General features: G+C 62.5%; 107 protein-coding genes (1 of these 107 cut by a window edge). 47 read left to right on the forward strand and 60 right to left on the reverse strand.

From position 1 onward, the window contains the following. Positions 1 to 41: 41 nt before the first annotated feature. Positions 42 to 272 (reverse strand): ChaB family protein, encoded by a 231-nt coding sequence (locus DOM58_RS13940; protein ID WP_110693359.1) that lies wholly within the window; start codon positions 270 to 272, stop codon positions 42 to 44. A 66-nt stretch (positions 273 to 338) separates the two neighbouring features. Beyond that, positions 339 to 2,267 (reverse strand): ABC-F family ATP-binding cassette domain-containing protein, encoded by a 1,929-nt coding sequence (locus tag DOM58_RS13945; RefSeq protein ID WP_110693360.1) that lies wholly within the window; start codon positions 2,265 to 2,267, stop codon positions 339 to 341. Positions 2,268 to 2,334: 67 nt separating this feature from the next. Here DOM58_RS13945 and DOM58_RS13950 point away from each other — a divergent pair, with 67 nt between their 5' ends. Beyond that, on the forward strand, positions 2,335 to 2,847 hold the full coding sequence (locus tag DOM58_RS13950) for a TIGR02444 family protein (protein WP_157957553.1): 513 nt from the start codon (positions 2,335 to 2,337) through the stop codon (positions 2,845 to 2,847). An 86-nt stretch (positions 2,848 to 2,933) separates the two neighbouring features. Continuing rightward, positions 2,934 to 3,692 (forward strand): BamJ family beta-barrel-assembly machinery protein, encoded by a 759-nt coding sequence (gene bamJ, locus DOM58_RS13955; RefSeq protein WP_110693361.1) that lies wholly within the window; start codon positions 2,934 to 2,936, stop codon positions 3,690 to 3,692. 61 nt (positions 3,693 to 3,753) lie between these two features. Here bamJ and DOM58_RS13960 read toward each other — a convergent pair whose 3' ends face one another. Next, on the reverse strand, positions 3,754 to 4,290 hold the full coding sequence (locus DOM58_RS13960; protein WP_075563904.1) for a hypothetical protein: 537 nt from the start codon (positions 4,288 to 4,290) through the stop codon (positions 3,754 to 3,756). Positions 4,291 to 4,385: 95 nt separating this feature from the next. Between DOM58_RS13960 and DOM58_RS13965 the strand changes: the two genes are divergently transcribed. Beyond that, positions 4,386 to 5,306 (forward strand): AEC family transporter, encoded by a 921-nt coding sequence (locus DOM58_RS13965; RefSeq protein ID WP_110693362.1) that lies wholly within the window; start codon positions 4,386 to 4,388, stop codon positions 5,304 to 5,306. A 192-nt stretch (positions 5,307 to 5,498) separates the two neighbouring features. Here the strand turns inward: DOM58_RS13965 and DOM58_RS13970 are convergent, their stop codons facing one another. Further along, a complete protein-coding gene (locus DOM58_RS13970; protein ID WP_110693363.1) occupies positions 5,499 to 6,434 on the reverse strand; it encodes a LysR substrate-binding domain-containing protein in 936 nt (311 codons plus the stop codon). Positions 6,435 to 6,522: 88 nt separating this feature from the next. Between DOM58_RS13970 and DOM58_RS13975 the strand changes: the two genes are divergently transcribed. Next, positions 6,523 to 7,431: a DMT family transporter gene (locus DOM58_RS13975; RefSeq protein ID WP_110693364.1), complete on the forward strand. Its 909-nt coding sequence runs from the start codon at positions 6,523 to 6,525 to the stop codon at positions 7,429 to 7,431. Positions 7,432 to 7,449: 18 nt separating this feature from the next. On the opposite strand, the gene trmB is transcribed toward DOM58_RS13975, so the two are convergent. The 4 genes from trmB to DOM58_RS13995 all read right to left on the reverse strand — a co-directional run bounded on the left by trmB (position 7,450) and on the right by DOM58_RS13995 (position 11,127). Beyond that, positions 7,450 to 8,187 (reverse strand): tRNA (guanosine(46)-N7)-methyltransferase TrmB, encoded by a 738-nt coding sequence (gene trmB, locus DOM58_RS13980; protein WP_110693365.1) that lies wholly within the window; start codon positions 8,185 to 8,187, stop codon positions 7,450 to 7,452. Between the two features lie 137 nt (positions 8,188 to 8,324). Then, positions 8,325 to 9,122, reverse strand: a complete 798-nt coding sequence (locus tag DOM58_RS13985) for a thiazole synthase (RefSeq protein ID WP_110693366.1) — start codon at positions 9,120 to 9,122, stop codon at positions 8,325 to 8,327. A gap of 31 nt (positions 9,123 to 9,153) precedes the next feature. Then, positions 9,154 to 9,354, reverse strand: a complete 201-nt coding sequence (gene thiS / locus DOM58_RS13990; protein ID WP_110693367.1) for a sulfur carrier protein ThiS — start codon at positions 9,352 to 9,354, stop codon at positions 9,154 to 9,156. 294 nt (positions 9,355 to 9,648) lie between these two features. Continuing rightward, positions 9,649 to 11,127 (reverse strand): alanine/glycine:cation symporter family protein, encoded by a 1,479-nt coding sequence (locus DOM58_RS13995; RefSeq protein WP_110693368.1) that lies wholly within the window; start codon positions 11,125 to 11,127, stop codon positions 9,649 to 9,651. A gap of 143 nt (positions 11,128 to 11,270) precedes the next feature. On the opposite strand from DOM58_RS13995, the gene DOM58_RS14000 reads away from it, so the two are divergent. Beyond that, entirely contained in the window at positions 11,271 to 11,657 is a 387-nt protein-coding gene (locus tag DOM58_RS14000; protein ID WP_110693369.1) for a DUF423 domain-containing protein, read from the forward strand. A 73-nt stretch (positions 11,658 to 11,730) separates the two neighbouring features. Here DOM58_RS14000 and DOM58_RS14005 read toward each other — a convergent pair whose 3' ends face one another. Together DOM58_RS14005 and DOM58_RS14010 are read right to left on the reverse strand one after the other, a co-directional pair. After that, entirely contained in the window at positions 11,731 to 12,147 is a 417-nt protein-coding gene (locus DOM58_RS14005) for a PaaI family thioesterase (protein WP_075560872.1), read from the reverse strand. Between the two features lie 310 nt (positions 12,148 to 12,457). Beyond that, positions 12,458 to 14,650, reverse strand: a complete 2,193-nt coding sequence (locus DOM58_RS14010; protein WP_110693370.1) for a malate synthase G — start codon at positions 14,648 to 14,650, stop codon at positions 12,458 to 12,460. Positions 14,651 to 14,991: 341 nt separating this feature from the next. On the opposite strand from DOM58_RS14010, the gene DOM58_RS14015 reads away from it, so the two are divergent. The 3 genes from DOM58_RS14015 (at position 14,992) to DOM58_RS14025 (ending at position 17,771) form a co-directional block, all read left to right on the forward strand. Next, the gene (locus DOM58_RS14015; protein WP_110693371.1) at positions 14,992 to 15,987 is read left to right on the forward strand and encodes an alpha/beta fold hydrolase; all 996 of its coding nucleotides are present in this window, start codon (positions 14,992 to 14,994) and stop codon (positions 15,985 to 15,987) included. Continuing rightward, positions 15,984 to 16,529: a hypothetical protein gene (locus DOM58_RS14020; protein WP_157957554.1), complete on the forward strand. Its 546-nt coding sequence runs from the start codon at positions 15,984 to 15,986 to the stop codon at positions 16,527 to 16,529. Before DOM58_RS14015 ends, DOM58_RS14020 begins: the two co-directional genes overlap by 4 nt. A 129-nt stretch (positions 16,530 to 16,658) precedes the next feature. Continuing rightward, positions 16,659 to 17,771: an aminotransferase class I/II-fold pyridoxal phosphate-dependent enzyme gene (locus DOM58_RS14025; protein WP_110693373.1), complete on the forward strand. Its 1,113-nt coding sequence runs from the start codon at positions 16,659 to 16,661 to the stop codon at positions 17,769 to 17,771. A gap of 37 nt (positions 17,772 to 17,808) precedes the next feature. Here the strand turns inward: DOM58_RS14025 and DOM58_RS14030 are convergent, their stop codons facing one another. Both DOM58_RS14030 and DOM58_RS14035 read right to left on the reverse strand, forming a co-directional pair. Next, the gene (locus DOM58_RS14030) at positions 17,809 to 19,329 is read right to left on the reverse strand and encodes a YifB family Mg chelatase-like AAA ATPase (protein ID WP_110693374.1); all 1,521 of its coding nucleotides are present in this window, start codon (positions 19,327 to 19,329) and stop codon (positions 17,809 to 17,811) included. A 188-nt stretch (positions 19,330 to 19,517) separates the two neighbouring features. Further along, on the reverse strand, positions 19,518 to 19,844 hold the full coding sequence (locus DOM58_RS14035) for an accessory factor UbiK family protein (protein ID WP_110693375.1): 327 nt from the start codon (positions 19,842 to 19,844) through the stop codon (positions 19,518 to 19,520). Between the two features lie 311 nt (positions 19,845 to 20,155). On the opposite strand from DOM58_RS14035, the gene DOM58_RS14040 reads away from it, so the two are divergent. The 3 genes from DOM58_RS14040 to glnK all read left to right on the forward strand — a co-directional run bounded on the left by DOM58_RS14040 (position 20,156) and on the right by glnK (position 22,277). Then, on the forward strand, positions 20,156 to 20,494 hold the full coding sequence (locus tag DOM58_RS14040) for a P-II family nitrogen regulator (protein ID WP_075560890.1): 339 nt from the start codon (positions 20,156 to 20,158) through the stop codon (positions 20,492 to 20,494). Positions 20,495 to 20,519: 25 nt separating this feature from the next. Further along, a complete protein-coding gene (locus tag DOM58_RS14045) occupies positions 20,520 to 21,770 on the forward strand; it encodes an ammonium transporter (protein WP_075560891.1) in 1,251 nt (416 codons plus the stop codon). Between the two features lie 168 nt (positions 21,771 to 21,938). Next, positions 21,939 to 22,277, forward strand: coding sequence for a P-II family nitrogen regulator (gene glnK / locus DOM58_RS14050; protein WP_035476361.1), 339 nt, complete (start codon positions 21,939 to 21,941; stop codon positions 22,275 to 22,277). A gap of 224 nt (positions 22,278 to 22,501) precedes the next feature. On the opposite strand, the gene DOM58_RS14055 is transcribed toward glnK, so the two are convergent. Beyond that, positions 22,502 to 23,278, reverse strand: coding sequence for a ferredoxin--NADP reductase (locus DOM58_RS14055; RefSeq protein ID WP_110693376.1), 777 nt, complete (start codon positions 23,276 to 23,278; stop codon positions 22,502 to 22,504). Positions 23,279 to 23,429: 151 nt separating this feature from the next. Between DOM58_RS14055 and DOM58_RS14060 the strand changes: the two genes are divergently transcribed. Next, positions 23,430 to 24,356: a LysR family transcriptional regulator gene (locus tag DOM58_RS14060; RefSeq protein ID WP_075560893.1), complete on the forward strand. Its 927-nt coding sequence runs from the start codon at positions 23,430 to 23,432 to the stop codon at positions 24,354 to 24,356. 24 nt (positions 24,357 to 24,380) lie between these two features. Here DOM58_RS14060 and DOM58_RS14065 read toward each other — a convergent pair whose 3' ends face one another. From DOM58_RS14065 to hemE, 9 genes are all read right to left on the reverse strand, one after another. After that, entirely contained in the window at positions 24,381 to 24,797 is a 417-nt protein-coding gene (locus DOM58_RS14065; protein ID WP_110693377.1) for a baeRF12 domain-containing protein, read from the reverse strand. A gap of 209 nt (positions 24,798 to 25,006) precedes the next feature. Further along, positions 25,007 to 25,399, reverse strand: a complete 393-nt coding sequence (locus tag DOM58_RS14070; protein ID WP_245392282.1) for a RidA family protein — start codon at positions 25,397 to 25,399, stop codon at positions 25,007 to 25,009. Between the two features lie 24 nt (positions 25,400 to 25,423). After that, positions 25,424 to 26,203, reverse strand: coding sequence for an amino acid ABC transporter ATP-binding protein (locus DOM58_RS14075; RefSeq protein WP_280951143.1), 780 nt, complete (start codon positions 26,201 to 26,203; stop codon positions 25,424 to 25,426). Between the two features lie 64 nt (positions 26,204 to 26,267). Next, a complete protein-coding gene (locus DOM58_RS14080) occupies positions 26,268 to 27,380 on the reverse strand; it encodes an amino acid ABC transporter permease (protein WP_083627635.1) in 1,113 nt (370 codons plus the stop codon). A 1-nt stretch (position 27,381) separates the two neighbouring features. Next, positions 27,382 to 28,572 carry an amino acid ABC transporter permease gene (locus tag DOM58_RS14085; protein ID WP_110693378.1) on the reverse strand — a complete coding sequence of 397 codons (1,191 nt, stop codon included), beginning with the start codon at positions 28,570 to 28,572 and terminating at the stop codon, positions 27,382 to 27,384. Between the two features lie 85 nt (positions 28,573 to 28,657). After that, the gene (locus DOM58_RS14090; protein WP_075560897.1) at positions 28,658 to 29,686 is read right to left on the reverse strand and encodes an amino acid ABC transporter substrate-binding protein; all 1,029 of its coding nucleotides are present in this window, start codon (positions 29,684 to 29,686) and stop codon (positions 28,658 to 28,660) included. A 336-nt stretch (positions 29,687 to 30,022) separates the two neighbouring features. Continuing rightward, positions 30,023 to 30,370, reverse strand: coding sequence for a VanZ family protein (locus tag DOM58_RS14095; RefSeq protein WP_110693379.1), 348 nt, complete (start codon positions 30,368 to 30,370; stop codon positions 30,023 to 30,025). A gap of 75 nt (positions 30,371 to 30,445) precedes the next feature. Continuing rightward, complete coding sequence (locus DOM58_RS14100; protein WP_157957555.1) at positions 30,446 to 30,970, reverse strand: thiol-disulfide oxidoreductase DCC family protein; 525 nt, start codon at positions 30,968 to 30,970, stop codon at positions 30,446 to 30,448. Further along, a complete protein-coding gene (gene hemE, locus DOM58_RS14105) occupies positions 30,942 to 32,030 on the reverse strand; it encodes a uroporphyrinogen decarboxylase (RefSeq protein ID WP_110693381.1) in 1,089 nt (362 codons plus the stop codon). The genes DOM58_RS14100 and hemE overlap by 29 nt, the downstream gene beginning before the upstream one ends. Before the next feature lie 145 nt (positions 32,031 to 32,175). Between hemE and ribA the strand changes: the two genes are divergently transcribed. The 3 genes from ribA (at position 32,176) to DOM58_RS14120 (ending at position 35,775) form a co-directional block, all read left to right on the forward strand. Further along, entirely contained in the window at positions 32,176 to 32,811 is a 636-nt protein-coding gene (gene ribA, locus DOM58_RS14110; protein WP_075560901.1) for a GTP cyclohydrolase II, read from the forward strand. Between the two features lie 224 nt (positions 32,812 to 33,035). Next, positions 33,036 to 33,749 (forward strand): PAQR family membrane homeostasis protein TrhA, encoded by a 714-nt coding sequence (trhA, locus tag DOM58_RS14115; RefSeq protein WP_110693382.1) that lies wholly within the window; start codon positions 33,036 to 33,038, stop codon positions 33,747 to 33,749. 166 nt (positions 33,750 to 33,915) lie between these two features. Further along, on the forward strand, positions 33,916 to 35,775 hold the full coding sequence (locus DOM58_RS14120) for an ABC transporter ATP-binding protein (RefSeq protein WP_110693383.1): 1,860 nt from the start codon (positions 33,916 to 33,918) through the stop codon (positions 35,773 to 35,775). Positions 35,776 to 35,777: 2 nt separating this feature from the next. Here the strand turns inward: DOM58_RS14120 and DOM58_RS14125 are convergent, their stop codons facing one another. The 3 genes from DOM58_RS14125 to DOM58_RS14135 all read right to left on the reverse strand — a co-directional run bounded on the left by DOM58_RS14125 (position 35,778) and on the right by DOM58_RS14135 (position 37,069). Beyond that, positions 35,778 to 36,326: a DUF421 domain-containing protein gene (locus DOM58_RS14125; RefSeq protein ID WP_110693384.1), complete on the reverse strand. Its 549-nt coding sequence runs from the start codon at positions 36,324 to 36,326 to the stop codon at positions 35,778 to 35,780. Positions 36,327 to 36,422: 96 nt separating this feature from the next. Continuing rightward, on the reverse strand, positions 36,423 to 36,752 hold the full coding sequence (locus DOM58_RS14130) for a DMT family transporter (protein WP_110693385.1): 330 nt from the start codon (positions 36,750 to 36,752) through the stop codon (positions 36,423 to 36,425). Further along, positions 36,752 to 37,069 carry a DMT family transporter gene (locus DOM58_RS14135; RefSeq protein WP_223162189.1) on the reverse strand — a complete coding sequence of 106 codons (318 nt, stop codon included), beginning with the start codon at positions 37,067 to 37,069 and terminating at the stop codon, positions 36,752 to 36,754. The genes DOM58_RS14130 and DOM58_RS14135 overlap by 1 nt, the downstream gene beginning before the upstream one ends. Positions 37,070 to 37,174: 105 nt before the next feature. Here DOM58_RS14135 and DOM58_RS14140 point away from each other — a divergent pair, with 105 nt between their 5' ends. Next, entirely contained in the window at positions 37,175 to 37,759 is a 585-nt protein-coding gene (locus DOM58_RS14140) for a TetR/AcrR family transcriptional regulator (RefSeq protein ID WP_075560907.1), read from the forward strand. A gap of 13 nt (positions 37,760 to 37,772) precedes the next feature. Here DOM58_RS14140 and DOM58_RS14145 read toward each other — a convergent pair whose 3' ends face one another. The 5 genes from DOM58_RS14145 to DOM58_RS14165 all read right to left on the reverse strand — a co-directional run bounded on the left by DOM58_RS14145 (position 37,773) and on the right by DOM58_RS14165 (position 42,400). Next, a complete protein-coding gene (locus DOM58_RS14145) occupies positions 37,773 to 38,372 on the reverse strand; it encodes a methyltransferase domain-containing protein (protein ID WP_075560908.1) in 600 nt (199 codons plus the stop codon). Between the two features lie 94 nt (positions 38,373 to 38,466). Further along, a complete protein-coding gene (djlA, locus tag DOM58_RS14150) occupies positions 38,467 to 39,243 on the reverse strand; it encodes a co-chaperone DjlA (RefSeq protein WP_075560909.1) in 777 nt (258 codons plus the stop codon). 10 nt (positions 39,244 to 39,253) lie between these two features. Beyond that, positions 39,254 to 41,212 (reverse strand): 1-deoxy-D-xylulose-5-phosphate synthase, encoded by a 1,959-nt coding sequence (dxs, locus tag DOM58_RS14155; RefSeq protein WP_188113827.1) that lies wholly within the window; start codon positions 41,210 to 41,212, stop codon positions 39,254 to 39,256. 17 nt (positions 41,213 to 41,229) lie between these two features. Beyond that, positions 41,230 to 42,120 carry a farnesyl diphosphate synthase gene (locus DOM58_RS14160; protein WP_110693387.1) on the reverse strand — a complete coding sequence of 297 codons (891 nt, stop codon included), beginning with the start codon at positions 42,118 to 42,120 and terminating at the stop codon, positions 41,230 to 41,232. Continuing rightward, positions 42,110 to 42,400 (reverse strand): exodeoxyribonuclease VII small subunit, encoded by a 291-nt coding sequence (locus DOM58_RS14165; RefSeq protein WP_110693692.1) that lies wholly within the window; start codon positions 42,398 to 42,400, stop codon positions 42,110 to 42,112. The genes DOM58_RS14160 and DOM58_RS14165 overlap by 11 nt, the downstream gene beginning before the upstream one ends. A 459-nt stretch (positions 42,401 to 42,859) precedes the next feature. Here DOM58_RS14165 and DOM58_RS14170 point away from each other — a divergent pair, with 459 nt between their 5' ends. Together DOM58_RS14170 and serA are read left to right on the forward strand one after the other, a co-directional pair. Continuing rightward, positions 42,860 to 44,026 (forward strand): zinc-dependent alcohol dehydrogenase, encoded by a 1,167-nt coding sequence (locus DOM58_RS14170; RefSeq protein WP_110693388.1) that lies wholly within the window; start codon positions 42,860 to 42,862, stop codon positions 44,024 to 44,026. A gap of 290 nt (positions 44,027 to 44,316) precedes the next feature. After that, complete coding sequence (gene serA / locus DOM58_RS14175; protein ID WP_110693389.1) at positions 44,317 to 45,567, forward strand: phosphoglycerate dehydrogenase; 1,251 nt, start codon at positions 44,317 to 44,319, stop codon at positions 45,565 to 45,567. A gap of 103 nt (positions 45,568 to 45,670) precedes the next feature. Here serA and DOM58_RS14180 read toward each other — a convergent pair whose 3' ends face one another. Together DOM58_RS14180 and DOM58_RS14185 are read right to left on the reverse strand one after the other, a co-directional pair. Further along, positions 45,671 to 45,850, reverse strand: a complete 180-nt coding sequence (locus DOM58_RS14180; protein WP_110693390.1) for a hypothetical protein — start codon at positions 45,848 to 45,850, stop codon at positions 45,671 to 45,673. 113 nt (positions 45,851 to 45,963) lie between these two features. Next, the gene (locus DOM58_RS14185) at positions 45,964 to 48,048 is read right to left on the reverse strand and encodes a TonB-dependent receptor family protein (RefSeq protein WP_110693391.1); all 2,085 of its coding nucleotides are present in this window, start codon (positions 48,046 to 48,048) and stop codon (positions 45,964 to 45,966) included. 213 nt (positions 48,049 to 48,261) lie between these two features. Between DOM58_RS14185 and DOM58_RS14190 the strand changes: the two genes are divergently transcribed. After that, positions 48,262 to 49,059 carry an SDR family NAD(P)-dependent oxidoreductase gene (locus tag DOM58_RS14190; protein WP_110693392.1) on the forward strand — a complete coding sequence of 266 codons (798 nt, stop codon included), beginning with the start codon at positions 48,262 to 48,264 and terminating at the stop codon, positions 49,057 to 49,059. 78 nt (positions 49,060 to 49,137) lie between these two features. Here DOM58_RS14190 and DOM58_RS14195 read toward each other — a convergent pair whose 3' ends face one another. From DOM58_RS14195 to DOM58_RS14205, 3 genes are all read right to left on the reverse strand, one after another. Further along, the gene (locus DOM58_RS14195) at positions 49,138 to 49,878 is read right to left on the reverse strand and encodes a DUF481 domain-containing protein (RefSeq protein WP_157957556.1); all 741 of its coding nucleotides are present in this window, start codon (positions 49,876 to 49,878) and stop codon (positions 49,138 to 49,140) included. Between the two features lie 486 nt (positions 49,879 to 50,364). Further along, complete coding sequence (locus DOM58_RS14200; RefSeq protein WP_245392283.1) at positions 50,365 to 51,594, reverse strand: amino acid deaminase; 1,230 nt, start codon at positions 51,592 to 51,594, stop codon at positions 50,365 to 50,367. A 31-nt stretch (positions 51,595 to 51,625) separates the two neighbouring features. Then, positions 51,626 to 52,417, reverse strand: a complete 792-nt coding sequence (locus DOM58_RS14205; protein WP_110693393.1) for an IclR family transcriptional regulator — start codon at positions 52,415 to 52,417, stop codon at positions 51,626 to 51,628. A 164-nt stretch (positions 52,418 to 52,581) separates the two neighbouring features. Between DOM58_RS14205 and DOM58_RS14210 the strand changes: the two genes are divergently transcribed. The 8 genes from DOM58_RS14210 to DOM58_RS14245 all read left to right on the forward strand — a co-directional run bounded on the left by DOM58_RS14210 (position 52,582) and on the right by DOM58_RS14245 (position 60,298). Beyond that, positions 52,582 to 53,421, forward strand: coding sequence for a transporter substrate-binding domain-containing protein (locus DOM58_RS14210; RefSeq protein WP_110693394.1), 840 nt, complete (start codon positions 52,582 to 52,584; stop codon positions 53,419 to 53,421). A gap of 78 nt (positions 53,422 to 53,499) precedes the next feature. Further along, positions 53,500 to 54,165, forward strand: coding sequence for an amino acid ABC transporter permease (locus DOM58_RS14215; RefSeq protein ID WP_075560919.1), 666 nt, complete (start codon positions 53,500 to 53,502; stop codon positions 54,163 to 54,165). 1 nt (position 54,166) lies between these two features. Next, positions 54,167 to 54,841: an amino acid ABC transporter permease gene (locus DOM58_RS14220; RefSeq protein WP_075560920.1), complete on the forward strand. Its 675-nt coding sequence runs from the start codon at positions 54,167 to 54,169 to the stop codon at positions 54,839 to 54,841. Beyond that, the gene (locus DOM58_RS14225) at positions 54,838 to 55,602 is read left to right on the forward strand and encodes an amino acid ABC transporter ATP-binding protein (protein WP_075560921.1); all 765 of its coding nucleotides are present in this window, start codon (positions 54,838 to 54,840) and stop codon (positions 55,600 to 55,602) included. The genes DOM58_RS14220 and DOM58_RS14225 overlap by 4 nt, the downstream gene beginning before the upstream one ends. A 192-nt stretch (positions 55,603 to 55,794) precedes the next feature. Beyond that, the gene (locus tag DOM58_RS14230; RefSeq protein ID WP_110693395.1) at positions 55,795 to 56,658 is read left to right on the forward strand and encodes a MurR/RpiR family transcriptional regulator; all 864 of its coding nucleotides are present in this window, start codon (positions 55,795 to 55,797) and stop codon (positions 56,656 to 56,658) included. A gap of 43 nt (positions 56,659 to 56,701) precedes the next feature. Continuing rightward, a complete protein-coding gene (locus DOM58_RS14235) occupies positions 56,702 to 58,171 on the forward strand; it encodes an N-acyl-D-amino-acid deacylase family protein (RefSeq protein WP_110693396.1) in 1,470 nt (489 codons plus the stop codon). Between the two features lie 52 nt (positions 58,172 to 58,223). Continuing rightward, complete coding sequence (locus DOM58_RS14240) at positions 58,224 to 58,616, forward strand: RidA family protein (protein WP_075560924.1); 393 nt, start codon at positions 58,224 to 58,226, stop codon at positions 58,614 to 58,616. Between the two features lie 188 nt (positions 58,617 to 58,804). Next, positions 58,805 to 60,298: a sodium:solute symporter family protein gene (locus DOM58_RS14245; protein ID WP_110693397.1), complete on the forward strand. Its 1,494-nt coding sequence runs from the start codon at positions 58,805 to 58,807 to the stop codon at positions 60,296 to 60,298. A gap of 60 nt (positions 60,299 to 60,358) precedes the next feature. Here DOM58_RS14245 and DOM58_RS14250 read toward each other — a convergent pair whose 3' ends face one another. After that, positions 60,359 to 60,844 (reverse strand): ureidoglycolate lyase, encoded by a 486-nt coding sequence (locus DOM58_RS14250; protein ID WP_110693398.1) that lies wholly within the window; start codon positions 60,842 to 60,844, stop codon positions 60,359 to 60,361. Positions 60,845 to 61,245: 401 nt separating this feature from the next. On the opposite strand from DOM58_RS14250, the gene DOM58_RS14255 reads away from it, so the two are divergent. The 5 genes from DOM58_RS14255 to DOM58_RS14275 all read left to right on the forward strand — a co-directional run bounded on the left by DOM58_RS14255 (position 61,246) and on the right by DOM58_RS14275 (position 67,016). Next, complete coding sequence (locus tag DOM58_RS14255; RefSeq protein ID WP_110693399.1) at positions 61,246 to 62,673, forward strand: NCS1 family nucleobase:cation symporter-1; 1,428 nt, start codon at positions 61,246 to 61,248, stop codon at positions 62,671 to 62,673. A gap of 205 nt (positions 62,674 to 62,878) precedes the next feature. Next, complete coding sequence (locus tag DOM58_RS14260) at positions 62,879 to 63,847, forward strand: 4-hydroxyproline epimerase (RefSeq protein ID WP_110693400.1); 969 nt, start codon at positions 62,879 to 62,881, stop codon at positions 63,845 to 63,847. A gap of 66 nt (positions 63,848 to 63,913) precedes the next feature. After that, entirely contained in the window at positions 63,914 to 64,861 is a 948-nt protein-coding gene (locus DOM58_RS14265; protein WP_110693401.1) for a dihydrodipicolinate synthase family protein, read from the forward strand. 136 nt (positions 64,862 to 64,997) lie between these two features. Next, a complete protein-coding gene (locus DOM58_RS14270; protein ID WP_110693402.1) occupies positions 64,998 to 65,660 on the forward strand; it encodes a GntR family transcriptional regulator in 663 nt (220 codons plus the stop codon). A 42-nt stretch (positions 65,661 to 65,702) separates the two neighbouring features. Next, positions 65,703 to 67,016 (forward strand): NAD(P)/FAD-dependent oxidoreductase, encoded by a 1,314-nt coding sequence (locus DOM58_RS14275; RefSeq protein ID WP_110693403.1) that lies wholly within the window; start codon positions 65,703 to 65,705, stop codon positions 67,014 to 67,016. Here DOM58_RS14275 and DOM58_RS14280 read toward each other — a convergent pair. Together DOM58_RS14280 and puuE are read right to left on the reverse strand one after the other, a co-directional pair. Next, positions 67,013 to 67,867 (reverse strand): bifunctional allantoicase/(S)-ureidoglycine aminohydrolase, encoded by an 855-nt coding sequence (locus tag DOM58_RS14280; protein WP_110693404.1) that lies wholly within the window; start codon positions 67,865 to 67,867, stop codon positions 67,013 to 67,015. The two genes, DOM58_RS14275 and DOM58_RS14280, sit on opposite strands and share 4 nt — an antisense overlap. 17 nt (positions 67,868 to 67,884) lie before the next feature. After that, entirely contained in the window at positions 67,885 to 68,805 is a 921-nt protein-coding gene (puuE, locus tag DOM58_RS14285) for an allantoinase PuuE (protein ID WP_110693694.1), read from the reverse strand. Positions 68,806 to 68,939: 134 nt separating this feature from the next. Here puuE and DOM58_RS14290 point away from each other — a divergent pair, with 134 nt between their 5' ends. Then, positions 68,940 to 69,671 (forward strand): aspartate/glutamate racemase family protein, encoded by a 732-nt coding sequence (locus DOM58_RS14290; RefSeq protein WP_110693405.1) that lies wholly within the window; start codon positions 68,940 to 68,942, stop codon positions 69,669 to 69,671. Positions 69,672 to 69,974: 303 nt separating this feature from the next. Here DOM58_RS14290 and DOM58_RS14295 read toward each other — a convergent pair whose 3' ends face one another. The 3 genes from DOM58_RS14295 to uraH form a co-directional block, all read right to left on the reverse strand. Beyond that, on the reverse strand, positions 69,975 to 70,733 hold the full coding sequence (locus tag DOM58_RS14295) for a GntR family transcriptional regulator (protein ID WP_110693406.1): 759 nt from the start codon (positions 70,731 to 70,733) through the stop codon (positions 69,975 to 69,977). A gap of 125 nt (positions 70,734 to 70,858) precedes the next feature. Next, positions 70,859 to 72,226 (reverse strand): 8-oxoguanine deaminase, encoded by a 1,368-nt coding sequence (locus DOM58_RS14300; RefSeq protein WP_110693407.1) that lies wholly within the window; start codon positions 72,224 to 72,226, stop codon positions 70,859 to 70,861. Continuing rightward, positions 72,226 to 72,603, reverse strand: a complete 378-nt coding sequence (gene uraH, locus DOM58_RS14305; RefSeq protein ID WP_110693408.1) for a hydroxyisourate hydrolase — start codon at positions 72,601 to 72,603, stop codon at positions 72,226 to 72,228. Before uraH ends, DOM58_RS14300 begins: the two co-directional genes overlap by 1 nt. A gap of 114 nt (positions 72,604 to 72,717) precedes the next feature. Between uraH and uraD the strand changes: the two genes are divergently transcribed. Then, positions 72,718 to 73,257 carry a 2-oxo-4-hydroxy-4-carboxy-5-ureidoimidazoline decarboxylase gene (gene uraD, locus DOM58_RS14310; RefSeq protein WP_110693409.1) on the forward strand — a complete coding sequence of 180 codons (540 nt, stop codon included), beginning with the start codon at positions 72,718 to 72,720 and terminating at the stop codon, positions 73,255 to 73,257. Positions 73,258 to 73,327: 70 nt separating this feature from the next. Further along, complete coding sequence (locus tag DOM58_RS14315; protein WP_110693410.1) at positions 73,328 to 74,281, forward strand: IclR family transcriptional regulator; 954 nt, start codon at positions 73,328 to 73,330, stop codon at positions 74,279 to 74,281. A gap of 48 nt (positions 74,282 to 74,329) precedes the next feature. Here the strand turns inward: DOM58_RS14315 and DOM58_RS14320 are convergent, their stop codons facing one another. Continuing rightward, positions 74,330 to 75,184: an SDR family oxidoreductase gene (locus tag DOM58_RS14320; protein WP_110693411.1), complete on the reverse strand. Its 855-nt coding sequence runs from the start codon at positions 75,182 to 75,184 to the stop codon at positions 74,330 to 74,332. Positions 75,185 to 75,428: 244 nt separating this feature from the next. Between DOM58_RS14320 and pyrB the strand changes: the two genes are divergently transcribed. Then, a complete protein-coding gene (gene pyrB / locus DOM58_RS14325) occupies positions 75,429 to 76,508 on the forward strand; it encodes an aspartate carbamoyltransferase (protein ID WP_110693412.1) in 1,080 nt (359 codons plus the stop codon). Positions 76,509 to 76,526: 18 nt separating this feature from the next. On the opposite strand, the gene ruvX is transcribed toward pyrB, so the two are convergent. The 3 genes from ruvX to gshB form a co-directional block, all read right to left on the reverse strand. Continuing rightward, positions 76,527 to 76,976, reverse strand: coding sequence for a Holliday junction resolvase RuvX (gene ruvX / locus DOM58_RS14330; protein WP_110693413.1), 450 nt, complete (start codon positions 76,974 to 76,976; stop codon positions 76,527 to 76,529). Next, positions 76,976 to 77,533 (reverse strand): YqgE/AlgH family protein, encoded by a 558-nt coding sequence (locus DOM58_RS14335; RefSeq protein ID WP_110693414.1) that lies wholly within the window; start codon positions 77,531 to 77,533, stop codon positions 76,976 to 76,978. Before DOM58_RS14335 ends, ruvX begins: the two co-directional genes overlap by 1 nt. Before the next feature lie 163 nt (positions 77,534 to 77,696). Continuing rightward, complete coding sequence (gene gshB / locus DOM58_RS14340) at positions 77,697 to 78,671, reverse strand: glutathione synthase (protein ID WP_110693415.1); 975 nt, start codon at positions 78,669 to 78,671, stop codon at positions 77,697 to 77,699. Positions 78,672 to 79,095: 424 nt separating this feature from the next. Between gshB and DOM58_RS14345 the strand changes: the two genes are divergently transcribed. The 4 genes from DOM58_RS14345 (at position 79,096) to DOM58_RS14360 (ending at position 82,944) form a co-directional block, all read left to right on the forward strand. Then, positions 79,096 to 80,106, forward strand: a complete 1,011-nt coding sequence (locus DOM58_RS14345; RefSeq protein ID WP_110693416.1) for a TRAP transporter substrate-binding protein — start codon at positions 79,096 to 79,098, stop codon at positions 80,104 to 80,106. Between the two features lie 63 nt (positions 80,107 to 80,169). Further along, positions 80,170 to 80,721, forward strand: coding sequence for a TRAP transporter small permease (locus tag DOM58_RS14350; protein WP_223162190.1), 552 nt, complete (start codon positions 80,170 to 80,172; stop codon positions 80,719 to 80,721). Continuing rightward, positions 80,718 to 81,998: a TRAP transporter large permease subunit gene (locus DOM58_RS14355; RefSeq protein WP_110693417.1), complete on the forward strand. Its 1,281-nt coding sequence runs from the start codon at positions 80,718 to 80,720 to the stop codon at positions 81,996 to 81,998. Before DOM58_RS14350 ends, DOM58_RS14355 begins: the two co-directional genes overlap by 4 nt. 10 nt (positions 81,999 to 82,008) lie before the next feature. Beyond that, on the forward strand, positions 82,009 to 82,944 hold the full coding sequence (locus DOM58_RS14360; protein WP_110693418.1) for an amidohydrolase family protein: 936 nt from the start codon (positions 82,009 to 82,011) through the stop codon (positions 82,942 to 82,944). Positions 82,945 to 83,003: 59 nt separating this feature from the next. On the opposite strand, the gene DOM58_RS14365 is transcribed toward DOM58_RS14360, so the two are convergent. Then, a complete protein-coding gene (locus tag DOM58_RS14365; protein ID WP_110693419.1) occupies positions 83,004 to 85,166 on the reverse strand; it encodes a prolyl oligopeptidase family serine peptidase in 2,163 nt (720 codons plus the stop codon). Between the two features lie 123 nt (positions 85,167 to 85,289). Beyond that, the gene (locus tag DOM58_RS14370; RefSeq protein WP_110693420.1) at positions 85,290 to 86,867 is read right to left on the reverse strand and encodes an FMN-binding glutamate synthase family protein; all 1,578 of its coding nucleotides are present in this window, start codon (positions 86,865 to 86,867) and stop codon (positions 85,290 to 85,292) included. A 160-nt stretch (positions 86,868 to 87,027) separates the two neighbouring features. Here DOM58_RS14370 and DOM58_RS14375 point away from each other — a divergent pair, with 160 nt between their 5' ends. From DOM58_RS14375 to DOM58_RS14385, 3 genes are all read left to right on the forward strand, one after another. Further along, positions 87,028 to 88,407 (forward strand): GntP family permease, encoded by a 1,380-nt coding sequence (locus DOM58_RS14375; protein ID WP_110693421.1) that lies wholly within the window; start codon positions 87,028 to 87,030, stop codon positions 88,405 to 88,407. Between the two features lie 25 nt (positions 88,408 to 88,432). Next, complete coding sequence (locus tag DOM58_RS14380; RefSeq protein ID WP_110693422.1) at positions 88,433 to 89,200, forward strand: glucose 1-dehydrogenase; 768 nt, start codon at positions 88,433 to 88,435, stop codon at positions 89,198 to 89,200. A 200-nt stretch (positions 89,201 to 89,400) separates the two neighbouring features. Continuing rightward, positions 89,401 to 90,534, forward strand: coding sequence for an alkene reductase (locus DOM58_RS14385; RefSeq protein WP_110693423.1), 1,134 nt, complete (start codon positions 89,401 to 89,403; stop codon positions 90,532 to 90,534). 147 nt (positions 90,535 to 90,681) lie between these two features. On the opposite strand, the gene rph is transcribed toward DOM58_RS14385, so the two are convergent. Beyond that, entirely contained in the window at positions 90,682 to 91,404 is a 723-nt protein-coding gene (rph, locus tag DOM58_RS14390) for a ribonuclease PH (RefSeq protein WP_110693424.1), read from the reverse strand. 174 nt (positions 91,405 to 91,578) lie between these two features. Here rph and DOM58_RS14395 point away from each other — a divergent pair, with 174 nt between their 5' ends. Further along, on the forward strand, positions 91,579 to 92,442 hold the full coding sequence (locus DOM58_RS14395; protein ID WP_110693425.1) for a YicC/YloC family endoribonuclease: 864 nt from the start codon (positions 91,579 to 91,581) through the stop codon (positions 92,440 to 92,442). 443 nt (positions 92,443 to 92,885) lie between these two features. Here DOM58_RS14395 and DOM58_RS14405 read toward each other — a convergent pair whose 3' ends face one another. From DOM58_RS14405 to DOM58_RS14460, 12 genes are all read right to left on the reverse strand, one after another. After that, a complete protein-coding gene (locus DOM58_RS14405) occupies positions 92,886 to 94,985 on the reverse strand; it encodes a GmrSD restriction endonuclease domain-containing protein (protein WP_110693426.1) in 2,100 nt (699 codons plus the stop codon). Between the two features lie 27 nt (positions 94,986 to 95,012). Further along, complete coding sequence (locus DOM58_RS14410) at positions 95,013 to 98,051, reverse strand: type I restriction endonuclease subunit R (RefSeq protein ID WP_110693427.1); 3,039 nt, start codon at positions 98,049 to 98,051, stop codon at positions 95,013 to 95,015. Positions 98,052 to 98,091: 40 nt separating this feature from the next. After that, positions 98,092 to 98,958, reverse strand: a complete 867-nt coding sequence (gene dinD, locus DOM58_RS14415) for a DNA damage-inducible protein D (RefSeq protein ID WP_110693428.1) — start codon at positions 98,956 to 98,958, stop codon at positions 98,092 to 98,094. Next, on the reverse strand, positions 98,951 to 100,306 hold the full coding sequence (locus DOM58_RS14420; protein ID WP_110693429.1) for a restriction endonuclease subunit S: 1,356 nt from the start codon (positions 100,304 to 100,306) through the stop codon (positions 98,951 to 98,953). The genes dinD and DOM58_RS14420 overlap by 8 nt, the downstream gene beginning before the upstream one ends. Continuing rightward, positions 100,306 to 102,579, reverse strand: a complete 2,274-nt coding sequence (locus DOM58_RS14425) for a type I restriction-modification system subunit M (RefSeq protein ID WP_110693430.1) — start codon at positions 102,577 to 102,579, stop codon at positions 100,306 to 100,308. Before DOM58_RS14425 ends, DOM58_RS14420 begins: the two co-directional genes overlap by 1 nt. A 113-nt stretch (positions 102,580 to 102,692) precedes the next feature. Then, entirely contained in the window at positions 102,693 to 103,847 is a 1,155-nt protein-coding gene (locus DOM58_RS14430; protein ID WP_110693431.1) for a Fic family protein, read from the reverse strand. A 268-nt stretch (positions 103,848 to 104,115) separates the two neighbouring features. Next, the gene (locus tag DOM58_RS14435) at positions 104,116 to 104,259 is read right to left on the reverse strand and encodes a hypothetical protein (RefSeq protein WP_157957557.1); all 144 of its coding nucleotides are present in this window, start codon (positions 104,257 to 104,259) and stop codon (positions 104,116 to 104,118) included. 11 nt (positions 104,260 to 104,270) lie between these two features. Continuing rightward, the gene (locus DOM58_RS14440) at positions 104,271 to 105,035 is read right to left on the reverse strand and encodes an SDR family oxidoreductase (protein WP_110693432.1); all 765 of its coding nucleotides are present in this window, start codon (positions 105,033 to 105,035) and stop codon (positions 104,271 to 104,273) included. A gap of 46 nt (positions 105,036 to 105,081) precedes the next feature. Then, positions 105,082 to 105,912: a carbohydrate ABC transporter permease gene (locus tag DOM58_RS14445; RefSeq protein ID WP_110693433.1), complete on the reverse strand. Its 831-nt coding sequence runs from the start codon at positions 105,910 to 105,912 to the stop codon at positions 105,082 to 105,084. Continuing rightward, positions 105,909 to 106,805 carry a carbohydrate ABC transporter permease gene (locus DOM58_RS14450; RefSeq protein ID WP_245392285.1) on the reverse strand — a complete coding sequence of 299 codons (897 nt, stop codon included), beginning with the start codon at positions 106,803 to 106,805 and terminating at the stop codon, positions 105,909 to 105,911. The genes DOM58_RS14445 and DOM58_RS14450 overlap by 4 nt, the downstream gene beginning before the upstream one ends. A gap of 3 nt (positions 106,806 to 106,808) precedes the next feature. Beyond that, positions 106,809 to 108,242, reverse strand: coding sequence for an ABC transporter substrate-binding protein (locus tag DOM58_RS14455; RefSeq protein WP_110693434.1), 1,434 nt, complete (start codon positions 108,240 to 108,242; stop codon positions 106,809 to 106,811). Positions 108,243 to 108,296: 54 nt separating this feature from the next. Continuing rightward, positions 108,297 to 109,343, reverse strand: coding sequence for an NAD(P)-dependent alcohol dehydrogenase (locus DOM58_RS14460; RefSeq protein WP_110693435.1), 1,047 nt, complete (start codon positions 109,341 to 109,343; stop codon positions 108,297 to 108,299). Positions 109,344 to 109,742: 399 nt separating this feature from the next. Here DOM58_RS14460 and DOM58_RS14465 point away from each other — a divergent pair, with 399 nt between their 5' ends. The 3 genes from DOM58_RS14465 to DOM58_RS14475 form a co-directional block, all read left to right on the forward strand. After that, positions 109,743 to 110,666 carry a helix-turn-helix domain-containing protein gene (locus tag DOM58_RS14465; RefSeq protein WP_110693436.1) on the forward strand — a complete coding sequence of 308 codons (924 nt, stop codon included), beginning with the start codon at positions 109,743 to 109,745 and terminating at the stop codon, positions 110,664 to 110,666. Positions 110,667 to 110,857: 191 nt separating this feature from the next. Further along, complete coding sequence (locus DOM58_RS14470; protein WP_110693437.1) at positions 110,858 to 112,117, forward strand: CynX/NimT family MFS transporter; 1,260 nt, start codon at positions 110,858 to 110,860, stop codon at positions 112,115 to 112,117. Positions 112,118 to 112,359: 242 nt separating this feature from the next. After that, positions 112,360 to 113,074, forward strand: the 5' portion of a protein-coding gene (locus tag DOM58_RS14475) for an inositol monophosphatase family protein (RefSeq protein WP_110693438.1). The gene runs 125 nt beyond the window's last position; 715 of the gene's 840 nt are visible here — the first part of the coding sequence; it begins with the start codon at positions 112,360 to 112,362; its stop codon lies off the right edge, out of view.

Genomic DNA, 113,074 nt, shown 5'->3' on the forward strand with positions numbered 1-113,074 from the left:
TCGCTGGCCCTTTTCGTAGCTCGTAGCTCGTAGCTCGTCGCTCAAGACTTCGGATGCCAGTTGCCGTCGTCGCCTTTCTGGTACTTCGCCTCGACCGCCTTCCAGGCCACGGCGTGGGCGGTCTCTTCTCGAGAGCTGCCGCCGCGCCGGTCGCCGGGCTTGTCGTACTCGTCCCAGGCGCTGTTGAACGCTTCCTTGTAGATGGTGCGGGCGTGGGGCGGCAGCACCTTGCGTGCGCTGTCGGGAATGTCGTCGCGAGAATCGTAAGGCATGAATGCTCTCCTCGAGCCGGAAATTCATCCTCAGTGTAGACGCCCGCCGAGCGCCTCAACCACGATTCAGGATTCGGCCTGGAGCAGCTCCGCCTCCAGCGTTTCCAGCGCCTCTTCCGCCGCCATCCACTCGCTCTCGAGCTGTTCGACTTCGGCCTGACGCTCGCCCTGTTCGCGAACCAGCCGGGCAAGCTCGTCCTTGCGTCCGGCATCGTAGATATCCGGGTCTGCCAGCTGCGCTTCCAGTGCCGTGAGCGCACTCTGGGCCTTGTCGAGCTTCTTCTCCGCCGTATCGCGCTGTTTGCGCAGCGGCTTCATCTGCTCGCGCCGCTCCGCCGCTGCGCGACGTGCCGCCTTGCGATCGCCACCGTCCGCCGCGCCTTTTTCCTGGCGCGCTTCCTGCTTCAGGTCTCGCCGCAGCTCCAGTTCGCGGGACTTGAGCCACTGATGGTAGTCATCGAGATCGCCATCGAAGGGCTCGACCCGACCTTCGGCGACGCGCCAGAACGTATCCACGCTCGCCCGCAGCAGGTGGCGGTCGTGAGAGACGATGATCACGGCCCCTTCGTACTCGGCCAGCGCCTCGGCCAGCGCCTCGCGCATGTCCAGATCGAGATGGTTGGTCGGCTCGTCCAGCAGCAGCAGGTTGGGCTTTTCCCAGGCCACCAGCGACAGCGCCAGGCGGGCCTTCTCGCCACCGGAGAAGCGCGACACGTCGCCGAACACGTCGTCGCCACGGAAACCGAATCCGCCCAGGAAATTGCGAATCGAGAGATCACTGGCCGTGGGCGACAGCCGCTGGACATGCATGAACGGCGTGGCGCCGATGTCCAGGTGTTCCAACTGATGCTGGGCGTAGTAGCCGACCACCAGATTGTCGCCGGGGACTCGAGTTCCCTCGATCGGGGTCAGATCGCCGATCAGGGTCTTGATCAGGGTCGATTTACCCGCCCCGTTGGGCCCCAGCAGACCGATTCGCTCGCCGGGCAAAATCGACACCTTCACCCCGTCGAGAATCGTGCGATCGGGGTATCCCAGCGACACCTGATCCAGCGACAGCAGCGGCGTCGAGGTCTTGTCGGCGCACGGCAGCTGAAAGCGGAACGGCGAATCGACGCGGGCCGCGGCGATATTCTCCATGCGCTCGAGCATCTTCAGCCGGCTCTGGGCCTGGCGCGCCTTGGTGGCCTGGGCGCGGAAGCGCGCGACGAAACCTTCGATCTCGGCACGCCGGGCCTGCTGCTTTTCGTAAGCCGCCTGCTGCTGGGTCTGACGCTCGGCGCGGGCGCGTTCGAAGGCGCTGTAGTGGCCGCGATAGAGCATCAGCTGGCCTTGATCGATATGCAGGATGTGATCGCAGACCGCATCGAGGAAATCGCGGTCGTGGGAGATCAGCATCAGCGTACCGGGATAGCGCGTCAGCCACTGCTCCAGCCACAGCAGCGCGTCCAGATCCAGGTGGTTGGTCGGCTCGTCGAGCAGCATGATCTCCGACGGCGTGAATAGCGTCCGCGCCAGGCCCACACGCATCCGCCAGCCGCCGGAGAAGTCCGCCAGCGGACGGTAGAGGTCATCCTGTCCGAAGCCCAGCCCGGCCAGCAGCTGCTCGGCGCGGGAGCGCGCGCTGTAGCCATCGAGCGCCTCGATTTCACCGTGGAGGATGGCCTCGCGCTGCATCTCGCCGTTGGCCTGGGCCTCGGCAAGCGCCGTCTCGGTCTCGCGCAGGCCGACGTCGCCGTCGAGCACGTACTCCACCAGCGGGCGATCGATGGCCGACACTTCCTGCGCCATGTGCGCGATGCGCTTGCCACCGGCGATCTCCACGCTACCCGCATCGGCACCGAGCTCGCCCCGGATCAGCGCAAACAGGCTCGACTTGCCGGCACCGTTGGCGCCGACGATGCCGACTTTCTGCCCCTCGTGCAGCACCAGATCGGCACCCGCGAACAGTTGGCGGGTACCGCGTTGCAGGGCGAGTTGGCGGAATGCGATCATGCCGGGCTCCAGGGCGCATCGAATGGGCGCTCATTCTATCAGCCATCCGCTATCGGCATGGAGAGCGATGTCCACACCCGATGCATTCCCCTCGCTATGGTCCTACGCACTGGACCGCTATGCGCGCCCCGGGGCTGAAACCCTGTGCCTGACGCTTCAGGACGCGCACGGCTGGGATATCTGCGAACTGCTGTGGATCGCCTGGCTGAGCGAGCAACGCCGCCGCCCCGATCCAGACGCGGCCGACGCCTTGGCCGACGCGAGAGCCTGGCAGCGAGAGATGACCGTGCCACTGCGCAAACGCCGGCGAGCGTTGAAAAGCGAGGCGCGGCTGCAACCGCGACTGGAACCGTTGCGGCAGACGCTGAAGCAGGCCGAACTGCAGGCCGAGCGCGAGATGCTGACACGCCTCGAAGCCCTCCCGACACTGGCTGGCGAACCGGAAACCGGCGTCGAGCTCGCCTTGCGCGCCTGCCGAACGCTCCGAGATATCGACGATGACGCGTACCCCGTGTTACGCGACCTGCTGGCATGCTGGCTGATCGATACGTCGGATGCGGAACCAAAATCCAACTGTTAGAGTCACACCACCACAATCCACCCGGTGTTTGAGGCTTCTTTGCAATCCGGCCAGCATCGGTTTTATCCGTGACCCAAGGAGTTTGCATGAAACGTTTGGTAACCGCCGTCGCCCTCGGCAGCATCATGACCCTGCCACTGACGGCCTTCGCGCAGGACAAGGTCGACCTCGACAGTGACCAGGCGAAACTCAGCTACAGCATTGGCGCCACGCTCGGTCAGGGTCTATCCAAGGACATCAAGGATCTCGACGTCGACGCCTTCGCGGCGGCCGTCAAGGATGTCTACGGCGATGATGACCTGCAGATGAGCCAGGACGACATCAGCAGCACGCTGACCCAGTACCAGCAGAAGAAAGTCTCCGAGCAGAAGGCCGAGCAGAAGAAGGTCGCGGATGAGAACCGCAAGAAGAGCGAAGCCTTCCTGAAGGAGAACGCCAAGAAGGATGGCGTCAAGACCACCGATTCCGGGCTGCAGTACAAGTCGCTCGAATCCGGTGACGGCAAGTCGCCCTCCGACGACGACACCGTTCGCGTCAACTACGAAGGCACCCTGCCGGACGGCACCGTCTTCGACAGCTCCTACAAGCGCGGCGAGCCGATCTCGTTCAAGGTCGACCAGGTCATTCCCGGCTGGCAGGAAGCGCTGAAGATGATGCACGTCGGCGATACCTGGATGATCACCGTGCCTTCCGACCTGGCCTATGGCCCGGCCGGTACCGGCGGTCCGATCGGCCCCAATCAGGCGCTACAGTTCAAGGTCGAGCTGCTGGCGATCAACCCCGATGACGGCGCCAAGGACAGCGGCGGCGATGCTGACAGCGACGACTCGGGCAGCAACGACTAAGCACCGCTAACGAGTCATCCCGCAACACCCGACGCCGACCCATCGTGGTCGGCGTCGGCATTCACAGGCAGCGCTTGTCGCCCCGCCCCGCCATGGCCGACCCCAGGTCGTGGCTGTCGAAATCAAACCAGCTCCCTCTCAGACCGTGATCGCTGAGCACCACCACCTGGGCTCGCCAGGCGTCCACGTGAGCACTGCAAAGCCCCAGGCTGCCCCGCCCGACGAACAACCCATCGCCCTTGTCCTGAAGCGAGAGACGTCTCGATTCCACCGCCATGTCACGCCCGATGAACTGGACCGTCACCGCTTGCGGCGCGCGCCCATGAACGCGGACTTCGAACGTCAACGTGCCCTCGTCGTCGTGGGCCTGCTGAAGCGCGAACGCCAGCGACGAGTCGATCCCGAGGCCGGCGTGACAGCCCCCTTCCAGCAGCACGCAGCCCTGCGCCGGCGGATACCAGGTCACGTCACGGGTCGATTCGCGCAGATAGTAGTAATCGAGCAGATACCACAGCGCGATCACGATCGTCATCAGCGTGACCCCGATCAGCAGATTGAGCATCCGCGGTCTGGCGGTTTCCTCTTCGTGGGCAGCCATGGGCTTCTAGAGACTCCAAGCGGTGGGCATTAGCCGATAGACTAGCGGGCATAGGCGCTGCAGATCATCACCGAGGCGCTCGACAAGGATGACACATGAGCGATATCGCGAACGCCCTGGGCCCACTATTTCTGTTGATTCTGCTCGGCGCGGCGCTGGGCTGGGCGCGCTTCCCCGGCGGCGACTTCTGGCCGCGACTCGAGCGGTTCATCTACTACTTGCTGTTCCCCGCGATGCTGGTGGCGACGCTGGCCACCGCCGACGTCAGCCAGGTTCCGGTCTTTCGGCTCGGCGTGACGATGCTCGGCACGATGCTGCTGCTGGGCCTGGGGCTTTGGCTGGCGAAGGATCGCCTGCGACTGTCGCCGCCCGCCTTTACCTCGGCCTTCCAGGGCGTGGTGCGCTTCAATACCTACGTCGGCGTCGCCGGCGCCACCGCGCTGCATGGCGCCGAGGGTACCACGACGGCAGCCGTCGCCGTCGCCCTGATGGTGCCGACCGCGAACATCCTCTGCGTGCTGGCCTTCATCGCCTCCGGCACGCTGGGCAGCGCCAGCCTGGGTCAAAGCGCCATGGCGCTACTGCGAAACCCGCTGATTCTCGCCTGCCTGATGGGCGTCGGCTTGAACCTCGGCGGCATCGGCCTGCCCGGCTGGAGCGCGGATGCCATCGGCCTGCTCGGCGATGCCGCCCTGCCGCTGGGGCTGGTGGCGGTGGGCGTGGCGTTGCGTCCCCAGGCGCTGTGGCGCAGCGGCAGGGCGTTCTGGCTGTCGAGCGCCCTCAAGCTGGTCGTCACGCCACTGATCGTGCTGGCGCTGGCCGCGATCGTCGGACTTCACGGCGCCAATCGCGATATCGCGCTGCTGTTCGCGGCGCTGCCGACCGCCACATCGGCTTATATCCTGGCCCGTCAGCTGGGGGGCGACGCGGAGTTGATGGCGGCCGTGATTACCGGCCAGACACTGCTGGCCATGGCGACCTTGCCGCTTCTATTGCACGCAGTCGGTGCGAGTTGACCGGCGCAAATAAAAAAGATTCTCGTTACGCTTGCAATCTCAAATGAGAATGATTACCTTTACATCGTGGCGCCGCCAAACGCCACTGATCATCGCAGCGAATGTCAGGTTCCTGCCCTGATCATCTCCTCATCAAGCTAGTCACGGTCCTTAGTGCCGCCCTGCCCAGGGCGGCTTTTTTATGTTCCTGTTTCAGACTCGCGTTTTCTGCCCGAGATCGCGCCCGCTCAGCGCGTCACGCTGCCAGGGTCCGCGACCCTGCAGTCTCTCGCGCAGCAGCTGTGCCAAGGCGTCGACCGCCGGCTGCGATGCGTTGTCGATCGCCTTTGCAAAATGCAGCCTGGCGATGCAACGGCGTAGCGGTGGCATGCCATCGCTTTCGTCGAGCGCGCGCATCGCCGTGGTCACGCGCTCGCGGTCGAGCACGCCGATCGCCATGCCGGTCTCGATCGCCTTCTCCACGGCGTGAATGCTGGTACTGGTGAAGATCGCCCGCCACGGACGCTGGGCGGCGTCCAATGCCTCGGTCGCCAGATGTCGATAGGGGCACTGCTCGGGGTGCACCGCCAGCGGCACTACCGTTTCTCGATGCAGCGCGCCCTGCACCGGGCCCGCCCATACCGGGGTGGGATGCCACAGCGTCTCTCCGCCTTCCAGCCCCATCGCATGATCGAGCACGATCGCCAGATCCAGCTGGCGCTTGCCGAGCGCCCTGGCGAGACGGCCGCTGGTATCGGTGGTGACATCCAGCAGAATTCCCGGATAGCGCGCCATGAACTGCGGCAGCGTGTCATCGAGCAGCTCGCGGGCGTAGTCCTCGGGGATCCCCAGGCGTACGCGCCCGCTAAGTCGTTCGCCGTTGAAACGGCTGACCAGGGTGTCGTGAACCCGCAGCAGTTCCCGCGCTTCACCTAGCAGCACGTCGCCGCTCGAGGTCAACGTAACCCCGCGAGATCCGCGATCGAGCAGGCGCACGTCCAGCTCCGTTTCCAGCCGCTTCATCTGCATGCTGATCGCGCTCAGCGTGCGATGGCGTACCTCTGCCGTCGCCGCCAGCGACCCCGTCTGCGCCACGACCTGAAACGTGCGCAGGAGCTCCAGATCCAGCGTGTGGCTGCCTTCAATCATATTGAACTCTGATAGATTTTTATTCGATTCATTGAACTCTGCATAGCGCGCAGACTCAAGCGACTTCGACCGGACGGGAGGGCTTGGCATGCGCAATCTATCGCTGAACATCGCGCTGATGACGGGGTTCATCATCTGCTGGAGCTCGGGGTTCATCGGCAGCCGACTGGCGAGTCAGGCGTCGCTGCCGGCAATGGACCTGTTTGCCTGGCGCTTCGTCATCGCCACGCTGGTCGCCGCGCTATGGTGGTCGCTGAGCCGCCAGCGCGCGGTGACGCTGAGCAGCTGGCTGCGCGAAATGAGCGTCGGCGCGCTCACCATGGGCGGCTATCTGCTGTTTGTGATGTTGGCCGTCGGGCAGGGAGTCAGCGCGGGTTCCACGGCACTGGTCACCGCCCAGCAGCCCATCCTGGCAGCGGTGATCGCAACGCTGTGGCTCCGCGAGCAGCTACCCATGGCAGCCTGGTTCGGTCTGGGAATCGCGGCCAGTGGCGTGGCGCTGTGCGTCGCGGGGGACTGGCAAGGAACGGGCAGCGCCAGCGGCTGGGCCTATGCGCTGCCGCTGCTGTCGGTGATCAGCGTGACGCTGGGCAGCGTGCTCGCCACCCGACGCCCGTCCGGGCTTGGCATGCCGGCCACGCTGACGGCACAGCTCGGCGCGGCGAGTCTGGTCTTTCTGATAGCGGCGCTCAGTGACGGCCAGCTGGAAAGCCCCGGTAGCGAATTGATCACCTGGCAGACGCTGGGCTGGCTGGTGGTGCTGTCGAGCTTCGGTGGCTACGGCTTTTTTACCGTCTGCCTGCGCCGCATGGGTGTCAGCGCCGTGTCCAGCGCCATCTATCTCACCCCGCCGGTCACCTTGCTGTGGAGTGCCTGGATGTTCGGCGAAGGCGTCGACACCCTGCAGCTGGGCGGCATGGCGCTGGCGCTGGCGGGTGTCCTGCTGACACTGGCCGCCCAGCACCGGTTCCGACATATCGGCGGCTGGGCGCACTGACTCCGTTCGGCCAGTCGATCAATCGCGGCGGTAGATGAGATCCCAGACGCCATGGCCCAGGCGCTCGCCGCGCTGCTCGAACTTGGTCAGCGGACGGAAGCCGGGGCGTTCGACGAAGGGCGCCGTTTCCGCCGGGGCGGTATTGACGAATCCCGGCGCCTCGGCCATCACCTCCGCCATGAATTCGGCATAGGCCTGCCAGTCGGTCGCCATGTGCAGCTTGCCACCCGGCTGGAGGCGAGAGCGCACCAGTTCGACGAACGGCAGCTGCACGATACGCCGCTTGTGATGCTTCTTCTTGGGCCACGGATCGGGAAAGAACAGCTGCAGCGTATCGATGCTCGATTCCGGCAGGCAGTCCGCCAGCACCGCCAGTGCGTCTTCGCGGTAGACACGCAGGTTGGTCAGCCCGCGCTTGTCCGCTTCGTCCAGCAACTTGCCCACGCCGGGCGCGTGGACCTCGATGCCGATGAAATCGGTCTCGGGGTGCGTCTCGGCCTGCTCGACCAGCGACTTGCCCATGCCGAAGCCGATCTCCACCACGCAGGGCGCCCGGCGGCCGAAAAGCTGCTCGAGATCCTGGCGACCGTCGGCCAGCGTCAGGCCCCATTTGGGCCACACGTCGTTCAGGCCGCGCTCCTGCGCCGCCGTCATGCGACCGGCCCTCAGTACGTAGCTCTTGATGCCACGACGCACGGGCGTCTCGGGCGTACCTTCGGCGGTGGATTCGGTCTCGGGCGTCGTCTTGTCAGTCATGCGAAGGCGTCAACAGGCAAAGGAAATGGGAGTGGCCGCCGGTCGCCAGCGGGCCTGTTCAAGTCGGTCGAAAGTACGTCGATCAAAGTACGTCGATCAAAAGTATGTCAATCAAAGTTCAAGTCGTTCAAGGAGACTCAGCCGTTGATGCGCCCGGCGAACGGCGAAGACGGGCTGGCGCTCGCGCGGCGCGGCATGCGCTCGGCGAGAAAGGCCTCGCGTCCGGCTTCGATCGCCTTGCGCATGGCGTTGGCCATCATCACCGGATGCCGGGCGTGGGCGATGGCTGAGTTCATCAGCACGCCATCGCAGCCCATCTCCATCGCCAGCGCCGCATCCGACGCTGTACCGATACCGGCATCGACCAGCACCGGTACGTCGGCGTGCTCAAGAATGAGCGCCAACGTCGCCGGATTGAGCAGGCCGTTGCCGGAGCCGATCAGCGAGCCCAGCGGCATCACCGCGCAGCAGCCACGCTTTTCCAGCTCCTTGGCCACGATCGGATCGTCGCTGGTGTAGACCATGACGTCGAAGCCGTCGTTGACCAGAGTCTCGGCCGCGGCCAGCGTCTCGACCACGTTGGGGTAGAGCGTCTTTTCATCGCCCAGCACCTCCAGCTTGACCAGGTTGTGACCGTCGAGCAGTTCGCGGGCGAGCTTGCAGGTGCGCACGGCATCCTTGGCGGTGTAGCAGCCGGCGGTGTTGGGCAACAGCGTATAGCGCGACGGCGGTACCGCATCGAGCAGATTGGGCTCGCCCGGGTTCTGACCCAGGTTGGTCCGCCGGACCGCGAACGTCACCACGTCGGCGCCGCTGGCCTCGATGGCGGCGGCGGTCTCGTCGAAATCGCGATACTTGCCGGTGCCGACCAGCAGGCGAGACGCAAAACGGCGCCCGGCCACGATCAACGGGGTGTCCTGAATCAGCTGCGACATGGATGACTCCTGGTCATGAACCTGGCGGCGATCAGCCACCGCCGATAGCGTGCACGATCTCCACGCGGTCGCCGTCGTTCAGGCGCGTCTGCGCATGCTGGCTGCGTGGCACGATCTCTTCGTTGACTTCGATGGCGACACGCCGCCCCGTCAGGCCGAGCGAGTCGACCAGCTGGACCAGCGTGGGTTCGCCATCGAGCGGATGGGGCTCACCGTTGAGCTGAATCTGCATCGCGGCCTCCCTGGGGCGAATCGAGCGCCTTGCGCACCGGCGCGGGCGCGGGCGCGTAAATCAAGCGGCGCCTGCAAAGGCATGCTTTTCGCGCGGGTCCGGGCGCGGCTATCAATCGCCGCGATTGCGGGCGCGGCAAGCATCGCGCGGTTTCGGGCGCATATAAAGAAGACGCCGCATTGTAGCGCTTCAAGCCAGATCAGGCACCCGGCTCAGGTGTCGCGGCCGGCAATTCAAGACAGGATGCGGGGCGTCGACGATCAACCATCGCGCCCCGCCATGCTCATCTCGCGCTTATTCGGCGTTCTCTTTCGCCGGCCACACGTCGGCATCGGTCTGCTCGGGCCGCTTGAGCACCTTCTTGGGATCGAATGTCGGCTCGCGGATGCCATCCTTGCGCTGACGCTCGTAATCCTTGAGCACCCGCAGCGCGATCGGACACAGCAGCAGAATCGCGATGAGGTTGGTCGTTGCCATCAGCCCCATGGCGAGATCGGCGAAGTCCCAAACGAACTGTAGCTGCGCCACGGACCCGATCATCACCATCGCCAGCACGGCAACGCGCAATACGGAGACCGCGATTTTGGAATGGCGTTTGAACAGATACTCGATATTGATCTGCGAGTAGGAGAAGTTGGCAATGATCGAGGTGAAGGCGAACAGGAAGATGGCGATGGCGATGAAGATCTCGCCGAAGCTGCCGAGGTGGTCGACCATCGCATCCTGCGTCAGCTGAATGCCGACGATATCCTTGCCCGGCGAGGTGCTCATCAGACGCTCGTAGACGCCGGAGAGCAGAATCACCACCGCGGTGCAGCTACAGATCACCAGGGTGTCGATGAACACGCCGAAGGACTGGACCAGACCCTGGGCCGCCGGGTGTTTGACGTCCGCCTGGGCGGCGGCGTTGGGCGCCGAACCCATACCCGCCTCGTTGGAGAACAGGCCACGCTTGATGCCATTCTCCATCGCGATCTTGATGGTATAACCCACCGCACCGCCGACGGCCGGGCCGTAACCGAAGGCGCTCTTGATGATCAGCTCCAGCATCGCGGGGACTTCGCTGAAGTTCACGATCAATACGTACAGCGCTACCAGGAAGTAACCGATGGCCATGATCGGCACGATCTTCTCGGCAGTACGCGCGACGGACTTGAGTCCGCCGTAAATCACCAGCGCAGTGATGATCACCAGCGCAACGCCGGTCATCCAGTTGGGAATCGAGAACGCCTGAGACAGGCCCTGAGCGATAGTGTTGGACTGGGCGCCGTTGAAAGCCAGGCCGTAGGCGATCAGCAGGAAGATCGCGAACAGCACGCTCATCCAGCGCTGCCCCAGCGCCCGCTCGATGTAGTAGGCCGGGCCGCCGCGGAACACGCCATCCTCGTTGCGCTTCTTGTAGGTCTGGGCCAGGGTCGATTCGATGAACGAGGTGGCGAAGCCCACCAGCGCCGTCATCCACATCCAGAAGATCGCCCCGGGGCCGCCGACCCATAGCGCGATTGCCACGCCCGCCAGATTACCGGTACCGACACGTGCCGCCAGGGAGGTCGCAAAGGCCTGAAAACCGCTGACGCCATTGCCGGAGCCGCGGCTGTTGAAGGTGACGCGGGCCATGTGCCCGAACAGCCGGAACTGCATGAAGCGCGTGAGCACGGTGAAAAGAACGCCGGCACCCAGCAGCAGATACAGCAGGATGTAGGTCCAGACGAAATCACTGACCGGAGTCATCACGGCATAAACCGCGTCGTGAAGCGTGTTGATGAATTCCATTTCGGAGATCCTTATGGAGAACGATGACGTCGCAAGCGCTGGCAGACGCGGCTGCCGAGGCGGTTTTTTACGCGCTAGACTAGCAGGCGTCAATTCCGCGACTGACGCTCACTTGAGCATAGTCGCCCTCGAGGAGTCGCAACATGCACCAAAAGTGGGGCTGGATCGCTGCCGCCCTGAGCGGATTCATTATCGTGGCCGCCGGCGCCTTCGGCGCGCACGCGCTGGCCGATACGCTCTCGCCGCGTAATCTCGAGGTATTTCATACCGCCGTACGCTATCAGGCCTGGCACACGCTGGCGGTGATGGCGGTTCTCGCCTGGCAAAGCCAGCGCGCGCTACGCGGGCAGACGCTGGCCATCGGGCTCTGGTTCGCGGGCATGGTGCTGTTCAGCGGTTCGCTCTACCTGCTGGTGCTCGGCGGAATGCGAGTGCTGGGGATCGTGACGCCCTTTGGCGGCCTGCTGCTGATGGCGGGTTGGCTGGTACTGGCATGGAGCGCCTGGCGTCAGCGCCCGGCCGCGGCGTAGATCAGAAGCTCGCTTAGATCACGGCCTCGCTTCAATCACGGCCTCGCTGGCGAAATCCAACGGCGTGACGGCTTCAGTCATCGCGATCCGGCAGCACGTAGGTCGCCGTCACCAGCGCCACGGGCTCGTTGTCGCCGGTGGAGAAGAGCTGGACCTCGCCGACGGCGAGACGCTGGCCGAGCTTGAGAATGCGGGCGTTGGCGATCAGGTCCCGGTCGCCGCGAGCCCGACGCAGGAAGTGGCAGTTGAGACTGCTGGTCACCGCCATCGCTTCCGGCCCGATCTGGGCCAGCACCGCGACGAACAGACAGACGTCGGCCAGATTCACCATCGACGGCCCGGAGACGCAGGCGCCGGGGCGCAGGTGCTCGTCCTCGATCGCCAGACTCATGGTCGCCCGCATGTGATCGACGGCCTCGATGGTGCCTTGGCGCTGGGGGAAGACATCGTCGAGGAAATCCTCGATTTCGGCGGCGGTCATCACGGTCATCGGACTCTCCCAGGGCGGCTCGGCGTGCGGCGCATGATTCGACGGGGGTACGGCGTAGCCGTCAAGATAGCGCAAGCGATCACCGAGTCACAGAGGCAAAACGGAAGACGGAAGCCGCGAGCCGCGAAAACCAGAATGTGGTGGTTGCCACGTAAAACGCCAGCGACAATGTCGCTGGCGTTTTTCGTAGCTCGTAGCTCGTAGCTCGTAGCTCGTAGCTCGTAGCTCGTAGCTCGTAGCCAGTAGCCAGTAGCCAGTAGCCAGTAGCCAGTAGCCAGTAGCCAGTAGCCAGTAACCAGTAGCTCGTAGCCTAGTGCTTCGTCTTGTCCACGGCGCGCCAGTGATGTAGCAACGGTTCGGTGTAGCCGGAAGGTTGCTCGCGACCCTTGAAGATCAGATCCGAGGCGGCCTGAAACGCGGTGGAGTCTTCCAGGTGCGAGGTCATCGGCGTATAGCCCGAATCGCCGGCGTTCTGCTCGTCGACCACCTTGGCCATGCGCGTCAGCGTTTCGCGTACCTGGGCTTCATCGACGATACCGTGATGCAGCCAGTTGGCGATGTGCTGGCTGGAGATTCGCAGCGTGGCACGGTCTTCCATCAGCCCGACATTGTGGATATCCGGCACCTTGGAGCAACCGACCCCGTGCTCGACCCAGCGCACCACGTAGCCGAGGATGCCCTGGCAGTTATTGTCGAGCTCCTGCTGAATCTCGTCGGCGCCCCAATCGGCCTTGGGATCGACCGGCACGGTCAGCAGATCGTCGAGCAGATCGCTTTCGCCCTGATCTTCCAGGTCGCGCTGGATCGCGGCCACGTCAATCTGGTGATAGTGCAGCGCGTGCAATACCGCCGCGGTCGGTGACGGCACCCAGGCCGTATTGGCCCCGGCCTTGGGATGGCCCACCTTCTGGTCGAGCATCGCCGCCATCAGGTCCGGCATCGCCCACATGCCTTTGCCGATCTGGGCGCGCCCGCGCAGCCCGCAGGCCAGCCCGATCTGCACGTTGCTGCGCTCGTAGGCGCCGATCCACTGGCTGCCCTTCATGTCGCCCTTGCGCAACATCGGCCCCGCGTTCATGGCGGTGTGCATCTCGTCGCCGGTGCGGTCGAGAAAGCCGGTATTGATGAAGGCGACGCGCGAGGACGCCGCTTCGATGCAGGCCTTGAGGTTGACGGAGGTTCGGCGCTCCTCGTCCATGATCCCCATCTTGAGGGTATCCGCCGGCAGCCCCAGCAGCTGTTCGACGCGCCCGAACAGCTCGTCGGCGAACGCCACTTCCTGCGGGCCATGCATCTTGGGTTTGACGATGTAGAGCGACCCGGCGCGCGAATTGCCCAGAGAGGTTTCAGCATCGCGCTTCAGATCGTGGATGCCGATCAGCGAGGTCATCACCGCATCCAGCACGCCCTCGGGGATTTCGTTGCCGTCGCCGTCGAGAATGGCCGGCGTCGTCATCAGATGACCGACGTTACGCACGAACATCAGCGAGCGGCCCGGCAACGTCAGCGAGCTGCCGTCCGGCAGGGTGTAGTCGCGATCCGGATTGAGCCGCCGGGTCACGGTTTTGCCGCCTTTGTCGAAGCGCTCCTCGAGATCGCCTTTCATCAGCCCGAGCCAGTTGCGATAGACCAGCGTCTTGTCGTCGGCGTCGACCGCGGCGATGGAGTCCTCGCAGTCCATGATCGTGGTGATTGCCGCTTCGACCAGCAGATCCTTGACGTGGGCCGGATCGGTCTTGCCGATCGGGTGTCCGGCATCGATCTGGATCTCGAGATGCAGACCGTGGTTGGAGAGCAGAATGGCGTCCGGCGAGGCGGCATCGCCCTGAAAGCCGACGAACTGGCCGGGATTCTTCAGCCCGGTATCGCGCCCGCCTTCCAGCTTCACCGTCAGATGGCCGTCGCGAATCGCATAGCCGATCGCATCGCGATGCGTGCCGGTCGCCAGCGGCGCGGCCATGTCGAGCACGTTGCGAGCGTAGGCGATCACCTTGGCACCGCGTTCGGGGTTGTAGCCGCTGCCCTTTTCGGCGCCGTCCTCTTCCTTGATCACGTCGGTGCCGTAGAGGGCGTCATAAAGACTGCCCCAGCGGGCGTTGGCAGCATTCAGCGCATAGCGGGCGTTGTTGACCGGTACCACCAGCTGAGGGCCGGCCTGACGCGCGATCTCGGCATCCACGTTGGTGGTAGTGGCCTCGACGGTGGCCGGCGCATCGACCAGATAGCCGATCTTCTTGAGGAAGGTGCGATAGGCCGTCATGTCCTCGATCTTGCCCGGATTGGCCTGGTGCCACTCATCGAGCTTGGCCTGGAGACGATCACGCTCGGCCAGCAGCTCCCGATTGCGGGGCGCGAGATCGTGAACCAGCGCATCGAAGCCGGTCCAGAACGCCTCGGCCTCGATACCGGTGCCCGGCAAGGCTTCATCGACGATGAAGCGCTCGAGCACGGTGGCTACCTGCAGACGATGATGCGTGCTACGTTTTGTCTTGTCGGTTGTCATGTCAGTCTCCAGATCGATGAGCGATCAGGTCACGGCAGTGGCACCGGCACCTCGTTCCGGCCGTCATTTCAACGTGCCAGCCTTTCGCCGTGCCATCCTGTTCTCGCCGCCGTGTCCGAAATTCATTTATGGAAAATATTTCCATAAAACTGTTCCCCGATAATAATCAGCCTGACGCGAATTGTCTTCCTCGACCTTCGTCACCCCCGCCGGCTTCATCATTCCCCGCCAGCTTCGTCATCTCCCGCCAGTTCCCGTAACGACCTCCGAGCCTCATCTGCGTCATGTCATGGTCTCGGCCGCGCACGACGAGTAGCATGGTCGAATCAGGAGACACATGCATGCTCGACTTTTCACGACTCAAGGCTATCGGCCCCTTCCGGCACATCGAAACCCCCACCGATTCGCCACTCGCTGGCTATCTCGATCATTACCGGCTGATGCCACTGCTGAGTGCCAACGACAATCTGCAACTTCACGCCGGCTTTCTGCAGGCCGAGGGCGAGCAGGGCCGGACCTTCGACCTGTGGACTCAGGTGTGGGCTCCGCCCGCTCCCCGCGGGACGATCTTCGTGGTGCATGGCTATTTCGACCACCTGGGGCTCTACGGCCACCTGCTGGAGCGTCTGCTGGCGCTCGGCTGGCAGGTCGTGATGTGGGACCTGCCCGGCCACGGGCTTTCCAGCGGCGCTCGCGCCACCATCGATGACTTTACCGACTACGTGAAGTGCTTCAACAGCGTCGAGCGCCAGATCGCCGAGCGACACCTGGCGCCGGGGCCATGGCTGGCGATCGGCCAGAGCACAGGGGCTTCGATCGTCGCTACCGACGCCCTGGCGCGCGGCGAGCAGGCGCCGTGGCAAGGGCTGGTGTTGCTGGCGCCGCTGGTTCGGCCCTGGGGCTGGAACCAGTCGCGCTGGCTACACCGTATCGCCAGTCCGTTCGTGGATACCATTCCCCGAAAGTATCGCGCCAACACCACCAATCTCGACTTTGCCGACTTTTTACGCCTTCACGATCCGCTTCAGGACGATCACCTGGCGCTGACCTGGGTCACCGCGATGCGCCGCTGGATGCCGACGCTGCTGAAGCGCCCGCCCAGCGAGCTGCCGGTGCTGATTCTGCAGGGAGAGCAGGATCTTACCGTGGATTGGAGCTGGAACCTCAAGGCGCTACGACGCAAGTTTCCGCGCGCTCAAGTGGTGCGTCATCCCCAAGCCCGTCACCACCTGGTCAACGAAGCGGAGCCGATTCGCCGCGTCCTGTTCGAGGCGCTCGACGACTTCCTGACCCGCTTCGCCGCCGCGCATCCACCCGATTCCGTGACAGCGCCATGAGGTCATGGTTCCCCCATTCGGGGCTTGTCCGCCCGATGCTCACCCGACTGGCGCTTGCCGGTCTGGTGCTCACCCTGTTGAGCGGCTGCGCCGGCTTCGGCGAGCCCGCCCCGGGTAATCGGGAGACGCGAGCGCTGCGAGGCCTGGCGGACGGTGCGGCCAGAGGATTGCTCGAGGCCCCGCCCTGGGATGCCGAGAACGCCTCGGCCGTGACGATTCTGCTGCGTCCAGCGGAGGTCGACGCCACTCTGCCGATCTCCCCCGAGGCGCTCAACGAAGCGTTGGCGCGGGGATTGCTGAGTCAGGAGAAGGCCCCTCACATACTCGATTGGGCTCCCGCGTCGATGTCGCGGAGCACTAGCGAACAGTGGCTGCTCCAGGCTCGACTGAGCGCCGAAGCACCGCCGCTGCGGCTGAGCGACCGCATTCTGCAGCCCTATCATCTGCAGTTAGATCTGTCCCGATCGGGGGACGAACAATCCCACTGGCGGTGGCAGGCCCGCGGCGCGGTGGATCTCGACGCCCTGCCAGCCGGGTCCTGATCGGCACCGTAAAGACGCCGACGATCGTTCGCTGGCATCGACCTTTATCCTCGACCTTTCTCGATGACTATCGTCAATTGCTATCTTCCGTCGCAACCGCTATCGCCAATCGCCATGACTGAGATGCCCATGTCCCGCTTTGCCCGCCACCTCGTCAATCAGGACGGCCCCCATAATCCGTTCCCCGGTCTGCAGGCGCTGGAGCGACGCCTGGGCCATTCACTCCCTCATCGCATCGGCTCCAACGAGGGGCTGGACATGCCCCACCGGGCGCTGACCGCACGGTTTGGCAGTGAAGTGGCCGATCTTGCCCGCACCTACGGCGACGCCGAGGCGTGGCAGGTTCGCCAGCTGCTGGCCGAAAGCCTGGAGCTGCCAATGGACGCGCTGCTGGTGGATGCGGGCGCGGACAGCCTGATGGCGCTGGCGCTGCGGGCGCTGTGCGAGGCGGGCGACACGGTCATCACCAGCGCCGGTACCTACCCGACCTGGAGCTATTTCGTGCGCGGCCAAGGCTGTCGTCAGGTCGAAGTGGCGTACGCCTGCGGTCCGGGATATCTGGCGCCGGATCTCGAGGCGCTGGCGGCCGCGGCGACCCGCGAGCGGGCCCGGGTCGTCTATCTCGCCAATCCTGACAATCCGAGCGGCCATCTTCACAGCGATGCCGACGTCGTGGCGCTGCGGGATCGCTTGCCGGAAGACTGCACCCTGGTCCTCGACGAGGCCTATCACGATTTTCGTGGCGATGCGTGGTCGCCGGCCGCCAACGCCGTCTGGCCCGGGGTGATTCGGCTGCGCACCTTCTCCAAGGCCCACGGACTCGCCGGCCTGCGCGTGGGCTACGCCATTGCCACGCCGGAAACCCAGGCCATGCTGTCGAAGGTGAGGATTCACTACGCGGTTTCCTCGCTGGCGCTGGCGGCCGCAGAGACCGTGCTAGCCCATCCCGACGAAACCCGCGAACACGTGGTGGCAGTGGTCGATCGACGCGAGGCGCTGAGTCAGTGGTTGCGGAACCACGGGACCGACGTGCTGCCCAGCACCACCAACTTCGTCACGCTGAGGTTGAAGGACGCCGAGCAGGCCGCTGCGATTCATCGAAACCTGCTGGCAGAAGGCACGCTGATTCACCGCCCGGCGCATCCGGCATTGGGCCACGTGCTGCGGATCAGCGCACTCGACGACGCGCTGGTGCCGGGGCGTCTGGAGACGCTGGCCGCGGCGCTACGAGCCGAGAGCTGAGGACCGAGAGCCGAGAGCTGATCGCCGTTTTCTGACGTCAGGCGCGCATGGGGTCGCTGGCGTTCAGCATCCGATCGAGCTGGCGATAGCCGATCGCTTCCATCAGCTGCGCCTTGCCGACCCGCGCCTCGCCGCTCAGATCGGCCAAAGTCAGCGCCACTCGCAGCACGCGGTGATAGGCGCGCGCCGAGAGATTGAGCCGGTCCAGCACGCTGGCGAACCATTGGCGCTCGTCCGTCGTTAACGCACACGCCGCCTCCAGCTCGGGCCCCGGCAAGCGGGCGTTGAGCCAGCCTCGCGCCTGCTGGCGCCGGCGGGCGGCCAGCACTCGTTCCAGCACACTGGCGGATGACTCCCCCGGCGTCTGGTCGGTCAACTGGGTGGCGGGTAGCGCCGGCACCTCGACCTGTAGATCGATACGATCCAGCAGCGGCCCGGACAGCCGCGACTGATAGCGCTGGATCTGCGCGGCGCTGCAGTGGCAACGCTTGCGCGGGTCGCCGAGGTGCCCGCAGGGGCAGGGGTTCATGGCGGCGACGAGCTGGAAGCGGGCCGGAAAGCGGCGCTGATGATTGGCCCGGGAGACCAGAATCTGCGCCGACTCCATCGGCTCCCTCAGCACTTCCAGCACGTGGCGGTCGAACTCGGGGAGTTCATCCAGAAACAGCACGCCCTGGTGCGCCAGCGATATCTCGCCGGGGCGCGGGCGCGAACCCCCGCCCACCAGCGCCACACTGCTCGACGTATGGTGCGGGTTGCGGAACGGCCGCTGGCCCCAACGCTCCAGAATCGGCAGCCCGCAGACCGAGCGCACGGCGGCGACCTCGAGCGATTCGTCCTGGGTCAGCGGTGGCAGGATACCGGCCAGACGGCTCGCCAGCATGGTCTTGCCGGTGCCAGGCGGCCCCGCCAGCAGCAGGTTGTGACCGCCGGCGGCGGCGACTTCCAGTGCCCGGCGCGCCTGGTGCTGGCCTTTGACATCCGCCATGTCCGGCGGTGCCACGCGCGACTGATGGGGCGCCTCAAATTGGTGCACCGGGAGTTTTTCCCGACCCAGCAGATGCCCCACCACCTGCAGGATATGCCCCGCCGCGAACACCTCCACGCCATCGGCCAGCGCCGCTTCGTCGGCATTGGCGAGCGGAACGATCAGCCCCCGCCCGGCCCGGCGCGCCGCCAAGGCCGTGGGCAGTACGCCCGTGACCGGGCGCAGCGAGCCATCCAGGGCCAGTTCGCCGACGATTTCGAGGGTCGCTGCAGATTCCACCGGCACTTGGCCGGACGCCATCAGGATGCCCAGGGCGATCGGCAGATCGAAACGCCCGCCGTCCTTGGGAAGATCGGCGGGCGCCAGATTGAGCGTGATGCGACGTGAGGGAAATTCGAAACCCGCGTTGATGAGCGCGCTGCGTACCCGCTCGCGACTCTCCTTGACCGCGGCATCCGGAAGCCCGACCAGCGTCAGCCCCGGTAGACCGTTGCTGAGGTGAACCTCGATCAAGACTTCCGGCGCCTCGAGTCCGAGGCTGGCGCGAGCGCGCACGATGGCAAGGGTCATGTCGTCTCCCAGGTCGGCACCTGGGCGGTCGCCGCAGGCCAAAGAGTCGCCGGGCGGCGCCTCCTCAACCTACACAACTACATATTGTTACGTGTTTTCGCAACCTTTGGTGACCATTGTTGGCCCCGGTAAGCGGTTCCCCGATTGCCCGTCATCCAGCGATGACACATCTTCATGCCCGTGCTCGATCAGGGCTTTTTGCCGTGAGCACTGCCATCCACGTCGTCCGCGGGCGGGGTTACCGACTCTACCCTGGGCTGCGTCGCCTGCTCGCTCTGCAGGGTATTTTCCAGTGCCGCGACCTGCTCTTCCAGCGCTTCGACGCGCTCACGCGTACGCTGGAGCACTTCCATCATGATGTCGAAGTCCTCTCGCGAAACGATCTCCATGCGCTCGATCGCTCCGCGGAGCACGCCTTGCATGTTGCGCTGGATATCTCCCGGCGCCTGGGACGCGCCGTGGAGTTTGTCGCCCAGCTGCTTGGTCAGACGTTCGAATCGATCCTGTGCCGACATGACGTTATCTCCTTGAGGGTCGGATGCCTTGATGGCTTGCCGTTCAGCATACGCAAAGTTGTGCTGTTACGCCTGCGCTCGACCACCCGGATCCGACTGCTCACGAAAGGTGCGGCCTCGAAAGAGACGTGCGTTATTTTGGTGCAATTCAGAGTTGCACGATCGGTAGCGGTAACGCAAAAAGCCATAAAAATAACGATAGATAGCTGATTTATATATCTTAAAACTCAGATGGCACGCGTCATGCGTATACCCCAAGGGCGCAAGCCGACTCGACTACGGGCCGACTCGACTATGGGAGAGGTAAAGGGATGAAACTCATCACCGCCATTATTAAACCCTTCAAGCTCGACGATGTGCGTGAAGCATTGGCCGATAACGGCGTGCAGGGCATCACCGTCACAGAAGTGAAAGGGTTTGGTCGCCAGAAAGGCCATACCGAGCTTTATCGCGGCGCGGAATACGTCGTCGATTTCCTGCCGAAGGTGAAGGTCGAGGTTGCCGTCGACGACGAGCGCGTCGATGGCGTGCTGGACTCGATTCGCAATGCGGCCAACAGCGGCAAGATCGGCGACGGCAAGCTGTTCGTCACGCCACTCGAAGATGTGATCCGGATTCGAACCGGGGAACGCGGGGCCGACGCCGTTTGACGGCGCGGAACGAGGAGACAAAAGAATGAATGATCAAGTGGTTCAACTTTCCTACGCACTCGACACCTTCTACTTCCTGGTGACGGGCGCTCTGGTGATGTGGATGGCGGCCGGTTTCGCCATGCTCGAGGCGGGGCTGGTCCGTGCCAAGAACACCACCGAGATCCTGACCAAGAACGTGGTTCTCTACGCCATTGCCTGCACCATGTATCTGCTGGTCGGCTATCACATCATGTACTCGAGCGAGAGCGGCGGCTTCTTCCCCAACCTGGGTTTCCTGATCGGTGCGGAACACAGCGTCGACGACGTGATGTCCAGCGGCGGCGATGTCTACTACTCCGCTCGCTCCGACTTCTTCTTCCAGGTCGTATTCGTTGCTACTGCCATGTCGATCGTCTCCGGCGCCGTTGCCGAGCGCATGAAGCTGTGGGCGTTCATGCTCTTCGCCGTCGTCATGACCGGCTTCATCTATCCGGTTCAGGGCTACTGGAAATGGGGCGGCGGGTTCCTCGACGCAGCCGGCTTCCAGGATTTCGCCGGTTCCGGTGTGGTCCACCTGTGTGGCGCGACAGCCGCCTTCGCCGGTGTGCTACTGCTGGGCGCACGCAAGGGCAAGTACGGCAAGAACGGTGCTATCTACGCGATTCCTGGCTCCAACCTGCCGCTGGCAACGCTGGGCACGTTCATCCTGTGGCTGGGCTGGTTCGGTTTCAACGGTGGCTCGGAACTGATGGTCTCCAATGTCGGTGAAGCCAATGCCGTCGCCCAGGTCTTCGTCAATACCAATGCGGCCGCTGCCGGTGGCGTCATCGCCGCGATCATCCTGGCCAAGCTGTGGTTCCGCAAGGCGGACCTGACCATGGCGCTGAACGGCGCGCTGGCTGGCCTCGTGGCCATCACTGCCGAGCCGCTGGCTCCCACAGCCCTTGGCGCGACATTGATCGGCGCCGTCGGCGGCCTGCTGGTGGTCGTCGCGATCGTTACGCTGGACAAGGTCAAGGTCGACGATCCGGTCGGCGCGATCTCGGTTCACGGCGTGGTTGGCATCTGGGGCCTGATCGCGGTGCCCTTCTCCAACGGTGATGCGACGTTCGCTGCGCAGCTGCTGGGAATCGTGACCATCTTCGCCTGGACCTTCATTGCCAGCCTGATCGTGTGGGGCATCATCAAGGCAGTGATGGGTATCCGAGTCTCCGAAGAAGAAGAATATGAAGGTGTCGATATCGCGGAATGCGGTATGGAAGCCTATCCTGAATTCAACGTCGGCAAGAAGTGAGCCGACACACCGAGTGAGCTGGCGTGCTCCCCTGGCCCCCTTCGGGGGGCCTTTTTTAATTCCCGCGATCGGCGGTGTATGCTTAAACTAACAGTCGTATGGCATCCGTAAGGCCACTCCAAGACTTGAGCGCACATCATCCGCCTATCGCATGCGAGGAGAACTTCCATGAAACTGGTTACCGCCATCATCAAACCGTTCAAGCTGGACGACGTGCGTGAGTCTCTATCCGAGATCGGCGTGCAGGGCGTCACCGTGACCGAGGTCAAGGGTTTCGGTCGTCAGAAGGGCCACACCGAGCTCTACCGCGGTGCCGAATACGTGGTCGACTTCCTCCCCAAGATCAAGCTGGAAGTCGCCGTCGACGACTCCATGAGCGACCAGGTGATCGACGCGATCACCAAGGTGGCCAACACCGGCAAGATCGGCGACGGCAAGATCTTCGTCTCGCCGCTGGAGCAGGTCATCCGTATTCGTACCGGCGAGACCGGCAAGGACGCCGTCTAAAGCCGCGAGCCGCGAGCCGCGAGCCGCGAGCCGCAAAATGTTGCCCTTGAACGAGAAGATGCCAGCGACGATATCGTCGCTGGCATCTTTCGTTCGGAACTCGAAACCGATTTTTGATTTTGCTCGTAGCTCGTAGCTCGTAGCTCGTAGCTCGTAGCTCGTAGCTCGTAGCTCGTAGCTCGTAGCTCGTAGCTCGTAGCTCGTGACTAGGTTACTTCTCGACCTTACTTTTCAACAAAGGCGCGCTCGATGACGTAGTCACCCGGCTCGCCCATCCGCGGCGAAATGGCGAAGCCCAGCTCGTCGAGCAGGCCGCTGGTCTCCTCGAGCATCGCCGGGCTGCCGCAGATCATCGCCCGATCCTGTTTCGGGTCCAGCGGCGGCAGGCCGGTGTCCTCGAACAGTTTGCCACTGCGAATGTGATCGGTCAGACGCCCCATGGTGTGGAACTCCTCGCGCGTCACCGTCGGGTAGTAGACCAGCTTCTCGCGGATCTCGTCGCCCAGGTACTCGTGCGCCGGCAGCTCCCTGGAGATAAAGTCGGCGTAGGCCAGCTCGCTGACCGAGCGTACGCCGTGAATCAGCACGACTTTCTCGTAGCGCTCGTAGACTTCGGGATCCTGGATCAGACTCATGAAGGGCGCCAGACCGGTACCGGTGGAGAGCATGTACAGGTTGCGGCCCGGCAGCAGATCGTCACAGACCAGCGTACCCGTCGGCTTGCGGCTGACCATGATCTGGTCGCCGACCTTCAGGTGCTGCAGACGCGATGTCAGCGGGCCGTCCGGCACCTTGATGCTGAAGAACTCGAGATGATCTTCGTAATTGGGGCTGGCGACCGAGTAGGCGCGCACCAGCGGCTTGCTGTCCACTTCCAGGCCGATCATGACGAACTGCCCGTTCTTGAAACGCAGGCTGCGCTCGCGTGTGGTGCGGAAACTGAACAGCGTGTCGTTCCAGTGATGAACGCTCAACACCTCTTCCAACGCAAACTTGCTCATGATCGGGTCCTTGCGATAACGACGAACGATAATAGCGAAAAGGCATAACCGAGATGCCGAGTAGATGGTCGAACTATAAGAAAAACGCGGTATTCTGTTAAGTGGATTATTTGGATAACCTATATCCACAGAACCGATAAAGGATGCCGGCATGCGCTATACCCTGCGTCAGCTCGAGGTGTTCGTGGCCATCGCTCAGCAGCAGAGCGTGTCTCGCGCCGCCGAGACGCTGTCGATGTCGCAGTCGGCAACGAGCACCGCTCTGTCGGAGCTCGAAAAGCAGTTCGATTGCCAGCTGCTGGATCGGCTTGGCAAGCGTCTCAAGTTGAATGCGCTGGGTTTTCAGCTGCTACCCAAGGCGGTGGCGTTGCTGGATCGGGGCGAAGAGATCGAGGAGCTGCTGCAGGGTCAATCCGGCATCGGCTCACTGGAAGTGGGCGCCACGCTGACCATCGGCAACTATCTGGCGACGCTACTGATCAGCGACTTCATGCAACGCTACCCCGAAAGCCGGGTCAGGCTTCAGGTCCGCAACACCGCGTCCATCGTCGAGCGTATCGCCTTGCACGAGTTGGATCTGGGGCTGATCGAAGGCGACTGCCAGCATGACGATATCGTCATTCAACCGTGGATCGAAGACGACCTCACCGTGTTCTGCTCGCCACGCCACCCGCTGGCGAGCGAGGGCAGCGCCGATGTCGAACGGCTACTTCGTGAGGCCTGGATCATGCGCGAGGTGGGTTCCGGGACACGCCGGACGCTGGAGCACGCCATGCGCCACCGGCGGGGCCGCTTCAACATCCTGCTGGAGCTGGAACATACCGAAGGGATCAAACGGGCGGTGGAATCTGGCCTCGGCATCGGCTGCGTCTCGCGGCTGGCACTGAGAGACGCCTTTCGCCGCGGCAGTCTGGTGCCGATCGCCACGCCCGAGCTGGATCTGACGCGCCGGTTCGCCTTCATCTGGCACCGCCAGAAGTACCTGACCACCGGAATGCGAGAATTTCTACGGCTGTGCCGGGAGATGACTGCCGGCATTCAACGTAGCGATGAGATCGAGCTGCCGACGGTCCCCTGAAAGAAGGACCGCCGGCTAGCGGAATCAATCGAGCTTGGCGGCGATCTCGTCTTCGCTGGCCTTCGAGAGATCCTTGTCGAGCGTCTGGGTCACGCAATCGAGGGTCGGCTTGTCGAGCTTTTCACGCAGCTGACCCAGAAACTGAGGCGCGGCGATCAGCACGAAGTTGTCGGCCTTGCCCTGGGTTCGCGCGTCGCGCAGGTAGCCGGCGACTTCCTTGGCGAAAGCCATCGCCTGCTTCTCGGAAGTGGCATTGTCGTTGCCGGTCTGGCGCTGGCTAGCCCCGGAGGTGGCCGAACCCTCGCCCCCCGTCCGCAGGTCTCCCGTATGCAGCTGGGACTCCGGGTGCGTCAGCGTCTCGATCTCCTGCAACGATTTCGCCGCTCGTGCGAAGATTCGGGCGCGTGCCGCGTCGGCGACGACGACTAAGGTCTTGTCCATGATCGATTCTCCTGGTCCGTGGATCGTACGCTTTCTAGCGTGGTAGAGATTCGTCCGGCGCTCAACCTTCCCGACGCTCCCTTCCCTCCTCTCTTTCCTCCCCCCGTTCCCTTTTCTTCGCTCCTTTCATCTGTTGCCTTCCCTCAGGCTCGGAAACGACGACGCCCCGCTGAAGAGCGGGGCGTCGTCGAAACGTGGACAGCCGCCTATCAGGCGGCAGGCGGTATCCAGGCAATCATGTCCACCTCGACATCGGCGCCACCGGCCAGGCCGGTGACACCGATGCAGGTGCGCGTGGGTAACGGGTTCTGGAAGTAGCTGGCGTAGACGCCGTTCACCTCTTCGAAATGTCCCATGTTGGTGATGAAAACCCGGCTCTGGACGACATGCTCGAAGCTGCTGCCGACGGCATCCAGCACGATCGCCAGGTTCTGCATCACCCGGTGAGTCTGTTCGGTGAACGTCCCCAGCAGCATCTCGTTGGTTTCCGGCACGGTCGGCATCTGACCCGTGATGAAGACGAGATCGCCGACCTTGCAGGCGTGGGAGAACGGCGCGATCGGCTGCGGTGCGCCATTGACGAAGAGTTTCTCGATACCCATATGTCGCTGCCCTCAATGACTATTTCAATGCCCGAGAATCTGGCTGAGGAACAGCTGGGTGCGTTCCGAGCGCGGATTGTTGAAGAACTCGGTCGGCGGCGCCTCTTCAATGATCTGGCCCTGATCCATGAAGATCACCCGGTCGGCGACGGTCTTGGCAAAGCCCATCTCGTGGGTGACGCAGAGCATGGTCATGCCTTCGTGGGCCAGTTCGATCATGACGTCGAGCACCTCCTTGATCATTTCCGGATCGAGGGCCGACGTCGGTTCGTCGAACAGCATCACCTCGGGACGCATGCAGAGCGCCCGGGCGATCGCCACCCGTTGCTGCTGGCCGCCCGAGAGCTGGCCGGGATACTTCAGCGCCTGATCGGCGATCTGGACGCGCTCGAGATACTCCATGGCGGTCTTTTCCGCCTCGGCTCTCGGCTTCTTCTGCACCCAGATCTGGGACAGGCAGCAGTTTTCCAGCACGGTCAGATGCGGAAACAGGTTGAAGTGCTGAAAGACCATGCCGACGTTGCGGCGGATCTGCTCGATCCGCTTGACGTCGTTGGTCATCGGCACGCCATTGACCACGATCGAGCCCTGCTGGTGCTCTTCCAGATGATTGATGCAGCGAATCATCGTCGATTTACCCGACCCCGAAGGGCCGCAGATGACGATGCGCTCGCCCTTGGCCACGTTCAGGTTGATATCGCGCAGCACATGGAAGCTGCCGTACCACTTATTGAGATGATCGATCTCGATCATCGGGCCGTCGCTGCCGGGCGCGGTAGTTCGAGACGCTGTTGCTTCGCTCATGGCAATGATTTCCTGATGACAATCTTGTTCTGTGAGGTCATGGGTGCGGAGTCGCTCATCGCACTCACCGTTTATGGCCGGTATTCAGACGGCGCTCGATGTACTGGCTGTAGCGGGACATGCTGAAACAGAAGACCCAGAACACGGCGGCCGCGAACACGTAGCCCTCGGTGGAGAAGCCCAGCCAGTTCGAGTCGGTCAGCCCGGCGCGAATGATCGCCAGCAGGTCGAACAGGCCGATGATCAGCACCAGCGAGGTATCCTTGAACAGCGAGATGAAGGTATTGACGATGCCCGGAATGACCATTTTCAGTGCCTGCGGCAGGATGATCAGGCCGGTTCGATGCCAGTAGCTCAACCCCAGCGCCTGCCCGGCCTCGTTCTGACCCTTGCCGATCGCCTGTAGGCCGCTGCGGATGACCTCCGCCATGTAGGCGCTCCAGAAGAACATGATGCCGATCAGCGCGCGCAGCAGCTTGTCGAAGTCCAGATTGCCCGGCACGAACAGCGGCAGCATCACCGAGGCCATGAACAACACCGTGATCAACGGCACGCCGCGCCAGAACTCGATGAAGATCACGCAGATCCCCTTGACGAAGGGCATCTTCGAGCGCCGTCCCAGTGCCAGGATGATCCCCAGCGGCAGCGACCCCACGATACCCACTACCGCGATCGTCAGGGTCAGCATCAATCCGCCCCAGGCCCGGGTCGGCACGTATTCGAGGCCGAACGAACCGCCCACCAGCAGGAAGTAGGCAATGATCGGAAAAACGATCAGGGTGAACAGCGCGACCCACTTCTTGCGCGGGGTGCCGGGGATCGCCAGCCAGGCGACCAGAATCGCCAGCAGCGCGAAGACGATATCGACCCGCCAGCGCGCCGCTTCGGGATAGAAGCCGTAGATGATGGATTCGAAACGGGCGGAAATGAAGACCCAGCAGGCGCCGTCACCGGTACAGGCGTCGCGCGTGGTGCCGATCCAGTCGGCATCGATCACCGCCCATTCGAGAAAGGGCCAGACCAGGCGGGCGATCAGATAAATCACCACGACCGACACGATGCTGTTGATCGGCCCATTGAACAGATTGGCCCGAAACCAGCCGATCACGCCACGGCTCTGGTTCGGCGCTTCACGCGCTTCGATCATTTCCGTGCGGAAGGTAGAGTCAGTCGTCATGTCAACGCTCCTTCAGCAGCGTGCGCGCGTTATAGAGGTTCATCAGGAACGACACCGTCAGACTGATGACCAGATAGACCGCCATGGTCATGGCGATGATCTCGATCGCCTGCCCCGTCTGATTGAGCGTGGTGCCGGCAAATACGGCGACCAGATCCGGGTAGCCAATGGCGGTGGCGAGCGATGAGTTCTTGATCAGGTTGAGATACTGGCTGGTCATCTGCGGAATGATCACGCGCATCGCCTGCGGAATGACGATCTTGCGCAGGGTGATGGCCTCCGGCAGGCTCAGCGAGCGCGCCGCTTCCGTCTGCCCATGCGAGACCGACAGAATGCCCGAACGTACGATCTCGGCGATGAAAGCCGCCGTGTAGATCGACAGTGCCAGCCACAGCGCCAACAGCTCCGGCAGGATATTGATGCCGCCACGGAAGTTGAAACCGGTCAGTTTCGGCACGACCCATTCGAGCGGCGAGCCCGTGGCGAGGAACACTATCAGCGGCACGCCGATGATGAGAGCCGCGCCGATCCAGTAGACCGGCAGCGCCTGACCGGTGCTGGCCTGACGCCGTTTGGCGAACAGTCCGAACAGGATCGCACCGACGACCGCGAGGGCGAGCGCCCATGGCGTGGCGGCGAAACCGTTCAGCGGCTGCGGATCGGGCATCACCATGCCGCGGACGTTGAAGAAGAAGACATCGAACAGCGACAGACTCTGTCGCGGCGATGGCAGCGCCCGCAGCACGGCGTAGTACCAGAACAGGATCTGGACCAGCAGCGGGATGTTGCGGAAAGTCTCGACGTAGATCGTCGCCAGGCGAGCCAACAACCAGTTGGGCGACAGCCGAGCGATGCCGACCACGAAACCGATGATGGTGGCGGCCACGATGCCCAGCGCCGACACCAGCAGCGTATTGAGCAGCCCGATGACGAACGTCTTGCCGTAGGTGCTGTCGCTGGTGTACTCGACCAGCGTCTGCGGGATCGCGAAACCGGCCCGCCCTTCCAGAAAGCCGAAACCGGTATGGATACCGCGGGCTTCGAGGTTGAGCAGCGTGTTGTGAACCAGATAACCGATGAAAACCGCCAGAACCAGAAACAGCACGGCCTGGACGATCAGGGCGCGGATGGCAGGATTTCGCCACAAGGGGCCCCGCCCCCGTCGCGGTAGGGTAGTGGATGGACGCAGCATGAGTTGTCTCTACTCGAGCGTTGAGAGGCACCGCGCCCCGGCGCTCAGACCGAAGGGACGCGGTGTCGAGACGACGGTTTAACGCTTAGCGAACCGGCGGGGCGTACTGGATGCCGCCATCGGTCCACAGCGCGTTGATACCGCGCTCGAGTTCCATCGGCGAGTCCATGCCGACGGTACGCTCGAAGACTTCACCATAGTTGCCGACCATCTTGACGATGTTGTAGGCCCAGTCGTTGCTGATGCCCATCTGGTCGCCAAACGCGCCATCCTTGCCCAGCAGACGCGCGACGTCGGGGTTCGGCGGGTTGTCGCGCATCTCGTCGACATTGTCGCTGGTTACGCCCAGCTCTTCGGCGTCGAGCATGGCGAACAGCGTCCACTTGACGATGTTGAACCACTGATCGTCGCCCTGACGCACGACCGGGCCCAGCGGCTCCTTGGAGATACGCTCCGGGAGGATCTCGACGCCTTTGGGGTCGGCCAGCTGCAGGCGCAACGCCGCCAGCTGCGAGGAGTCGGAAGTCAGCACGTCACACCGGCCGCTGTCGAACCCTTGGGCCGACTGATCGGACGTATCGAACGCGACCTGCTGGAACTGCATGTCGTGAGACTTGAAGTAGTCGGCCAGGTTGAGCTCGGTGGTGGTACCGGACTGCACGCAGACCGAGGCACCGCCCAGTTCAGTGGCACTCTTGACGCCCAGATCCTTGCGGACCAGGAAGCCCTGACCGTCATAGAAGTTGACGCCGGCGAAGTTCAGACCCAGCGAGTTGTCGCGAGTGGCGGTCCAGGTGGTGTTGCGCGACAGCACGTCGACTTCGCCGGACTGCAGCGCGGTGAAACGCTCCTTGGCGGTCAACGGGGAGAACACGACCTTTTCCGGATCGCCCAGCACGGCGGCGGCAACGGCACGGCAGACTTCGACGTCGATCCCGGTCCACTTGCCGTTCTCGTCGGGTGACGAGAAGCCGGTCAGCCCGGTGCTGACGCCGCAGGTGAACTCGCCGCTGCTTTTGACATCATCCAGCGTGGCTGCCTGAACGGAAGTGACGGCGGCCGCGGCTAGCATGGCGGCTGGCAGTACAATCAGGCTTTTATTCTTGTGGCGCATATGGAATCAACTCCCTCGCGTTATCATTTTGAGTGCATGTCGAGACATGCCCAGATGAAATTAGCAAAGTTCGTTCCACTTTCGCGCTCCAGGCAGTAAAACCCTGTTTCAACGCTACTCTAGCGCTGCGGATGGTTGACCCCGCGGCTTCTGACCGTCTCCCGGCTCATCGAATAAAGAACAATTTGTTGCAAAACAGTGCTTAAAAGAAACAAAAGCACCAAAATGGTGCACTCGGTTGACGCCCGGCGACACAAAGCCGCCGGACAGCAAGAGAACGGTCTCTTCGACTATTGTTGGAGCGTTAGCGTCGATTGGATCGCTAAAGCCGGATCGCTAACGCCGCCGATTCATGATTCCGGCCAGTGACAGCCCCAGCAGACCCACGCTCGCGCCGATCGCATTGGCGAGAATATCGCCCCAGTCGCCGCCGTGGCGGCCCGGCGCCCAGAGCTGCAGGGTTTCGATAGCGATACTGAAAGCGATCGCCACGACCCAGGCGACTCGCCAGCGGCTTCCGCTGAGCCGCAGACCCACGGCCAGGACGGCGTAAGCGATGAAGTGGTTGAACTTGTCCCACGGCAGGTGCTGCGGCAGGTCGGTGGCCGGGCTCAAGCTGCCCCAGGCGATGCCCGCCATCCAGATCAGCGTCGCCAGGGCGCATCCTTTCTGCCACCGGCTCATGTCTGCCACCGGCTCATGCGCATCTTCGTCGGCTCCTGGTCGCTGTCTCGGTTGCCATTCCCATTTCCGCCTGGGTCAGCCCTGGTCGCCGATTTCGGGCGGCAGCCCGCAGCGTCGGCAAAAGTCGGGCGTCAGCGATTCGAGCCAGCGCTCGTGACCCTCGAGACGCTCGGCGCCAGCGAATGCCAACCGGTGGCGATGATCGCCAATGAACCGATAAGTCCTTTCGCGCAGCGGCCGCGGCACCTGGCGTAGCGCGCTGATATGCCGCCAGGGCCCCGCCATCCGGGTGGCGAGGCGCCAGGCGGCATCGCTGTTGCGGCTGAGCCCGCCCTCGGCGACGTACCAGATGCTGTCGGAGCTCGGGAAGTCGATCTGAAAATGCTCGCCGAGTCGGCGGGAGACCGCACTTTTCAGCCCGACGATGCGCAGCTGGCTGTCACGGCGCTCGTGCGCCAGCAGCCAGCGCACCGAACGTCGGCAGAACGGGCAGTCGGCGTCGAACAGTAGCAGGCCGTCGCCGAATCCTTCGCCGACCGGTTCTCTGGCGCCGGGTTCGTTGCCCATAGACTCACCGGTGATAGGCGGGACTGAGCTCATGCAACGCATCCATGAATGCTGTCACGTGATCGGGATCGGTGAACTGGCTGATGCCGTGGCCTAGGTTGAACACGTGGCCTTCGCCCGGCCCGAAGCTCTCGAGGATCCGCGCCACTTCCTCGCGAATCCGCGACGGCGGCGCGAACAGCACGTTGGGATCGAGATTGCCCTGTAGCGCGACACGGTCACCGACGCGACGTCGGGCGTCGCTCAGCTCGGTGGTCCAGTCCAGCCCTACCGCGTCACAGCCACTGTCGGCGATCGACTCGAGCCACTGCCCGCCGTTCTTGGTGAACAGGATCACCGGCACGCGACGGCCGCCATGTTCGCGGATCAGACCGCTGACGATGCGCTGCATGTAGGCCAGCGAGAACTCACGATAGGCCGGCGTCGACAGCGCACCACCCCAGGTATCGAAGATCTGCACCACCTGAGCGCCGGCGCGAATCTGGGCGTTGAGATAGTCCGTGACCGCGGTCGCCAGAATGCCCAGCAGCGCATGAAGCGTTTCCGGATCGCCGTAGAGCATCGCCTTGAGATGGCGAAAATCCTTGCTCGAGCCGCCTTCGACCATATAGGTCGCCAGCGTCCACGGGCTGCCGGAGAAACCGATCAGCGGCACGCGCCCATTGAGTTCGCGGCGGATCGTGCTGACGGCATTCATCACGTAACCGAGATCGCGCTCGGCGTCGGGAGCGGACAGTGCGGCCACATCGGCGGCGGTGCGCACCGTCTTGCGAAACTTGGGCCCTTCGCCGGTCTCGAAGTAGAGCCCGAGCCCCATGGCATCCGGAATGGTCAGGATGTCCGAGAACAGGATCGCCGCGTCCAGCGGGTAGCGCTCGAGCGGTTGCATCGTCACTTCACAGGCCAGTTCGGCGTTGCGACACAGATCCATGAAGCTGCCGGCATGGGCTCGGGTCTGACGGTACTCCGGCAGATAGCGGCCGGCCTGGCGCATCATCCAGACCGGCGTGCGGTCGACCGGTTGGCGAGCCAGCGCCCGCAGCAGGCGGTCGTTTTGCAGCGCCTGGGGCTGGCGATCGTGATCAGAGGTCATAACGGCCTTCGGATGTCGAGATTTGTCCGCATTGTAACGGATCGACCGGCAGGCCTGTTATAATGCCGGCCCTTTAATTGTCGGCGTTTTCGGTCAAGCATCTGACGTTCGAGCATCCGAATGCCCCTCATATCGCGAGGTCATCGTGACGATCCGCTTCATTGCCGCATCGCAACTACCCACGCCCTGGGCGACGTTCATGCTGCACGGTTTCCAGGAAGAAGCGACCGGCAAGGAACACGTCGTGCTGACGCTTGGCGACGTCACCACGCCGGAGCCGGTTCTCGCCCGCGTGCATTCGGAGTGCCTGACCGGGGACGCGCTGTTCTCGATGCGCTGCGACTGCGGCTATCAACTGCAGGAAGCGCTCAAGCGGATCGCCGACGAAGGCCGCGGCGCCCTGCTCTATCTGCGTCAGGAAGGCCGGGGCATCGGCCTGCTCAACAAGATCCGTGCCTACGCGCTGCAGGACGACGGCGCCGACACGGTCGAAGCCAACGAGCGGCTGGGATTCGGCGCCGATCAGCGCCGCTACGATATCTGCGTGCCGATGCTCGAGCATCTGGGCATCCAGTCGCTGCGCCTGATGACCAACAATCCGCGCAAGGTCGAAGCGCTGGCGGGCGACGGCGTGGAGATCCACGAGCGCCTGCCGATCACCACCGGCCGCAATCCGTTCAACGAGCACTACCTGACCACCAAGGTCGGCAAGCTCAATCACATGATGGATCTGGACGATTTCACCCCCGCCAGCGACGTGGACATCGAACGCGACGCCTGATTTTTCTCGTCTCTCGCACTGCCGGAGCGTTTGCAGACTTCTGTCGACGTCATATCATCGTCATCATGCATCGACAGAGTGAATGCCGAGCGCATCGCCCAGCCCGACAACTTCCGAACCCTGCCGCCCGGATCGCCGACGACCGATGCATACCAACCGATGCATACCAACCGATGCATACCGATCGATGCATACCCACGTGAGCGCGGAGGGGGTTCGAAACCATGTCACACACCCCATCGAATCAGTCAGCCGCGCCGGAAGCCGCTCGAGCCACCGTGAGCCAGCCGGAAGCCGAGTTCTCGCGGCTCGAAGAGTGGCTGCACAGTATCAGCCATGGCATCGGCGCGGCGCTGAGTCTGGTCGGCATGACCGTACTGATCGTACTGGCCAGCATCGCCGCCCATGTCGATCCGTGGAAGATCGTCAGCGTCTCGCTCTACGGCAGTTGCCTGCTGCTGCTCTATACCGCCTCGACGCTCTATCACGGTTTCCGCAGCCCACACCTGAAGCGCCTGTTCCAGACCTTCGATCACTGCGCGATCTATCTGCTGATCGCCGGCACCTACACGCCGTTTCTGCTGGTCAACCTGCGCGGCCCGACCGGCTGGGCACTGTTCGCTGTCATTTGGAGCCTGGCGCTCGGCGGCATCGCCCTGCGGCTGGCGTGGCCGCATCGATTCAGCGTACTGCGGGTGTTCATCTATCTGATCATGGGCTGGCTGATCGTGATCGCCTCCGGCGACCTGGCTGATCGTCTCTCCGATCGCGGCATCGCGCTGCTGGTCGCCGGCGGCATCACCTACACCGTCGGCGTGATCTTCTACGCCATCCGCGCGATTCCCTTCCATCACGCGATCTGGCATCTGTTCGTGATCGGCGGCAGCGTCTGTCATTTCCTGGCCATCTACACGGCCGTTCTGCCATTCAAGGCGTGACGACGATCTCGAGGCCGTAAGTTCGATCCGCGGATTGCCAAAGTTCCCACGAACACTATGATCGATAACGACACTGGGCTCGGTAACGAGTCTCAGGATCGTTACGACTGGCCGCGTCGTTCGATGAGCGGGCGCCAGTCCGTCGCTATTACCCTCAAGGATTGCCATGTTTCGCTGGTTCGAAAACCGTCTCGATCCCTTCCCGCCGCAGGAACCGCAGCGCCCGCCGGACACGTTGATTGCCTTCTGCCTGCACTACACCCGCGGCGCCTGGCCATACCTGATGGCGGCGACGGTGCTGATGGCGCTGATCGCCGGTATCGAAGTGTGGATGTTCGGCTTCCTCGGCAACATCGTCGATTGGCTGGCGGGCCAGGATCGCGAGACCTTTCTCGCCGACCAGGGCTGGAAACTGACCGGCATGGCCTTGATCGTGCTGGTCCTGCTGCCCAGCCTGGTCTGGCTGCACTCGCTGTTCAGCCAGCAAACGCTGATGGGCAACTTCCCCATGCGAATTCGCTGGATGGCCCATCGCTACCTGCTGCGGCAATCGATGCACTTCTATCAGGACGAGTTCGCCGGACGCATCGCCACCAAGGTGATGCAGACCTCGCTGGCGGTCCGCGAGTGCGTGATCAAGCTGTTCGACGTGCTCAACTACGTCAGCGTCTATTTCATCGGCACGCTGATTCTGGTGGGCAGTGCCGATTGGCGTCTGGCCGTTCCCCTGGTGGTGTGGCTTGCCGGCTACATCCTGCTGCTGCGCATCTTCGTGCCGATCATGGGGCGTGTCTCTCAGGCCCAGGCCGATGCCCGCTCGCGCATGACCGGCAGCATCGTCGACAGCTACAGCAACATTCAGACCGTCAAGCTGTTCTCCCATGCCCAGCGGGAAGCCGCCTTCGCCAAGGAGAGCATGAGCGGTTTCCTGGTGACCGTGCACCGCCAGATGCGGCTCGTGACGGGGCTGTACGGCCTGCTCTATCTGCTCAACGCGCTGCTGGTGTTCAGCGTCGGCTGGCTCTCGCTCAACCTCTGGTTGAGCGAGGCTGTCAGCGTCGGTGCGGTCGCCGTGGCGCTGGGGCTGGTGATGCGGCTGTGGGGCATGTCGCAGTGGATAATGTGGGAGGTCTCGGCGCTGTTCGAGAACATCGGCACGGTGCAGGACGGCATGGCGACGCTGTCACTGCCGCGCCGGATCGAGGACGAACCCGACGCCGAACCACTCGCCATCGGCCGCGGCGAAATCGCCTTCGACCGCATCCGCTTTCACTACGGCAAGGGCGGCGGCGTCATCGACGATCTCTCGCTGACGATCCGTCCCGGCGAGAAGATCGGCCTGATCGGGCCGTCGGGCGCAGGCAAGTCGACCCTGGTCAATCTGCTGCTGCGATTCTACGACCTGGAAGGTGGGGCGATTCGGATCGACGGGCAGGATATCGCCGAGGTGACGCAGGAGAGCCTGCGCGCGCAGATCGGCATGGTCACCCAGGACACCTCGCTGCTGCACCGCTCGGTGCGCGACAACCTTCGCTACGGTCGTCCCGACGCCACGGATGAGATGGCGTGGCAGGCGGCCGAGCAGGCTCACGTGGCGGATTTCATCGAATCGCTCCACGACGCCGAGGGCCAGGGAGGCTTCGATGCCCACGTGGGGGAGCGCGGCGTCAAGCTCTCCGGCGGCCAGCGTCAGCGCCTGGCCATCGCCCGCGTGATGTTGAAGGATGCGCCGATCCTGATTCTCGACGAGGCGACGTCGGCGCTCGACTCCGACGTCGAGGCCGCGATCCAGGAGAATCTGGACCGGTTGATGGAGGGCAAGACGGTGATCGCCATCGCCCATCGCCTCTCCACCATCGCCGCCATGGATCGACTGGTGGTCATGGAGCGCGGCCGCATCGTCGAAGCGGGCAGCCACGCCGAACTGATTCGCCAAAACGGCCTCTATGCAAGGCTATGGCGTCGCCAGTCCGGCGGTTTTCTGGACGCGGAAGATGCACTCCCTTCAGCCCACGAGACGAGCTGACGCTAGTCGCTAGCGCCAGGCTGAGCGGCTGTCGATGCCGATGCCGCTTTCGAGCGCGCCGGGAGCCCCGCGACACCGAACAGTGCCGAATCGCTGCTACCGGCCTGAGGAATGACGCTAAAGGTGCCATCGGTCTCCAGCACCACGGCGTGCACGCTCTCGACATCGGCGATGCCGTTCTCCCGAATGGCGGCCATGACCTCGGCTTCGACCACGCGTTCGCGGCGCAGAGTCTCGTGGCGATACTGACCGTCATAGAGCAGCAATGTCGGCTGTGACTTGACCAGATTCTTGACCTCGCGCGAGCGCACCGAGGAGAAAGTGATGGCGAACTGCAGCAGCACGATGACCAGGAACGCCGTGATGCTCTGCGCCAGCGAGACCTGCGTCGAGACCAGTGCCGTCGACAGCGTCGAACCCAGCGCGATGGTGACCACGAAGTCGAAAGCGTTCCACTTCGACAGCGTGCGCTTGCCGGACAGGCGAATGATGGCAATCAGAACCAGATAACTGATGATCCCGACGATGATCGTATGGACGATCGGATGCATGAAGAGGCTCCTGATCAGGCAGTGGCAAAGAAGCTGTCAGCGTAGGCGCCTCTGGCCGATAGAGCCAGCCATCGCGGCTCGCCGGTGTCTCGCTGGTCAGCTCGCCAGCTTCAACCCCACCACCGCCGCGACGATCATCCCCACGAAAGCGAGCCGTAGCGGCCGTCGCGATTCGCCCCACAGCAGCATGCCCATCAGCGTACTGCCGAGCGTGCCGATGCCGGTGAAGATGGCGTAGGCCACGCCCATGTCGATCGAGCGCATGGCGATGGACAGCAGTCCCAGCGAACTACCGAAGCCGATGATCAGTAGCACCAGACCCGGCAAGCGCTGCCCCCGATTGAGCCGGTCGAACCCGGCGACGCCGACGATCTCGAAACCGCCGGAAGCGAGCAGTGCCAGCCAGTGAAGTGTCGTGACGTCCATCAGTCGTTCACCTGCTGTAGCCCGATCACGCCGACCAGGAGCAGAACGATGAACGCCAGCACCGGCCAGTGAAAGGCGACGCCAAAGAACAGCCAGTCGGCAATGGCCGTACCCACGGCACCCAGGCCGACGAATACCGTATAAACGGTACTGGTCGGCATGGTGCGCACGGCAATCGAAGCCAGCCACAGGCTGACGACCGCCAGCGCCACGGTCATTGCCCAGGTCGGGACCGAGTCGGCATGCTTGAGCCCGCTGGCCCAGCCGACCTCGGCCAGACCGGCGAGCGGGAGAATCATCCATTGGGGTTGAATCATGGCTTGACCGTCTGCTGGAAATGAGACTAACTAACGGTCGTTAGTTTACTCATCCCCACAGAACTCGGCAAGCTACGGCTCTCCAGACTCACCGGAAGACGACCTTTGAACACCCGTGACCGCCTCAAACAGATCGGCCTCTCGTTGTTCGCTCGCCATGGCTACGAGGGGACGACGCTCGCCCAGATCGCGACGGCCGCCAGCATCAAGAAGCCGTCGATCTACAACCATTTCGACAGCAAGGCGGCGCTGTTTCTGGAACTGTCCCGCGACGCCGACAACGACATGATCGCACTGATCGATGCCAGTCTCGCGGACATGGCAGAGGCGCCGTTCGAGCAACGGCTGCGCCATCTGCTGCAGCAGTGCGCCACGTTTGCCTACCGCGAGCACCAGGGCGTGTTCTACAAGCGCTTCCTGCTGTTTCCCCCGCTGGACCTCATCGCCGAAACCGAGGCCATCACCGCAAAGGGCGAATCCCGGATCGATCGGCGTCTCGTCGAATTCGTGCAGGAGGGCCACCGAGTCGGCGCACTACGCTCGACGTTGGCCGACGACCACTTCATTGCCGCGTTCTATTGCGTTGTCGATGGCCTGCTCTCGGAGACGTTCATGTACGAAAGACACGAACTGGAGCGCCGATTCGAAGGCATCTGGTCGGTGTTCTGGATGGGGGTCAAGACTGGCTGATCAAACAGACTGATCAGCCACCCTGCGGCTTGCGGTAGGCCTGGTAGCAGTGTCGGTTACGCTCGAGAGCGATCAGGGAGTGGGTCGTCAGGCCGGGGATATCGGCGAGTTCCAACCCGTCGAGCGCGGCGATCGTATCCGGGGGACAGCCGTTGCGTGGAGGAATATCGTTCCAGCCCAACAGGAAAACGCCGCCGGGTTTGAGGCAGGCCGTCGCGCCGGCGAAGGCCGCTTCCACCGCATCGGGCTCGTCGAGCCCCCACCCCAGCACGCCGTTGCAGATCACGGCATCGAGGCTTTCCGCCGCGACGTGATCGGCAATGTCGGCCATGTTGGCGACGAGATGCGGATCCCCACCGAACGCCGCCTTGGCCGGATCGATCTCCATGGTCGTGACGCGCTTGCGGGGCAGCAGTTGGGGGTAGTGTCGCGTGTACCACGCGCACCCCACGAGTAGAACACTCTCGACCGCAGAATCCTGATCCAGCGCGGGCAGCACGACGTCCTCGAGCAGGCGTCGATCGCCGTAGCGATAGCGCAATACCCAACCACTCTTGTCGATCGTGCCCAGCATGCGGGCGGCGGTACGGTAGAGATCGGCCTTCGCGGGCATCCAGTCACGTCCTTGTCGCGGCAGTCACGGCGTTCGGATCTCTATCTAAGCGTGTTAGCTGCCACGAGACAATAGCGACCGATACCGTCGGGACTCAGCCCGCGCGCTGCTCCCGCGTCTTCTTGATCAGGTCGTAGGCATTGCTGATCTCGCTGGTTCGCTCCTTGGCCATTTCGCGCATGCTTTCGGGAAGCCCCTTGCCGGCCAGCTTGTCGGGGTGATTCTCGCTCATCAGCTTGCGATAGGCGCGCTTGAGCTCGGCGTCCGTTGCCTCCTCGGAGAGCCCCAGCACGCGATAGGCGTCTTCCAGCGACTGGCCGCTGCTCGCGCCGCCGGCTCCCTGATGAGCCCCGCCACGAAGCATCGCCTCGATCTGCTGAATTTCGGCCTCGGAGAAGCCGAGCCCTCGCGCCACCCGCAACAGCATCTCGTGTTCGGCAGGATGCATCTCGCCGTCGGCGGCGATGGCCGCCAGCTGCACCTGCAGGAATACCTGCAGCAGGGCACGCTGGCTCCCGGCAACCTGGCGGATCTTGGCCACCTCGGCATCGAGATCGAATTCGGGCTCCTTGCCGCGATTGAACGCGGCTTTTGCACGCTCGCGCATCTCGCCGCTCAAATTGAGCCGATCGAACAGCATTTCCGCCGTGCGAATTTCATCCTGGGTGATGTGGCCGTCGACCTTGCACACGCAGCCCATCACCGCGAAGGTCGATTCGAGGAACTGATGCTGGATATTGACGACGCGCCCCAGCAGCGAGCTGCGCAGCTTGCGGCTGACCCACCAGCCGATGGCAGCACCGATCAAGAGTCCCGGCAACTTGCCGAAGAGATAGCCGATGACGGCGCCGATCAGAATCGCAATTGACATGAAAATCCTATCAGTCGTTGTTGGTGTTGAGTCGGATGCGAATGGCCGCTTCGATGCCATCGGCATCCAGACCGCAATCGCGCAGTAGTTCGGCCGGTTTGCCATGTTCGACGAAGGCGTCGGGAATTCCCAGGTTGAGTACCTGAACCTGGATTCCCTCGGCCGCCAGCAGCTCGTTGACCGCGCTGCCGGCACCGCCAGCGACCACGTTCTCCTCGAGCGTGACCAGCAGATCGTGGGCTTCAGCCGCCGCCAGAATAGCCTCGCGATCCAGCGGTTTCACCGAACGCATATTGAGATGCGTGGCATCCAGACGTTCGGCAACGTCCTCCGCCGGCGTATTCAGGCTGCCAAAGGCCAATAATGCCACGCGCGGGGCCTGTTCTGCCGTCGCTTCACGACGCCGCTCGGCCTTACCGATGGGCACTCGCGCCTCGAGGGTCCGAGGAATATCGCTTCCCGGGCCGGTACCGCGTGGGTAGCGCACGGCGGCAGGGCCATCGTGATGGTAGGCGGTGGAAAGCATCGCCCGGCATTCGGCTTCGTCCGCCGGGGCCAGAATGATCATGCCCGGCACGCAGCGCAGAAAGGAGAGATCCAGCGCGCCGTGGTGCGTCGGGCCATCCTCTCCCACCAGTCCGGCACGATCGATGGCGAAGGTCACATCGAGATGCTGCACGGCAACGTCATGAATCAACTGATCGTAGCCGCGCTGCAGGAAGGTCGAATAGATCGCCACCACCGGCTTCATCGCCTCGCAGGCCATGCCGGCCGCCAGCGTCACCGCGTGCTGCTCGGCGATCGCCACATCAAAATAGCGCTCGGGATAGATCTGCGAGAAGCGAATCAGATCGGAGCCCTCGCCCATCGCCGGCGTGATTCCGATCAGCCGTGGATCCTCGGCCGCCATGTCGCACAGCCAGTCACCGAACACGTTGCAGTACTTGCGTGGTTTGAAAGCCGGTGCTGGCGTCTTGTCGACTTGGCTCGTGGGCGGAGTAGTCGAACCCATCTCAGGTGGCGCAGGCGGCGTCTTTTCCAGCTTGGTGATCGCGTGAAAGCCGATCGGATCGGCCTCTGCCGGGCGAAAGCCACGCCCCTTGCGGGTCCGAACGTGGAGAAACTGCGGGCCGTCGAGATCGCGCACCGCTTCCAGCGCCTGATTCAGCGCGCCAAGATCATGACCATCGATCGGCCCGAGATAGTTGAACCCCATCTCCTCGAACAGGGTTGCCGGGCTGATCATGCCCTTGACGTGCTCTTCGGTGCGGCGGGCGAATTCCAGCGCCCCGGGCAGATGCGACAGCACTCGCTTGCCGTTCTCGCGCATGGCGGCATACGGCTTGCTGGTCAGAATCCGGGTCAGGTAGCTTGCCATCCCGCCGACGTTCTCCGAGATCGACATCTCGTTGTCGTTGAGCACCACCAGCAGATTGGCGTTGACGTGGCCGGCATGCGCCAGCGCCTCGAACGCCATGCCCGCCGTCAACGCGCCGTCGCCGATCACCGCGCAGACCCGACGTTTTTCGCCCTTGGCTCGAGCACTCAGGGCCATGCCCAGCGCCGCCGAGATCGAGGTGCTCGAATGGCCCACGCCGAACGTGTCGAAGGGCGATTCCAAACGCCGCGGAAACGCGGCCAGGCCGCCGTACTGACGAATGCTCGCCAGCGTCTCGCGCCGACCGGTCAGAATCTTGTGGGGATAGGCCTGGTGGCCGACGTCCCAGACCAGGCGGTCGTGGGGCGTTTCCAGCGCGCGATGCAGCGCCACGGTCAATTCGATCACGCCAAGACCGGCGCCGAAATGGCCGCCGCTGCAGCCCACGCTGTAGAGCAGATAGGCGCGCAGCTCGTCGGCGACCTGACGCTGTTGCGCCAGCGACATGCCGCGCAATCCCTCGGGTGACTCGAGCGTATCGAGCAGCGGTGTCAGCGGTCGCTGGGTGGGAATCTCGTCGAACAGCTTCATAGACATGTCATTACCGGTCAGTGATCGCGATCGATCATGAATCGAGCCAGCGCCGCCAATGGCTGGCCGGCCTCGCCCAGCGGCTCGAGCGACGCGAGCGCATCGTCGAGCAGCTCGCGAGCGCGGCTCTGCGCCTGCGCGACGCCGAGCAGGGCGGGATAGGTAGGTTTGTCGCGACGGGCGTCGGCACCGGAAGTCTTGCCCAGCGTCTGGGTATCGCCGGTGACATCGAGCACGTCGTCGTGAATCTGGAAAGCCAGCCCCATGGCCGAAGCGAAACGATCCAGCGCCGCGACCCGTGGGTCGGATTCGTCGACCGCGACCAACGCACCGAGGCGCACCGAGGCGCGGATCAACGCGCCTGTCTTGTGCTGATGCATCGCCTGCAGCGCCGCGAGATCCATTGGCGCGCCGACGGCGCCCAGGTCGATCGCCTGCCCGGCCGCCATGCCATCGCGGCCGGCCGCTCGGGCGAGCGTGGTCACCATCGCCCCCAGACGCGGGTGCGGCCGGGAAGCCAGCGCTTCGAATGCCAGCGTCTGCAGCGCGTCCCCGGCCAGAATCGCCAGCGGCTCGTCGAACGCGCGGTGCACCGTGGGCCGGCCGCGACGCAGATCGTCGTCGTCCATGGCCGGCAGGTCGTCATGGACCAGCGAATAGGCGTGGATCATCTCGATCGCCGCCGCCGGGGCATCCAGGGCATCGTCCTCGGCGCCCAACGCCCGCCCGGCAAGATAGACCAGTACCGGGCGCAGACGCTTGCCGGTTCCCAGCACGCTGTAGCCGATGGCATCGTCGAGGGCGGCGCAGGCGCCATCCTGGCGGTTCAGCCAGCCGGCCAGCACATGCTCGCTGCGCGAGCGCACGGCCTCGATCGCCCCCTCGGCGCGCGGCGTCTCAACGCTCATCGTTCGGCGCCTGAGCGTCAAACGGCGAGGCCTGCAGCGTTCCGTCACCCTGCTCGAGCAGCGCCTGCACCTTGAGCTCGGCGCTGTCGAGACGCTGCTGGGCATCCCGCGTCAGCCGGATACCGCGCTCGAATGCAGTCAGCGACGCCTCCAGCGTCAACTCGCCGGATTCGAGCCGGGCCACCAGCGTTTCGAGTTGATCCAGCGTCGCGGCAAAGTCCTTGGCAACGTCCTGGGAAACGTCCGTGGAACCGCTCTGCGTAACGTCCTGTTCGGCCATCTTGTCGGGCATGGGACTCTCATGTCAGCGCTCGGCGGCATCCCTACGGGGCCGGAGCGTTCTTCGAGGCGCGAGCGTCAACCTCGTCGCGCCGGTTCGGAAATAACGTCCAGTATACACCGCCGCCGGGGGGGGTCGTCTGCCCTTGGCGGCAAATCCGGCCGTCGTGTCGCCATGAAAAAGCCTCACTGTTGGCAGGCCACTGCAAGCGCTTGGCCCACAAACCGCAGAACTCTTAACATGAATCAACTTGCGCGCTTTTAACGGCATTTTTCCGACCAATCGGCGCAGTTTCAATAGATGGCAACTGGAAAACCTGGCCATGGCTTCTAGCCTTGAGCTGTACGACCTTTAAATACCCAGCCTTGAATCACCCAGCCTTGAAACCACTGGTCTTGAGCCATCGCGATCCGCTCACCGGGTCATCAGGGAGCCAATGTCACCGCAAGGAGCATCATCATGAAAGCACTGGTCTATCATGGCAGCCGCGACGTTCGCGTCGACAACGTACCCGAACCGACGATCGAACAGGACGACGATATCGTCCTGCGCGTCACCGCCACGGCCATCTGTGGTTCCGACCTGCACCTGTATCGGGGCGCGATGCCGGCCACCGAACCCGGCGATATCTTTGGCCACGAATTCATGGGCGTCGTCGAGGAAGCCGGCTCTGCGGTCACCAGCGTCAAGAAAGGCGATCGAGTCGTCGTACCCTTCGTGATTGCCTGCGGCAGCTGCTTCTTCTGCCAGCACGCGCTTTATGCCGCCTGCGAGACCACCAATCCCGATGACGGCGGCGCGCTCAACAAGAAATCGATTCCCGCACCGGCGGCGCTGTTTGGTTTCTCGCATATGTACGGCGGCGTTCCCGGTGGGCAGGCCGAGTACGTGCGCGTGCCGCAGGCCAATACCGGGGCGTTTGCCATTGCCGACGGGCTCGACGACGAACAGGTGCTATTCCTGTCCGACATCCTGCCCACCGGCTATCAGGCGGTGCTGAACGCCGGCGTCACGCGGGGGTCGAGTGTTGCCATTTTCGGTGCCGGCCCGGTGGGGCTGCTGTCGGCCGCCTGCGCCAGGATGGAAGGCGCCGAACGCATCATCATGGTCGACAACCAGGGCTACCGGCTCGACTTCGCCAAGCAGGCCTACGGTGTCGAGACGCTCAATTTCGATCAGGTCGACGATGTCGCCGAGGCGATCATCCAGATGACCGACGGCCATCGTGGCGTGGATGCGGTGATCGATGCGGTGGGCTACGAAGCCAAGGGGCATGGCGGCAAACTGCCGGCGATGGGCAACTTCGAAGTCGAAAGCAGTGATATCGCCCTGCATCAGTGTCTGGCGGCCGTGCGCCGTGGCGGCAATATCAGCATCCCCGGCGTCTACGCCGGTGCCGTCGACGGTTTTCTGATCGGCGATTTCTTCGACAAGGGGCTGACCATGAAAGGCGGCCAGACCCACGTCCACCATTACCTGCCCAAACTGCTCGAAGCCATCGAGCAGGGCACGCTCAAACCCGAGACGATCATCAGCCATCGCATGACGCTGGATCAGGCTGCCGACGGCTATCGGATGTTCGATGACAAGCAGGACGACTGCCGCAAGATCGTGCTGACGCCCTGAACCGCATCCTGGAAGACGGCTCAACGCCTCCGCTTGCGGGGGCGTTTTCGCGTCGTCGTTTTCACGCCAGCATGACGAGCCAAAGCGCCACCTCGGATGCATTCGCCTCACGTTGAAGCCGCGTCATTTTCATTCTGTCGAGCGACGCTTATGGTACTCTATGCGCCCGCTCGCGACGCCGAGACGGAGGCTTGCTGCCTCGTCCAGGCCCCGCCTGCCGGTCTTTTCCCATGAGCGCGCCGCCACGTTTGCTGCCGCCGCGACAAGCCGATGAGAAGGTTGATCCACCAATGGCCAAGACGTCTCTGGACAAGAGCAAGATCAAGATCCTCCTGCTCGAGGGCATCCACCAGTCCGCCGTGGATACGTTGTTGAACGCGGGTTACACCAACTTCGAAACGCTCTCCACGTCGCTCACCGAAGAGGATCTGATCGAGAAGATCCGCGACGTGCACTTCATCGGCATTCGTTCCCGAACCCAGCTCACCGAACGCGTCTTCGCCGCGGCCGAGAAACTGACCGCCGTCGGCTGCTTCTGCATCGGCACCAATCAGGTCGATCTCGATGCGGCGCTCAAGCGTGCGATTCCGGTGTTCAACGCGCCTTATTCCAACACGCGTTCGGTGGCCGAGCTGGTGTTGGCCGAGACGATCATGCTGCTGCGTGGCATTCCCGAGAAGAACGCCCGCGCGCACCAGGGCGGCTGGCTGAAGTCCGCCAAGAACTCGCATGAAACTCGCGGCAAGACACTGGGGATCGTCGGCTACGGCAGCATTGGCGCCCAGCTCTCGGTACTCGCCGAATCGCTCGGCCTCGACGTGCTCTACTACGACGTGGTGACCAAGCTGGCGATGGGTAACGCGCGTCAGGTGGGAAGCCTCGAGGAGCTGCTGGCGCGGGCCGACGTGGTCAGCCTCCACGTGCCGGACCTGCCCTCCACGCGCTGGATGATCGGTGCTGAGCAGATCGCGCTGATGAAGCAGGGCGGCATCCTGATCAACGCCTCCCGCGGTTCGGTGGTGGATATCGAGGCGCTGGCCGATTCGCTCAAGAGCGGCAAGCTGCTGGGCGCGGCCATCGACGTGTTCCCGGTCGAGCCCAAGGGCGCCGAAGAAGAGTTCACCTCGCCGCTGCGCGGACTCGAGAACGTGATCCTGACTCCGCACATCGGCGGCTCCACGCTGGAAGCGCAGCAGAACATTGGCATCGAAGTCGCCGAGAAGCTGGTGACCTACTCCGACAACGGCACCACCATCACCTCAGTCAACTTCCCCGAAGTGGCGCTGCCGTCACACCCGGACAAGCATCGTCTGCTGCACATTCACGAGAACGTGCCCGGCGTGCTGTTCGAAATCAACCGGGTGCTCTCCGAAGACGGCATCAACATCGCCGGCCAGTTCCTGCAGACCAACGACAAGGTCGGCTACGTCGTCATCGACGTCGATAAGGCCTACGGCAAGCAGGCGCTGGAAGCGCTCAAGCAGGTGGAGCACACCCTGCGTCTGCGCGTGCTCTACTCCGAGAGTGACTATCAGGCCTGACCTGGACTTTTCTGACACACAGGTTGATGACGCAGAAAGCCGCCCACGGGCGGCTTTCTGCTATGACGGTATAACGGTATGACGGCGAGCAAACGGTAAGCGTTTACGGCAGTTCGCCGGATCCATTCTGACCGCGCGAGGCGTCCGCCGGGTTGCTGGTGGGGCCATTTTGAGGCACTCCGGGCTCGACCTCGCGCTGTCCATCGTTGTAGCGATTGAATGTGCAGCCGCCGATCAGGGACAGCAGGACCAGAGCGCCGACAAACGGGATGAAAACACGCATAACGGTTCCTTGAATCATCGTTGTATCAACTCGAGTGTCTCGAGTCATAGTGGACGGCGGCGATACTCGGTCGCCGCTCTCGTGTTGCCAACCTCGACGCGCAAATCTCCGCGTCAGAAGTCGATGCCGATACCAGCATAGACCGTTCGCCCCGGTGCCGGCTCGAAGTAGCGGTCGTTATTGGCGTTGATACGCACATTGGCGTAGTGCTCGACATCGAACAAATTGCGAACACCGCCGTAAAGCTTGAGCACGGTGTCGCCACCCAGGCGCCAGCCGTCGCCGCCGCGCAGGTTGACCAGCCAGTAGTCGCCGACATCCACCTCGTTGGCGTTGTCCGCCACCATGTCGCCGACATACTGGGTTTCCAGGCTGGCAAAGCGCTGTCCCAGCCCCTGCCACGTCAGGCGATTGACCCAGGTCTGCTCGGGCAGGCCGGGAATGCGATTGCCGCTGTAGTCGTCCGCCTCGTTGTCGTAGCTATCGAATTCGTACTTGGCCAGCGTCAAGGCGCTGTCGATTCGCCAGCTCGGATCGAACTGCCAGCCCAGCGCGACTTCGAGCCCGTCCCGGTCGCTATTCCCGGCGTTGTCGTAGAAGGTACGGCCGTCGTCGCCCTCGTAGGGCACCAGCTCGTCGCGGACGCGGACAGAAAACAGCGCTACGTCGTAGTCGAGCCCGTTGTCGAAGTTGCCGCGCAGGCCGATCTCGCGATTCCAGGACTTCTGCGGTTCGATATCCGGATTGAAGCCGCCGATACCCGCCGGATTGGCGAACTCGGAGAAGGTCGGCGTCTCGTAGGCGGTACCGGTATTGACGTAGACCTGATGGTTGCGACGATAGCGGTAGCTCAACCCGGCCGAGCCGCTCCATTCGTGGAATACGCGGTCGCCGCTGTTGTCGCCGTCGCTGAGATAGTCGTCGTCGATATCCAGATCGACCCGGTCGTAACGACCGCCCAGCGACAGCGTCCAGCGCTCGGTAAGATCGAGATCGCCCTGCAGAAAGGTACCCACCGACGTGGCGGTCTGGGTTTCATCGGCGACCTTGCCAGTGACGTCGCCATTGAAGGCGACGTTCTGGCGACCGCGATCGTCTTCCTGGCGCGCCAGATCGACGCCGGCCACATAGCGCAGCGGCATGTCGCCCAGGCTCAACGTCTGATGATATTCGGCACTGCCGCCGTAATAGTCACGGTCGTAGTCGATCAGGCTATCGCCGGGGTAGGGCAACTGCTGCTCGAAATCGCGCTGGAGGTAGAACCCCTTGAGGTAGAACTCGCCCGGCCCCGCCGACAGATCCTCGTACTGAAGCCCCAGCACCTGCTGATCGACGCTCTGGCCGGTGTCGTACTCCTCGGTAAATGCGCCCGCCTGATCGCGATCTTCGTGGACCTGTTCGCGGGTCAGCCCGCCCGGATCTTCCGAACGAGGGTTGTCGAGCAGATTGACGATCGCCGTCAGCGCCCGGTCACTGCCCAGTTCGCGGCGCAGCTTGGCGTTGAGCAGGTATTTCTCGGTCGAACTGTGATCGCGATAACCGTCGACGTTGAGCGCGGAGACGCTAACATGATGCGACCACGGGCCGTTCACGCCGCCGTTGCTGACAGCATACTTCTGATAGCCGTCACTGCCGCCTTCCATGCGAATGTGACTGCCCGGATCGTCGCTGCCATCGGCGGTGGTGACGCTGATCACGCCACCGGCGGCGTTGCCGTACTGCACCGCCGCCGGCCCGCGAATCACCTCGATGCGCTCGGCGCTGTCGAGATCGATGGCGTCGAGCTGCGCCTGCCCGTCCGGCAGGGTGTAGGGAATTCCGTCGACGATCACCGTGATGCCGCGCACCCCAAACGGCGCCCGCGCGCCGAAGCCGCGAATGGAGACGCGCTGGCCCTGGGCGAAGTTGTCGCGATTCTGCAGGAACACGCCGGGCACCGTGACCAGCGACTCATCCAGCCGAACCCGCTGTTGGCCCTGCTGGATCTCGTCACGCTCGACGATCGACACGGCGGCCGGCGTGGCGTAAAGCTCGCGGGAAAGCCGGGGCGCGGTGACTTCGATCACCGGCTGCGCTTGTGCCTGCGAACTCGTGGAATTCGACGCCGAGGCTGGGGGCGTCGAGGCGGATTGCGCCAGCGCCGCGCCGGGCGTGACGACGCCCAGACATAGCGCCGTCGACAGATAACGGAATTTCATGGCGTTCCCTGCAATGAGAATGTCACCGCTTTTCCAGCGGTTTTGAATCGATGATACCGAGTGCGGAGCCCTATTCTTGCGCCGCGATGCCACCACCGCAAGACAAAGCCCGTTTGCAGCCGGAATTGGCGAGAATCCGCGACCTTGACCATGCTGGAGATTCGAAAATCTCTACCTTCGCAGCAATCCGGCATTGAGCAAGGAGGCTTGACCATGGATCTGGCTATTCGAGGCAAGACAGCGCTGATCACGGGCGCTCAGAGCGGTATCGGTCTGGCAACGGCAAGACAGCTGGCCGCCGAAGGCGTCAATCTGATTCTCAGCGATCTCGATGCAGACGCCCTCGCCCAGGCTGCCAGTGAAATCGATGGCGATCCGCTCTGTGTCATCGCCGACGTGACCCATCAGGAAGAAGTCGATGCGCTGGTTCGCCAGGGAATCGAGCGCTTCGGTGCGGTCGACATCGTCGTCCACACGGCAGGCGTCACCGGTGCCAAGGGCGATCCGCTGGAACTCAGCGACGACGATTACCGCGACGCCTGGGAGATCGATTTCTTCTCGGCGGTGCGACTCGCGCGAGCGACGATTCCGGCGATGCGCGAGCGCGGCTGGGGCCGCTTCATCTGCATCACCTCGGAAAACACCGTTCAGCCCTACTGGGAAGAAGCGGTCTACAACACCGCCAAAGCCTCGCTCAGCACGTTCATCAAGAATCTCTCCTATAAGGAAGCCGCCCATGGGGTGCTCTGCAACACCGTGGCCCCAGCCTTCATTGCGACGCCGATGACCGACGGCATGATGAAACAGCGCGCCGAGCAACTCGGCTGTTCCTTCGAACAGGCGATCGAAAGCTTTCTCGAGGAAGAACGTCCCGGCATCGTCGCCAAACGCCGTGGCGAGGTCGGGGAAGTGGCTTTCGTCATCGCCATGCTGGTGTCGCAGCACGCCTCGTTCGTCAACGGCAGCAACGTTCGTGTCGACGGGGGCTCCGTCATATCGGTTCAGAACTGAATCGGCGGAGATGACGACACGAATCGAACGAGAAACGGGGCCGAGGCCCCGTTTTTTGATTTCGCGATCATGCGGCGATCACAAATTATAAACCAGCGAGACACCCGTGGTGGTATCGGTCTGACTGGAAGCGCCCGGCGGCGGGTTGTCGTTGAACTCGACCTCGTAGGACACCTTGAGCGACAGCGTGTCGTTCATCGCCACCGTCAGTGCCGTTTCCGAGCGGCCGATGATGTTCTCCTCCGAGGCCTCGGTCGCCAGCGCTTGCGAGAACTTCGACGTCTCGGAGAATTGCCAGTCGTAGTCCAACCCGGCGTAGAGCAGGCCGACGTTGTCATGGCCGCCCTCTTCATACTCGTCGTGGCGTACACCCGGGCCCGCTTCCACGGTCAGCGATTGCGGCGGACCGATGAGCAACTGTCGCCCGTAGCCGCCAACCAGGGTCGACTGAGAGTCGTAACCCGAGAAGCGGTCCTTGTCCCAGCGGGCCAGGCCAAACAGATAGTTGTAGGTGGAGAGGTTGTAACGCGTGCGCCCGGCGACCAGATACTCCTCCGCCGAGGTCTCGTCATCGTCACTGGCGCTCCTCGCGCTCAGCTGCAGATTGTAGGACCAAGGCGCGTTGAACCAGGTCATATCCGCCCCGGCAAGCAGGCTCTCGCTATTACTGTTGCCGCTGATCTTATGATAGCCGAGCTCGGCCGTGCCCTCGAAAGGCTTTTCCGCCGTGGCCGGATTCTTCATGACATCCAGCTCCTCGAGCTGTGCCTGAGCCAGCCCGGCACAGGTCAGGCTCGTGATTCCCAAGCCAGTGGCCATGAGCGCTTTCAGCCGCTCTGAAACTCCTTGAGCGGGCGTTCGTCCTTGATGAGTCACACTATCGCCTCTTGTGGCAGTCGAAATGCACCATACGTCGAATTGACGTCAGTACTTTGCATTAGACTTAACCCACGGCAAGGAAACAACCAAACAGCGTTTTGATTCACATTTCCCATCCTGGCACCGAGCTCGGCCCAACCCGATCCGGCTCGAAAGACAGGCATAAAAAAGGCGAGCCAAATGGCTCGCCACAACAACTTCCGTCAATGATTCGTTAGGTCTCATCCCGACGGAAGAGCGCTCGGGAAATGAACCGCGCAATCGCCGAGTCGGCTTGCCGCGCGCTTCATCTTGAAAATGTCGGCACCGATAACGAGACCCGCCCGTTACCGAATGCTCTCGAACGCCAAGTTAAGCGAGCAACGGCCGGCCGTCAATATTTATGGAAACCATTTCCACTTTTTTAATTGCCGAAGCGACAGCCGCTCAGAACCAGGTCTCCAGCACTTCCATAACCGCCAGCTGCTCGTCGACCAGCAGCATGCGCCGCCACTTGTCGAAGGTCAGGCAGGGATGCGAGGTGCCGAAAGCGATGACATCGCCAACGGCGATCTCGGCAGTCGTCGGCACCTCGAGAAAGACGTGCTGATCCATGATGTTTGTCGTTCGCCACCCGCTGATGTCGATCGGCGCCGCGCTCTCGCCATGCAGGGAATAGAGCCGTAGCGGCAGCGGCAGATCCGGCTCGTGGCCGATATCGCGCTTGCCCAGCGCAATGATCGCCAGACCCGGCTCGGGTAGCGACTGCACGTGGGCGAACACCTCGAGCGCCGGCTGTAGCTCGCCTTCGAGCTTGGGGTCACGAGCCTTGACCGCATCCATCGCGCCGGCATAGAGCTTGTGATCGTGCACCACGTAGCAGCCCGGTCGCAGCACCGGCGTGTAGTGTTCGCGCAGTTCTGCTAGGTCAAACGCCTCGGCGATCAGGTCGAACCATTTGGAACCGGAAGCGGTAACGATCGGCGCCTGACGTTTGAGCACACCGCTGGCCTGCAACGTGCGAACGGTGTCGACCAGCCGCTCACCGTAGGCGCGTACGGCCGCGACCTCGTCACCGCCGCCAATCATGCCTTCGTACCCTTCGATGCCCACCAGCGCCAGTGCCGGCTGCTCGGCAATGGCGGTTACCAGGGCGTCGACCTGCGAGGCAGTACGGCAGCCGCAGCGGCCGCCATCGATGCCCAGCTCGATCAGTACATTGAGCGTAAGACCTCGTGCGGCGAAGAACGCCCCCAGGTCGCGAACGTTATCCGCACCGTCGACCACGCAGTAGTAATCCAGCCCTGCCTCGATGGCGTCCGCCACCAGCGCCATGTTGGGTCGCCCCACCAGTTGATTGACCATCAGCACCCGGTCGATGCCGTGAGCATGCGCCGCCACCGTCTGCACTGCCGTCGCCAGCGTGATACCCCAGGCCCCCGCCTCGATCTGACGTTTGAACAGCGCCGGAGTCATGGTCGTCTTGCCGTGAGGCGCGAGCTTGGCGCCGTGGTCGTCCGCGAAGCGCTGCATCCAGGCCAGATTGTGCGCCAGCGGCGCCTCGAAGATCGCCGCCGCCGGCAACGGGACGTCCGTCAGCAGATTAGCGGGGGTCGAAAGCGGCGTGCCTTTCTCCACGGCCGCCGATGCGTTTCTTGAAGCAGTCATATTGTTCATTGTCTTTCTCCGGATAGGGGTCTCGGCAGGCTCAATCTGTGTTGGAGAGCATGAACGACGCTTCGCGCAGCGCGCCGATCAGAGTTTCGCGCCGCGATTCATCGGCATCACGACCGATCGTGAAGCAGAGCGTGGCCCGGGCTCGGTCGGTACCTTCGTGGATCGGCACGGCCATACAGCAGGCGAAGCTGTCGACCAGACCTTCGGTGAGCGCATAGCCACGCTGTTGCGTCAGTTCGATCTCCGCAATGAAACCGTCGATATCGATTCGCTCACCGTCGGGGAGCATGAAGTCCTCATCCGGTACCAGCCCCAGCATGGCTTCCCTGCTCATGCCACCCAGCAGGACGCGCCCGGACGCCGTCCACGGGATCGGCACCTTGACCCCGACTTCGGAGCTGATGCGAAACGGTCTGGCACCGTTTTCGTTGAGCATCACGGTGTACTTGTCGCCATCCAGCATGCACAGCTGGGTAGTCTCGTCGTAGCGCGCCGACAGCTCACGCATGACCGGTCGCGCACGCTTCAGCAGATCGTTGTGATCCGCGTAGTCGAGTCCGAAATAGTGCATCGCCCGGCCGAAAAAGACCCGTCCGTCACTCTCCGTCTCCAACCACCCCGCTTCACTGAGCAGGTTGATCAGCTCGTAAACGCTGGAACGGGGCGCGCCCGTCGCCTCCATCAACGCCTTCGGCGTCATCGGCTGACGATGAAGATGTAGCTGTTCGCACAGGGCGATAACGCGATCGACCCCGCGGGCGCGAGGAGCCGCGGCGCTGGAAGATGTGGTGGTGCTGGAAGGCCTGGTGCTGGAATCGCTCATATCACCTCGTTGATGGTGCTACGGGTCCGATCTACCCGGTTAGGCGCCGCTGAATGACACCCTTGCGCAGAGCCGGTGAATAGGTGCAGTATAAATTCATCCGGTAAATCGGACAACAATCCGATATATCGGACAAACAACAGCAACAATACGAGCCCACTCCCATGAAAACGATCCTCAAAGCGCTGAGCGCCGTTGCGGCGGTCGCCCTCATCCCCTCACTTGCCGCCACCCACGCCCAGGCCGATACCCTGCAGACGGTGCTGGACCGTGGCGAACTGGTCGTCGGCACCGGTAGTTCGAATCCCCCCTGGCACTTCACCGACAATGGCCAGACCGTCGGATTCGATGCCGACATCGGCCATATTCTGGCTCAAGGTCTGTTCAACGATCCCAGTAAAGTCCGTTTCGTCAACCAGTCTTCGGATGCCCGAATTCCCAACCTGCTGACGAACAAGGTCGACATCTCCTGCCAAGGGATGACTGTCACGGCGGCACGTGCGCAACAGGTCGCTTTCACCGTGCCCTACTATCGCGAGGGCGTCGGCCTGCTGATGCTCAAGGGCGGCGACTACGGCGATTACGACGCGCTCAAGGCGGCCGGCAGCGACATCACGGTTGCCGTGCTGCAGAACGTCTATGCCGAGGAGATGGTCCATCAGGCACTGCCGGAAGCCGAGGTCGACCAGTATGAAAGCCAGAATCTGATCTATCAGGCCCTCAACTCCCATCGTGCCGCAGCGGTCGCGACCGACCTTTCGACCTTGAAGTGGTACATGAAGAATAACGGTGATCGCTACGTCGATGCCGGCTACAGCTGGAATCCGCAATCCTACGCCTGCGCCGTGTCGCCCGACGATCAGCGCTGGTTGAATTTCGTCAACACCACTCTCGAAGAAGCCATGTACGGCGTCGAGTTCCAGCGCTATTCCGATGCCTTCGAACAATGGTTCGGCGAGCGTCCCCCGGCACCGAAAACCGGTTTCCCTGCCGAAATGCGTTAAATCCCGGTTTTGGCGCTGCCGAACTCATAGGGTTCGGCAGCGCCCTGCCAAACCGCTCGACCAGGCAGACGAACGCTCATGAACTATCACTTCAATTTCGCTCCCATTTTCGATCAGTGGCCGATACTGCTGAGTGGCATCGGTCTTGGTCTGCTGCTGGCACTGGTGTCGATCGCGATTGGCTCCGCGCTCGGACTGGTGGTCGCCTTCGCCAGTCGTGCGCCGAATCGATGGCTTCGCAGCCTAGCCTTCACCTGGATCTCGATCCTGCGCAATCTGCCGATCCTGGTGATCGTGCTGTTTCTGTTCTTCGGCATGCCGCAGTTGGGGCTGTCGCTGGACAAGATCACCAGCTTCATCGTGGCCCTGTCGCTTTACGCCAGTGCCTATATGGCCGAGGTCTTCCGGGGTGGCCTGTTGAGCGTCCCCCAGGGATTGATCGAAGCCGGACAGGCGATCGGCCTGACATCGTTCCGGATCAAGCGCTACATCGTGCTACCGATCATGTTTCGCAACGCGCTGCCGGCGTTCGGCAACAACTTCATCTCGCTGTTCAAGGACACCTCGCTGGCGGCCACCATCGCGGTTCCCGAGCTGACGTTCTATGCCCGCAAGATCAACTCCGAAACCTTTCGAGTCATCGAAGTCTGGCTCGTCGCGTCGCTCCTCTACATCGTTTGCTGCTATGCCATCACGCTCGTGCTGAGAGCCATGGAAAAACGGCTCGTGCTGGAGAAAACCTGACATGGACTGGAGCTACTTCTTCAACGAGGTCGTGAACAACCGTGATGCGCTGCTGCACGGAACGGCGATCACCTTCGCGGTATCGCTGATCGCCATTCTGGCCGGAACCGTGCTGGGCATCGTGATCGGCATTGCCGTCACCTATGGCAACAAGCCACTGCGATGGCCGGCCCGGCTCTATATCGACATCATCCGCGGTACGCCCGTGCTGGTTCTGGTGCTGGCGACCTTCTACGTCTCTTCCGCCGTAGGCTTCAACCTCACCGCCTTCCAGGCCGGCGCGCTGGCGCTCACTCTGTTCTGCGCTTCCCACGTCGGAGAAATCCTGCGTGGCGCACTACAATCCCTGTCGCGCGGTCAAATCGAGGCCGGACGCGCCATCGGCCTCACCTTCGGCGGCATCTTCCGCTACATCCTGTTTCCCCAGGCGCTGCGTTATGCCCTGCCGACATGGATCACTGCTGCGGTGGAGATGGTCAAGGCGTCGACGCTGCTGTCGGTCATTGGCGTCGCCGAACTACTGCTAACCACCCAGCAGATCATCAGCAACAATTTTCTCAACATGCAGTTCTACCTGCTGGCCGGTGTGATCTATTTCCTGATCGACTTCGCCATCGAGCAGGTCGGGCGCTTCATTGGTCGGCGTCTCGAACAGCCCACCCGGAGAATGGTATGACCCCTATCGTGGAAGTGCGCGCGCTACACAAGCGATTCGGCGAGCTCGAAGTGCTCAAAGGCATCGACTTTACGGTCGCAGAGGGCGAGGTCGTCTCGGTCATCGGCGCCAGCGGTTCGGGCAAGACCACCCTGCTGCGATGCCTCAATCTGCTCGAAGAGTTCCATCAGGGCGAGGTACTGATCGGTGGCGAAGCGATCGGCTATCACACGCGGCGTGGCCAACGGGCACGGGTGGGCGAGCATGAAATCGCGCGTCAGCGGGCAATGACCGGCATGGTCTTTCAGTCGTTCAACCTGTTCCCGCACATGAGCGCGCTGGACAACGTCACGCTCGGGCTGACCAAGGTGCGGGGCATGCCGAAAAACCAGGCGATCGAGCTCGGGGATCATTGGCTGGAGCGAGTCGGCATGCTCGAACGTCGGGATTACCGACCCTCGCAACTCTCCGGCGGCCAGCAGCAGCGTGTCGCGATCGCGCGCGCCATCGCCATGAATCCCAAGGTGATGCTGTTCGACGAGGCCACTTCTGCGCTCGATCCGGAGCGCGTCGGCGAGGTGCTGGAGACGATTCGCTCGCTTGCCCAGGAAGGCATGACCATGGTGCTGGTCACGCATGAAATGCGATTTGCCCGGGACGTCTCCGACAAGGTCGTGTTCATGGAGGATGGCCGGATCGCCGAGCAGGGCCCGCCCGAAAGATTGTTCATGCACCCGGAGTCGCCCCGCCTGCAGGCCTTTCTCAAGACCTCTTCATTCTGATCTGAACGACATCTGCCTGACCTGAACGACATCTGCGGGAGCTCTGGAAAGTTAACCGGCAAGTCGCAGGCCTCATACCTTGGTCGGAAAGTCTCGCCCGCGAGAGATAACAACTTTCATAAAAATAAATTCTAGGTTAGAAAGTACCAAGCGAGTTCGAATCCCGTTTGAAGTCATGCCAAGGTATGCCGCGTGAGCCAGCAGATCGACATCCTGTCGCATATCACCGCCTGTCTGCCGAGTCTGCGCGAGGCGGAGAAGAAGGTGGCTAACCTGATCTTCGATGATATCGATTTCGTCGCGGAAGCGAGCATCGGCGAGATCGCCAGGCGCGCCGAGGTGAGCGATGCCAGCGTGACTCGTTTCGCCCGCGCGGTGGACTGCCGCAACGTGCGCGATCTCAAGACCCGCCTGACTCGGGCGCTGGCGGCCGGTCGCCGTTTTATCCAGGAAGCCAGCGAGGACGACGGCCTGGGGGTGATCTACGACACCGCCGCCCAGACCCTGGCGCTCAATCGCACGCTGATGGAGCAGGCCGACGTCGAGGGCGCGGTGGCGATGCTCGACGACGCTCGCCAGATTCTGGTGTTCGGTGCCGGCGGCGGCTCGACGGTGATGGCGCAGGAGATGCAGTTCCGGCTGGTTCGTCTCGGCTACGCGATCAGCGCCTATCCGCAGTCGCTGCTGCCACGCATGGTCGCCTCGACACTGGAACCCGATGACGTCGTGGTGGCGCTTTCGGTCACCGGCTATACCCCGGAAATCGTCGAGGCGGCCGAGCTGGCTCGCCAGTATGGCGCTCGGGTGCTGGCCGTCACCGCGGCCGGTTCGCCGCTGGCCAAGGTAGCCAATATCACGTTGCCGCTGGCGGCCCGCGAGACCGACTACATCTATTTTCCGTCGTCGTCGCGCTACGCCATGATGGCCGCCATCGACATGCTGGCGCTTGGCCTGGCCTTGCGGCATCGCTCGCGCACTCGCGACAAGCTGCGACGACTCAAGATCACTCTCGATGCCCACCGCGGCGGCGACAACCGCCAGCCGCTGGGGGATTGAGCGCCCGGGAGCGCTCTCCGGGAACCATCATCCAGGAGTCACGATGTCCCACGATTTGTTGATTCGCCGCGCCAGCATCATCGACGGCAGCGGACGCGAGCCTTTCATCGCCGACATCGCGATCGACGACGACCGGATCGTCGCCATCGGTGATCTGGACGGCGAGGAGGCGGGAACGGTCATCGATGCCGAAGGGCTGATTCTCACCCCCGGCTTCATCGATGTGCATACCCATGACGACACCAATGTCATTCGCCAGCCGGAAATGCTGCCGAAACTGTCCCAGGGCGTCACCACGGTAGTGGTCGGCAACTGCGGCATCAGCGCCAGCCCCGTGCGGCTCTCCGGCGAAGTGCCGGACCCGATGAACCTGCTGGGTCGGGCGGAAGACTTCCGCTATCCGACGTTTGCCGCCTATGCCGAGGCGATCGCCAAGGCACAGCCGAGCGTCAACGTGGCGGCGCTGATCGGCCACACCAGCCTGCGCAGCCAGGTCATGGATCGCTTTGACCGGGCCGCCAGCAATGGTGAAATTGCCGCGATGCGCGAACAGCTGGAAATCGCGCTGGCCGAGGGCGCCGTGGGCATGAGCTCCGGACTCGCCTACCGCAACGCCTATCACGCACCCACGGCCGAGATGAATACGCTGGTCGAGGCCGTCGGCCGCGCCGGTGGCGTCTATACCACGCATCTGCGCGATGAGTTCGCGGGCCTCCCCGAGGCGATGGACGAGGCCTTCGCCACCGCCAGACACGGCCAGGCACCGCTGGTGATCTCGCACCTCAAGTGTGCCGGCGCCGGCAACTGGGGCAACGCGCCCAAGGCGCTGGCCAAGCTCGACGATGCCGCGCTATCCCACGGCGTGCACTGCGACTGTTACCCCTACACCGCCGGTTCCTCGACGCTGGATCTGGGTCAGGTCACCGACGAGATCGACATTTTCATCACCTGGTCCGACCCGCACCCGGAGATGGCCCGCCAGCCGCTGAAGGCGATCGCGGAACAGTGGGATCTGTCGCTGATGGACGCGGCCCGGCGTCTGCAGCCGGCCGGCGCTGTCTATCACAACATGAGCGAGGCGGACATGCGTCAGGTGCTGTCGCATCCGTTGTCGATGGTCGGCTCCGACGGCCTGCCCAACGATCCGCATCCGCACCCGCGGCTGTGGGGCGCGTTCCCGCGGGTGCTGGCGCATTACAGTCGCGATCTGAAACTGCTGCCGCTGACCGAGGCGGTGCGCAAGATGACCGGGCTTTCCGCCGCCAACTTCGGCCTGACCGATCGCGGCGAAATCCGTGTCGGCGCCTTCGCTGATCTGGTGCTGTTCGACCTCGACACGCTCGAGGACACCGCGACCTACACCGCGCCGATCGCCAGGGCCGGCGGCATCGAGCTGGTCGTCGTCAACGGCGTGGTCAGCTATCGCCAGGGCGAGGCCAGCGAACATAGGGCCGGACGACTGCTGCGGCGTCAGGTCCGGCTGTCGGCCCGGCCTTCCCGCACCGCATCATGATTTTTACTCGAGTTACCCACCCGATCATTGAGACAACCCAGGAGAAAACCGTATGAGCATCAAACGTTATGGCGTCGAAGGCGGCGTCGGCACCGGTGGCCAGAAACTGCCCTTCGCCCGCGCCACCGAAGCGGCCGGCTGGCTGTTCGTTTCCGGCCAGACTCCAATGACCGACGGCGAAGTCGTCGAAGGCAGCATCGTCGAGCAGTCGCGGCTGGCGTTCGCCAACTGCCTGAAGATCGCCGAGGAAGCCGGCTATGGCGTCGAGGACGTCGTCCATGTCACCGCGGTGCTGACCGACGCGCGCTATTTCAGCTCGTTCAACAAGGTGTTCAAGGAAGTGTTTGGCGATCACCCGCCGGCGCGGATCTGCAGCGTTCAGGACCTGGTGGTGGACTGTAAGGTTGAGGTGGACATCAAGTGCTATCGCGCTGATCGCGCCTGATAAGCGCCTGCGCGTACGCATCGCCCGAAAGTTGATCGAATGCGTTGAAGAGACGCTTTGGAACATCTGCAAGAAAGGTGGCCGCGCCCCGGCAAGGGCGCGACCGCAGTGAAAAACCCCATAGGCCATGACATTCCACACTGCTCCGGTCGCGGCAACGACCGGAACGACAATTATAAGAGGTCATTATGAACAGTCACGTTTTCCTCGGGACCTTTATCGCCTACGTGATCATCATGATCGCGTTCGGGTGGTGGGTTTCTCGCAACAGTCGCGGCAGCGGCGACGATTTCCTGCTCGGCGGACGTAGCGTCCCGATCTTTCTGACCATCGGTACCACGGTGGCGACCATGGTCGGCACCGGTTCCAGCATGGGCGCCGTCGGTTTCGGCTACGCCAACGGCTGGGCCGGCGCGCTCTACGGTATCGGCGGTTCCATCGGCGTGATCCTGCTGGCGTTGTGCTTCGCGCCGGTTCGCCGCTTCCGCTTCATGACCATGAGCGAAGAGCTTTCCTACTACGTCGGCGCCAATCGTTGGGTGCGCAACATCGTCGCCGTGCTGATCTATATCGCCTGCATCGGCTGGCTGGGCGCGCACATTCTCGGCGGCGGGCTCTATCTGTCATGGATGGCGGGGATCGATCTGACCACTGCCCGCATTCTGGTCGCGCTGGGCTTCGGTATCTACTGCGTGATCGGCGGCTACATGGCTGTGATCTGGACCGATACCGTGCAGGCCGTGATCCTGTTCGTCGGTTTCATCGTGATGGCGATCATCGCGCTGGTCGAAGTCGGCGGTTTCTCGGGTCTCGGCACCAACATGGATGTCGCGGCCACCAGTTTCCTGGGTGTCGACAAGATCGGACTGATACCGGCGATCTCTCTCGCCGCCGTCATCGCCGTCGGCGTGCTGGCAACGCCCTCCTACCGCCAGCGGATCTACTCCGGCAATTCGGTCAGCTCGGTGCGCAAGTCGTTCATCATCACCGGCGTTCTCTATCTGTTCTTCTCGATCATTCCGGCGATCATCGGCATGGCGACCCATGCGCTGAACCCTAGCCTCGACAACAGCAACTTCGCTTTCCCGTTCCTGGCCACCGAGATCCTGCCGCTGTGGCTCGGCCTGCTGCTGCTGGTCGCCGGGCTGTCGGCGACCATGTCGAGCGCGAGTTCGGATGCCATCGCTGGCGTTTCCATTCTGCTGCGCGATGTCTACGTGCTGTTCACCGGTCACACCCCGTCGGCCCGCAAGGTCGTCGGGCTGTCGCGGCTGGCGCTGGTCGCTACCATCGGCCTGGCGCTGCTGTTCGCGCTGACCTCCAACAACGTGATCAGCTATATCACCAGCATGATCGCGACCGTCATGGCCGGCATGTTCGTGTGTGGCGTACTGGGGCGTTTCTGGCCGCGCTACAACTGGCAGGGCGCCATCGCCACCCTGATCGCCGCGTCAGCGACGTCGCTGGCAGTGATCAACGTGGACAGCTGGACGGCCTTCTGGGGCAACCCCAGCATTCCGGCGGTGCTGGTCGCGCTGGTCGTTGGCGTCATCGTCAGCCTGGTCACGCCGGCCTCCAAAGTGACTCCGGAGCAGGCGCTCAAGATCATCGACGACGAACGCGAGCGCATGGAGCTGGATGAAGATCCGGCTGCGGCGATCAGCGGCAGCAAATCGGTCTGAGCCAATGGCAAGATGATGCCTTCGACGCCCCTCTCTCTAGCGGGGCGTCGTCGTTCCATGTCATGCCATCAGCACCCGAATCGCCATCGGTCGCTCGTCGAGATTGTCCGCGCCGCCGCGGTCGACGACCAGAAACTCCCCTTCATGCTCCAGCACCGAATGGATCGCATGCCAGGTACCGGCGCGATAGTTGACGCCCTGGCGACCGTCGGTGACGAAGGCACAGATCCTCATCGGATCGACCTCGTCTCCCGGCGGCGCCACCACGACGATGAAGCGCTCCTCGTGCAGCGGCATGAATGCCTGGCTGCCCAGCGGATGGCGCTCCAGCAGCTCGATCTCCAGCGGCAACGAGACCGGCTGGCTCACGAACACGCTGATCAGCGGTCGTGACGGCGCGTCCAGAATCTCCACCCGAGCCAGATCGTGATGTCGCTGGGTACGCCCGCTGTTGATCGGGAAAGCGGCGCTGGTGCGCGCATCGATCACGTCGCCGAACGGCGCGAACGCCTCCGCCGTCAGGGGCCGCGCGGTCAATTCCATCATGATCTCTATTCCCCTTTGGTCAGTTTCAAATGTCGGCCGCAATTGTTGGTTTCGGCTTTCTGAATCCGGCTATCGTACACAAAACCCATCGATACCGTTTCTCGCACCGATAGAGTGCAGAGGATCAATATTTTGCGCCTTGATCATGCTCTGCCACTCATCATGAGCTTCTAAACCTGTTTAATAGGCTCTGTAGAGCGCACTTTACCGAGATCCAGCGAACAGGTCCTGATGAAACCCCACGGCCTAACGCCTTGGTCTGCGACGTGATTATTCATCGACGACCGTCTCCTGCCCAATTGCGACAACCTTAGACCATCGTTAATGGCCAAAATGGCACACGTCTTGTATACAAAAAATGGGATCACAATCACAAGACGGCCCCGCGGAGGGCACACGCCATGTCGCAACAACCTCCCGGCTACAGCGATCGGCTCTACAACGCCGACCTGGCGCCAACCACACAGAACTGGAACTGGTACAACATCCTCGCTTTCTGGCTCTCCGACGTTCACAGCGTCGGCGGCTACGTGGTCGCCGCCAGCCTGTTCGCGCTCGGCCTGGCCGGCTGGCAGGTGCTGATCTCGCTGCTGGTGGGCATCTGCATCGTCCAGATCTTCGCCAACCTGATGGCGAGGCCGAGCCAGAAAGCCGCGGTGCCGTTCCCGGTCATCTGTCGGCTCTCGTTCGGTGTTTTGGGCGCCAATATACCGGCGATGATTCGTGGCCTGATCGCGGTGGTGTGGTACGGCATTCAGACCTATCTGGCCTCCAACGCCCTGACCATCGTGATCCTGCGGCTGTTCCCCGGTATGGAATCGCTGGCCGGCCCCAGCTTCCTGGGGCTTTCCTACCTGGGCTGGATCAGCTTCATGCTGCTGTGGTGCCTGCAGGCGATCGTGTTCTGGCGCGGCATGGACTCGATCCGCCGCTTCATCGACTGGAGCGGCCCGGCGGTCTATCTGGTGATGTTCGCGCTCGCCGCCTGGCTGGTGTGGCAGGCGGGCTGGGCCAATATCAGCTTTACCCTGAGCGATATCCAGCTCTCTCCCGGCGAACAGCTGTGGCAGATGGTGATCGCGGCCGCCATCGTCGCCGGCTATTTTGCCGGCCCGACGCTCAACTTCGGCGATTTCACCCGCTATGCGCGCACCTTCGATGACGTCAAACGCGGCAACTTCTGGGGCCTGCCGGTCAACTTCCTGGTGTTCTCGGCGACCACCGTGATGATGGTCTCGGCGACGATTCCGGTCTTCGGCGAGATGATCGACGACCCGATCGAGACCGTCTCGCGCCTCGACAACACCTTTATCGCCGTCCTGGGCGCCGCGACGTTCGTGACGACGACCATCGGTATCAACATCGTCGCCAATTTCGTCGCCCCGGCGTTCGACTTCTCCAACATGGCACCGAGCAAGATCAGCTTTCGCACCGGCGGCTTCATCGCCGCCGTCGGCTCGATCTTTCTGACTCCGTGGAACCTGTTCAGCAACCCGGAGATCATCCACTACACCGTCGATCTGCTGGCAGCGGCCATCGGCCCTCTCTACGGCATCCTGATCATGGACTACTACCGCATCCGCCGCGGGCATATCGATGTCGATGCCCTGTTCAGCGTCGATCCCGACGGCCCCTACTGGTATCGCAACGGTTTCAATCCGGCGGCGGTGAAGGCGGTGATCGCGGCGAGCGTGATCGGCATCGTGATCAACTTCCTGCCGCTGGGCGATCTCGGCCACTTCTCGGTGTTCATCGGCGGCGCGCTCGGTGCGACGTTCTATTCGATGGCGATGCGCCGCGCTACCGCCGCGGCGGCCGTCGCCTCGTAGACGTCCGCTCTGTCTCCTTGAACGCCTAGCGTTCTCTCCCTTACCGGCGCCTTCCGCGCCGGTTTTTTGTGTCACGCCGGATTTCCCTTACGACACGGCTTCACATTGCGTCGCGAAGATTGTATAAAATCTACAATACGTGAATCACGCACCCCGATGCTTGCTCCGAAGTTTGCGAGCCCGTCCAGATCAGAGGAAAGCCTGCATGAAGCGCATCCATGTCATCGACTCCCATACCGGGGGAGAGCCGACGCGCCTAGTCATGAACGGCTTCCCGACCTTGCCGGGCGACACCCTGGTCGAGAAGCGCGACGCACTGCGCGAATCCCACGATCACTGGCGGCGCGCCTGCCTGCTGGAGCCACGTGGCAATGACGTACTGGTCGGCGCGCTCTACTGCGAACCGGTTACGCCAGGCGCGACCTGCGGCGTGATCTTTTTCAACAACTCAGGCTACCTGGGCATGTGCGGCCACGGCACGATCGGTCTGGTGGCATCGCTGCATCATTTCGGAATGATCGCGCCCGGCGAACACAAGATCGACACCACCGTCGGCCCGGTCAGCGCCACGCTGCATGAAGACGGCGCGGTGACGGTGCGCAACGTGCCCGCCTATCGCTATCGTCAGCGAGTGCCGCTCGAGGTGCCCGGCTACGGCGTGGTCCACGGCGATATCGCCTGGGGCGGCAACTGGTTTTTCCTGGTCGGCGAGCATGATCAACAGGTGACCCTGGCCAACGAGGAAGCGCTCACGGCCTTCACCTGGGCCATCCGGCAGGCGCTGGACGCCCAGAAGATCACCGGCGACAACGAGGGTCATATCGATCATATCGAGCTGTTTGCCGAAGACATCGCCACCGCCGCCGGCACCATCAAACCCGCCGATAGCCGCAACTTCGTGCTCTGCCCCGGCAAGGCCTACGACCGCTCCCCCTGTGGCACCGGCACCAGCGCCAAGCTGGCATGTCTCGCCGCCGACGGCAAGCTGGCTCCCGGCGAGACCTGGGTCCAGGCCAGCATCACCGGCAGCCGCTTCGAGGGACGCTATGCATGGGAAGACCAGGCGCAGGGCATGGTGCGTCCGTTCATTACCGGCAGCGCTTACATGACCGCCGATGCCACCCTGCTGATCGACGAAAACGATCCATTTGCCTGGGGCATCACCGCGTCATAGCCCTACAGGAAATAGTCATCGGGGAAATCATCCCGACCGATCACCAACAGATTCCAGAGGAAGACCATGAACGACTCCATCTTTACCGGCTGCATTCCCGCCCTGATGACCCCTTGCACCGCCGATCGCACGCCCGACTACGACGCGCTGGTCGCCAAGGGTCGCGAGCTGGTCGATCTCGGCATGCGCGCGGTGGTCTACTGCGGCTCGATGGGCGACTGGCCGCTACTGAGCGAGGCCGAACGCCAGGAAGGCGTGGCTCGACTGGTTGCCGCCGGCGTACCCGTCATCGTCGGTACCGGCGCGGTCAACTCGAAGGAAGCCGTCTCCCACGCCGCCCACGCGGCCAAGGTCGGCGCCCAGGGGCTGATGGTCATTCCTCGCGTGCTCTCTCGCGGTACCGCGTCCGCGGCGCAGAAGGCGCACTTCTCGGCGATTCTGAAAGCCGCCCCTGAGCTGCCGGCGGTGATCTACAACAGCCCCTATTACGGCTTCGCCACCCGCACCGAGCTGTTCTTCGAGCTGCGTCGCGAACATCCCAATCTGATCGGGTTCAAGGAGTTCGGCGGTGCAGACGACCTGCGCTACGCGGCCGAGCACATCACCTCCCAGGACGACGACGTCAGCCTGATGGTCGGCGTCGATACCCAGGTATTTCACGGCTTCGTCAACTGCAACGCCACCGGCGCCATAACCGGGGTCGGCAATGCGCTGCCGCGGGAAGTGCTGCAGCTAGTCGCGCTGAGCAAGAAAGCCGCCAAGGGCGATCCCCAAGCCCGGCGCCTGGCTCAGGAGCTGGAGTCCGCGCTGGCGGTGCTCTCCTCCTTCGATGAAGGCGTGGATCTGGTGCTTTTCTACAAGTACCTGATGGTACTCAACGGCGACAGCGCCTACGAACTGCACTTCAACGAAAGCGACGCCCTGAGCGATGCGCAGCGCCGCTACGTCGATACCCAGTACGCGCTGTTCCGAGAGTGGTATGCGCAGTGGTCGGCGCAGCTCGACGCGGCGTGAGCCGGTCTTGCCGCCACACCGGTCTTGCCACACCGATCTTGCAACGCTGATATTGAAGAGAGCACGGGCCTGAAAAGTCGGCGGGAGCCATATGGATTGCATACAATATCCAGATTCTGCGAAACGACGAGACTTCATGGCGACTTTCAAGACCCGAGCCCAGTACGTAGCGGACGATCTGCGCGAACGCATTCTCGGCGGCGAGTTCAAGGGTGGCTCCCAGCTACGCCAGGATGCGCTGGCCAAGGATTACGACGTCAGCCGCATCCCCGTCCGCGAGGCACTGCTGACGCTGGAGTCCGAAGGGCTGGTGGAATTCCACGCCCATCGTGGCGCTTTTACCACCGAGCTCTCCGTGGCGGCGATTCGCGAACTGTTCGACCTGCGCGTGCTGCTCGAGACCTACGTGCTGCGTTACGCGATTCCGAACCTGACGACGGCGGATCTCGATCACGCCGCGAGCATCCTGCGCCAGTATGACGCCGCGCTCGACTCCGGCAGCCAGATCGACAACTGGAGTGACTACAACTTCGCGTTTCATCACGCCCTGTACGCGCCCTCGAAGTTACCGGAAACGCTGGCCATGATCGGTCAGCTGAATACCAAGTCCGGGCGTTATATCCGCATGCAGCTGGTCTACACCCGCGAGATCGAGAAGGCGGAAGCCGAGCATCGCCAGCTTCTGGAGCTGGCCCGCCAGGGCGATGTCGACAGAACCTGTCAGTTGCTGGAAACCCACATAAAGGACGCCGCGGAAGGTATCGCGGCGGTGCTGGAAAAGAGTCTGCGCAACGCCTGATTCGTCAGCCTTTCCCCTACTGCCCTGGTCGTGAGGTAGCGCATGCCGGACCCATCTCATCTTGTTCCGCCCGAGACAGAGAGCAATGCCGACATCATCATTGTCGGGGCCGGTCTCGTCGGTGTCACCAGCGCCCTGGCGCTGGCGCGTCAAGGTCACCGTGTGCTGGTGCTGGACAAACAGGAGCCGGGCCGTGGCGCTTCCTACGGTAACGCCGGACACATGGCCACGGAGCAGGTCTTCCCGATCGCCGACGCCTCAATTCTCAGATCGCTGCCCGGCATGCTGATGGATCCGATGGGCCCGCTGCGGCTGGACTGGAAATATCTGCCCCGGGCGCTGCCGTGGCTGACCCGGCTGGTACTGAATCTGCGCCCGGCGCCTTTTCGCCAAAGCGTTGCCGGTATCCGCGCCCTCAACGAACGCAGCCTGGCGGCGTGGCAACGCCTGCTGGCATCGGTCGATAGCAGCCACCTGCTCAAGGCGGACGGCTCGCTGCTGGTTTACGAGAAGCCGGAGTCGCACTCGAAGCTCGAAGCGCTCGAGTCGCGCATGCGCGAACAACAGGTGCCGGTCGAGCTTTGGGATAGGGAAGCGATTCAGCGCGCGGCGCCGCAGCTCTCGGACGCGCTGCTGGGCGGGCTGTTCTTTCCCGCCACGGGCCACGTGCTGGAGCCGTGGCGGGTGGTCACCACTCTGGTGGAAGCCGCCCGGCGCGAAGGCGTTCGTTTCCAGCAGGAAACCGTGCAGTCGACTCGGTTGACCGCGAAAGGCGTCGCCGTGACAACCAATGCTGGCGAACGCGAGGCCGGGCAGGTGCTCGTCGCCTGTGGCGCCCACTCGGCGGCGTTGACCGCCCAGCTCACCGGCAAGCGCGTACCGCTGGATACCGAACGCGGCTATCACCTGATGCTGCCCCGCGAGTCCGACCGTCTGCCCTTCGCGGTCACATCATTGGAGCGCCGCTTCATCATGACGCCGATGGAAACCGGCCTCAGGCTCGCTGGCACCGTGGAGTTCGCGGGACTGGAGGCACCGCCCAACATGGGGCGAGCGTGGCAGTTGCATCGCCTGAGCCGGGGACTGTTCAAGACCGATCTCGACGCCGAGGACGCGACACCGTGGATGGGCTTTCGACCTTCGCTGCCGGACTCGCTGCCAATCATCGATCGCGTGTGCGACGGCCGCGTGCTGCTGGCGTTCGGCCACCATCACCTGGGGCTGACCCAGTCGGCAATCACCGCCGAGCTGATCGCCGATCTGGCCGGCCCCGGCGAACACGCGGCGTCCGTCATGCCGCCTCACCGCGACAACCTGCCACCGCTGGAGCCCTATCGCCTGGCTCGCTTCGGCTAACGCCCGGAAAGCGACAGCTTCATGTGTCGATTGACGTCCTTGTAGAGCAGATAGCGGAACGGCGTCGAACCGGCGGCATAGCAGGACTGCGGGCAGAACGCACGCAGCCACATGTAGTCGCCGGCCTCGACTTCGACCCAGTCCTGGTTGAGGTGATAGACCGCGCGGCCCTCGAGCACGTAGAGCCCGTGCTCCATCACGTGGGTCTCGTCGAACGGGATCACGCCACCCGGCTGGAAGGTGACGATGGTCACGTGCATATCGTGGCGCAGGTCGGCGGGATCGACGAAGCGCGTGGTCGCCCAGCGCCCGTCGGTATCCGGCATCGGCGTCGGCGCGATCGTCTGCTCGTTGGTCACGAACGCCGGCGGCGCCTCCAGTCCTTCGACGAATTCGTACGCCTTGCGAATCCAGTGGAAGCGCACCGGCGCGGCGCTTGCGTTGCGCAACTGCCAATCGCAGCCCGGCGGCAGATAGGCGTAGCCGCCCGGCGCCATCTCGTGCGTTTCGCCCGCGAGGGTCAGCGTCATCTCGCCCTCGACCACGAACAGCACGCCCTCGGCGCCCGCATCCGGCTCCGGGCGCTCACTGCCGCCACCGGGCGAAACTTCTATGATGTACTGGGAAAAGGTCTCGGCGAAGCCGGAGAGTGGCCGCGAAAGCACCCATAGTCGGGTCTTTTCCCAGTGCGGCAGGAAACTGGTGACGATGTCGCTCATCACGCCCTTGGGGATCACCGCATAGGCCTCGGTGAAGACCGCGCGACCGTGGATCAGCTGACTCTGCGGCGGCAAGCCGCCGTGGGGGGCGTAGTAGGTTCTGTCGGGCGTGTCGTGACTGCGTTGCGGCATGAGGGGTTCCTTGCATTTCAAGCCGGATGCTCGGCCGCCCAGTGGCGGGCGATATCCACACGCCGAGTTATCCACACCCGGTCGTGCGTTTCGAGATAATCGAGGAAGCGCTGCAACGCCCGAAACCGCCCGGGGCGACCGACCAGCCGGCAGTGCAGCCCGATCGACAGCATCTTCGGCGTCTCCGCGCCTTCTGCGTAGAGCACGTCGAAGGCGTCGCGCAGATACTGGAAGAACGGTTCGCCGTGATCGAAGCCGGTCGGCGAGGCGAAGCGCATGTCGTTGGTATCCAGCGTGTAGGGGACGACAAGATGCTGGTGGGTTTTGCCCTGGCTGTCCTCGGCCGGCATCCAGAACGGCAGGTCGTCACCGTAGTAGTCGCTGTCGTAGAGGAAGCCGCCCTGATCGAGCAGCAAACGCCGGGTATTAGGGCTGTCTCGGCCGGTGTACCAACCCAGCGGCTGCTCGCCGTAGAGCGACTGGAAAATGGCCAGGGCGCGCTTAAGATGCTCGCGCTCGACCGCTTCCGGCACGTTCTGGTAGTGGATCCAGCGATAGCCGTGGCAGGCGATTTCATGGCCCAGCTCATGGAACGCTTTGGCCACTTCCGGGTTGCGCTCCAATGCCATCGCCACGCCGAAGATCGTCAGCGGCAGGCCGCGGCGCTCGAACTCGCGCAGCACGCGCCACACCCCGACCCGCGAGCCGTACTCGTAGATCGACTCCATGCTCAGGTGGCGGTCGGGATAGGCGTCGGCGCCTGCGATTTCGGACAGAAACTGTTCGGACTGGCTATCGCCATGCAGGACGCTGTTCTCGCCACCCTCTTCATAGTTGAGCACGAACTGCACGGCGATGCGCGCTCCGCCCGGCCAGTTGGCGTGCGGTGGCGTACGGCCGTAGCCGATCAGGTCGCGAGGGTAGTCGGGAGAGAGCATGCGCAGCGCCTTTTTGTCTTTCGTCGAGATGCCGGTTTCGGATCGGCCTTCATCGATATTGTATTCAAAATCGGTTATTTTTGTGGACAAAGCAAACCTATCGCGATTTTCTCGCTTCGCCAAGGTGGCATGCCATGCAGATCCACGTCATCAACCCCAATACGACCGCCAGCATGACCGACAAGATCGGCGCCTGCGCCAGCCGCGTGGCCGCCGAGAGCACCCGGATCCATGTCAGCCAGCCGGATAGCGGGCCGGTATCGATCGAAAGTCACTTCGACGAGGCGATCAGTGCGGTCGGCGTACTCGAGGAGATTCGCCGTGGCGAGGCGATGGGCATGAACGCCTATGTCATCGCCTGCTTCGGCGATCCCGGTCTGCTCGCCTCCCGGGAGCTGACTCGCGCTCCGGTCATCGGCATCGCCGAAGCGGGCTTTCATCTGGCAACGCTGATCAGCATGCGTTTCTCGGTCGTCACCACACTCACGCGCACCGCGATTATCGCCGAACATCTGCTCGACCAGTACGGCTTCCGTCATCACTGCCGCCGAGTCCGAGCCACCGACCTGCCGGTGCTGGAACTGGAGAATCCGGCGGGCAACGCCTATCAGGCGCTGCTCGACGAGTGCCAGCGGGCGAAAGATAACGACGGCATCGGTGCCATCGTGCTCGGCTGCGGCGGCATGGCCGATCTCACCGAGCGGCTGACCCACGACCTGCAGATGCCGGTTATCGAAGGCGTCAGCGCCGCGGTGAAACTGGCGGAATCGCTGGTATCGCTGGGCTTGGGCACCAGCAAGCACGGCGATCTCGCCTTTCCGCGACCCAAGCCGTTCAGTGGGCGCTTCGCCGATTGGGGCGAATGACCCAGCGCTTCTCGACTCCGCAATAAACTTCAATTCCAACGGCTTCAAAAAATTAGCGAGCGAAGGCCAGCCCTAGGCCCGTTGCCTACGGGCCAACGCACTTCCCATATCCCTATGGGTCGCAAGGCAAAAATCTGCGACAAATCGTCAGGATTGACGATTTGGGAAGCTTCGCTGCTCGAGGAGCGAGCGACACGGATGTCGCGAGTCCACAAGCGGAGTTTACGAGGGTGTAAATGAGCATTTGACCGGGCTGGCGATCCAGCAGATTTTTAACGCCGTATGGCCGAGCGCAGCAACTTTTCAGCCGAAAATCGCGCTCAGATCCGGCGTCTCGTCAACGCTGTCTTCAATCGACAGCGACGCCTCGATCGCCTTGAGGTGACGCTGCATGAAGGCCACCGCGCGCTCCTCCTTGCCGGCTTCCAGTAGCGCGATCAACTCGTCGTGATCGTGGGATTCGCAGCCCAGATGCCCCGAATCACCATAGACTGCGAGGATCAGCGACGAGCGCGAGCAGAGCCGTTCGATGAACTCCGCCAACGGCGTATTGCCCGAGAGTTCGGCCAGACGCTGGTGAAACTGGGCGGAAAGCTGAATGGCGCGGCTCTGCTCGCCGCTGCGCAAGGCCTGGCGCTCGCTCGTTGCCAGCGTGCGCAGCGCCTTGGCGTCGGCCGGCTTGAGGCGGCGGGAAACCCACGGTATCAGCTGGCATTCGACCAGCTGGCGCGCGGCGAACACGTCCCGCGCCTCCTCGATCGTGGGTCGGCTAACGCTGGCGCCCCGGCGTGGCGTCAGCGTTACCAGATACTCGAGCGCCAGCCGCTGGAGAATCTTGCGAATGCCGGTGCGGCTGACCCCGAACACTTCCGCCAGCGCGTCCTCGCGCAGCCGCGCCCCCGGCTTGAGACGGTGCTCGACGATCGCTTCGCGAATCTGCTGATAGATCGTTTCGTGACGTTCGGCACCGTCGCCGGCCTTGCCCGCGCCGCGACTACGTCCGCTCGCCTTGCTGTTTCGTCGTTCATCCTGCGCCGTCGCTGCGTTCGCGCTCGTTGCCATCGTTGTTCGCTCCACCCAGCGTGCGTCTTCCACATCCCTCGACCGATAAGCCGATTGTATACGCCGGTCCTGCAGATGACAGCCTCGGGATGACAGCCTCGGGATGACCGTCGCCCCCGGGACCGTCAAGCCTCCACCAGCCGCCGGGCGCAGACGTTATGCCTCGCCACCATGGCATCGAGGTCGTGACCCAACAGCCGGCCATTCTCGACACGCCGCACGCCGTTGACGATCGACAGATCGACGCTCGGCGGCTGGCAGAACACCAGCGACGCCAGCGGGTCGTGAATCGCGCCACCCGCCAACGCCAGCGAGTCGAGCCGGAAGCCGATGATGTCGGCGGCCTTGCCCACCGCGAGTTGGCCGATATCGTCGCGGCCCAGGGTGGATGCCCCACCGCGGGTGGCGAACCACAGCATTCGGCGCGCGGTGAGCTCGCTCATGTCACCCTGCAGCCGGCCTAGCAGCATCGCCTGGCGCGCTTCCGCCAGCAGGTGCGAGCCATCGTTGGAGGCGCTGCCATCGACCCCCAGACCGACGCGCATGCCGGCGCGATGCATCGCCATCACCAGGGCGATTCCGGAGCCGAGCCGCATGTTGGAACTGGGGCAGTGCGCGGCACCGCAGCAGTGGCCACCCAGCCGCGTGATCTCGTCGCCATGCGGATGCACCATGTGCGCGAACCAGACGTCGCTGCCGACCCAGCCGACCTGCTCGGCGTATTCCACCGGCGTGCAGCCGAAGCGTTCGCGGCAGAAAGCTTCCTCGTCGCGAGTCTCGGCCAGGTGCGTATGCAGATGCACACCGTAATGGCGGGCCAGCGCGGCGCTCTCGACCATTAGCTCACGGGAGACCGAGAACGGCGAGCAGGGCGCGACCACGATGCGGGTCATCGCTCGCTCGGACGCATCGTGATAGCGCTCGATGGCGCGCTGGGTATCGTCGAGAATCGCCCGCTCCGATTCCACCACGCTGTCCGGCGGCAGCCCGCCCTGGGATTCGCCCACCGACATCGAACCGCGCGAGGCGTGAAAGCGCAGCCCCAGCTCGGAAACCGCCGCGATCTGATCGTCGATGCGGGCGCCGTTGGGCCATAAATAGGTGTGATCGGCTGCCGTGGTGCAACCGGAGAGCAGCAGTTCGGCCGCGGCGATCTGACTGCTGGCGTGAAGCGATTCCGGATCGAGCCGCGCCCAGATCGGGTAGTGGGTCACCAGCCAGTCGAACAGCTCGGCGTTCTGCCCGGCGGGAAGGTTGCGCGTCAGGGTCTGATAGAAATGATGATGCGTGTTCACCAATCCGGGCAAAAGCACATGACCCCGCGCATCGATGACGACGTCGGCCGGCCCGGCTCGCTCTTCTGTCAGCGCCTCCGCCGGGCCGATGGCGACGATGCGATCGTCCTCCAGCCGGATACTGGCGTTGTGCAGCTCGCGCTGGGCATCGTCGAACGTCGCGATCAGCTCGGCGTTAAGGATCAGCGTCGTCGTCATCAACTACCTCGGTACGTCGAGTAGCTGTACGGCGATAACAACAACGGCACGTGATAATGCTCGTCGGGAGAGTCGACGATGAACTGCAGCGGAATCCGATCGAGAAAACGTCCAGCGGATTGCTGACCGGCGCCTAGGGAGTCGGCGTCCAGATAGTCACCAGCGTGAAACAGCAATTCGTAGACCCCTGCGGTAAAGTCCGCGCCCTCGAGCAGCGGGCCATCGCAGCGGCCGTCGGCATTGGTCACGACATCGGCCAGCTTCAGACGGGTCCCGCCCTCCAGTCGGTAAAGCTCGATGCGTAGATCGCTGGCGGGGCGACCGCGGGCCGTGTCCAGCACGTGGGTGGTCAGATAACCTTTGAGGGTGTCGCTCATGATGACCTCGATGGAGTGACGGGCGCGGCAGGCTCGAAAACAGTGGATTGCCGAGCGCGCAAGGCGTTAGCCTCATTCAAATGTGTTTGTATACAAAGGTCAACCGGAGGCCCCATGACGCCAGCGCTTCTCTCCCCACGGCCCAGTCAGCTGGACCGCGCCGCCTTCATTGCCAGCTATGGCGAGATCTACGAACACTCGCCGTGGATCGCGGCGCAGAGCTGGGATCGCGGCCTCGGCGAGGCCCAGGATACCCCCGCCGGACTGGCCGAGCGGCTGCGCCGGCAGGTGGATGCGGCCTCCGCCGATGCCCAGTTGGCGCTGATCCGCGCCCACCCGGATCTGGCCGGCAAGGCGGCGATCGGCAGCGAGCTGACCGACGACTCTCGCTCGGAACAGGCCGGCGCCGGGCTCGATCAATGCACCGCGGAAGAGTTCGCACGCTTCGAGCGGCTCAATCACGCTTACCGTGAACGCTTCGACTTCCCCTTCGTCATCGCCGTTCGCGGGCTCGATCGTCATGCGATCCTCGCCGCGTTCGATACGCGCCTGCATCACTCGCCCGAACAGGAACGCCGCACCGCCATCGATCAGATCCACCGAATCGCGCTGCTGCGCCTGGAGCAGCGAGCCACCGAAAGTCGTAGCCGATAGCGCACAGACACCACCGGATCGAGCGGTTATCCTGAGCGCCTGATAAAGGCGATCATGAGAGCGGCGACGGGTGACGGACGAAGAGCGGCATCGGGCGACTGAACAGCAGCGGCATCGGGCGACTGAACAGCAGCGGCATCGGGCGACTGAAAAGCAGCAGGGTCGGGCGACTGACACGCAGCAGGATCAGCAAACGGAACCCAAGCGGCGATCGGTCGGTAGACCGGCGGGCGGCGCCAAGAGCAGCGGCGGGCACAGCCAGTCTCTGGTCAGGGGCCTGACCATTCTGGAGGGTCTGGCGGCGGCGCCGGATGGGCTGGCGCTTTCCGATATCGCCGAAGACGTCGAGCTGGCGCCCTCGACCACCCACCGCCTGCTGCAGGCGCTGTTCCACCAGGGCTTTATCACCCAGGACGTCGAAAGCGGCCTGTGGAAGATCGACGTCAAGACCTTCCGCATCGGCAACAGTTTTCTCGAAGCGCGGGACTTTGTCGCCACCGCCCGCCCGTTCTTGCGCCGACTCACCGCCACCAGCGGTGAGACCGCCAATCTGGGTATCCGCGACGACGGCATGGTGGTCTATCTCGCCCAGAGCGAATCCAAGCAGATGATGCGCATGATCACCCGTCTCGGGTCACGGGCGCCGCTGCACGCCTCCGGCGTCGGCAAGGCGTTGCTGGCGTGGATGCCCCCGCAGGAGTTCGAGCAGATCGTGGCCGGGCGCACGCTCGAGGGCGAAACGCCCAACACCCTGACCGATGCCGACCGGCTGCGCGAGCAGCTGATCGAGATTCGCCGCCAAGGCTACGCCGTCGACCGCGAAGAGCACGCCATCGGCCTCAACTGTGTCGCCGCCACCCTGCACGACGAAAGCGGTCTGCCGCTGGCGGCGATCTCGGTTTCCGGTCCGGTCGCCCGAATCGACGATTCCCGCCTGCCCGAACTTGCCGCCTTGGTCGCGGAGACCGCCCGCGAGATCACCGCCAAGATCGGTGGCAAGACGCCCCCCGAGCCGCCAGTATAGGTTGGGGCGAAAAGTCGCCGAGCGCAGGCATGTTTCGTTTGGAAACCCTCAGGTATTCAGGATCACCCCGCCATTCAGATGGATAGTCTGTCCGGTCATGTAGGAAGACTCCTTGCTGGCCAGATAGACATAGGCCGGGCCCATCTCGCTGGGCTGGCCGGCACGCTTCATCGGCACCTGGCCGCCGAAGCCCTCGACTTTTTCGTCGTCGAAACTGGCCGGAATCAGCGGCGTCCACACCGGGCCCGGGGCCACCGCATTGACGCGAATCTCGCGATCCACCAGCGACTGCGCCAGCGAGCGCACCAGCCCCTGAATCGCGCCTTTGGTCGATGAGTAATCGATCAGCGTCGCGTTGCCCTTGAAGGCGTTGACCGAGGACGTGGCGATGATGGTATCGCCGGCCCCCATATGCGGCAGGGCTTCACGCACGAAATAGAAATGGCTGAAGATGTTGGTGGCGAAGGTGCGCTGCAGCTGCTCGTCGGTGATTTGCGTCACGTCGTCCCAGTCATGCTGCTCGGCAGCGTTGTTGACCAGGATGTTGAGCCCGCCCAGTTCGCTGCGCGTGCGCTCGACGGCTTCCCGGCAAAAAGTGGAATCGACGATGTCGCCCTTGAGCAGCAGGCAACGCTGACCTTCCGCTTCGACCAGCGCCTTGGTGTCCTCCGCATCACGATCTTCATCGAGGTAGACCACGGCGCAGTCGGCCCCTTCGCGGGCATAGTGCACCGCTACCGCGCGGCCGATGCCGCTATCGCCGCCGGTGATCAATGCCACTTTGCCCTTGAGCTTGCCGGTGCCGCGGTAGTCATCGCGGATGAACTCGGGCTCGGGCCGCATGTCGTGCTCGTCGCCCGGCTGGTGACTCTGATGCTGCGGGGGAAAATGCGATTCTGACATCCTGGCTCCCTCCTGAATGGAATCGAATGAAACCGTGTCTATCGAACAAGACAACGTCTGCTGGCCGAGGAATCCTCCGATGGATTTGCCCCGACGCCCCCTGAGCATAGAAAGCCTGTAGGTTTTGTCCAAACCTCTGTTTTAACTTTTAACTCAAGTTAATCATGTGAAATGAACTGCCTGTCCTCGGCGATGGTCACCTTGATGCGGAGGGCGTGAAGCCAGCCGCCAGCGGCGCTACACTATCGCCGCCGCACGCGCTGTCACATTTGCCCGCCAAAGAGGTTTCCCGATGCCTTCGCACCTGCTCTCCATCGATTCGCTCTCCCGCGATGCCGTCGATCACCTGCTCCGCATCGCCGAGCGCATGGAGCCGATCGCCCAGCGCCGCAAGGTGACCCGCGTGCTCGAAGGCGCCGTGCTCGGCAATCTGTTCTTCGAGGCCAGCACCCGAACCCGCATCAGCTTCAACGCGGCCTTCTGCCGGCTCGGCGGCAGCGTCTGCGATACCACCGGTTTCACCTTCTCGTCGATGGCCAAGGGCGAATCGCTCTACGACACCAGCCGGGTGATGGGCGGCTACGTCGACGCCATCGTCATGCGCCACCCCGAGCAAGGGTCGGTGGCGGAGTTCGCCGAGGCGACCCAGGTGCCGGTAATCAACGGCGGAGACGGCCCCGGCGAGCACCCCAGCCAGGCGCTGCTCGACGTCTACACCATCACCAAGGAGTTCGCGCGACTGGGCAAGCCGTTGGCGGGCGCTCATCTGCTGCTGACCGGGGATCTGAAGTACGGCCGCACGGTGCACTCGCTGATCAAGCTGCTGTCGCTGTACGACCCGCTGCGAATCACCCTGGTGTCGCCGCCGGGGCTGGAGATGCCGCAGCACCTGGTCGATCTGGTGGCCTCGCGCGGGCACCGCATCGAGACGCGACCCAATCTGGCGGAGAACTTCGACGATGTGGACGTGATCTACGCCACCCGCATCCAGCGCGAGCGCTTCACCGCGGAAATGTCGGAAAGCTTCGCCGAACTGACCTCGGACTTCGTCGTCGATCGCGGTTTTCTCGATCGCCGCTGCTCGCCGACCACCATCGTGATGCACCCGCTGCCGCGCGACAGCCGCCCCGGCGCCAACGATCTCAGCACCGATCTCAACGGCGACCCGCGCCTGGCGATCTTCCGTCAGACCGACAACGGCATTCCCATGCGCATGGCGATCTTCGCCCATTTGCTGCAGGTGGAGGATCTGATCGAGAAGGATCTGCGCGACGTGGGTTGGTTCGTGCCGAAAACCTATGGTGTCCACGAGAAGAAACTTTAACCGGGCCAGTCGCTCTTTTCAGGCAGATGCCGGGCGATTGAACCAGTTTTCGAGAATCAGCTGGGCAGCAATACCGTCGACGCCACGGTCACGGTAGTTGCCCTTGTGGCCCTGCTCCCGGGCGATCAGCTTGGCGGCGCGGGTGGTCCCGCGCTCGTCGAACATCTCCACCGGCTTGCCGAAGCGACCGTGCAGGCGATTACCGAACTTGCGTGCCCGCACGCTCATGTCGGACTCGCTGCCGTCGTCGTGGATCGGCAGCCCGACCACCAGCAGGTCGGGCTGCCACTCCTTCAGCAGATTCTCGACCTTGACCCAGTCGGGGATTCCGTCGCGGGCCGTCAGCGGTTCCAGGCCGCTGGCCGAGCGCAGCATCTCGTTGCCGACCGAGACGCCGATGCGCCGGGTGCCGTAGTCGAACGCCATCACCAGGCGCTGGCCGGTTTTATCGCTTGCTGCCGACGACATCAGGCGTGACCGGCGTCGCGGGTCATCAGGTTGAGATCAACGCCGAGAATCCCGGCGGCCGCGCTCAGGCGCTGCTCCGGCGGGCGGTCGAACAGGATCCCGGCGTCGCCTTCGGCAATCAGCCAGGTGTTCTGCTTGAGCTCGTCCTCGAGCTGCCCGGACTTCCAGCCCGCGCAACCCAGCGTCACCAGGTACTGCTCAGGGCCGCGTCGCTGGGCGATCGCCTGCAGGATGTCCACCGAAGTGGTCAGTGCCAGTCCGTCTGCGACCTGAATGCTGGAGTCCCACTCTTCGGCGTTGCCGCGGTGCAGAATGAATCCGCGGTCGCGATAGGTCGGTCCGCCGTTGTAGACCAGCACGTCGTTGTGCGGGCCGGATTCGGACTCGATATCGAGCTGCTCGAACAGCCCGTCCAGGGTCAGATCGGAGGGGCGATTGACGACGACACCCAGGGTGCCGTCGTCGTCGTGATCGCAGAGATACGTCAGCGTTCCCGCAAAGTTGGGATCTTCCATATGCGGCATCGCCATCAGGAAGTAGTGCTTGAGGCTCTGCATCGGGGGCGTTGGCCTGATCGTTGGCATAAGACTCCATCGGACATCGCACGGCGGCCCGGCGGTCGCGCCGCCGCCGCCAGTCGTAAACGAAATAGATCCATTGTATCACTTCTGCCAAATGACCTTTGATCCGCGCAATCGGCCCAGCGCTGTGACTCAAGCCCTATGACTTCAGCCGTTTGGCGATTGCGGCCATCAACTGGGCGGCGATGTCCGTGCCGCGCTGGTCGTCGATCTCGCGCACGCAGGTGGGGCTGGTGACGTTGATCTCGGTGATGTAATCGCCGATCACGTCAAGGCCGACGAACAACAGCCCCTTCTCGCGGATCATCGGCTGCACCTGCTCGACCAGCCAGTAGTCGCGGTCGGTCAGCTCGCGGGAGACGCCGCGGCCGCCGGCGGCCAGGTTGCCACGGGTCTCGCCGGCGCTGGGGATGCGTGCCAGGCCATAGGGTACCGGCTCGCCGTCGACCAGCAGGATGCGGGTGTCGCCATCCTTGATCTCGGGCAGGTAGCGCTGGGCCATGATCTGGCGCTGGCCACGCTCGGTGAGCTGTTCGATCACCGCGCCGAGATTGCGACCTTCCGGGCCGATATGAAAGATGCCGGTGCCGCCCATGCCGTCCAGCGGCTTGAAGATGGTGTCGCCATGCTCGGCCTGGAAGGCGCGCAGCACCGCGTCGCGACACGACACCACCGTGGGCGGAATGCAGTGGGCGAACTGCTGCGCGAACAGCTTCTCGTTGCACTCGAACAGCGCCCGGGTCGGGTTGACCACCAGCGTGCCCTCGCGCTCGGCGAAGGCCAGCAGATGCACGGCGTTGAGGAAGTGGCTGTCCACCGGCGGATCCTTGCGCATCAGGATCACGTCGAGCTCGCCCAACGGCATCGCCTCACGCTCGCCCAGGTCATACCAGTGCTGCGGATCGCGATGGACCTTGAGCGAACGCGCACTGCCCATCGCCCGCCCCTCGTAGAGGTAAAGGTCTTCCTGCTCGAGATAGTAGAGCGACCAGCCCATCGATTCCGCCGCCCACAGCAGCGTCAGGGAGGTGTCCTTCTTGTAGGTGATGTCGGCGATGGGATCCATCACCACGCCGAGCTTCACCGTGCCGGTCTTCAACGTGCCCTGGCTCATTGATCGGGTTTCCCAGAAAGAGGATTGAATGAGCCGCAGTATGACGTAGCTCCCGCCTGATCTGTAGGGGTCCGGTGAAACCGGAGCGCGGCGCGAGATCCTCGAAGCCTGCCGCGACTAATGGCTAGGCGGAAAACGAGGTCGAGCCGACCAACGTATAATGTATACATTGATTCAATAGGCGCAATCTCCCTCTTGAAGAGCATCGACTGACTGGCTGGAGAAAGCCCCTGGCATCTGCGTTATTCGACTCGGCGGCCGTCTTCCAGCGCTCGATCATGGCGGGAAAGCGCTTTCGGGTTCGCAGCCGATCTCTTCTTCAAGGCACTGGTTTCAAGGTACTAGCCCTCGACCCAATGCCCTGGCGCGCTGATTTCCCATTGGTGTGCCAGCCAGAAGGATGTCTTCACTCGGAGATCGCCGCATGACCGCCCAGAACTCAACGTCGCACCCTTTTCTCGCTCGCCTGCTGGCTGCCGCGGTGCTCCTCGTGCCAATGGCTGGCGCCCACGCCGCTACCACGCTGAACTTCGCCCATACCCAGCCGGCGGCGGACGTTCAGAATATTGCCGCGGAACACTTTGCCAAGCTCGTCGACGAGCGCAGCAACGGTGACTTGAAAATTCGTGTCTTTCCCAGCGGCCAACTGGGCAGCGACACCGCGCTGGTATCCAGCGTGCGCGGCGGTCAGATCGATATCGTGCTGACCGGCAACCCCTACTACACCGGGCTGGTTGGCGAACTGAACGTGCTCGACCTGCCGTTTCTGTTCGACAACTACGCCCATGCCTACGCCGTGCTGGACGGCGAGATCGGCAAGTCGCTGCTCGCCAAGCTGGGTGAGCACGATCTCAAGGGGCTGGCGTTCTGGGAAATCGGCTTTCGCAACCTGACCAACTCCCGCCACCCGGTAAAGACCGCAGCCGATATCAAGGGGCTGAAACTGCGCACCACGCCCAACCCCGCGCATATCGCGGCCTTTGAAGCACTGGGAGCCAACCCGACACCAATGCCATTCACGGAGCTGTTCACGGCCCTGGAAACGCGCACGGTGGATGGTCAGGAGAATCCGATCAGCCTGATCCGCTCGGCCAAATTCTACGAGGTCCAAAAATACCTGTCGCTGACGGCACATGCTTACACCGCGGCACCACTGGTCATGAACAAGGCCAAGTTCGAGAGCCTGAGTCCGGAACAGCAGCAGATACTGGTGAAGGCGGCCATCGATTCCGCTCAATTCGAGCGCCAGGAAGCCGCCAAAAGCCTGTCGGGTGATCTCGAGTTTCTCAAGCAACAGGGCATGCAGATCGTCGAGGAGCCGGACCGTGCTTCGATGCGTGACATCGTCGAAGGCCCGGTGCAGGCCACTTTCGAGGAAAAATACGGCCCCGAGTTGATCGAGGCCATCAAAGCCGCGCGGCCTGAAACTCAGTAGATCGGCGCTGAGATTCCGGCTACAACCTTCGACCACTGATCGCGACTTCCGGGGAGGTCCGCCATGTCCAGACCGGCGCAAGCTACGGTTCGACCACCGCAGGGCTCGCTCCAGACGATGCTGTGCCGCCTGTCACGCCTTGCCGAGTCGACCCTCAATCTGCTCATGGTGCTGGCACTGGTGGCGATGATCGCGCTGGTGTTCACCAATGTCGTCCTGCGCTATGGCTTCAACAGCGGCATCTCGATCAGCGTCGAGTTGTCCCGGTTTTTGTTCGCGTGGGTCATTTTCCTCGGCACGGTCGTGGGCCTGATGCGGCATGAACATCTCAGGGTGACGACTCTATCCGATCGCCTGCCGCAAAAACTGCAGGGTCTGCTGCAACGCCTGGTGACACTGGCGATGCTGGGGTGCTGCCTGATGCTGATCAAAGGCAGCTACGCCCAGACACGGCTCAACTGGAGCGATCTGTCACCGATCAGTGGCATTCCCGTCGGCGTTTTCTATCTTGCCGCACTGGTCGCCGGCGTCCTGATGGCGCTGATCCTGATATTACGATTGCTGATGCCGTTTTCTCTGCAGCCGATATCGCATCATCAGGAGATCGCGCCATGACGATCGGCCTGTTCCTCGCCTCGCTGCTGGCATCGATCGGCCTCAGCCTGCCGATTGCCTTCGCCCTACTCGTCAGCGCCGTGGTGCTGATGCTGCATCTGGGGCTGTTCGACTCTCAGATCCTGGCCCAGAACCTGGTCAACGGCGCCGACAGCTACACGCTGCTGGCGATCCCTTTCTTCCTGGTCGCCGGTGAGGTGATGTCGCGGGGTGGGCTATCGAAGCGCATCGTGCTGCTGGCGATGAGCATGGTCGGGCATCGCAAGGGCGGGCTGGGTTTCGTGGCCATCTTCGCTGCCATCGTCATGGCGAGTCTGTCCGGATCGGCCGTCGCCGATACCGCCGCGCTGGGTTCGATGCTGTTGCCGATGATGCGCCAAGCCGGTTATCCCCCGGGCCGCTCGGCCGGACTGATGGCAGCGGGAGGCATCATCGCGCCGATCATTCCGCCGTCGATTCCGCTGATCATCATCGGAGTGGCGGGCAGCATCTCGATCAGCAAGCTGTTCCTGGCCGGGATCGTGCCGGGGCTGATCATGGGTGTGACCCTGGTGCTGATGTGGCTGTTCATCACTCGCAAGGAGACGCTGGTGGTGGCCGCGAAGGCCACCGGTGCCGAGCGGCTGACCGCGCTGCGCAAGAGCTTCTGGGCCATGCTGCTGCCGGTGATCATCATCGGCGGTATCAAGACCGGGATCTTCACGCCCACCGAGGCCGGTGTGGTGGCGGCCGTCTACGCCATGCTGGTATCCACGCTGATCTATCGCGAGCTCAATCTCGTCGAGCTGTATGAGGTACTGGTACTGGCGGCGCGCAACACGGCCGTGGTGATGTTCCTGATCGCCGCGGCCAGCGTCGCCTCCTGGCTGATCAGCATCGCCCAGCTGCCGATGATGGTGGCGGATCTACTGTCCCCGCTGATCGATAGTCCGCGCCTTTTGATGCTGGCCATCATGGCCATCGTGTTGATCATTGGCATGGTGATGGATCTGACACCGACGATCCTGGTGCTGACCCCGATCCTGATGCCGGTCGTGCAGATCGCCGGTATCGACCCGGTCTACTTCGGCATCATGTTTGTGCTCAACTGCGCCATTGGCCTGATCACGCCGCCGGTGGGCAACGTGCTCAACGTCATCGCCAGCGTGGGGCAGCTCAAGTTCGAGAAGGCGGTCATGGGCGTGCTGCCCTTCGTCGTGGCCTACGTCGTGCTGTTGCTGCTGTTCGTGGCGTTCCCGCAGATCATCACCGTGCCGCTGTACTGGCTGGCAAACTGAGGTCATTCCGATGAACGAACAGGCCCTGATCGATAGCCATCACCACTTCTGGGCGCTGGACGGCAGCGTGAATTACCCCTGGCTCGAGGACGAGATCGACGCTCACTTCTTCCTCGGCGATTACGCGCGGATTCGTCAGCCGTTCCTGCCGGCGGATCTCCGCTCACAGATCCCTCCCGGCTATCGTTTGGCAGGCACCGTGCACTGCGAGGCCGAATCGATCCGGCAGGCGCCGGAGGTGGAAACCCGCTGGCTGACGCAGCTGGCCGAGGAACACGGGCTGCCCGTGGCGCTGGTCGGCTGGGCGGCGTTCGCCGACCCGGCCTGTGAATCCCAGCTTGAAGATCAGATGCGTTCGCCGCTGTTTCGCGGTGTGCGCGCCAAGCCGGTGACGGCAGCGAGACCGGATCAGTACGCCGCCACGCTCGGCGCATCGGGTTCACTGCAAGATGCCAACTGGACCCGCGGGCTACGACTGCTGGAGGAACGCGATCTGTGCTGGGATCTGCGCGTGCCGGCCTGGCATCTGGCGGATGCCGCCAGGGCGCTGGAAGCCACTCCGGACCTGCGCGTGATCCTCAACCATACCGGCCTGCCCTGGGATCGCAGCGAGCAGGGGCTGACGCGCTGGCGCGAGGGCATGCGTGCCATCGCCGCCAACCCCAACGTCGCGGTCAAGCTTTCGGAACTGGGGAGCCCCATGGCCGCCTGGGACGAGCAGCAGAACATCGCGGTGCTCGCCGAAACGATCGGCATCTTCGGTGCCGAGCGCTGCCTGTTTGCCAGCAATTTTCCGGTGACCGGACTCAATGTCAGCTATGCGACCTGGCTGGGCATGGTCGAGCAGGCGATCGCCGATGCCGCGCCGGACGCGCGCCAGGCGATCCTGCACGACAACGCCGTCCACTGGTATCGCCTTGGCGTACAGGAAAAGACCGCCGGCTAGCTCACGAAGCCCTGAAATCCTGAAGCCCTGAAGCCCTGAAGCCCTGAAGCCGAAATGTCTCAGCCGGCGTCGGGGGCCGCGCTCAACCGATCCCACAGGAAGCGCCACGCCAGGGCGCTCAGCTTCGCCCGCTGGGCATTGTCCGCCGCGCCGCCGTGGCCGCCTTCGGTGTTCTCGTAGTAATAGACGTCGCCGGCGTTCATCGCTTCCATCTTCGCCATCATCTTGCGGGCGTGGCCGGGGTGAACCCGATCGTCGCGGGTCGAGGTGGTGAACAGCACCGACGGATAGTCCACGCCCTCGCGCAGGTTGTGGTACGGCGAGTAGTCCTTGAGGAAAGCTTCCCAATCGGCGCTGTCCGGGTCTCCGTACTCTGCCATCCACGAGGCACCCGCCAGCAGCTGGTGATAACGCTGCATGTCGAGCAGCGGCACCTCGCACACCGCCGCAGCGAAGTGATCCGGATAGCGCGTGATCATGTTGCCGACCAGCAGACCGCCGTTGGAACCGCCCTGGATGCCGAGCCGTTGCGGGGTGGTGATGCCGGTGGCGACCAGATCTTCGGCGACGGCGGCGAAATCCTCGAACGCCTTGTGGCGCTCCCCCTTGAGCGCGGCGCGATGCCAGCGCGGGCCATACTCGCCGCCGCCGCGAATGTTGGCGACCACGTAGGCGCCGCCACGGGTGAGCCAGCTGCGCCCGGCCCCGGCAATGTAGTGCGGCGTCAGCGAAATCTCGAAGCCGCCGTAGCCGTAGAGCAGCGTCGGCAGCGGCTGGGGCGGTTTTCCCGCTTCCATGCCGGCCGGCAGCACCAGAAAGTAGGGAATCTGCGTGCCGTCGGCGCTGGTGGAAAAACGCTGCGTCACCTGCATGCCGTCGGTCTCGAAGAAGCTCGGCGCCCGCTTGATCGTATCCGGCGCTCGATCCACCGCGGCGAGATCCATCCGCGCCAGCGTGGTGGGAGTGAGATAGTCGGTGACGATCAGGAAGACCTCGTCACTCTCTTCGTCATCGATGGCCGCGACGCCGATTTCACCGGCCGTCGGCAAACCCGGGATCGGGCGCGGTGACCAGTCGGCGCCCTGGCCGGGCGTCAGCACCTGCAGCCGATGTTTGACGTCTTCGAGAACGTCCAGCACCAGGTAGTTTAGGGTCCACTCGAACCCTTCTAGCGAGCGGTGCGCATCCGGCGTGAACAGCGTGGTGAAATTGCGTTCGCCACGCTTGAACGACGCGTAGTCGATCGCCAGTAGCGCGCCGCTTGGGAAGTTCAGATCGTTTTCTTCGAGCTGCCAGTCGTCGCGCAGATGCACCAGCAGCCATTCCCGATGCACCACCGCCTGCGCCGACAGCGGCACCTCGATGGGGAACGCCTCGCCGTCGGGCAGGAGTTCGATCAGACGCTGCTCGTAGAACGCCAGCGCGTGATGGATGAAATCGCGCTCGAAACCGCGAGTGCTGTCGTGAAACGCCAGCGCCATCAGGTCCTGTTCGGCGGCCTCGAAGATCGTCTCTGCCGCCGCCATCGGCTCGCCCCGGCGCCAGCGCTTGACTCGCCGTGGATAGCCGGAGGCCGTCAGCGAGTTGGCGTCGCCGAAATCGGTGTAGACGAACAGCGTGTCGCGGTCGATCCAGCTCATGCCGCCCTTGGCTTCTGGTCGCTCGAAGCCGGCTTCGCCGTTACCGTCGGCCCCAACCCAGCGCTTGGCGATCAGATCTAACTCGCGGGTTACGTCGGCGTCCGCGCCGCCGCGGGATAGCGACACCAGCGCCCGCTCCCAGGGGCCACCCGGCTTTTCCGGCTCGAGACAATCGGCGCCGTGCCAGACCCAGTTCTCGTTTTCCGAGGCATTGAGCGCATCGACATCGATCAGCACTTCCCACTCGGGCCGCGCCTGAAGATAGGATTCCCACCTGGTGCGACGCCACAGACCGCGCGGATGCTCGGCGTCCTGCCAGAAGTTGTAGTAGTGCTCGCCGCGCTTGACCACGAACGGAATGCGGTCGTCGGCGTCGAGAATCTCGCGCAGCCCCGTCTGTAACGTGGCGAAATCGGCGTCCTCGAAGCGCTCGAGCGTGCGTCGGTTGTGGCCTTCGACCCAGGCCAGCGCCTCGGCGCTGTCGACCGCTTCCAGCCAGCGATGAGGGTCGCCGCTGCCGGCCCCACCGGAAGCGGAATCGGAAGTGGCGGATTGATAGCGATAGGCGGGAAAAGGAAACATGCGGTGCCTCGATGACAGGGTCCGACGAAAGAGTGCGACGGACGAATGCGATAACAGAGTGATTGCCATCGAGGTTAGCACGTGGCGCCGCCGGTGCGAGTCGGGGCCGGAGCCCCGATCCGCCTAGAAGCGATCGACGGCCGCCGCTTGCCAGTGCTCGCGCCATTCCGGGGGAATCTCTTCACCCAGCAGTTGCGCCTCTTCGAGCGTCGGCAGCTCGAAATCGGCATAGCCGCGAGCCGGCGCGTAGGCGCTGCGGTGGCGAATATGATCCGGCGTCAGCTCGTCGAAATGCGACAACCCCATCGCCCCGGTCAACGCCGCGAAGCCGTCCAGCGTGGCCTTGTGGTAGCGGGCCACGCGCTCGGCTTTCTCCGGCACGTCGATCGCCCGCGAGCGCTTGGGATCCTGCGTCGTCACCCCGGTCGGGCACTTGTTGGTGTGGCAGCGCCGCGCCTGAATGCAGCCGACGGCGAACATGAACGGTCGCGCGGCGTTGCACATGTCGGCGCCCAGCGCGGTCTTGACCACCATGTCGTAACCCAGCGCCACCTTGCCGCTGGCAACCAGCCGGATCTTGTCGCGCAGGCCGACGCCACGCAGGGCGCTGTCTACGAACGGCAATGCCTCGTCGATGAACACGCCAAGACTGTCCGAGAACTCCTGCGGCGCCGCGCCGGTGCCGCCCTCGGCGCCATCGATGACGATGAAATCGATCAGGGTGCCGGTCTCGACCATCGCCTTGCAGATACTCAGAAATTCGCTGCGCCGGCCCAGACAGAGCTTGATCCCGACCGGCTTGCCGTCGCTGAGCTCGCGCAGGCGGACGACGAACGCCATCAGCTCGCGCGGGGTGGAAAACTCCGGATGCGACGATGGCGATGCGCAGTCCTTGCCTACTTCGATCTGACGCGTACTGGCGATCTCACGATTGACCTTGGCCCCTGGCAGCAGCCCGCCGTGAGAGGGCTTGGCGCCCTGGGAAATCTTGATCTCGACCATCTTGACCTGCTCGCTGCGCGCCTTGTCCCGAAACGTCTCGGCATCGAAGCGGCCGTTCTTCTGGCGGCAACCGAAATAGCCCGTGCCCAGCTCCCAGATCAGGTCGCCGCCGTGCTTTTCGTGGTAAGGGCTGATCGCGCCCTCACCGGTATCGTGGGCGAACCCGCCCTGGCTGGCGCCCAGGTTCATCGCCTCGACGGCATTGCCGGAGAGCGAGCCGAAGCTCATCGCCGAAATATTCAACCGCGAGGAGGAGTAGGGGCGCGAACACTGCGGCCCGCCGATGACGATCCGGCGTGCCTCGTCCGGCACGCTGCCGGGCTGGATAGAGTGATACGAAAAATTGTACCCGGGCGCGCCGACATCGCGAATGGTGCCGAACGGCGAGGTATCCCCGCTACCGTCGGCCCGGGCGTTGATCAGGTTGCGCTGCTCGCGGGAGAACGGGCGACCGCTGGTTTCGGACTCGAAGAAGTACTGACGTAGCTCCGGGCGCACGAACTCGAGCAGATAGCGCAGATGGCCGATCAGCGGATAGTTGTAGAGCACGTTGTGCGGGGAGCGCAGATCCCGCCAACCGATCAGGGCCAGTGGCACCCAGAGAATGAGTAGCCACAGGAAAGCGTGCCAGAAGACGCCGATGACCAGAGTGGCCGCGATCAGCGCGGCCGTCAGCAGATAAAAAAATTGGCGATACATGATGGGCTGTCCGACGATGAGGGGTGACCTTTCAAGTGTTGGATAAGCTCGAGGATTGTTCAAATCGGGTCCGTTTTCGCCAACCACCAATGTCGTATTTCTTGATATATCACACCGTGCCACCGTGGAACCGCACCGACCACTTCCAGGAGAGAGTCACATGGACGACTGGACACAAACCCTGACGGCAGGGCCACTGCTAGGCATCGCCGCTGCCGCGATCGCCCTGCTGCTGATTCTGATCATTCGCTTTCATCTACACGCGTTCCCGACGCTGGTGCTGGTCAGCCTGCTGACCGCGTTCGCCACCGGCATCCCCGCCGGCGCTATCGTCGATACCATGACCGATAGTTTCGCCGGCACGCTGGGCTCGGTGGCACTGCTGGTCGGCTTCGGCGCGATGCTGGGCAAGCTGGTGGAGCACTCCGGTGGCGCTCAGGTGCTGTCCGAGAAGATGGTCTCGCTGTTCGGCGAGGCCCGCGCGCCCTTCGCGCTGGGTATCGCCTCGCTGATCATGGGCTTTCCGATCTTCTTCGACGCCGGCCTGATCGTGATGCTGCCGATCATCTTCGCGGTGGCCAAGCGACTGGGCGGCCCGGTGCTGCTCTACGCCCTGCCGGCAGCGGCGGCGTTTTCGGTGATGCACGTGTTCGTGCCGCCGCACCCCGGCCCGGTCACCGCCACCGAGCTCTACGGTGCCAATCTGGGTCTGGTGCTGCTGGTGGGGATCATCATCGCCTTTCCGATGTGGTATCTCTCGGGTTATCTGTGGGGGCGCTTCGCCGCCAGCCGTTTCGACTTCAAGCTGGAAGTGAGCCTGTTCGGTGGCCAGGACGACGACGAGATCGAGAATCCGCCCACCGTGGGCACGGTCATTGCGCTGCTGCTGTTGCCGCTGGCGCTGATCTTCCTCAACACCGGGCTCGACTTCGCCCGCGCCGCCGGCGTGGCCGACAGCGACGCCACCTGGTTCCAGTTCCTCTCCTCGCTGGGCGAGACACCGATCGCACTGCTGATCTCGGTGCTGGTAGCGATCTTCGTGCTGGGCAGCCGCCGGGGTGAAGGCGGCAGCGCACTGGAGAAGATCGTCGACTCCTCGCTGGGCCCGATCTGCTCGGTGATCCTGATCACCGGCGCCGGCGGCATGTTCGGCGGCGTGTTGCAGGCTTCCGGCATCGGCGATGCGCTGTCCGATTCGATGAGCGATCTGGGCCTGCCGGTGATCGCCGCCGCCTATCTGGTCGCCGTGGTCATGCGTCTGGCGCAGGGTTCCGCCACCGTGGCGCTGGTCACCGCCGCCGGGCTGATGGCACCGGCCGTTGCCGGTGGCGACTTTTCCGCCATGCAGGTCGTCGCGATCACGCTGGCCACCGCCGCCGGCTCGGTGTTCGCCGGCCACGTCAACGACTCCGGCTTCTGGCTGGTGGGTCGTCTGCTGGGCATGGACGTCAAAACCACGCTGATGACCTGGACCGTGCAGCAGGCGCTGGAATCCGTGGTCGGGTTCGTGCTGGCCTGCGCCGTCTATCTGATCTTCTAGAGCACTCACCGATACGAGGACAACGATGACCAATCTATTCGATATTCAAGGTCGCCTGGCACTGATCACCGGTTCCACCCGCGGACTGGGCAACACGCTGGCCCGCGGGCTGGCCGAACAGGGCGCCCGCGTGATCGTCCACGGACGCAGCCAGGAAGCGGCCGAGGAAGCCGCCCGGAAACTGGCATCAGACACCGGCGCCACGGTCGACGCCGTGGCTTTCGACGTGACCGATGCCGAGGCGGTGAAAGCGGCCATCGACCCGCTGATCGAACGCCTCGGCGTGCCGGACATCCTGGTCAACAACGCCGGGCTGCAGAAACGCGGCCCGTTCAACGACTTCGACCCCGCCGACTGGGACGCCGTCATCGCCACCAATCTCTCCAGTGCTTTCTATGTATCGAAGGCGGTGAGCCCGGCGATGTCGGAACGTGGCAGCGGCAAGATCGTCAATATCGGCTCGGTGCAGTCGAAACTCGCCCGGGAAACCATCGTGCCCTACGCCGCGTCCAAGGGCGGCGTGGCGCTGCTGACTCAGGGCATGGCCGCCGACCTGGCGCGCTACGGCATCCAGGTCAACTGTCTCTCCCCCGGCTACTTCCAGACCGACATGAACCAGGCGCTGTGGCAGGACGCCGACTTCAACGCCTGGATCGAGAAGCGCACCCCGGCGCAGCGCTGGGGTCAGGTCGAGGAGCTGGTCGGCACGCTGGTCTATCTCTGCTCCGGCGCGTCGAATTTCGTCTCCGGACAGAACGTGTCCGTCGATGGCGGGATGACGTCGGTGGTCTGAAAACGCCGCCACGCCAGCGAGCCAATGGCCTGATCTCGACAGTCGATAGTTTTGCTGCATCGACATAGTCGTCAGGATTCATTGTTGGTCGGCTAATCGTTTCCTAGACTTTGGTCTATTCGAGCGAGCCCGAGAGGGCTCGCCTTATTTTTGGCCTGACGTCATCGCGACCGAATGTCAGCGTAAAAGGAGTTGACGATATGACATCGCTATTCGAACCGTTCGATCTTGCCGGCACCCGCCTCAACAACCGCATCGTCATGGCGCCGATGACCCGCGCCCGCGCCAAGGGCGACGTGCCCGACGAAATGGGCGCGCTCTATTATCGCCAGCGTGCCAGCGCCGGGCTGATCGTCTCCGAAGGCAGCCCGATCTCCCGCGAGGGCCAGGGTTATCTGTTCAACCCGGGCATCTACGGCCCCGATCAGATCGCCGGCTGGAAGAAAGCGACCCAGGCCGTGCACGAGCGCGGCGGCGTGATCTTCTGCCAGACCTGGCACGTCGGCCGTGTCTCGCACACCTCGATCCAGCAGAACGGTGCCGCACCGATCAGCAGTAGCGCCAAGCAGGGCGGCATGGCATTCGGCTACAACGAAGACGGTCAGCCGGACATGCTGGCGGCCACCACGCCCCGCGCCGCGACCACCGAGGAGTGCCGTCGGCTGGTGGGCGACTTCGCCCAAGCCGCGCTGAATGCGCGCAACGCCGGCTTCGACGGCGTCGAGCTTCACGGCGCCAACGGCTATCTGCTCGAGCAGTTCGTCAACGGCGGTCTCAATGATCGGACCGATGAGTACGGCGGCTCGCGCGAGAACCGCTGCCGCCTGCTGCTGGAAGCGATCGACGCTTCCATCGCACTGATCGGCGAAAACCGTGTCGGCGTGCGCCTGACGCCCTACGGCACCCTGTTCGATATGCCGATCTACGACGACATTGAAGGCACCTATCTCTACCTGGCCGAGGAGCTGAGCAAGCGCAACCTGGCTTATGTGCACCTCATGGATCAGGGCGCCCAGGGTCAGGACGGCCTGCCGCGCGAGTTCCTGCGCCAGTTCCGCGATGCCTATCGCGGCACGCTGCTGTTCGCCGGCAACCTCGACAAGGCCGAAGCGCAGAAGCTGGTCGACGACGGCACCATCGACCTGCCGGTCTTCGGCCGCCACTTCACCTCCAATCCGGATCTGGTCGAGCGCCTGCAGAACGACTGGCCGCTGGCCGAGTTCGATCCGGATACCTTCTACGGTGGCGATGCGCGTGGCTATGTCGACTTCCCCACCTACGAGGAAGAGCAGGCGCGCCTGGCACGCGAGAAGATGATCGAAGAGAAGTCCTGATCCCGCTCGCGGATCGCGCTGACGATCGTTCGAGACTGTTGTTCAGGACGATCGTGCAAGACGAGAAACGCCCCGATCTCAGGATCGGGGCGTTTTTTCATGGGCGCTCACTGACCAGGCGAGCCGCTGGTCATGGCCGGTTCTCGCCTAGCGACGAATACCCAGCGCTTCGTGCTGCTTGGCGAACAGCGCCTGACAGCCGCTCTCGGCCAAATCGAGCATGCCGTTGAGCTCGGCGCGGGAGAACGCTTCGGCTTCCGCCGTGCCCTGCACCTCGATCAGCTTGCCGTCTTCGGTCATCACCACGTTCATATCGGTATCCGCGGCGCTGTCTTCCGGGTAGTCCAGATCGAGCACCGGCGTGCCCTTGTAGACGCCCACCGAGATCGAGCTGACCAGCTGACGGAACGGATCGGTCTTGATCATCTTCTTGCGCTGCATGTACTGCAGCGCCTCGATCAGCGCCACGCAGGCACCGGTGATCGACGCCGTGCGCGTGCCGCCATCGGCCTGCAGCACGTCGCAGTCCACCGTGATGGTGTATTCGCCGAGCTTCTTCAGATCCACCGCCGCACGCAGGCTACGGCCGATCAGACGCTGGATTTCCAGCGTGCGCCCGCCCTGCTTGCCCCGCGCCGCCTCACGGCCGCTACGGGAATGGGTCGCGCGCGGCAGCATGCCGTACTCCGCCGTCACCCAGCCCTGGTTCTTGCCACGCAGCCAGCGCGGCACGCCGGCTTCGACGCTGGCGTTGCACAGCACCTGGGTATCCCCGAAGCTCACCAGCACCGAGCCTTCGGCGTGACGGGTAAAACCGCGGGTCAGCGTGACCTCACGGGGCTGATCGGGTTGTCGTCCACTCGGGCGCATGAAAGCCTCTCGATCCAAAACATCAATGACAGAAGCGCCACGCCTTCGACGCTTCACAGCAGGCCGGCCATTCTACACGGGTCAGCCGCACATTCACCGTGGGCAAGCGGCGGCCAACGTCTTCACGGATGGGTTACACTCGATCGATCAGCTCGACGATTCAAGGAATTCCCCATGCCCCATAGCATGACCGCGTTCTCGCGCCAGACCCGTGATGCCGACTGGGGCAGCCTGCAGCTCGAACTGCGCTCGGTGAATCAGCGCTACCTGGAGCCGCACTTCCGACTTCCCGATACCCTGCGCGATCTCGAACCGCACTTCCGCGAAGCGATGCGCCAGCGTCTCGCTCGCGGCAAGGTGGAGTGCTCGCTGCGCTTCGACCCTGTCGAGGGCAACGCCGCGCCCGGCATCAACGCCGATCAGCTCACCGCACTTTGCCAAGCTCTGGCCCAGGTTCGCGCCCAGCTGCCGGAAGCGCCGATGCCCAACGCCCTGGAGCTGCTCGCCCACCCCGGCGTGATGGCCACCCAGCGGCTGGACATCAATCAGGTCAAAGCCGCCGGCCTCGAACTGTTCGACGCCGCGCTGAAGGATCTGGAAACCGGCCGCGCCCGCGAAGGCGAGCGCCTGGCGGAACTGATTCGCGAGCGCCTGAGCGGAATTCGCCAACAGGTCAACCTGGTGCGCGAGCACCTGCCATTGATTCTCGAGCGCCAGCGCGCGCAGCTACTGGAACGTCTCGAAACCGCCAAGACCGAACTCGACCCGCAGCGTCTGGAAGCGGAAATGGTGATGATGGCGCACAAGGCCGACGTCGCCGAAGAGCTCGACCGGCTCGAAACCCACGTCACCGAAGTGGAGCGTCAGTTGAAGCAAAAGGGCCCGATCGGCCGGCGCCTCGACTTCCTGATGCAGGAACTCAACCGCGAAGCCAACACGCTTTCCTCCAAGGCCATCGTCGCCGACACCACTCGCTGCGCGGTGGAATTGAAGGTGCTGATCGAGCAGATGCGGGAACAGATTCAGAATTTGGAGTGAGTGATCAGACGCGAATCTCACGGGCTTAACTGGACGAACTTGTCGGGGACATTTATGAAGCCAAGGCTCGGCTGTCTCAACTCTTGGTGACGAGGGAAAAGTTCGTTATCGCCAAGGCCGGCAAGCCGATTGCCAAGGTCACGGTCATCGATAGCCCGGACGCCGGGCAGCAGAAGAAAATTGGCTTTATGAAAGGCCAGTTCAAGTTCCCGAAGACTTTGATCGTATGGGTCAGGATGACGTACCTGATATTTTCGGAGTTTGAGACGGACCTGCTACCAGATACTCACAAGCAGATTATAAGATGCCGTATAAAGCGACCTCACCAGCTAAAATTGATTTCATAATCAGGCATTAGTTAGATGGCCGGCCATCAATCAATTAACGTTAAAGCTAGGCACGGACGTCGCTGCTTAACTTAAGAATAAAAGCACCCTTCATAACTATTCGCTTGCACTACCCATCTGCTTTTCGAACGCCTGTCGAATGAGCCCCATTACATAGGCCAGCTCAGATTCCTCACTTAACCCTACTTCCACATCGCCATTTCCCCAACGTCCGAGGTTGGTCACGTCACGAGCCATCCCTTTCGGATCGCTCAATTCGTGAAACGGCATATTCAGAGACAGTCGCAAACGGGTCTTTTGCGGGACCACATCGACAAAGTTCGTCTCGGCTTTGAACGCTATATAGAGCTTGAGGATTTCTTCAGTGACGCTCGGGTCGAGCGCCAGGACTTCCTTTCGGAGCTGCTCAAATAAAGCGCGCATTGGGCTCTCGTCTGCCAGTTGAGGGTGATCCTCAAGGTTGTAGGCTTCTGGTTTGACGGCCACGTTGCGGTAAGTATCGAGGATCTCATCCGGCAATACCGGTGCCGCCCAAACCCGCACCGCTTCCTGGGCCAGCTTGGCGGCCCGATTCTTAATTGAGTCCTCATTCCATGCTTCTACAGCTCCCAAGCCCTCGTTGAGCCGTAGGGGGCTTTGTTTGAATCCGCCTTGCATATCGCGCTTCTCGATGAAAGCTCGGTCGCTGTACTCTGAGTTGTAGCCCGTAAGAGTCAGATTACCTAGCGTATGCAGCCAGGTTTCATGCACACGCTTCCATTCCGGACCTAGCTCATCCTTCCATCTAGCAGACAGATTCTCATTCTGCGGCATGATGTGTTCGATCGTGTATTCGTCGACCGGAACTCGTTCCTTGCGCTCGAAATTCTCCAATCGGCGTAACCAGTAGCTCCGGCTGCGGAAATTGTATAGATCGCGTACTGCCAGTTCCCTTTTGAACTCTTCGTCATTCGGGAAACGCCGGTATGACTTCAAACCGAGCAGGTGAGCCTTGACGCTCTCCAGGTAACGGTTCTTCTGCAATGATTTGTGAAAGGTCGCAAAGGTCTTGTTCAGCGAGTTTGTGGGGATGGCACAAACGGCACGACGGAACACATAAGCCTCGATCAGCCGAATAGCGCTATGGAAGTCATCTCGGGACAAATTGTCCTGTTGGTAATCATGGTAAAGCTCCAGCAGGAACGGATATGCTACGTCGACTTTGAGTTCCCGCAGATCCTTAAATGCCATTCCTAGCTGTTTATCAGTTTCTTTTCCCAATGCCATCGCACAAAAATATCGGGCGAAAGCATGTATTTCAGCAACCAATAAATCGACACCAGCACTCGCCACTTCGGCACGACGTGAATGCTGCTTGAAAGCTTCGTATACCTCATCTAACCGTGGAATTTCCCCGGTTTTAACCGTGAGGTAGTGGCGCATGAAGCTGTCAAAGTAAACGCCATAGCCTTCTTGCCCGAATTCCACCTCCATCGGACGCCAGTGGTCGCGATAGAGCCGAGTTTGATGCTCCGGCTCAAGTCCCATCAGCACATAGTTCCGGATCAGGTCAGCCTGGCTCAGAGCTTTACCTGTGGAATTCATGCTCTCAAAAATGAGTTGAGGATTATCCTGGTCTCGGCTCAGCGCAATATCAACGATGATGAGCTTTGAAATGCCTCGGCAGAGGGTTTCCAGCTCCCCGTTAAGCCGCTCAATTTGGCTGTTGAAGAACTCGAAGTTTTCCTGGATTCGAAGAGAACCGTCACCAGGTAACGGCTTCTGCGTGACCAACGCAAGAAGGCTCTCTTTGTCCGTCTGGGTCAATAGCAGTTTGTACGCTCGCTCACCGTCTTCCAACGGGTTAAGCAGGTAGTAATTGCGCAGCTTCTTAGCCGAAAACCCCTCCAGAGGTTCTGTGTCCCCAAGGTGTCGAGATACCGCCTCAAGAATCAGCATGGTGGTAGTCAGTCGCTGTTGCCCATCAATGACCAGCAATGGTGATTGACTGGACACCTGATAAAGCCCCTTCTCGATGTAGACCACCGAGCCAATGAAATGTGCTGATATACCATCGTTGGTACCGGCTCGCATAATGTCGTCCCACAGTTGGCGACATTGCTGTTCAGACCAGGAGTACGTTCTCTGGTAGATCGGAATGACAAATTGTGGCGACTTCTTGAGGAAGTCTAGCAACTTGGCTTCTGTAGCTTTCATAACGGACGTTATCCCTTTTTTGTTCTGTTACTGCGTTTCAACGCTGGTTTTGACCTGGTTATACACAGCCCGCATCAGGTACTGAGAAGCGATATTGCGGAAGGACTCGTCGTTCATCAGGCGTATGAAGATGTCTTCGTTGCCATCCATGCGCTCTACAAACAAGTTCTCAAGCTGCTTGTTAAATACCGGTTCGAAGTTCTCCAGGCTGTTGGCCATGACGGCCTGGCGAAGCTGCTCGTTGGCAACGGCGGTTTCCTTCACTTGGTCGAAGAACAGCTGATCCGCCGGGGTAAATTCAGTACCAAATCGCTCATTGAGCTTGTCGACCAGCGTCGATAACTGAACCTCTTCCTCTGCCTGGCCGGTGCCGACCTCTGTTGGGCCATACAAGGCTTCCGGCTCGCCTACTTTCAGGTCGATGGCTCCTTCACTGATTTTCTGAAGCCGGTAGTACTTCAGCTCTACCTCATCATCGACCTGCACTGTGCGTGTATCGGCGGTATAAGGCAGTTTGGTGAGCAGGAAGCGAGAATAGGTGTACAGCTTCTCGTGGTCCGAGTCTTGATAAGGAATAATCTGGGCAACGAAGCCGTACAGGTTAAGAAAGCTGACCAACTGCCCCTTGAACAGGGCTTGGTCTTCCTCGCTCAATTTCTTGAATCTTTCGACAGCCAAGTCAATCAGACTGTTCAGCTTCTTGTGCTCGCCGCCTGTTGGGTTCAGTCGGTTGCGGAACCAGATCTCGCACCAGGCGCTCACCTCACCCTCGGTGAAAATCTGCCAGGTGGACAGTGTGTGGGCCAGGTTGTTGAGCTGCTGAGGGTCGGTATCCTCTTCCTTGGTGGTCACCTCATAATAGGGTTTGAACGCTTTGTAGATTTCATCCGGCTCATTCACGAAGTCCAGGACAAAGGTATCTGTCTTGCCCCTGGCCGTTCGGTTAAGCCGTGACAGCGTTTGAACCGCCTGAATGCCTGACAGCTTCTTATCCACATACATGCTATGAAGCAGTGGCTGGTCAAAGCCGGTTTGGTATTTTTCAGCGACCAGTAACACCTGATATTCCTCGGTGTTGAATTTATCCGGTAGCTCAGACTCCTTGATGCCCTCGTTCATACCGACTTCGGTAAATGTCTTGTCAGCATATTCCTTGAGAGCGATCTCTCCCGAGAAGGCTACGAGGGACTTCACATCCGTATAGCCTTTAGATTTGATGTACTTGTCGAAGCCCAGCTTATAACGCACCGCATGTTCACGAGAGCTGGTCACAACCATGGCCTTTGCCCGGCCACCGATCTTGTGGCGGGTATGGGTGCGAAAGTGCTCAACGATCACCTCAACCTTCTGCGCTATCTCATAGTCGTGGAAGGAAACAAAACGAGCCAATGCACGCGCTGCCTTACGGCGCGGTACTTCAGGGTCATCCTCCACCTTCTGGATCAGCTTGTAATAACGCTTGTAGCAGGTGTAGTGGGCCAGCACGTCATGGATAAACCCCTCTTCAATGGCCTGCCGCATACTGTAGTGATGGAACGGAGCTTCGCCGTTTCGTCCCGGCTCGTTGAACACGGCCATGGTCTTGAACTTGGGGGTAGCGGTGAACGCGAAAAAGCTCAGGTTGGGCTGTTTGGCACGTTTGAGCTGCTCACGAATGAGCTCCTTTTTAGCCTCTTCGCTAAGGCTCTCGTCCTCCATGTCCAGCAACTGCTCAGCGATGGCTGACTCGATGCCATCCTTGTTCAGGATCTTCCGCAGCTCCATAGCCGTTTCGCCACTCTGCGAGCTGTGGGCCTCATCCACAATCACCGCGAAGCGTTTGCCTTCCGTCGAAATTGAGATGCCCTTGCCTTTTTGCTCCAACGTGCGGATGGCCTGACTGATGAAGGGGAATTTCTGGATAGTGGAAATGATGATCGGCACACCGTCAGCCAGCGCCTTGGCCAGTTGCTGAGTGTTCTCGTCGATCTTCTGTACAACGCCCAACTTGTGCTCGAACTGGAAGATGGTGTTCTGCAACTGTTGGTCGAGTACCCGGCGGTCAGTAATCACCACCACGGAATGGAATACCTTCTCGTTGTCAGCATCGTGCAGACTGGACAAACGATGAGCCAACCAGGCAATAGAGTTGGATTTACCGGAACCCGCAGAGTGCTGTACCAGATAGTTGTGGCCGGAGCCCTTGGCTTTTGCGTGCTGGGTCAGAGACCTTACGGCATCCAGTTGGTGATACCGGGGGAAAATCAGCGTTTCCTTGCGGTGGCGCTTGATTCCCTTTTCGGTCACGACCGTTTTATCCTCAACCTGAAGGTGCAGAAAACGGGCGAGGATATCCATCAGGCTGTCCCGCTCCAGCACCTCTTCCCAGAGGTAGGCGGTACGAACATCACCTTCCATGGGCGGGTTGCCAGCGCCGTGATTAAAACCCCGGTTGAAAGGCAGGAAAAAGGTATCCTTACCCTCCAGATGGGTCGTCATAAACGCTTGCTCGGTATCTACTGCAAAATGCACCAGGCAGCGATTCTTGAAGGCAAACAGCGGGTCTTTGGGGTTCCGTTCGAAGCGGTACTGGGACTTGGCATTTTCTACCGTCCATCCAGTCGCCGACATGGCATTCTTCAGCTCCAATGTGGCAACTGGGAGGCCGTTCACAGCCAGCACCATGTCAGGAATTGCGCCCGTCTTGGTATGTACCTGACGAACCACGGTAAGCCTGTTCGCGGCGTAGCGTGCAGCCGCGCCTGTATCAATACTGGTATTGGGAGCAAAATAAGCCAGCTTCACCGACTTGCCGACGCACTTGAAACCCTCGCACAGCACGGTCAGGGCGCCTTTTGCGGCCAATTCCTTGGTTAGGGCATCAAGGAGCATGCTCTCGGCCTTGCTCGCATCCAGATTGTTCAACCGCTCCCAGATCTTGGGTTGTGTCTTCTGCACAAAGCTCACGACATCCGCCGGGAACAAGGCTATTTCAGCATCGAAACTGGTGGGATCTCCCTTTTGATAGCCACTCAGGGTGATCAGCGCCTGCTCTATGGCGTTCTCAAAGTCGATTTCTTTGTGCATAACCTATGTTCCTTTTTAAAACGTGGCTGGGTTTCAGCGACTACTCTTGGTCAGAATCGTCGTTCTGCTGCTTTCCCAGCTTCTTCTGCGCGTTTTCTACTTGTTTGACGCTTTTATCCGGCGTGGGCAGGTTTTCTGGCATAGTGCCGCCCAGTTCGCCAATGGTTTGCCGAACCTTCTGGCCTACCTCGAAATGGGTTTTGTTGGCGTTCTGCTTACCCTGAATGTTGTCCCGTCGAAGCTTCTCTTCTGCCTGTGTAGCACGGAACAGATTGGCAGCGAGCTCTGTGCTCCCCATGTAGTCCAGAATCTTGTGGCTCTTCTTGAGCCCTTTTCTGGCATGTAAGTCCTTGGCGCCCAGCCCCCCGTATAGCCCTTTGTAGCCATGATCCTGAAAAATGGCGTAATCCAATGGGGTCTCCACGCCAGCATCCTGGGCAGCCGCCGCCAGGTACTTGTTGTGGGCAATAAGCTCCTTACGGATTGCCAGGCGCTTCTCATCCTCGGAGAGGGATGTGAACTGCTCGCTGTCCTCCAGCTCCTGTCGGCGTGTCTGGATAGCAAAGTAGGTCTGGCCGTTGGCGATGACCGGCTTCGTAGGGTCGCCGTTCTGGACGATCAGGTAACAGGCATACCGCGAAAGATGTACATCCGGGACCTCACGTTGCGCTCCAGAGCCAATACCAACCATTTTGCGCACGTCCGCAAAATGGTCTGCAACGACGTTCCCGGATCTTTCACAGGCATGTTTGGCCTTATCAATAACCGGGACAAAATTCCGCCACTGCGGGTATTCCAGCAGAGGTGCCAGCTCCCTGGCTGACCAGAACTCGTTGCCATGCTCATCCTCTCTGCGGATGCCTTCAAAGCTCTCGTGGTGAGTATTGGTGGACGGCGTATCAGCCATGGGCAACCTCCCTTTGCTCAGTGGTTGTGGGTATGCAGAAGTCCCGCACGTCAATTTTGCCGGTGACTGCGTTGGTGATCAGGGCAGAGCGGTATTCCTGCAACCTTTCAATGACTGCCTTTGTTTTTTCTTCTTGAAGTGAAATCCTATCGCTTTTTTCCGTCAGTACCTTAACGATAGCTCTTTGCTCGTCAATTTCTGGAAGCACGAACTGGTAGGATTTAACGGACGCTTGGGGAATGTTATTTGCTAAACCATCAGCACCGCTTACCGATAACTCAATTTGTTCCCGGATATACTTTGATTTCATTGCAAAAACAAAAAAATCCGGATCAATTAAGTTTTCATTGAGCGAAATCCGGTACGTTTTATCAGAAAAAATGAGATTAGGCCTGCAAGATCTTACTCTTGCGACTGAGCCGATGAGATGCTTTGAGCCGCTGGCTCGACACATCAAAATGTTGCCAGGCTTTACTTCCAGAGACTCAATAGGTGTCAGTGATGCTGGTAGAGTCTTATGCTGTCGTTCGTCAAATATCCCATGGTTGACACAACCCGATTTCAAAACTCCCCATTCGTCCTTAGATGCTTCACGAGCTTCACAAGAAGGACTCCAACCCTGCTCAAAACGCATTATAAGACGAACAAGCAGAACTCTCTGCCAATGGCCTGGAATCTCTCCCAACCAATCAACACCCGAATCATTCATCGGTACCGACGGGTCTAGTCCTTTGGTGACCGCCTGACTGATTAAAGCCGTACGTTGCTCAGCAAGCTTGTCCAAAAGAGACTGCTTTTTGGCAATCAGTGCATCAATCTGAGCAGTTTTGTGATCAAGGAAGTTAACTATTGCTTGCTGTTCTTGACTAGAAGGAATTAGTAGGGGCAAGTTGCCTATATAATCCCAACTCGCTCTTGGCATTTTACTGCCATAGGTTGATGAATCTACGGTGTTTATAAAATCTCTGGAGAGTAGGTAATATTTCAGATATGAGGAGCTTATAAATCTGGAAGGCCTGATAACCAAGGCCTCGCTGGATACTAATCCAGGGGTATCTGCCAAATGAACCTTTGCAAGATAAGGTCTTAACTTTCCAAACAGTATGTCTCCGCTCGCATACGCCGAAGCTAATCCCTCACTTTGAGAGATTTCGCCATCAACTTTTTTCCCAGTCCAGGACTCAATATGCTCTAACCCGATATAGGAAAGGCCAGATTCCCCGACTGGTTGTTTTTGATTAATCAGCTTCACCACAAATTTCAGTCTTTTTTTATTCCAGTGCGATGGAATCTTTTGTAACCAAGGTACATTGGAATCGCAAAGATCTGAATATACTGAAAGCTGCATCAAACCACCTCCGCCAACATAGCAACTACTTCCCGCTCCAGCTGACTAATCTCATCAGCGATCTCTTCCAGCGGACGTGGTGGCTCATAGACATAAAAATGACGATTCAGCGGTATCTCGTAACCAACTTTGGTTTTGCTATGGTCAATCCAGGCGTCAGGTACATGGGGTAATACTTCAGCTGCCAGGTACGCCTCGCAATGATCTTTTACCAAGGCTAACAGCTGGTCATGACCGGTTTCGTTGTCGTATTTCAGTGGCAAAGGCAAGCTGATATCGGCAGGTAAAACCACATTTTCGGTATCGCGCAGTTCCGGGTCTGGCTCTGGATTGCCCCTTTTGTCACGACAAATGTCGGCCTGTGGGTCTCGTTCTGACAGCGCGGTCAGTATCGCTTTCTTAACCGGAGCACCCACCTTGAGGGCAGCCTTTTTCAAAGCCTTATTCAACACGGCTTCGAATTCATCTCGATTCCGGTAAAGGATGTTGCCATCCAGCTCTTCCAGCAGGTTCTTGATAGCGGCCTGAGTCTGTTTGCCTATGGCAATTTCAGCTTGGTACGCCGCTTGATCCTTACGCTTTTTACTGGTGGCCAGGTTAGCAAAGGCCCGCTGCTCCTCTAGGCGAGCAACTCTGTGCGGGCTGGTCTGAAAATTCAGCCTTAACGGGCGTTCTATCGTAATTTTCAGATAGCCAAATTCACGGTTATCAAAGATCTTGCTGACGATACGGGTTTCGGTCTCGGTCGATCTTGATGATCCTTTGGTATGTACCGGCACGACAGAGGTCGCATCATGCTGATGTTCGGCGTAGAGGCGCACTAACTCGCGAATATGATCCTCGGCCAGCTCATGTCGCTTCTTACCAAGACTTTTGTCCATCTTTTTGTAATGGCGGGTGCCGTCGATTAGCTGCACTTTGCCTTGGCGGTGTTTCGGCTTGCGGTTACTCACAATCCAGACGTAGGTATAGATGCCGGTGTTGTAGAACATCTGGTCTGGCAGAGCAATAATCGCATCTAGCAGATCATTTTCGATGATCCAACGTCTTATATTTGACTCTCTAGCTTTAGATGTAGGAGAGCTTGCGTCTCCGCTGAACAAAGGGGAGCCATTAAAAACAACTGCTATTTTAGAACCATCTCCACCAGCATTTATTCCGTCTACTATTACCGGCGGCTTATGCATCTTAGAAATCATATGTTGAAGGAATAGAAGCGAGCCATCATCAATACTTGGTAACCCAGCACCAAAACGGCCTGAAAACCCTTGTGCGGAGTATTCTTCACGCACGAAATCTTCTTCCGGCTTCCACTCGACACCAAAAGGTGGGTTGGAAAACATGTAGTGGAATTTCTTCTCCTGGTGGCCATCGTGAGCTACGAAGCCGTTGTTTTTGTTCTTGGCGTCTTTCACGCCCAGCGTGTCCCCATAGATGAGGTTGTCGATGGGTTCGTCTTTGATCAGGAGGTCTGAGCAACAAATGGCGTAGGATTCCGGATTGTACTCCTGGCCGAACAGCTCGATGTGGGCATCGGGGTTCAATCCTTCATGGGTACCGTCACCGCAAATGTACTTTTCAGCTTCCGAGAGCATGCCACCGGTACCGGCGGTGGGGTCGTAGATACTCCGGTAAATGCCTGGGGCGAAGATGCCTTCTTCATCGGTAAACAACAACTGCACCATCAACCGGATGACTTCGCGGGGAGTAAAGTGGTCCCCAGCCTCTTCATTGGCCTGTTCATTAAACTTTCTGACCAGCTCTTCAAACAGATAGCCCATCTGTAGGTTGCTGAGGGTCTTGGGCGAGAGGTCAATCTCGTTGCTACAGAACTCTTTGAGAACCAGGAAAAGGCGGTTGGCCTCGTCCAGTTTGGCGATCTCAGCCTCGAAATCGAACTTGTCAAAGATGTCCCGAGCGCGGGGTGAGAAACCCTGGATGTAGGCAATCATGTTGCCCGCAATGTTCGGCGGATCAGCCAGCAGCTTATCGAAGGTGAAGCCGCTGGTATTGAACAGTTCCTGTTTGCGGCCACTGGTGGCAATGCGTGAAAGCGCCTTTTCCAGTGCAGGGCCGGTTATGCCGCGGGCTTCCAGGCGTTCCTTCTCAGCCAGCACCTTTTTCTGGTTTTCCGCCAATACCAGGTCAAACCGACGCAAGACGATCATTGGTAGCATTACCCGCCGGTACTGGGGTGGCCGATACGGGCCTCGCAGCTTGTTAGCGATGTTCCAGATGAAGCCGACAAGGTTTTGATGATGGTTTTGTTGCATGCTGTTCTCGCTATTTAATAGTTACCGCTGCCTTGCCATGCGTGTCGACATAGCCAGGTGCCAGGACAGCGTTAGCGCAATGTTCAAGAATGTTGTGGTCGAGAGGATTGTCTCTAGCCAAGATTTAATCGATCAATATAGGCACTGTAAGCAAACACCCGATTTCGCTTCTGCCCAGTCAGTTCCTGCACGATGCCAAGCTGGGTCCCCAGCGCTTCCAGAGTTTTCCCAATCGTCGCTTGGGTCAGGCCCGTCTCTTGCCGCAGCGTGGCGATATTGGCAATCGGGTGGTGGAACAGTGCCTCCAACACTTGTGTCGCCGAGCCGGATAGGCGGCCGAGCTCCGCCAGGCGCGCCTTGTCCCGGGCCAGTAGCGCATTGAGCGCCTGCGCCGTGGCAACGGCATGGTTGGCGGTATCGGCGATGGCATCGACGAAAAAGAGCAACCAGCTTTCCCAATCGCCGGTCAGGCGCACGTTCTGGAGGTGCTCGTAATAGACCTGCCGGTGGCGTTTGAAGAACACAGAAAGGTAGAGCAGCGGCTCCGTCAGAATGCCTGCCTGCACCAGAATCAGCGGAATCAACAAGCGCCCGAGCCGGCCATTGCCATCCATGAACGGGTGAATGGTTTCGAACTGCACGTGTGCCAGGGCGGCCTTGATTACCGGCTCGGTCGCTGTCGGCTCGTCGTTGAGAAAGCGCTCGAAGGCACTCCAGCAGTCGGCGAGACGGTTGGCCGGGGGCGGCACGAAAGCGGCTTCGTCGGCACGGTGCCCGCCGATCCAGACCTGGTTCTGGCGAAATTCACCCGGGCGGCGATGCGTGCCGCGCCCGTGGGTCATCAGGGCGTCGTGTAGCTCACGCACGAGCCGGATCGTGATCGGCTGCCCTTCGCGAATGCGCTGAACGCCCAGGTTGAGCGCCCGCACGTAGCAGGAGACCTCCTGCACGTCATCCATCGGGACACCGGGAATGCCGTCCATCTCATAGATCATGAGATCGCTGAGCGACGACTGCGTGCCCTCGATCTGCGAGGACATCACCGCTTCCTTACGTACATAGCTGTAGAGAAACAGCTGCGCGTCGGGCAGCAGCATCGAGATGCCATCGAGCCGCCCCAGGGCGATATGGGCGGCGGACAGCCGACGCTGCAGCTTGTCATCCAGTGACAGCGCGGGCTCGGGGGGCAGTGGCGCCGGGATGAACGCCTGGCAACTGATACCACCGGCGATGCTGGGGGTGTATTGGCCGGTCAGCCCACGATGCATGGGCGCTCCTCGCGGAAGTTAAAATTGGCGATGCCACTATTTCATTTTTATCCATAATTTGAAATAGAGGCGCCTTTAATTTTAACCTCCTTTCATTGCCGCGACTGGCTGGGGAGCCCACTGCCGCATCGACGACCTGATGGCCATCGCCGGCTCGCCATTCGGGCTGCGCTGGCGGCTTGCCTTACCAGACCGGGTAAACGAAGAGGCAGTGACCCAGCGTCACTGCCTCTTTTTACGCTAGCGACCGCGACCGGAGACCTCGAGGCTAGACGCTCAGCGGCGCAAGCCTAGGCGCGATCATGTTCTCCGGGCGCAGGATATCGGCGAGCGCAGTGGCATCCAGCAGGTTCTCCTCCAGCACCAGCTCCAGCACGCCGCGTCTGGAGACCAGCGCTTCGCGGACAATCATGCGAATCGCCGCTACCAGAGGGTGTAGCCGCCATCCACCACGACGATGGAGCCGGTCATGAAGCTCGAGGCGTTGCTGGCCATGTAGACGATGGTGGGGCCGAGTTCTTCAGGAGTCGCGGCGCGCTGCATGGGCGCGTCGTCGATCCAGCGCGGCTTGAAGCGGGGATCGTCGACCGGCGCCATCGCGGTCTTGACGTAGCCGGGGGCCAGCGCGTTGACGCGGATGCCGTAGGGCGCCCATTCGGCGGCCAGCGACTTGGTCAACTGGTGCACGGCGGCCTTGGAGGCGTTGTAGGCGGGCTGCATCTGCGGGCGGTTGACGATCATCGCCGAGATCGAGCCGATGTTGATGATCACGCCGCCGCGCGACTGCATCCGCCGGCCGGCGGCCTGGGCGCAGTACCACAGCCCGTGAACGTTGATGTCGAAGATCTCGCGCCAGCGTTCGGGGGTGACCTCCAGTGCCGGCGCATGCTGGCAGGCGCCGGCGTTGTTGAGGAAGATATCGACCGGGCCGAGGCCGGCCTCGACCTCGTCGAGCAGGGCGTCCGCCGCCTCGGGTTGGGTAATGTCGCCCTCCACCGCCATGGCGCGGTGCCCGGCATCCTCCAGGGCCTTGACCACCTCGAGGCTGCGGGCGTGGCCGCGGGCGGCGATGGCGACCGTCGCGCCAGCCTCGGCCAGGGCGTGGGCGAACGCCTCGCCGAGCCCGCCGTTGCCACCGGTGACCACGGCGACCTTGCCGATCAGGTCGAACTGCGACATCACGTTCATGCTGGTCTCCTCCCTCTGCTGCAGTGTGGAATCGCCTGCCGGTGCGTCATTTCACGGCGCCCATGGTCAGCCCCTGGACCAGCCAGCGCTTGACCAGCAGCCCGGCGATCGCCATCGGGCAGACCACGATGGTGCCGATCGCCAGCAGCTTGCCCCAGTCGATACCGGTCTGGGTCAACAGCTGTGCCGCGGCGATGGGGATGGTCTGGGTGCTGGGCCCGGAGAAGGTCTGGGCGAAGGCGTAATCGTTCCAGGCGAAGATGAAGCACAGGATGGCGGTGGTCACCAGCCCGGGGGTCATCAGCGGCAGCACCACGTAGCGGAACGCCTGGAACTTGGTGGCACCGTCGATCATCGCCGCCTCTTCCAGGTCGGGCGGCAGGTCGTCGAAGAAGGCGGTCATCAGCCAGATGGCGAAGGGCAGGTTGAAGCTCAGGTAGGCGACGATCAGGCCGACGTGGGTATCCAGAAGGTAGAGATAGCGGAACAGCAGGTACAGCGGCACGATCACCGCCGCGATCGGCGCCATGCGAGTGCTGATGATCCAGAACGCCAGGTGCTGCTTGCCCTTGATCCGGATCCGCGACAGCCCAAAGCCTGCCATGCAGCCGAGCACCACGGCGATCAGCGTCGAGACCCCGGCGATCAACAAGCTGTTCATCAGGTAGGGCCAGAGGCTGTTACCGCCGCTGAACAGCGAGGCGTAGTGCTCCAGGGTGGGCGTGAAGAAGACCCGTGGCGTGTTGGCCGTGATGACACTGTTCGGCTTGAACGAGGAGAGCACCATCCACACGATCGGCACCAGCGTCCACAGCAGCAGTAGCGTCAGCAGGACGATCTTGACGGTGAGTGAGACCCAGCGCTTGGGAGCAGTCATGAGCGCTTCTCCTGGCGTTTGAGCAGCTTCATGAACGCATTGGCGACCAGGATCGAGAACGCCAGCATGGTGATGCCCACGGCGGCGGCATAGCCCAGGTCGAAGAAGCGGAAGGCGATGTCGTAGAGCCGGATGGGGATGATCTTGGTGGAGTCCGCCGGCCCCCCGTTGGTGGTGATGAAGATGATCGCGAAGAAACGGATCGCATCCATGGCGCGGATCAGCAGTGCCACCAGCAGGATATTGGAGATCGACGGCAGGATGATGTAGAGCAATTTCTGGCCATACTTGGCGCCGTCCATCTCGGCCGCTTCCAGGATATCCTCGGGGACCGAAGCGAGCCCGGCGAGCACGATCAGCGCCACCAGCGGGGTCCACTCCCAGACGTCCATGAGGATGACCGCGACCATGGCGGGGCCGACGCTGCCGAGGATATTGCCGTCGAACAGGCCGGTTTCATTGAGCAGCCAGGCATACAGGCCGTGGCTGGGGTCGAGCATGAAGCGCCCGAGCAGCCCGACGATCACCGGGGCGATGAACATCGGGATCAACAGCAGCGAAATGATGATGTTGCTGCCCCGCGTCAGGCTGTAGACCAGCAGCGCCATCACCGTGCCGAGGATCATCTCCAGGCCCACCGTGGCCAGGAAGTAGAACAGGCTGATCAGCCAGCTGGAGCGGATGTCCGGGTCGGTGAACACCCGCTGCCAGTTATCGAGACCCGAGAACTCGAAGGTCAGCCCGCCCATCAGGCTGACGTCGTTGAAACTCATCCAGATGATCGAGAAGAACGGGACCAGCGTGATCAGGGCGAGCAGGAGAAGGGCTGGCGACATCATCGCCAGCTCGAACCCCTGTCGTCGCGCCGAGGGTTTTCCGGTCAGCAGCGCCATGCCTCACGCCCCCACGATGCGGTCGATGCGCTGCTTGGCGCTCTGCATGGTCTCCTCGGGGGACATCTGCCCCGCCAGCATCTTGGAGAGTTCGGTGAAGATCACCGTGTCGACCTCGTTCCACTGGGGGATCTTGGGCCGCAGGCCGATGTAACCCTCCTGCCAGGCGGTCAGCATGGTGTCCGCCGTGAGCATGTTGGGCATGTCGGTGGGCGGGGTGCTGGCGGCCTTGACCTCCGGCATGTCGTAGACCGACTGGCGGGTCGGGGTACCGCCGCCGACCTGGCTCTTCAGGCCCATCAGTTGGGTCTGCGGCGAGGTTGCCCAGACCAGGAACAGCCAGGCCGCTTTCTGCTTCTCGGGCGAGGCGTTGGCATTGATGCCGATGCCCGTGCCGCCCCACAGGTTGGCGCTGCGCGCCGGGCCCTTGGGCAGCGGGGCGTAGCCGACCTTGCCCTTCAGGTCCGAACCTTCCAGCGAGCCGGCGAATTCGTGCCACTCCGGCATCATCGCGAACTCGCCGTTCTGGAAGGCGTTGGCGACACCGGTCCAGTCCCAGCTGGTGCTGCCGGGGTGGGCGACCTTGAGCAGCTTCTGATAGAAGCGCGCCGCTTCCAGCGAGGCGTCGCTGGTCAACTGGCAGGCGCCGGGGGAGTCGGTGCCGAGCAGGCCGACCTGCTCGCCGTTGGAAAAGTAGCTGCCGCCGTAGGCGAACAGCACGTTGGAGAAGTCGCACATCAAAGAGTCGTACTGCTGGGCCTGGTGACCGGTGCCGTACTTGACCTCGCTGGCGTTGCCGTTACTGAACCACGCGGCGATCTGGTAGTACTGCTCCCAGGTCGTGCTGTCCGACGGCATGGGATCGAAGCCGAGATCCTGCTGCATCTGGTCGTGGTATTTCTCGAACAGGTCGCGGCGGTAGATCCAGATCATCGTCGGGCAGTCGTAGGGCAGGGTATAGAGGCTTTCCTCGTTCTCGAAGCGGCCGGCGGCGGCCAGCTGCGAGGGGATGAAATCCTCGATGCCCTTGGGCACGACCGGCTGCTGGTCGTCGTTGATGAAGGTGTTGAGATCCACCAGGCCGCGGTGATAGGGCGCGAGCACCTGGTAGGGGTCGGCATAGATCACGTCGAAGGCGCTGCGGCCAGCGCCGAAGTCCAGCGCGACCTTCTGCACCAGGGCGCCCAGCTGCATCTCGGTGATGTTGACGGTGATGCCGGTGAGCTCCTGGAACGACGCCAGGTTGGCGGCGATCGCCGTGGTCGGCGGGGTGTTCTCGGAGATGAACTGAATGGTGGTGCCGCTGGCCTGCCTCCAGGCCTCGTCGCTGGCCATGCCCTGGGCCAGGGCCGTACGCAGCGATCCCGCCCCCATCAACGACAGGCCAGCGAGTCCCCCCATTCCTTTCAGTATGTCGCGACGCTTGAACTGGGTCATTGTTGTTCACCTCTTGGTGGGTTCAGGTCCAGTGTGCTTTCTGGGCTGTCGAGGTCAGGCGTCAAGCGTGATCTGCAGCTTGACGTCATCGGGTCGCGCGCTCGCGGCGCGTTCGAACGCGGCGATGCTCTGCTCGAAATCGAAGGTCTCGCTGATCAGCGGCTTGAGATCGACCTTGCCCGAGGCGATCAGGTCGATCGCCCGGTCGTAGACGTTGGCGTAGCGGAACACCGTCTCGATGCGCAGCTCCTTGGCCTGGGCCGAGACGATGTCGAAGGTGACCGGCTCGACGGGCATGCCGACCAGCACGACCGCGCCGGCGGGCCGGGCGCAGGCCAGCACGTCGTCGTAGACCCTGGGGCTGCCGCTGGCCTCGAACACCACGTCGGCGCCCCAGTCCTCGCCGCAGCGCCGGTCGACGGCTTCGCGCAGCGACTCCTGCGAGACGTTGACGGGGGTGATGCCGGCGTAGCGTCCGGCGATCGCCAGCTTCTCCTCGACCAGGTCGGAGACCAGCACCTCGCTGGCGCCCCCCGCCAGCGCGGCCAGGGCGACCATCAGGCCGATCGGCCCGGCGCCGGTGACGACGCAGACGTCGCCCGGCTGCATGCGCGCCTTGACCACCGCCTGCATGCCGATGGCGAACGGCTCGATCATCGCCCCCTCGGCGAAGGAGACCGAATCGGGCAGCGCGAAGGTGAAGGCTGCCGGGTGGATGACTTCCGGGGTCAGGCAGCCGTGCACCGGCGGCGTGGCCCAGAAGCGTACGCTGGGGTCGACGTTGTAGACGCCCAGCCTGGCGGCACGCGAGGTGAGATCGGGAATGCCGGGTTCCATGCACACCCGCTCGCCTACCCGCAGGTGGCTGACATGGCTGCCGACTTCGGTGACCACGCCGGACGCTTCATGGCCGAGCACCATCGGCTCGCGGATCACGAAGGGGCCGATCCGGCCATGGGTGTAGTAGTGGACGTCGCTGCCGCATATCCCGACGGTGTGTATGCGGACGCGAACATCGTCGGGCCCGAGTCGGTCCGGCAGGTCGATCTCGCGTAGCGACAGCTCGCGTTGCTTTTCCAGCACCAGGGCTCTGGCTTTCATGGCGCGTTTCCCGGGAGATATTGACATGGGTCGAGAGTCGGTCGATACGCGACCACACCCTCGCTATCGGCGTGGCAATGAACCTACGCCTCGCGCCGGAAAAGCGGCTAGGCTGTAATTTTCGAGACAATGGTACTTTTTTGCAGACCTTGTCGGGCCAACTGGCAACCGATTGTTTTATATCGCTATCTAGGGGTCGTCGAAAAAATGTCCTACCAATCCAATAGGCTTGGCAGGACCAAAGTCTACCTTGATACCAAGGTATAAAAGTCCACTGTTCCGCTCTGTTTCAGGATATATAGTGGCTCTGGAAAGGAGGACCAGTGCAGGCATTTTTCAGGCAGAGCGTAGACCTCATCCAGGCCTGATAGCGCTGATAGAAAGAGGCTCCGATAACTCATGATCGCTGCGCAGCTCAACGATACTCGTCTTGGTGCGCCTGTCTTCGAAAGCGTCACCCAGGATCCGAAGTTCAGCTTCTACTGGCACTGCCATGATTTTCCCGCGCCCATCGCCCGCTGGAATTATCACCCAGAGTACGAGTTGCATCTCATCCGTTACTCGGAGGGGCATGCGTTCGTGGGCGATTACATTGGCCGCTTCGGACCCGGCAACCTGGTACTGGTGGGGCCGAACATTCCGCACGCCTGGTTCAGCGACCCCGACGAGGCACGACCGGTCATCGAGGGGCGCGATGTCGTGCTGCAGTTCAAGGGCGAATGGCTGGAGCACATGATGGAGCTCTGCCCGGAGCTCAACTGCCTGTCGACGCTGATCGAGGACTCGGCTCTGGGTGTGGAGTTCGAAGGGGAGGAAGCGGCACGCTGCGGCGAGTTGCTGGTCACCATGGGCGAGCAGGACAACGCCGGCAGGCTGTTGACCATGCTGACCATCCTCCGCAGCCTCTCGCAGTGCGGGTACCACACCCTGGCCGGCCGCGGGTACGGCCTGGATGCCAGGAGTACCTCTTCCGAGCAGGTCGATGCCGTACTGCGCTATATCCACGACCATTTCCACGAAGAGCTGCGCATGTCGAGGCTGGCCGAGCGGTACGGCATGACTCCCTCCACGTTTTCGCGCTTCTTCAAGCACGCCACCGGCGATACCTTCGTGGCTTTCCTCAGGCGTATTCGCATAGGACACGCCTGCCGGCTGCTGCTGGAGGGTGAATACTCCGTTGCCGATATCTGCTTCCAGGTCGGCTACAACAATCTCTCCAATTTCAATCGCCACTTCCGCGAGCAGAAGGGCATGACGCCGCGCCAATACCAACAGCAGACGGCCGATCTGGAACGGCATGTCACGATCTATCCCCTACCGTGAAAACGGGGAAACTCGGTCCATGGAGGGGAAAAGCTCTCCTTGCCGAGGCGTCCTTGAACTCCCCGCTCCTGAAGTCGACATCACTACCCTCTCGCGACCATTGGTGTAGAACCATCCCGGTCCTGGCCGTGATCGGCTACCCTTGCGTCCTCGGCTTGCCGCCGTGAAGCAATATCTTTCGATCTCCAAGGATGGCTCTCTTGTCGACTTCCGCGATGCCCCGCCGGGGCGTTCTGACTCTCGTGGCGCTGCTACTGGTGGCGCTCAACCTTCGTCCGGCGCTGACCAGCGTGTCGCCGGTGCTCGGCAGCATCGCCGAGGCGCTGGCGCTCTCCCCCAGCTGGCAGGGCATCCTGACCACCCTGCCGGTGCTGTTCCTGGGCCTGGCGGCACCGCTGGCGCCGCGGCTGGTGCGTCGCATCGGGCCGGAGCGCAGTGTGTTCGCCGCGCTGGTGGTGCTGGCGGTGGCGCTACTGGCGCGGCCCTATATCGGCACGGCGGGGCTGTTTCTGGGAACGGCTATCGCCGGGAGCTGCATCGGCATCATCGGGGTGTTGCTGCCGGGCATCGTCAAGCGCGACTTCCCCCGCCGCGTCAGCATCATGACCGGCCTCTACACCGTGGCGCTCAATCTCGGCGCTTCCGCTGCCGCGGGTACCACCGAGCCGCTGCGTCAGCTGCTCGGTGGTGGCTGGCAGGACGCTGCGCAAGGCGCTTCACAAGGTGCTGCACAAGGTATCTCGCACGGCTCCTGGCAGGGTGCGCTGGCGTTCTGGCTGCTGCCGGCGGTGATCGCCGCGCTGTTGTGGCTGCCACAGCTCAAGGGCACCAAGCCCGTTCGCGTGCCCGTCCGTCGCGGTGCGCGCCTGCGTCACGACCCGCTGGCGTGGCAGGTGTCGCTGTTCATGGGGTTGCAGTCGTCGCTGGCGTACATCGTGTTCGGCTGGCTGCCGACGATCCTGCAGGATCGCGGGCTGGAGGCGGTCACCGCGGGGTTGGCGCTGTCGGTATCGATTCTGCTGCAGGTGATCACGGCGATTCTGGCCCCTTGGGTCGGCAGCCGTATGCGCGACCAGCGGGCGGTGCTGATCGGGGTGATGACGCTCACCCTGATCGGGCTGCTGGGCTGTCTCTATGCGCCGATCGGCAGCATATGGCTGTGGATCGTGGTGCTGGGGCTGGGCCAGGGCGGCACCTTCAGCATGGCATTGACGTTGCTGGCCCTGCGCGCGCCGGACGCCACCACCGCGGCCAGCCTTTCGGCGATGGCCCAGGGCATCGGCTATACCCTGGCGGCGATGGGGCCGCTGCTGGTCGGCGTGCTGCACGACTGGAGCGGCGGCTGGAACGTGGTGGGGTTTCTGGTGAGTGCGATCGCCTTGGCTGCGCTGGTCATGGCGCTGGGTGCCGGGCGTGACCGACAGGTGGCGTCGACCTATGGTGTGGACTGACGGCGTGGACTGACGGCGCAGACTAATACTCAAGCCGACGAACCGGGCCGCCGGAATCGGTTACCCTAGGGTTTGTACGAAAAGTCGGCGAGCGATGGCCAGACAAGGCAAAAATCAGCGATGAGACGGAGTTTACGGGGTGTAAATGAGTACTTTGAGCTAATTTTTAACGCTGTATGGCCGAGCGCAGCCAGTTTTCATACAAAGCCCAGGAAGCAGACCCAACGACCCAGGAGACTCGCATGCCAGCCAGAGCCATCAGCCTCGAGCAACAGCAGCGCCTGATCGAGATCGTGCGCGATGCCGCCAAGACCGAGATCCTGCCGCGCTTTCGCAATCTCTCCGAAGACGCGATCCGCTCGAAGAGCGCGCCGGACGATCTGGTGACAGACGCCGACCAGGGCGCGGAACGGATGATGACGGCGGCGATCCACGAGTTAATGCCGGAGGCGACGGTGATCGGCGAGGAAGCGGTCGCCGATGGCAGCGCCAATCTCGACGACATCGCCGGTGCCGAGCTGGCGCTGATCATCGACCCGGTCGACGGCACCTGGAACTTCGCTCGCGGGCTCAATCAGTTCGGGGTGATTCTGGCAGCGACCAGCTTCGGCGAGACCATCTTCGGCCTGCTCTACGATCCGCTGGCGGATGACTGGATCGTCGCCCGCCACGGCGAAGGCGCCTGGTTCGGCCGCCCCGACGGCACCCAGCGCCAGCTGCAGGTGTCGGACACCGACAAGTTCGACGAGATGGTCGGCTCGACCTCGATCCGGCTGTTCGCCAAGCCGCAGCAGTATCAGCTGGCGGCAACCTTCCCCGACTTCCAGCGCATGATGGCCTTCGGCTGCGCCTGCCATGAATATCGCACCATGGCGTTCGGCTTCGTCGACTTCATGCTCACCGGCAAGCTGATGCCGTGGGATCACGCCGCGGGGCTGATGATCCACGCCGAAGCCG

Source organism: Salinicola halophyticus (assembly GCF_003206695.1).
Taxonomy (GTDB): Bacteria; Pseudomonadota; Gammaproteobacteria; order Pseudomonadales; family Halomonadaceae; genus Salinicola; species Salinicola halophyticus.

Coding starts and splice junctions, on each gene's coding strand:
- DOM58_RS13940 (WP_110693359.1), bottom strand. CDS start 272: ATGCCTTACGATTCTCGCGACGACATTCCCGACAGCGCACGCAAGGTG.
- DOM58_RS13945 (WP_110693360.1), bottom strand. CDS start 2,267: ATGATCGCATTCCGCCAACTCGCCCTGCAACGCGGTACCCGCCAACTG.
- DOM58_RS13950 (WP_157957553.1), top strand. CDS start 2,335: ATGTCCACACCCGATGCATTCCCCTCGCTATGGTCCTACGCACTGGAC.
- bamJ (WP_110693361.1), top strand. CDS start 2,934: ATGAAACGTTTGGTAACCGCCGTCGCCCTCGGCAGCATCATGACCCTG.
- DOM58_RS13960 (WP_075563904.1), bottom strand. CDS start 4,290: ATGGCTGCCCACGAAGAGGAAACCGCCAGACCGCGGATGCTCAATCTG.
- DOM58_RS13965 (WP_110693362.1), top strand. CDS start 4,386: ATGAGCGATATCGCGAACGCCCTGGGCCCACTATTTCTGTTGATTCTG.
- DOM58_RS13970 (WP_110693363.1), bottom strand. CDS start 6,434: ATGATTGAAGGCAGCCACACGCTGGATCTGGAGCTCCTGCGCACGTTT.
- DOM58_RS13975 (WP_110693364.1), top strand. CDS start 6,523: ATGCGCAATCTATCGCTGAACATCGCGCTGATGACGGGGTTCATCATC.
- trmB (WP_110693365.1), bottom strand. CDS start 8,187: ATGACTGACAAGACGACGCCCGAGACCGAATCCACCGCCGAAGGTACG.
- DOM58_RS13985 (WP_110693366.1), bottom strand. CDS start 9,122: ATGTCGCAGCTGATTCAGGACACCCCGTTGATCGTGGCCGGGCGCCGT.
- thiS (WP_110693367.1), bottom strand. CDS start 9,354: ATGCAGATTCAGCTCAACGGTGAGCCCCATCCGCTCGATGGCGAACCC.
- DOM58_RS13995 (WP_110693368.1), bottom strand. CDS start 11,127: ATGGAATTCATCAACACGCTTCACGACGCGGTTTATGCCGTGATGACT.
- DOM58_RS14000 (WP_110693369.1), top strand. CDS start 11,271: ATGCACCAAAAGTGGGGCTGGATCGCTGCCGCCCTGAGCGGATTCATT.
- DOM58_RS14005 (WP_075560872.1), bottom strand. CDS start 12,147: ATGACCGTGATGACCGCCGCCGAAATCGAGGATTTCCTCGACGATGTC.
- DOM58_RS14010 (WP_110693370.1), bottom strand. CDS start 14,650: ATGACAACCGACAAGACAAAACGTAGCACGCATCATCGTCTGCAGGTA.
- DOM58_RS14015 (WP_110693371.1), top strand. CDS start 14,992: ATGCTCGACTTTTCACGACTCAAGGCTATCGGCCCCTTCCGGCACATC.
- DOM58_RS14020 (WP_157957554.1), top strand. CDS start 15,984: ATGAGGTCATGGTTCCCCCATTCGGGGCTTGTCCGCCCGATGCTCACC.
- DOM58_RS14025 (WP_110693373.1), top strand. CDS start 16,659: ATGTCCCGCTTTGCCCGCCACCTCGTCAATCAGGACGGCCCCCATAAT.
- DOM58_RS14030 (WP_110693374.1), bottom strand. CDS start 19,329: ATGACCCTTGCCATCGTGCGCGCTCGCGCCAGCCTCGGACTCGAGGCG.
- DOM58_RS14035 (WP_110693375.1), bottom strand. CDS start 19,844: ATGTCGGCACAGGATCGATTCGAACGTCTGACCAAGCAGCTGGGCGAC.
- DOM58_RS14040 (WP_075560890.1), top strand. CDS start 20,156: ATGAAACTCATCACCGCCATTATTAAACCCTTCAAGCTCGACGATGTG.
- DOM58_RS14045 (WP_075560891.1), top strand. CDS start 20,520: ATGAATGATCAAGTGGTTCAACTTTCCTACGCACTCGACACCTTCTAC.
- glnK (WP_035476361.1), top strand. CDS start 21,939: ATGAAACTGGTTACCGCCATCATCAAACCGTTCAAGCTGGACGACGTG.
- DOM58_RS14055 (WP_110693376.1), bottom strand. CDS start 23,278: ATGAGCAAGTTTGCGTTGGAAGAGGTGTTGAGCGTTCATCACTGGAAC.
- DOM58_RS14060 (WP_075560893.1), top strand. CDS start 23,430: ATGCGCTATACCCTGCGTCAGCTCGAGGTGTTCGTGGCCATCGCTCAG.
- DOM58_RS14065 (WP_110693377.1), bottom strand. CDS start 24,797: ATGGACAAGACCTTAGTCGTCGTCGCCGACGCGGCACGCGCCCGAATC.
- DOM58_RS14070 (WP_245392282.1), bottom strand. CDS start 25,399: ATGGGTATCGAGAAACTCTTCGTCAATGGCGCACCGCAGCCGATCGCG.
- DOM58_RS14075 (WP_280951143.1), bottom strand. CDS start 26,203: ATGAGCGAAGCAACAGCGTCTCGAACTACCGCGCCCGGCAGCGACGGC.
- DOM58_RS14080 (WP_083627635.1), bottom strand. CDS start 27,380: ATGACGACTGACTCTACCTTCCGCACGGAAATGATCGAAGCGCGTGAA.
- DOM58_RS14085 (WP_110693378.1), bottom strand. CDS start 28,572: ATGCTGCGTCCATCCACTACCCTACCGCGACGGGGGCGGGGCCCCTTG.
- DOM58_RS14090 (WP_075560897.1), bottom strand. CDS start 29,686: ATGCGCCACAAGAATAAAAGCCTGATTGTACTGCCAGCCGCCATGCTA.
- DOM58_RS14095 (WP_110693379.1), bottom strand. CDS start 30,370: ATGAGCCGGTGGCAGAAAGGATGCGCCCTGGCGACGCTGATCTGGATG.
- DOM58_RS14100 (WP_157957555.1), bottom strand. CDS start 30,970: ATGAGCTCAGTCCCGCCTATCACCGGTGAGTCTATGGGCAACGAACCC.
- hemE (WP_110693381.1), bottom strand. CDS start 32,030: ATGACCTCTGATCACGATCGCCAGCCCCAGGCGCTGCAAAACGACCGC.
- trhA (WP_110693382.1), top strand. CDS start 33,036: ATGTCACACACCCCATCGAATCAGTCAGCCGCGCCGGAAGCCGCTCGA.
- DOM58_RS14120 (WP_110693383.1), top strand. CDS start 33,916: ATGTTTCGCTGGTTCGAAAACCGTCTCGATCCCTTCCCGCCGCAGGAA.
- DOM58_RS14125 (WP_110693384.1), bottom strand. CDS start 36,326: ATGCATCCGATCGTCCATACGATCATCGTCGGGATCATCAGTTATCTG.
- DOM58_RS14130 (WP_110693385.1), bottom strand. CDS start 36,752: ATGGACGTCACGACACTTCACTGGCTGGCACTGCTCGCTTCCGGCGGT.
- DOM58_RS14135 (WP_223162189.1), bottom strand. CDS start 37,069: ATGATTCAACCCCAATGGATGATTCTCCCGCTCGCCGGTCTGGCCGAG.
- DOM58_RS14145 (WP_075560908.1), bottom strand. CDS start 38,372: ATGCCCGCGAAGGCCGATCTCTACCGTACCGCCGCCCGCATGCTGGGC.
- djlA (WP_075560909.1), bottom strand. CDS start 39,243: ATGTCAATTGCGATTCTGATCGGCGCCGTCATCGGCTATCTCTTCGGC.
- dxs (WP_188113827.1), bottom strand. CDS start 41,212: ATGAAGCTGTTCGACGAGATTCCCACCCAGCGACCGCTGACACCGCTG.
- DOM58_RS14160 (WP_110693387.1), bottom strand. CDS start 42,120: ATGAGCGTTGAGACGCCGCGCGCCGAGGGGGCGATCGAGGCCGTGCGC.
- DOM58_RS14165 (WP_110693692.1), bottom strand. CDS start 42,400: ATGGCCGAACAGGACGTTACGCAGAGCGGTTCCACGGACGTTTCCCAG.
- DOM58_RS14170 (WP_110693388.1), top strand. CDS start 42,860: ATGAAAGCACTGGTCTATCATGGCAGCCGCGACGTTCGCGTCGACAAC.
- serA (WP_110693389.1), top strand. CDS start 44,317: ATGGCCAAGACGTCTCTGGACAAGAGCAAGATCAAGATCCTCCTGCTC.
- DOM58_RS14180 (WP_110693390.1), bottom strand. CDS start 45,850: ATGCGTGTTTTCATCCCGTTTGTCGGCGCTCTGGTCCTGCTGTCCCTG.
- DOM58_RS14185 (WP_110693391.1), bottom strand. CDS start 48,048: ATGAAATTCCGTTATCTGTCGACGGCGCTATGTCTGGGCGTCGTCACG.
- DOM58_RS14190 (WP_110693392.1), top strand. CDS start 48,262: ATGGATCTGGCTATTCGAGGCAAGACAGCGCTGATCACGGGCGCTCAG.
- DOM58_RS14195 (WP_157957556.1), bottom strand. CDS start 49,878: ATGGCCACTGGCTTGGGAATCACGAGCCTGACCTGTGCCGGGCTGGCT.
- DOM58_RS14200 (WP_245392283.1), bottom strand. CDS start 51,594: ATGAACAATATGACTGCTTCAAGAAACGCATCGGCGGCCGTGGAGAAA.
- DOM58_RS14205 (WP_110693393.1), bottom strand. CDS start 52,417: ATGAGCGATTCCAGCACCAGGCCTTCCAGCACCACCACATCTTCCAGC.
- DOM58_RS14210 (WP_110693394.1), top strand. CDS start 52,582: ATGAAAACGATCCTCAAAGCGCTGAGCGCCGTTGCGGCGGTCGCCCTC.
- DOM58_RS14215 (WP_075560919.1), top strand. CDS start 53,500: ATGAACTATCACTTCAATTTCGCTCCCATTTTCGATCAGTGGCCGATA.
- DOM58_RS14220 (WP_075560920.1), top strand. CDS start 54,167: ATGGACTGGAGCTACTTCTTCAACGAGGTCGTGAACAACCGTGATGCG.
- DOM58_RS14225 (WP_075560921.1), top strand. CDS start 54,838: ATGACCCCTATCGTGGAAGTGCGCGCGCTACACAAGCGATTCGGCGAG.
- DOM58_RS14235 (WP_110693396.1), top strand. CDS start 56,702: ATGTCCCACGATTTGTTGATTCGCCGCGCCAGCATCATCGACGGCAGC.
- DOM58_RS14240 (WP_075560924.1), top strand. CDS start 58,224: ATGAGCATCAAACGTTATGGCGTCGAAGGCGGCGTCGGCACCGGTGGC.
- DOM58_RS14245 (WP_110693397.1), top strand. CDS start 58,805: ATGAACAGTCACGTTTTCCTCGGGACCTTTATCGCCTACGTGATCATC.
- DOM58_RS14250 (WP_110693398.1), bottom strand. CDS start 60,844: ATGATGGAATTGACCGCGCGGCCCCTGACGGCGGAGGCGTTCGCGCCG.
- DOM58_RS14255 (WP_110693399.1), top strand. CDS start 61,246: ATGTCGCAACAACCTCCCGGCTACAGCGATCGGCTCTACAACGCCGAC.
- DOM58_RS14260 (WP_110693400.1), top strand. CDS start 62,879: ATGAAGCGCATCCATGTCATCGACTCCCATACCGGGGGAGAGCCGACG.
- DOM58_RS14265 (WP_110693401.1), top strand. CDS start 63,914: ATGAACGACTCCATCTTTACCGGCTGCATTCCCGCCCTGATGACCCCT.
- DOM58_RS14270 (WP_110693402.1), top strand. CDS start 64,998: ATGGCGACTTTCAAGACCCGAGCCCAGTACGTAGCGGACGATCTGCGC.
- DOM58_RS14275 (WP_110693403.1), top strand. CDS start 65,703: ATGCCGGACCCATCTCATCTTGTTCCGCCCGAGACAGAGAGCAATGCC.
- DOM58_RS14280 (WP_110693404.1), bottom strand. CDS start 67,867: ATGCCGCAACGCAGTCACGACACGCCCGACAGAACCTACTACGCCCCC.
- puuE (WP_110693694.1), bottom strand. CDS start 68,805: ATGCTCTCTCCCGACTACCCTCGCGACCTGATCGGCTACGGCCGTACG.
- DOM58_RS14290 (WP_110693405.1), top strand. CDS start 68,940: ATGCAGATCCACGTCATCAACCCCAATACGACCGCCAGCATGACCGAC.
- DOM58_RS14295 (WP_110693406.1), bottom strand. CDS start 70,733: ATGGCAACGAGCGCGAACGCAGCGACGGCGCAGGATGAACGACGAAAC.
- DOM58_RS14300 (WP_110693407.1), bottom strand. CDS start 72,226: ATGACGACGACGCTGATCCTTAACGCCGAGCTGATCGCGACGTTCGAC.
- uraH (WP_110693408.1), bottom strand. CDS start 72,603: ATGAGCGACACCCTCAAAGGTTATCTGACCACCCACGTGCTGGACACG.
- uraD (WP_110693409.1), top strand. CDS start 72,718: ATGACGCCAGCGCTTCTCTCCCCACGGCCCAGTCAGCTGGACCGCGCC.
- DOM58_RS14320 (WP_110693411.1), bottom strand. CDS start 75,184: ATGTCAGAATCGCATTTTCCCCCGCAGCATCAGAGTCACCAGCCGGGC.
- ruvX (WP_110693413.1), bottom strand. CDS start 76,976: ATGTCGTCGGCAGCAAGCGATAAAACCGGCCAGCGCCTGGTGATGGCG.
- DOM58_RS14335 (WP_110693414.1), bottom strand. CDS start 77,533: ATGCAGAGCCTCAAGCACTACTTCCTGATGGCGATGCCGCATATGGAA.
- gshB (WP_110693415.1), bottom strand. CDS start 78,671: ATGAGCCAGGGCACGTTGAAGACCGGCACGGTGAAGCTCGGCGTGGTG.
- DOM58_RS14345 (WP_110693416.1), top strand. CDS start 79,096: ATGACCGCCCAGAACTCAACGTCGCACCCTTTTCTCGCTCGCCTGCTG.
- DOM58_RS14350 (WP_223162190.1), top strand. CDS start 80,170: ATGTCCAGACCGGCGCAAGCTACGGTTCGACCACCGCAGGGCTCGCTC.
- DOM58_RS14355 (WP_110693417.1), top strand. CDS start 80,718: ATGACGATCGGCCTGTTCCTCGCCTCGCTGCTGGCATCGATCGGCCTC.
- DOM58_RS14360 (WP_110693418.1), top strand. CDS start 82,009: ATGAACGAACAGGCCCTGATCGATAGCCATCACCACTTCTGGGCGCTG.
- DOM58_RS14365 (WP_110693419.1), bottom strand. CDS start 85,166: ATGTTTCCTTTTCCCGCCTATCGCTATCAATCCGCCACTTCCGATTCC.
- DOM58_RS14370 (WP_110693420.1), bottom strand. CDS start 86,867: ATGTATCGCCAATTTTTTTATCTGCTGACGGCCGCGCTGATCGCGGCC.
- DOM58_RS14375 (WP_110693421.1), top strand. CDS start 87,028: ATGGACGACTGGACACAAACCCTGACGGCAGGGCCACTGCTAGGCATC.
- DOM58_RS14380 (WP_110693422.1), top strand. CDS start 88,433: ATGACCAATCTATTCGATATTCAAGGTCGCCTGGCACTGATCACCGGT.
- DOM58_RS14385 (WP_110693423.1), top strand. CDS start 89,401: ATGACATCGCTATTCGAACCGTTCGATCTTGCCGGCACCCGCCTCAAC.
- rph (WP_110693424.1), bottom strand. CDS start 91,404: ATGCGCCCGAGTGGACGACAACCCGATCAGCCCCGTGAGGTCACGCTG.
- DOM58_RS14395 (WP_110693425.1), top strand. CDS start 91,579: ATGCCCCATAGCATGACCGCGTTCTCGCGCCAGACCCGTGATGCCGAC.
- DOM58_RS14405 (WP_110693426.1), bottom strand. CDS start 94,985: ATGAAAGCTACAGAAGCCAAGTTGCTAGACTTCCTCAAGAAGTCGCCA.
- DOM58_RS14410 (WP_110693427.1), bottom strand. CDS start 98,051: ATGCACAAAGAAATCGACTTTGAGAACGCCATAGAGCAGGCGCTGATC.
- dinD (WP_110693428.1), bottom strand. CDS start 98,958: ATGGCTGATACGCCGTCCACCAATACTCACCACGAGAGCTTTGAAGGC.
- DOM58_RS14420 (WP_110693429.1), bottom strand. CDS start 100,306: ATGCAGCTTTCAGTATATTCAGATCTTTGCGATTCCAATGTACCTTGG.
- DOM58_RS14425 (WP_110693430.1), bottom strand. CDS start 102,579: ATGCAACAAAACCATCATCAAAACCTTGTCGGCTTCATCTGGAACATC.
- DOM58_RS14430 (WP_110693431.1), bottom strand. CDS start 103,847: ATGCATCGTGGGCTGACCGGCCAATACACCCCCAGCATCGCCGGTGGT.
- DOM58_RS14435 (WP_157957557.1), bottom strand. CDS start 104,259: ATGATTGTCCGCGAAGCGCTGGTCTCCAGACGCGGCGTGCTGGAGCTG.
- DOM58_RS14440 (WP_110693432.1), bottom strand. CDS start 105,035: ATGAACGTGATGTCGCAGTTCGACCTGATCGGCAAGGTCGCCGTGGTC.
- DOM58_RS14445 (WP_110693433.1), bottom strand. CDS start 105,912: ATGACTGCTCCCAAGCGCTGGGTCTCACTCACCGTCAAGATCGTCCTG.
- DOM58_RS14450 (WP_245392285.1), bottom strand. CDS start 106,805: ATGGCGCTGCTGACCGGAAAACCCTCGGCGCGACGACAGGGGTTCGAG.
- DOM58_RS14455 (WP_110693434.1), bottom strand. CDS start 108,242: ATGACCCAGTTCAAGCGTCGCGACATACTGAAAGGAATGGGGGGACTC.
- DOM58_RS14460 (WP_110693435.1), bottom strand. CDS start 109,343: ATGAAAGCCAGAGCCCTGGTGCTGGAAAAGCAACGCGAGCTGTCGCTA.
- DOM58_RS14465 (WP_110693436.1), top strand. CDS start 109,743: ATGATCGCTGCGCAGCTCAACGATACTCGTCTTGGTGCGCCTGTCTTC.
- DOM58_RS14470 (WP_110693437.1), top strand. CDS start 110,858: ATGGCTCTCTTGTCGACTTCCGCGATGCCCCGCCGGGGCGTTCTGACT.